The organism is Streptomyces sp. YIM 121038 (assembly GCF_006088715.1).
Classification (GTDB): domain Bacteria; phylum Actinomycetota; class Actinomycetes; order Streptomycetales; family Streptomycetaceae; genus Streptomyces.
Genome location: NZ_CP030771.1, coordinates 8257187 through 8372529 on the forward strand (window position 1 = coordinate 8257187; position 115343 = coordinate 8372529).

The following is a 115343-nucleotide window of genomic DNA, read 5'->3' on the forward strand; positions in this document are numbered from 1 at the left end:
GTCGCCCGGGGGAGCGGATACGGCCGCCGACGGCGCTCCAGCACGGTCACGCGCCAGCCGCGCTGGGCGAGCAGCACCGAGAGCGCGGCGCCGACCGGTCCGTTGCCCACGACGACGACGTCGGCGTCCGCGGGGTCCACAGGCACTTCGCTGGGCACTTCGCTGAACGGCGTCAAGGAAAACCTCGCACATGCGCGCTGTCGGAAGGGGTGACAATCCACCGCGCGGGAATCGACCACGGGGGAGAAATCGACCACGTGGGAACTCGGTCCCGTGGAAAACAACCGCACGGTAAATCAACCGCACGGTAAATCAACCACGCGGTAAATCGATCACGCGGAAAATCGAGGGAAATCGCTGGCACGCTATTCCACCGTGCGAAACGTGTCAAGAAGCGGAAAACCTTACCAGGTTGAGGGATGCTGCACCGGCTATTTCGGCCTTAGCCTGCCCAGGAGCCGTGCCAACGACCGTACGGCCGGACGTACTTCGTCACAGCGGATCCGCCGGTCTCCTTCAGGACCGGACGACGACACATGTCCTCGACGCCGAAGGGGAGCCCCATGACAGCCACCGCCGAGAACACGACCGAGCCGGTCGACCTGCTCTCGCCGGACCTGATCGCCGACCCGTTCGGCGCGTACGCGCGGATGCGCGAACAGGCGCCGACCCTGACCGGATCGATCATGGGCGGGCGCCCGATGTGGCTGGTCACCCGCTACGAGGACGTACGCCGGGTGCTGACCGACCCGAGGTTCCACAACAACCCGGCCTCGGTGCCGGACGCCCCGGACACCCGTACGACGATCATGCGTCAGCTCAACCTCCCCACCGACCTGGTCGACTACCTCGAAGACAAGCTGATGCAGATCGACGGCGCGGACCACCGCCGGCTGCGCGGCCTGGTCTCCAAGGCGTTCACGGCCCGGCGCGTGGCCCGGCTGCGCCCGCGGGTCGAGGAGATCACCACGGCGCTGCTCGACGGGATGGCCGACGCGGGGCGCGACGGCACCCCCGTCGACCTGTTGACCGCGTTCTGCTATCCGCTGCCGTTCACCGTGATCTGCGAGCTGGTCGGGATCGACGAGGCGGACCGCGCGCCCTGGTTCGAGTGGGGCCACTGCCTGTCCTCGCCCACGGAGCACCGCGAGCGCCTCCCGCAGGTGATGCGCGAGTGCGTCGACCACATGCTGGAGGCCATCGCGCGGCGCCGCGCCGAGCCGCGCGACGACCTGATCTCCGCGCTCATCCAGGCCCAGGAGGACGACGGCGACCGGCTCTCCGAACGGGAGATGGTCACCCTCGTCTTCACCCTGGTCATCACCGGGCACGAGACGACGACGCACCTGCTCGCCAACTCGGTGCTCGCCCTCCTGGAGAACCCGGACCAGCTGGCCCTCGTCCGGGCGGACCCGTCCCGCTGGCCGCAGGCGGTCAACGAACTCATGCGCCTGGGCCCCACCCAGTGGGGACTGCCCCGGCACCCCTCGGAGGACGTCGAGCTGGGCGGCGTGACGATCCCGGCGGGCGCCACGGTCATGCCGCTCATCCTGCCCGCCAACACCGACCCGCGCCGGTACGAGGAGCCCGAGCGCCTGGACGTCGGCCGCGGGGCCGGGCAGAGCCACCTCGGCTTCGGCCAGGGGGCGCACTACTGCCTCGGCGCGCCGCTGGCGCTCCAGGAGGCGGAGGTGGCGCTGCACGCGCTGTTCGACCGGTTCCCCGGTCTGTCCCTCGCGGTGCGGCGCGAGGAGATCCGGTGGACACTGCGGCCCGGCGTCACCCGCGTCGACACGCTGCCGCTGCGCCTGGTCTGAACGCCCGTACGCCGAACCCCCTCGCCCGGCCCGGTGCCACGGCGAGGGGGTTCGGCGTACGGACGCCCGGGGCGCGGTCAGGCGACCTTCGTCGCGCACAGGATGCCGTGGGCGATCAGCGACCCCGGCAGGGCGGTGAGGTCCTGGGCGACCGTCCTGGTGACCCGGAACCCGGCCTCCTCCAGCCACTTGCGGTACGTCGACAGCTTCTGCGGGCCGCCCTGGCCCATGGTGCAGCCGAGGAAGTAGGCGGGGAAGATGTCGACGCCGACGCTGCTGGGCTCCCTGATGTCCTCGGGGTAGACGGGCACGAGGATGTTGACCTTCCCGCCGACGTCCAGCGCCTCGCTGACGCGGCGGAGGATCGTCCGCACGTCGTCCTTGTCGAACATGTCGAGGAAGTGCTTGATCAGGACGACGTCGAACCCCTTGGGTACGCTCTCGAAGACGTCGCCGCCGATGAAGGAGCAGTGCTCCGCGACGCCCTGGGCCCGGAAGTTCGCCAGGCACTCGTCCTTCTTCTCGGGCAGGTCGAACGTGGTCACGCGCAGGCCGGGCGACGCCTTGAGGCGGTGGGCGAGGATCGCCCCGAGCCCGGTGTTCCCGGCCAGGTCGAGCACCCGCGAGCCCGGCGGGACGTGGATGTTACGGAAGAACCAGGGGTCCATGTGGGCGGTGACGTCGTCCATCATCGTCGCCCAGGACTCGCGCAGGTCCTTGTGCTCGGCCACGGCCTCGTAGAGGTTCCCCTCGAAGCCGTACAGCTTGTCCAGGCCGACGATGCTGCCCGTCCTGACGCTGTCGGTGAGGTAGAACATCTGCCGGAGCATGACGACCTTGATCATGTTCAGTACGGGGAGCACCCGCTGGAGGTCGGCCCCGGACACGCCCGCGAACGCGTCGAGGGAGTAGCCACCGGACGCCTTGTCGAAGGCGACGAAGCCCTCCTTGACCGGCAGGTGCAGGAGTTGCTCCACGGCGTCCGGCTTGGCGCCGACGGCCTCGCCGAGCTGGGCCGCGGTCATGCCGGGCCGCTCGCGCAGCGCGTCGACGAGGCCGAGTTCGAAACAGGACAGCAGGATCATGAACCGCGAGGGCCCCACCATGTACTCGCGCAGACGCGTGAACGTGGCCACTGCATTCATCGCACTCATTCCTTCGGGTCGGCTGGTCGGCTGCCACAACGTCCCGCTCCGGCACGGCTGCTCCCGTGCCCCGGACTCACTCCGGTCGCCGGGCGACGATCCTGGCGTGGTGGAGACCGGCCTTGCCCGCCGCGAAGGCGGCCAGGAGGACCTCGTCCACGAACTCGTCGACGCGCTCGCCCAGCGCGTCGGCCTGCGTGGCGAAGCCCATCAGCTTGTAGCGCCGGCGCATCTCGGCCAGCTCCGCGTCGGACGGCAACGCGCCGTTCCCGCCGAGCGCGTGCACGATCGCCGGGTCGTAGTCGGTCAGTTCGAGACCGGCGTCCCGGAGCACCCGCGCCACGTCGTCGGCCGGGTAGTCGCGCATCGCGGGTGGCGCCGAGGCCAGCAGGTCCTTCCACTTCGCGCTGCCCGAGACCTCACGGACGACCCCGAACATCCCCGCGCCGTCGCCGCGCGGCTGGGCGCCGGACCACTGGAGTACGAGGTGACCGCCCGGGCGCAGTGCGCGGGCCATCCGGCGCAGCGGCTCCTCGGCCTCGGCCAGCCAGTGCAGCACCCAGGAGGAGTGGATGAGGTCGAACTGCCCCTCGGGAAGCTGAAGTTGCTCGGCCGGGCAGACCTCGGCGCGCACGGGGAGCCCGGCGCACCGCTGCCGGGTCGCCGCCACCATGGACGGTGACGCGTCGCTGGCCCACACGTCGAAGCCCCGCTCCGCGACGGCCCGCGCGACCTCCCCGGTGCCGCAGCCGATCTCGGCGAAGGTGCCGCCCTTGTCCAGGGCGCCGCCCGCGCGTTCGAGGGCGGCGAGCGCCGTCTTGATGTGGGGCGCGTTCACCTGCGCGTAGTCCTCGGCCAGCCAGGCGTTGATCGCGGTCATCGACGAAGTCCTCTCTCAGCCGGGAAGACCGCGGCGGTCACCGCGCGAGCCGAGCGGCTCACCGCTCTCGCGCGACACCGCGGTCACGAGCGCCCGGGACACCGACGGGGGCGGAGCGCGCGGGCCCGTGGACGCGAGGCGGGCACACCAGGGGGCTCCGCCGTGCGGCGCCGGGTGGAAGGGGCGGGCTCGTTCCTCGAAGACTAGGGCGGCCCCGACCCGCTGGGCATCCCTCGGTCTGATAGGCCGCCGGGCGGCTCACTCGGTCAGGGAGAGGGCCTGGGCCGGGCAGTTGTCGACGGCCTCGCGGGCCCTGCGCACCAGGACCTCGCCCGCGGGCTCGGCGTCGAGCACGACGACCGTGCCCTCGTCCTCGCTCTGGTCGAACAGGTCCGGCTCGGTGAACACGCACTGGCCGGAGCCGACGCATTTGTCGGCATCCGCGATGATCTTCATGGTGGTTTGCCTCCGGGGCACGGTGAATTGCCTCGCGGAAGTGCCCCGTTGACCGCACGGCGCGCACGGGAGAAACTCCGTCCACGCCCCGCGCGAGACACTTCCTCTTTCCGGTGCGCCGCTCCGACCGCAGCCGGGTAACGTTACCACCGGACGTCGAACGACGGCGCCGGGTTTCAGTAATCGGCGCTCGAGATCCGGCTCCACGTGCGGGTGAGTTCGACGCGCGAGGCCACATTCATCTTGCGGAAGATCTTCTTGAGGTGGAATGCCACGGTGTGGCCGGAGATGAAGAGGCGCTCACCGACCTGGGAGTTCGTGAATCCCTGGCTCACCAGCTCGGCCACGGCCACTTCCGAATTGGTGAGAGAGCCGATCTTCACACTGTCGTGGGTGGCGTACTGCGGATAGCGGCCGCGCCGCACTCCCAGGGAACGGAGCCTGCTGACCACCCGGCGGGCATCGCGCGGGGCCGCGGACTTGGAATATCCGTCCACCGCCCGTTCGAGGATTTCCACGGCCCGGTCCCGTTCCTGACAGGTGTCCGCGAGGAGCTTTCCGGCGTCTTCCATGGCGGACGCCCCCGCCCATGCGTCCCGATGCGTTTCGGCCGCGGTGACGAGGATTTCGGGATTCTCCGCGAGGAGCCCCTCGGCATGTGTTCCCGCCGCCTCCACGGAACGGATTCCGGGGTTGCGCGCGGCGAGTTCGGACGCCTCGGCGGTCACCCGCTTGGCGAGCACCTCGTCACCCAGCTTCCGCGCCGCCCGGACGAGCCAGGCGGCGGCGGCCGGCTGCGCGGCCAGGAGCTCGAGGACGAGCTGGTCGTCCGTGATGATGCCGACGACGAGATGGGCGGCGCTCGTCGCACCGCCCTGCACCTCCAGGAGTTGGGCCGCCGCCCAGGCGCACTGGCTGGGGCGGTGGATCGTCTGCCCCAGCAGGGCGTCGTCCCGCAGCTGGTTGGCGAAGTCCGAGCTCACGCTCATGTCGCCCTGCCGGAGGGCGCTGAGCGCCATCACGGCGTGCGCCTCGGGCAGCAGACAGGTGAGGCCGAGCTGCTGGGCCTCGCGCACGCCCTTCTCCGCCAGGTCGACGGCGGTGTCGATGTCGCCCTGGGTGAAGGCGAGTTCCGCCGCGCACGTCAGGGAGGCCGCGACGAGCCCGCCGGTCTCCGCGGTGCTGACCGTCGTCTCCTCCACACCGGCGAGGACGCGCGCCCCGGCCGCGGGCTCCCGGATTCTCACCAGGAGTGCGGAGTGCCAGATCCTGGCGAGGCCGACGCAATTCCCCGAGCACCGCGGTTTTGTTTTTCCGGCTCTTTCCGCGAGGCGCAGTCCTTCTGTGAGATCGCCGCGCGACCAGGCGGAAAAGGAGAGTGTGGCCAGCTGAACGGTTTCGCAGGAGCTGTTGCGGCAGGCCCCCATGACGTAGAGGGAGGGCGGCAGCTGCAGGCGGAACGGTGAATCGAGCATCACATCTCCTGTCATTGGCCCAGCACTGGTCACTGGCTCATCACTGACGCCGCGTGGTCCGCGTGCCGCTCCGGCCGCGCCGACCACGGGAAAGGGTGCACAGGAACGCTTGCGGTTATGGCGAGCAGGCGCGCAAGGGGGCGCGCACCACCCCTATGTGACGCCTCGTCGACTACCGCGCGGCGCCGACTTCGCCGCCGCGATGCGGGCAGACATGCCGTAGGGACGGCACCGGTCGGTGCCGATGAGGAGGGGTCGGCCGGAAGGGGGAGGGGGCTCACGTTGCATCTGACATGTACCGATGATCCAACGTTAAGCCCCTGAAGTGCAGAAGCACTTCAGCGGAGATGAAGCATAATTTCAAAGCTGTGACAGGGACCCCGTGGTGTCGTCTGCGATTTGACCGGCTTTGCAGCGATCTTCCCGGGGTGCAGCTTTCCCGTGGCCCATTTCTTGCTGTGGCCAGATTCTTACCTTTGCGGCCGCGTGTGGACTTACGGGTGAGTAACCCCTGCATTCGCGCCCATCGCGCCCGGGGCGGTGTGTTGAGGGGCGGTCGGATCGCGCGAGGATAGGGGCTTTCGGGGTCTTTGCAGGATGATCTTGCTGTGGCACGGTGGGTGCCTGCGTGATCACGCCGGGGTATGCCGCCCGGGCGGGAGCGGGGTGGTGGGGCGCGCGGTGCGACCCGGCCGGGCGGGGGTGCCTCGGGTGGGGACCTCGCGGTGGCCGTGTGCGGAGTGACCGTCCAGGACGGGGTGGACCTTGTGCGTGAAGTGGCCCGCGGGGCGGCCGGGGGAGCGATGTGGCGAGCGGTGTCCTGCGGAGGCGCCAGGGGGTTCCGCGGCCGCCGGGGAGCGCGTCCGCCCCGCCGGCGGCGCGGACGGCGCGGACGGTCCCCGTGTCCGGGGCTCCTGCCGTGTCGTGGGCGCCAACTGCCCCATATATCCCGCCAGTTCACTCACGCAAAATCCAAGCCGGAAGAACAGCTACCGTTTCGGAGCAATAGCAGCCGGGTAGGTCTTCAGGTCGGATCAATAGGGGGCGGGTAGTCCAGAGCGCAGCAAGAGGAGTCGGACAGGCCAACGGTAATTCAGGAGGGAAGCGTTTTGGGAAAGCCATCCACACGCGTTCTGCTGGTCAGCAATGATGCGCGTCTGAGCACTGCCCTGCACCACCCACCGCTCCCCGCGAAGTACTTCGTCATCTCGGTGCCGACCGGCGCGCAGGCCCTGGAGAACTTCGGCGATTTCGATCTGCTGCTGCTCGACTCCTCCACCCCCGGCATGGACAGCCACGAGGTGTGCAAAAGAATCCGCAACCAGGCGTCCGTACCCATCATCATTGTCGGTGCCTGTGCCAACGAGATCGACCGCGTGCTCGCCCTGAACGCCGGAGCGGATTACTGCGTGGTGAAATCCGACTCGCTCCACGAGTTGCAGGCGAGCATGGACGCCGTCATGCGGCGCTCCTCTTCCTGTCCGGTCGGCCAGAATGCTCCGGGGCCGTCCGCCCCGGCGGGTGAGATGCTGGTCGCGGGGCCGCTGCGGCTGAATCCGCGCAATCGGGACGTGACCTTGGACGGACGGCCGGTCAGGCTGACCCCCAAGGAGTTCGACCTGCTCGCCATGCTGATGGAGGACCCCGATACCCTGCACACCCGCAAGGCCATCATCGCGCGGGTGTGGAACGAGCATTGGTTCGGCTCGACGCGGACACTGGACGTCCATATCGGGGCGCTGCGCCAGAAGCTCGGATCCTACGAATGGATCGAGACCAAACGCGGCATCGGATTCCGGCTCGGCTCCGTGCCGTCGGCCGGGGCGCGCGACTCGCCGTAACCGTCGCCTCCGCTAGGGCCTGACCCCGCCCACCTCGCCGTTCAGCCGCTGAGGGCTCCGCGGGGCGGCCGCGGTGAGATGCAGCAGGGCTTGGGCGGCCAGGCGGTAGCCGAAGGCCCCCAGGCCGACCACGACACCGCTCGCCAGCGGCGCGATCACCGATTCGTGGCGGAATCGCTCGCGGGCCCACACATTGCTGAGATGCACTTCGACCCACGGCGGCGCATAGCTCGCGAGGGCGTCACGCAGACTCCATCCCGCAATCATGAGGGCACCCGGATTGACAATGGCCCCGACCGTAGCCGGGCCGTGCCGGTGAATCGCCCCGACGAGATCGCCTTCCGAGTCGTGCTGGCGGGAGAGGACTTCCCAGCCCCGGCCGCTGACTTCTTCGGCGACCGCCGCCTCGATGTCCGCGAGCGTATCCGTGCCGTATATCTCGGGCTCGCGTCGGCCCAGCACGCCCAGATTGGGCCCGTTCAGGAGAAGGACGACACTCAAGGCGGCACCTCGCTATTTTCGGGACGCGGACGACCGGTGGACCGTGGGCCGCCTCCACCATCCCGAATCACCGTGCGGCACGCCATCATCAGAATTGATAGTTCCGAGGGCGCGCGGGGGCGCGTGCGCGCCCTACCCTGCACGAGGCGCGACGGGTCTACTAGCTTTGGTAGACCTGATACCGAGGCCAGATATGGACGCCGGTACCTATACCGCTGCCCGTACGCTCCGCGTACGCTGGGCGGCAGTTCCTGGAAGGAGCGGGGGTGGGGGATGGCTGTGGGGCAAGTGATCCGGAGTGACGGGCCGCGTGGGTACGCCTTCGCCGCACGGGAGTGCGGCGGGGAAGACGTCTTCCCGCAGGTGAATGATCTCCGTATTCCGGAGTCGTCCGCGCGCTCGCGACCGGCGGCCGAATTCGAGGCCAGAAATGGTGAACGCGGGCCGAATGCGCACGAGAGACCGCACGTCCGCGCCGCCGCCCCGCTGAGCTGACGGACCGGCGGATCGCGCTGGTGCACGACCGCTCCACGCGACCGTTCCCCACAGACCAGGGCCGGGTGCGCCCCCCGTCGTACCCGGCCCTCCACTGATCCCTTCGCGGCCGTCGCCGCCCCCGCGCGAGGCAGGTCACCGCGGGCCCCCGCGCAACCACAGTCCTGGAACCGCAAGTTCAGCGCGACAACCGGAACCGCTAGCCCGGAAGGTGAGGATGAGCATGGTCGACAAAGGCACTCCCAATGTTTTCCTGAGCGGCGGCTCTCGCTCGTTGATCACGGACGAGGACCGACTGCACTATCTGCCGGACCTCGGCGTGGACAAGGTCAAGGTGCTGTGCGGCAACCGCTACGAACACTTCGTGGCCAGCTCCGAGACGACCCGCGTCGACGACCGCGAGCTGCGCGTCTTCGTGTGGACCCAGCGCACGTACGTCGCGGAGTGAGGCGGCGGCCCCTCCCTTCCCGGCCCTCTTTCCGGACAGGGCCGGGGGGAGGGCCCGTCGCCTGCCGCGCGCTTGTCCGGGCGGTTGTCGGTGTGTCAGATTTCGGTGGCGCGTACGCGCGCATCCTGTGACCGACCTGTGCACATCAGACAGAGCGAAGGGACGTAATGAGCACCGAGACGCTGGAGTTCCAGGCAGAAGCGCGGCAGCTCCTCCAGTTGATGGTCCACTCGATCTATTCGAACAAGGACATCTTCCTGCGCGAGCTCATCTCCAACGCCTCCGACGCCCTCGACAAACGGCGTCTCGCGGGCCTGACCGACGAGGCGCTGCGGGCCGACGACCTGCACATCGAGATCGAGGCGGACAGCGAGGCCCGCACCCTGACCGTGCGGGACAACGGCATCGGCATGTCCCGCGAGGACGTGGTGGGGCTGATCGGCACCATCGCCAGGTCCGGCACGGCCGAGACCCTGCGCCGTCTCAAGGCGAACAAGGAGAACAGCGAGAACGCGGAGTCGGCCGAGCTGATCGGCCAGTTCGGCGTCGGCTTCTACTCCGTGTTCATGGTCGCGGACAAGGTCAGCCTGCTCACGCGCGCGGCCGGTGCGCAGGGCGGCGTCCGCTGGGAGTCGGACGGCGACGGCACGTACACCATCGAGACCGTCGAGGACGCGCCGGAAGGCACCGCGGTCACCGTCCACCTGCGTCCCGCCGACGAAGAGGACGCGCTGTACGACTACGCGGACGACCGGAAGATCCGGGAGATCGTCAAGCGGTACTCGGACTTCATCTCGTTCCCCATCCGGATGGGCGACGAGACCCTCAACTCGATGAAGGCGCTCTGGGCGCGGCCGCGCTCCGAGGTCAAGGACGAGGAGTACCGGGAGTTCTACCGGCACGTCAGCCACGACTGGGCGGACCCGCTCGACGTCATCCAGATGCGGGCGGAGGGCACCTTCGAGTACGAGGCCCTGCTCTTCATCCCGTCGCGCGCCCCGCACGACCTCTTCCAGCGCGACGCCCGGCACGGCGTCCAGCTGTACGTCAAGCGCGTGTTCATCATGGACGACACCCGCGAGCTGCTGCCCGACCACCTCCGCTTCGTCAAGGGAGTCGTGGACGCGGCCGACCTGTCCCTGAACATCTCCCGCGAGATCCTCCAGCAGGACCGGCACATCCAGCTGATCCGCCGCCGGCTGGCGAAGAAGGTCCTGTCCACCGTCAAGGACCTCATGAAGAACGACGCGGAGAAGTACCGCACGTTCTGGCGGGAGTTCGGCCCCGCCGTCAAGGAGGGCCTGCTCGACGGGTCCGAGGACCACAAGGCGATCCTCGACATCGCGTCCTTCTCCTCCACCGCGGGCGAGGAGCCCACCACCCTGGCCGACTACATCGCCCGGATGAAGGACGGCCAGGACAAGATCTACTTCATGACCGGCGAGAGCCGCGCACAGGTCGAGAACTCCCCGCACCTGGAGGCCTTCCGGGCCAAGGACTACGAGGTCCTGCTGCTCACCGACCCGGTGGACGAGATCTGGGTCGAGGGAGTGCGGGAGTACGACGGCAAGGAGTTCCAGTCCGTCACGCGGGGCGCGGTCGACCTGCCCGCCGACGAGGAGCTGTCGGAGGAGGAGTCCGGGACCTACGCGCCGCTGCTCGGCTGGCTCAAGGAGACCCTCGACGACGTGAAGGACGTCCGGCTGACCACCCGCCTCACCAGCTCGCCCGCGTGCCTGGTCAGTGACGCCGAGGGGCTCACGCCGACGCTGGAGAAGATGTACAAGGCGATGGGCCAGGAGATCCCGCCGGTCAAGCGCATCCTGGAGCTGAACCCCGAGCACCCGCTGGTCACCGGGCTCAGGGCCGCGCACGAGCAGCGTGCCGACGCCCCCGAGCTGACCGAGACGGCCGAGCTCCTCTACGGCACCGCCCTGCTCGCCGAAGGGGGCGACCTGGCGGACCCGGCGCGCTTCGCCAAGCTGCTCGCGGACCGCCTCGCCAGGACGGTGTGAGCCACCCCTAGGAGACGAGGGGTGCGGGCTTCACGTGGTGTTAACTGTACGTAGCTAGATCGTACTTGACCGTAATCGTCGGACGGTGATTGGCTGCTTGCTCCCCGTCATCGACGCGAGAGCAAGCCATGACCTCTGAGAGTTCAGACCTGCTCGCACCCCTCGATCTCGCCTTCTGGAGCATCGAGTCCGCCGAACACCCCATGCACCTGGGGGCCCTGGGCGTCTTCGCTGCCGACTCGCCGTCGGCCGCCGAGCACGCCGCCGAGCTGCTCGCCGCGCGCGCCGCCGCCGTACCGGGCCTGCGCCTGCGCATCCGGCAGGTGCTGCTGCCCCTCGGCGGCGCCGCGCGGCACCCCGCGCCCGGCTTCGACCCGCTGGACCACGTGCGGCTCGCCGCGCCCGTACGGGACTTCCACGCGGCGGCGGGCGCGCTGCTCCAGCGGCCCCTCGACCGGGACCGGCCGCCGTGGGAGGCGCATGTGCTGCCCGGCGCGGACGGCCGGGCCTTCGCCGTGCTCTTCAAGTTCCACCACGCGCTCGCGGACGGACTGCGGGCCCTCACGCTCGCGGCCGCGGTCATGGACCCGGCCGCGCGCGCCGAGCCCCCGGCCGCCCGTGCCCAGCCCCCGGCCGCGCCTGCCGGGCCCCCCGCCGAGCCCCCGGCCGCCCCCGCCGAGCGCCCCGCGCCGCGGCCGCCGTGGTGGCGCGCCCTCGATCCGCGCGCACTGCCCTGCCTGGCCGCCGCGGCGCCGGGCCTCGCGGCCGCCGTACCGGGCCGGGCCGCCGGGACCCTACGGGCCGGCGCCGGGTCCTTGCGCTCCGCCGCCGGTGACGTCGGCCGAGCCCTCGGCATCGGCGCGTCGGTCGCCCGCGCGACCTGGGGGACGCGCTCCTGCGCCGCCCTCACCTCCCGGCCCACCGGCACGCGCCGCACCGAGGGCGTCCTGCTCGACCTCGACGACGTACACCGCGTACGCAAGACCGCGGGCGGCACCGTCAACGACGTCCTGATCGCCGTCGTCGCCGGGGCCCTGCGGCGCTGGCTCGACGAGCGCGGCGACGGCAGCGCGGGCGTCGCGCCGCGCGCCCTCGTCCCCGTGTCGCGCCGGCGCCCGCGCACCGCCCATCCCCAGGGCAACCGCCTCTCCGGCTATCTGGTCCGGCTGCCCGTGGACGACCCCGCCCCGCTGGCGCGCCTGGCCGCCGTGCGCGCCGCCATGGACCGCAACAAGGACGCGGGGCCCCTGCGCGGGGCCGGTGCCGTCGCGCTGCTCGCCGACCACGTGCCCCCGCTCGGGCACCGCGTCGGCGGCCCGGCCGTCGCCCACGCCGCCCGGCTGCTCTTCGACGTCCTGGTCACCAGCGTGCCCCTGCCGAGCCTCGGCCTCGCCCTGGGCGGCTGCCCGCTCACCGAGGTCTACCCCTTCGCCCCGCTCGCGCGCGGCCAGGCCCTGGCCGTCGCGGTCTCCACCTACCGGGGTCACGTGCACTACGGCCTCGTCGCCGACGCGGCGGCCGTGCCGGACCTGGAGCGGCTCGCGGCCTGCGTCCGCGCGGAGCTCGCCGGGCTCGTGGCCGCCTGCGACGACCGAACGAGTTTGATACCGGGCCCCCGCGCTACGTAAAGTTCCGCTTTTGGAGCATCCGCGGTCGATCCCAGACGGGCCGCGGCACGAGCGCGATGAGGAACGACAGCGGCGATGACGGTCACAGACGAGAGCCAGCAGGAAGGCACCGGCGCCGTCGCCGGGGCCGACGCGTACGGTCCGGGCATCGACCCCGAGCGTCTCGCCGTCTGCCTCAGCGTGCTCGAGGAGCTCGACGAGCTGGAGGTCGACCACCCCGACGCGATCACCGTGCGCCGTGCCACGGCCGGGATCTACCGCACCGTGAAGCAGCGCCGCCGCCAGGAGCGCCGGGCCGCGAAGACCGCCCACGACAAGGCCGTCACGGAAGCCACCGCCACCGGCTCCGCACAGCGCATCGACGACGAGACCGAGGGCATCCTGCCGTCGTCGGTCACCGAGGCGGGCAAGATCGCGGGGATACTCCAGCGCCCCCGCTCCTGCTACACCTGCAAGGCGCGGTACGTCGAGGTCGACTACTTCTACCACCAGCTCTGTCCCGAGTGCGCCGCCCTGAACCGCGCCAAGCGCGACGCCAGTGCCGACCTCACGGGCAAGAGCGCGCTGCTCACCGGCGGCCGCGCCAAGATCGGCATGTACATCGCGCTGCGGCTGCTGCGTGACGGTGCCCACACCACGATCACCACGCGGTTCCCCAAGGACGCCATCCGCCGGTTCAAGGCCATGGAGGACTCGGCGGACTGGATCGACCGCCTGGAGGTCGTCGGCATCGACCTGCGCGACCCGGCCCAGGCCGTCGCCCTGGCCGAGCAGGTCGCCGAGCGGGGCCCGCTGGACATCCTGATCAACAACGCCACCCAGACCGTGCGCCGGCTGCCCTCCGCCTACGCCGCGCTCGTCGAGGGCGAGAGCGCCCCGCTGCCCGCCGGTGAGCTCCCCGCCCACCACGTGATCGGCGCCTTCAACTCCGGCGCGGTGGACGGCCTCGCCGCGCTGCCCGTCGGGGTCACGGGGCTCGACGCGCAGAAGGTCGCCGACCTCGCCCTGGTCGCGGGCAACGCCAGCGTCGAGCGGCACCGCGACGGCAGCGCCATCGACGCGGGCGGCCTGGTGCCGGACGTCGTGGACAGCAACACCTGGGTGCAGTCCATCGAGCAGATCTCTCCCGTGGAGCTCCTCGAGACGCAGCTGTGCAACTACACGGCGCCGTTCATCCTCATCAGCAAGCTGCGCGCGGTGATGGCCGAGGCCGCGCGCAAGGCGCCGAGCAAGCGCGCGTACGTCGTCAACGTCTCCGCGATGGAGGGCGTGTTCGGCCGCGGCTACAAGGGCGCGGGTCACCCCAACACCAACGCCGCGAAGGCCGCCATGAACATGGTGACGCGGACCAGCGCCCAGGAGATGTTCCAGAGCGACGGCATCCTCATGACCTCCGTCGACACCGGCTGGATCACCGACGAGCGCCCCCACTACGACAAGCTGCGCCTGGCCGAGGAGGGCTTCCACGCCCCGCTCGACCTGGTCGACGGCGCGGCCCGCGTCTACGACCCGGTCGTGCGCGGTGAGGCGGGCGACGACGTGTACGGCGTCTTCCTGAAGGACTACGCGCCCGGCAAGTGGTGACCACGCGCCACGCGCCACGTGTCACGCACCCCGTACCGCGCACCCCGTACCGCGCGTCCACCGCGTGACGCACCGCGCGCCCGCCCGCGAGTCAAGGGCGGCGCCGCCTCCTTCGGCTGCCGGGGCGTCTCCTCGCAGGGAGATGTCCGGAAGTCACCCCTTAGGTCTAGCGCTATCGAGCAGACTGCCGCTCATTTGGTTAATCTGGTGCGAACGGACGGCTGGAAGGCATCCACCACCGCCTCGCTGCCGTCCCGGGACAGGCTCGCCACCACGGCCGCGATCCCGCCCGAACCCGGCGCCACCGCGACCGCGAAGACAGCGAAAGCAATGAGGCATCGTTTGTCCGTTACGCGACACAGAGGAGTGCGCGGTGACACCAGATCTGACGAAGCAGGAGAAGCGGCAGGCCGAGACCGGCGGTGAGCGGGCGGGCCGCCCGAAGCAGCTCCGCAACCTGGAGGCCTGGGCGATGGCGGCCCCGATCCGTCTCGCCGGTTACGAGGACGACCTCGCCGAGCCGCACATCCTGCCGGGTATCGACTGACGGTATCCGCTCGCACGTCACACGCACCCCGCGCCCACCCCATGGCGCGGGGTGCGTGTCGTCGGACGCCGTGCGTTCCGGGCCTTCCCGCCTCCCTGGCCCTCCTGGCCCACCCCGCGTCCGCGCGGTGTCCGCACCCCTCAAGATTTCCCCAAAGAAATTCTGCAAAAACTCTTTTGGAAAGTGTGGGCGGCGGCCTAGCCTCCCTGTATGGCTGACGAACACCGGATCCTGGACCCCGAGCAGGACGCCGCCGCCCTCAAGGCCCTCACCCACCCCCTGCGCATCAGGCTGCTCGGCCTGCTCCGCGCGGACGGCCCCGCCACCGCGAGCGAGCTCGCCGTCAAGACCGGCGAGTCGTCCGCCTCCACCAGCTACCACCTGCGGGTCCTGGCGAAGTACGGATTCGTGGCCGAGGCCGAGCACCGCGACGGGCGCGAGCGGCGCTGGCAGTCGGTCCACGCCGTCACCAGCTGGAACAACGCGGACATGGACGCCTCGCCGGAGGGCCGCGCCTTCCGGAGCAGCATGGCCCGGCGCCAGATCGACCACCTGACCCGGTCCCTGGCCCGGCACGAGCGGGACCTGGACGCCGGACGCTTCGGGCCCGAGTGGCGCGAACACGCCGGGATCACCGACCTCATGCCCCGCCTGACCGCCGACTCCCTGGCCGAGCTGTGGCAGGCCTTCGAGGGCAAGCTCGCGGAACTGACCGCGCGGGACGCCGCGGACCCGGGTGCGGAGCAGGTCGTGGTCTTCGCCGCGACCCTGCCGGTGGCGACGCCGGCACCCGCCGCGGACGGCGAACCCGGCCCGACGGAGGACGGCGCCGCCGCCCCGGGCGCGCCCGACGCACCGGACGGCTCCGGCACGCACGCACCGGACGGCCCCCGGGCCGACGGGCCGGACGACCCCGGCGCCGACGGGCCGGACGCCCCCCGCGCCGACGCGCCGGACGACCCCGGCGGGCGGGACGGCTCCGGCACGCACCGGAACGTCAGCTGGGGCGTGTCGTGACGGTCCGGCAGCCCCTCGACCCCCGCGGCGCCCGGCGGAGATACGTGATCGCCTGTGGCCTCTTCTGGCTGCCGCTGGGCCTCGCCATCGCCCCGATGGTCCCGCTGATGACCGAGCGGGGCCTCGCCCTCGCGGCGGTCGCGGGCTGCGTCGCCGCGCACTCGCTGACCGCCGCGCTGCTCGAACTGCCCACCGGCGGACTCGCGGACGTCCTCGGCCGCAGGGCCGTGCTCGCCGCCGCGGGCGTGCTCGACGTGGTGGCGCTCACCCTGCACGCGCTCGGCACCACCGCCTGGGTGCTCGCCCTCGCCATGGCCTTCAAGGGAGCGGGCCGCGCCCTGTCCAGCGGCCCCGCCGAGGCCTGGTACGTCGACACCGTGCAGGCGAGCGCGGGGCCCGACGCCGAGCTGCGCACCGGCCTGGCGCGCGGCGCCACCGCGTCCTCCGCCGCCCTGGCGGCCGGCACCCTCGTCGGCGGCTCGCTGCCCTGGCTGCTGGGGCTCGGCCCCGACCTCGGCGCCCGCCTCGACGGGGCCACGTCGGGGCTCGTCCTGCCGCTGTCCGTACCGGCGCTGCTCGGCGTGGCCGTCGCCGTCGCCTTCATCGTGTACGTCCTGACCGCGCTGCCCGAGCCGCCCCGCCCCCGCGCCACCCTGCGCGGTGTGCTGCGCGGCGTCCCCGGCACCATCGCCGCCGGGATGCGCCTGGGCGGCAGCGACGCCCTGGTGCGCCGGGTCGTGCTCAGCGCGGGCGCGGCGGGCAGCGCCCTGGTCACCGTCGAACTGCTCACCCCGGGCCGCGCCGCGGACCTGACCGGCGCGGCGGAGTCGGGCGCGGTGGTGTTCGCGGGCCTCGCCTGCGCCGGATATCTGTGCTCGGCCCTCGGCAGCCAGCTCGCCCCGCCCGTCGCCCGCCTCGCCGGTGGCGGGGAACGCGCCGTCCTCCTGTGCCTGGGCGCGGCCGGGGGCGGTCTGCTGCTGCTCGCGGTCACGGCGACCGCCACCGGACCGGTCCCGGTGCTGCTCGCGGTGGGCGGATACGCGCTCGTGTACCTGGGCCTCGGCGCGGCGAACCCCAGTCAGAACGAGCTGCTGCACCGCCGCGTGCCGAGCGAGGGCCGGGCCACCGCCCTCTCCGTCCAGTCCCTCGCGCTGCAACTGGTCGGTGCCCTCACCGGGTTGATCGCCGGTTTCCTGCCGGCCGGGCCCGCGCGCTGGCTCCTCGGCGCCGTCATCCTGCTCGCGGGCGCCGCGCTGTGGGCGCGCCGCACGGAACCGGCGGCCGGTCCCGGCGCGCCCGCCGATCGGTTCCCGCTGGTCAACTCCGAGTCCGCGGCGAAACGTTGACGTGACGCCGTGGAACCGTGACGCCGCGCACCGCGTTTCCTGGGGGGTGAGGTGACGGACGGCGTGAGGGGGACGCGGTGCTGGGGCTGACCATGCTGGTGACGTGGGCCGGGTCGATGCGCGACCGGTTCGGCCCGCGGCCGCCGGAGGTGCCGGGGGCGGGCGGGGCGGAGCCGGGGCCGGTGACCGGCGACCGGGCGGCGGCCGAGGAGCGGCTGCGCGCCCTCGCGGCGCTCCCGCTCGCGGCCCGCCGGGACGAGGTCGCGCGACGCTCGGCCGACGCGACGACGAGCCTGCTCGCGGACCTCTTCGCGTACGGGGCGACCTGCGAGGACCCCCGGCGGGTGCGCGAGGACGCCGGGCTCCTGGCCGACGTACTCGAAGGGGTCGTCGCCGCGCTCTCGGTCGGCCAGGACCCCCGTCGCAACGACGTCCGGCGCGTCGCGCAGATGCTGGCCGCGCAGACCCACCTGGTGCGCGGCATCGCCGCCGACGCGGTCGGGCACCGGGCCGAGGCACACCGCCACTTCTCGCTCGCCGCGCACCCGGCCGCCGCCCGGGTCGACGGCGTCGCCTTCGCGCTCGGCACGGCCGGGGCCGCCCTCACCGACGAGGAGACCGACCGGGCCTCCCTCGCCGACGTCCCGGCACCCGCACGGGACGTGCTCGGCCCGCTGGAGGAGATGTGCGGCCGCGAACTCACCGGGCTCCGCAGGGCGTTGACGGTGCGCTGCGCGGCGTACGACGTGGTGGCGACGGTCGCCGGGGGCGGCGACCACGCGGAGGGAAGCCGGGAAGCCGCCCTGAAGCGCTGGCTGGAGCAGTGGGGCCCCGGCGCGGAGGTCGAGCTGTGGATCGCCTGGACGGGCGAGTTCGTCCGCAGGTCGGCCGCGGCCGAGTCCGCGGGCGGCGACGGGCACGGCGATGACGACGGTGACGGTGACGGGGGCGGGGGAGGGGGCGGTGACGGCGGTGGGGATGCGGGTCCAGGCCGGAGCGGGGAAGGCGACGAGGCGCTCCTGGAGTGGGCGGCGCTCGGCGACCGGGCGCTCGCGGACTGCCCGGAACCCCCGCGGTTCCGCTGGACACTGGCCCACCATCTGCGCGCCCAGGGCGCGACGGCCCGCGAGATCCGTGTCCTGACGGCCCTCGTGGACGACGATCCGGCGGACCTCCAGGCGGTCAGATCACTCGCCAACGCCTACGCCGGATCCGACCGCCTGGACGAGGCCGTCGCCCTGCTGCGCTCGCGGATCTCGGACCCGCCGGTGCCCGACGACGAGCCGTTCGTCGAGCTGATCGTGCTGCTCCTCGCCACCCGGCTGCGCCCGGAGGCGGCACAGTGGGACGAGGAGCTGGCCCGCATCACCGGCGGCCGCCGCATCACCGACGTCCTGCCCACGACGGGCAACGCCCCCGCACCCGCCGCGCGGCCGCCCGTGCACGCGGTGTTCCAGGACGGCAAACTGCTGATCGACCGCAACAGCGCCGACGTGCCGCCGGGCGAGGTCGCCGCCCAGTTCTGGGCGGCGATGATCGCGGGCAGCCCCGACGGCCCGGACCAGCTGAAGCGTCTCGGCGAGGACGAGCCGGGCCTCGCGGCCAAAGTGGCGAAGCTGCTCGGCGTCCCGCTCGTGACCCGCGCCCAGCGCGAGGCGTCCGAGCTCATCGGCCAGGGCGAGCACCACTTCCACCGCGGCGAGTACGCCGACGCCGCGACGTACTACCAACGCGCCCTGGACGCCGACCCGGAGAGCTCGCTCGCCCTGCTGATGCTCGGCGACGTGCACTTCGTACGCCGCGAGATGGGGCTCGCCCGGGTCTACTTCCAGGAGTCGCTCGCCGTCGAGGAGACGCCGATGGCCTGGCGCTTCCTCGGCGACACCTTCCGCGACGCGCTCGACGGCACGGAGGAGGCCCGGCGCTGCTACGAACGCGCGCTGGCCCTCGACCCCGGCTACGGCGGGGCCCGCCAGGCCCTCGAAGCGCTGCCGCCCCGGACCGAGGTGCCCGCCCCGGCACCGGCCACCGGCGAAGCCGCGGCGCAACCCCCGACGGCCGCCCCCTCGACCGCCCAAGCCGCGGAGCCCGAAGCCCGGGAGACCGACCCCTCGCAGGCGCCGCCCCGGGCCGCCGAACCCCACGCGCCCGCGCGCTTCGGCGCCCCCTACGGCGGCCCCATCGGCCTCCCCGTCTCCGGTCCCGCCGCCGGCACCGGCATCAAGGCCACGCTGCCCGCCGAGCTCGAAGCCGCCGTGCGGGACCGCGAGCCCGTGCTCGGCGAGCTGCTCGCCGCGGCCGGCGACGACGACCGCTTCGAGGCCTGGCTGCGCGCCGAAGGGGCGGACCACTGGGCGGACGCCCTCGACACCCTGCGGATGACGGTGTTCCAGTGGGCCGCCAAGGCGGGCGACTTCGAGCGCTCCCTGCTGCTGGCCCGGCGCGGCGTACAGATCGCCGAGCACCTCGACCGGCAGTGGCCCACCGGCGACCCCGAGGAGCCGGGCCGCGCGCGGCTCCTCGCGGACGCCTTGAAGCAGGCCGCGGGCGTCCTCGACGACATGGGGCGCTACAGCGAGGCGTACGACCTGCTGCGCCAGACCGAGCGGTGGCTGGTGACCGACGAGCACGAGCGGGAGCGCACGGGCCGCGACCCGTGGCTCGACTACGGACAGCTCAGCAGCCTCGACCACTGGAGCGAGCTGTACCGCGACCTCGCGCGCGTGGCGCGCCGCTGCGGCGACGCGGCCGCGGCGGAGGAGTACCAGGCGAGGCTCGACGAGATCACCGCCGACGTCCCGGACAGTGACCACGAGCGGATCGTGTCGCTCGTCGAACTCGCCGTGGCCTGGCACGAGCTGGGGGAGCGGGAGCGCGCCCTGAGCTGGTTCCACGAGGCCCTGCCGCTCGCCGAGCGGGAGGCGCTGCGCTCCCCGGTGCCGGTCGCGCTCGCCACCGTCCACCACTACCTGGGCGTCGTCCTCGGCGAACAGGGCTTCCCGCGCATGGCCCTGCACCACCTCGCCGAGGCCCGGGAGCGCAACTCCGGCAACGCCGACCGGCTCGCCCAGGACTGGCTCGCCACCGCCGCCGTGCTGCGCCGCTGGCCCGACCTCGGGCACGCCGTGCTCGCCTACGAACAGGTGCTGCACCTGTCGGGCGTGCCGGGGCGGCGGGGCGACCCGCTGTTCTGGGCACCCCGGGGCGAGCCCACCGCGACGCGCGGCCACCGCGTCCTGTCCGCCGAGCGCGCCTGGCCCGCGATCCTGCCCATGGCCCACGCCGCCTGGGAGTACGGCGAGCAGTACACGGCCACGGACGTCCTCGAACTCGGCGTGGAACTGGCCGACCTGGTGCGCGCGGCCGAGCCGAACCCCGAGCGGCGCGGCCACCTCCAGGACGGCCGGGCCGAGGCGTACGAACTGCTGACCCGCTACCGCCTCCAGCGGGCGGAGAGCGAGGCCCGGCGCGATGCGGAACCGTCCACGGACCGCTCTGCCCGCCCGGAGCCCCCGGGCCGCCCGCGGCAGGGTCCCGGCGACCACGTCGCGGCGGCCTTCACCGCGTCCGAGCGGCTGCGCGCCCGCTCCCTGCTCGACGCCATGAGCGCCGCCCAGCTCCGTGCGCCCGACGGCGTACCGCCCGCGCTTCTTGCCGACGAGGCCGCCCTCATCGCCGAGCGCGCGGCCGTCGCGGCGGCGCCCGCCGTGGACTGGAAGCGCCACTACGACGTCACCGCGCGCCTCGACGCCCTGTGGCGGCGGCTCGCCGGGTACGGCCCGCCCGCCGAGGAGTACGTCGGGGTCCGCCGCGCCACCGTCATGGACCCCGGCGCGGTCTCCCGCGAACTCGCCGGACAGCGCACGGTGGTGGCCTCCTACGCGCTGCTCGACACCGGTGAGATCGCCCTGTTCACCCTGGGCGGCGACGGCGCGGCGGGCCCGGTGCGCGTGACCCCGGTCGACGCCGACGGCGCGGCGGTGCTGCGCTTCGTCGGGGACAACCTGGGCACCGCGGGGCGCGTCCGCGAGATGGCCGAGGACATGCCCGGGCTCTTCCACCGCGTCCTCGATCCGCTGGTGGCGCCGCTGGCCGCGCTCACCCGCCCCGAGGACACCGTCGTCATCTGTCCCACCGGGGCCCTGCACCACGTACCCTTCCACGCGCTGAGCCCCGACGGCTCCGGGGCGCTGATCGACCGCAACGCCGTCGCGTATCTGCCGACCGTGTCGCTCCTGCGCACGCTCACCCACCGCGCCCCCGTCGCGGGCGGCGGCGCCGTCGTCCTCGGCGACCCCGGTGGCGACCTGCCGCACGCGCGCGACGAGGCGCTGGCCCTGGGCGCGCGCCTCGGCTGCGCCCCGCTGCTCGGCGCGGGGGCGACCCGGGAGCGGGTGCTGCGCGGCCTGCCCGGCGCGGAGGTGTTCCACGCCGCCTGCCACGCCTCCTTCGACGCCGCGGACCCGCTGTCCTCGGGACTCGTCCTCGCCGACGGCGTCCTGACGGCCCGTGACATCCTGCGGCAGGACTGGCACGGCGTCCGGCTCGCCGTCCTGTCCGCCTGCGAGACCGGCCTCGGCCGCACCAGCCGCACCGACGAGACCCTCGGCCTGAGCTGGTCCCTGCTCTACGCGGGCGTGCGGTCCCTGGTGATGAGCCTGTGGCGGGTGCCGGACGCCACCACGGCCGCCCTGATGGGCGACTTCCACGACCTGACCGCCGCGGGCGAGGCACCCGGCGCCGCCCTGCGCACCGCCCTGCTCGCCGCCCGCGACCGCCCGGGCGGCGGCCGCCTGGAGAGCTGGGCGGCCTTCTGTCTGCTCGGCGACTGGCGCGCCCCGCGCCCCGAGCCCCGTACCGCGAACCGAGGGAGCACCTCATGCTGACCGCCACCGGCCTGCCCGCGGGGTACGAGCTGATCGGCCTCGTCACCCCGGTCGTCGACGAGGACGAGCTCGACCGCGCCCCCGCTCCCGTCGGCGAGACCACGGTCACCCTGCTGCGGCGCGAGACCCGGATCGGGCTCGCCAGGGGCGCGGTGCGGCGCGTGCCCGGCACGGAGCCGGGCCGCACCGGCTACGACATCCCGCTGATCTGTGTGGTCCAGACGCACCCGGAGACCGATGTGCGCTGGTCGCGCCTGGTCATCGACCTGTCCCCGTCGCCCGGCGCGGTCGTGGCGGACATGTCGCCCACGCTCGTGGACGGCGAGAGCCCCGTCGAGCTGGAGACGACGCTGGGCGCGGGCCTCAGCTTCAGCGTGGCCGCCTCCGCGCTCGGCGCGCAGCTGTCCCCGCAGGTCACCCGGCGCACGACGGTGTACTGCCCGCGGATCACGTCCTCCGGCGTCGGATTCACCACCGCCTACTGGGACTTCAGGACGTCCGACCGCGCCTTCCTGCACGTCAACGAGGAACTGCGGCTGCTCGTCTCGGCCCCGGCGAACACCCCCGTCCAGGCCGCGGTGACCCTGCGCGCCCGCGTCGTCCCCAAGGGGCTCGGCCGGATGCTGCGGCTCACGGGCAAGCTGGGCGGCGTCGAGGCGCGCTGCCGCCTCGCGTGACCGCGCGGGCGGCTCACCGTGCCGCGCGCACCGCCCCCGTGCTCTCCCGCTCGATCAGCGTGGGCAGCGGCACCTGCACCGTCTCCGCGGGGCCGTCGTCGAGCAGGCCGAGGAGTTCGCGCGCGGCCGTCCGCCCGAACGACACCGTGTCCCGGGACAGGGCGGTCAGCCACGGGTGCACCATGCGGCACAGGGCCGAGTCCTCCCAGGCCACCACCGACACGTCGGCGGGCACGGCGAAGCCGAGGGACGCCGCGGCCGCCACCCCGGCGACGGCCATCACGTCGTTGTCGTAGACGAGCGCCGTCGGCGGGCTCGCCGCGCGCAGCACCCGGCGGGTCACGGCGGCGCCCTCCGCGTCCGAGTAGTCGGTGGTGACCGACCGCACCCCGCGCAGGCCCCGGCGCTCGGCCTCGGCACGCAGCGTGCGCACGCGGCGCTCGGTGTGCGCGAGGCCGGGGAGCCCGGCGATGTGCACGATGCGGCGGTGCCCGAGCGCGTGCAGATGGCCGACGACGGCCGCCATCGCGCCCGCGTCGTCGGCCCACACGGTCGAGAGCCCGGCGCGCGGCGGCCGTTCGGGGTCGGGCACGCCGCCGGTGACCACCGCGGGCAGCCCGAGCTCCTCCAGGAGCCCGGGCCGCGGGTCGTCGGTGCGCGGGTCCACGACGAGGACGCCGTCGACGCGGTGCTCGGCCCACCACCGCCGGTACGCCGCGCACTCCGCCTCGACGTCCTCCACCACCTGGAAGAGCAGCCCCAGCTGGCGCTCGGCCAGGACCTCCTGGATGCCCGAGATCAGCTGCAGGAAGAACGAGTCGACGCCGAGCGTGGCGGCGGGCCTGGCCACCACCAGGCCGACCGTGGCCGCGCCCTCGCCGGACAGGGCGCGCGCCGCCGTGCTGGGCCGCCAGCCCAGCTGTTCGGCGACCCTGCGCACCCGGTCGCGGGTCACCTCGGAGACCCCGGGTCTGTCGTTGAGCGCGAAGGAGACGGCGCTCTCGGAGACGCCTGCGCGCCGGGCGATGTCCTTCATGGTCGGCCGGCGTGCCGGTGACCGCTTGCCTTGCACCCGTTGCCCCTTTCCGCGTGCGGAGCGCCCGATGCGCTCCGGCCGCGCAGGTACTAATGCGCTTGAGCTAGCACACCCTAAAGCGCATTAGCTGTTGGTGACAAGGCTTTCAACCAACGGCTCTGACCTGCGAGTTAGTGGGAATCGACGGCCTCGGAGGAGACGAATCAGCACCAATCCATTGACTTTTCACCGGAACTCCATGCAGGGTCTGCCTCGGTGCGATTCCGCGATTCCAGGCGGGTCGCCACCGCTGCCGGTGGCCCGTGCCGCCATGCGCCGGGCCGAGCAAAGGAGCCGTTCACGTGCGTCATTCCCGGATATTCCGCAGCCCCCGCCGGGCGGTCCCCGCTGCCGCCGCCGTCGCCTCCCTGCTCGTCCTGAGCGCCTGCGGCGGCAATGACGACGGCGGCTCGACCGACGCCTCCGGCAAGGTCGAGGGCAAGATCACCTTCCAGACCTGGAACCTGAAGGCGAACTTCAAGTCCTACTTCGAGGGCCTGATCGACGACTTCGAGGACAAGTACCCGGGCACCGAGGTGAAGTGGGTCGACCAGCCCGGCGAGGGCTACGCCGACAAGATCAGCGCGGACGCCGCCGGGGGCACCCTGCCCGACGTCGTGAACGTCTCGCCGGACCTGGTGGCGCCGCTGGCCAAGGCGGGCATCGCCCTCGACCTCGACCAGGCGGCGGGCAAGTACGAGAAGGAGTACCTGCCGGGCGCCTGGAAGAGCCACCAGGTCCCCGGGGTGCAGGGCACGTACGCCTTCCCCTGGTACCTGAACACCGGCCCGCTGTTCTACAACAAGCGGCTCTTCAAGGAGGCGGGCCTGGACGCGGCCGAGCCGCCGAAGACCTACGACCAGCTCTTCGAGGACGCCCTGAAGATCGCGGACAAGAGCGACGGCGACATCGCCACGCTCGCCAACGTCCCCACCATCGAGGACTTCGGCCGCTACGGCGTCCCGCTGATGAACAAGGAAGGCACCGGCTTCACCTTCAACGACGCCAAGGGCGTCCAGCTCCTCACCAAGTACAAGAAGCTCTACGACGCCAAGGCCCTGGACGGCCAGGCCCTGACCGCGACGCCCGAGTCGACCGGCAAGAAGTTCCTCACCGAGGCCGTCGCGATGAACCCGGGCAGCGCGCTCGACCTGGAGAAGTTCAAGAAGGACGCCCCGGGCCTGTACAAGAACATCGGGATCACGCCGCAGATCAGCTCCACCGGCAAGGACAACATGTACGTGATGGGCGTGATGGTGAACAAGCGCACCAAGCAGACGCCCGCCGCCGTCGCCTTCGCGCACTTCGTCACCGACGCGCAGCGCCAGATGTCCTTCGCCAAGAAGGTCGCGATCTTCCCGAGCACCAAGGGCTCCCTGGACGACCCGTACTTCACCAAGGAGGACGGCACGGACGAGACGCGCGTGCGCGTCGCCGCCGCCAAGTCCCTGAAGACCGCGGTGAACTACACGCCCGTGCTGTTCAGCGAGCAGATGAAGGTCGCCCTCCGCAACTCCGTCGCCAAGGCGCTGCAGGGCAAGGAGAGCCCCGAAGAAGCGCTTGACAACGCTGTCAAGCAGTGTGACCGGCTGCTCCAGCAGAGCTGATCCGCCGACCAGGGAACCGCAGCCATGAAGAGTTCAAGCCCCGCCGCCTCCCCGGTGCGGCCCGCCGGAGCCGCCCCCTCGGCCGCCCGGCGGACCGCCGCCGGGGAGGCGGGCGCCCGCCGCCGCGTCCGGCGCCAACTGCCCACCAGCCCCTGGCTGTTCGCCGCCCCCGGCCTCGTGATCGTCGGGTGGTTCATCCTCTACCCCTTCGTCAGCACGGTGATCAACGCCTTCACCGACAAACGGCAGCTGGTCGAGGGCAAGTACGTGGGCCTCGCCAACTTCCGCGAGCTGCTGCACGACGAGATGTTCTGGATCGGCCTGCGCAACAGCACCCTGTACGTCCTCGTGGTCGTGCCCGCGCTCGTCATCCTGCCGCTGCTGCTCGCGATGCTCGTACAGAAGCAGATCCCCGGCATCACGTTCTTCCGGTCCGCCTTCTACACGCCGGTGGTCGCCTCCATCGTCGTCGTCGGTCTGATCTGGGTGTGGATGCTCGACGAGCGGGGCCTGGTGAACGCCGTCCTGGAGGCGGTGGGGGCGGGCAAGGTCGGCTTCCTCAGCGACCAGTGGCTGCTGTTGTTCTCCGCCATGGCCGTCACGGTCTGGAAGGGCCTCGGCTACTACATGATCATTTACCTGGCGGCGCTCGCGAACGTACCCCGCGAACTGCACGAGGCCGCCGCCGTCGACGGGGCCGGACCGATCCGCCGCTTCGTCAGCGTCACCGTGCCCGCCGTGCGCTCCACCATGGTCCTGGTCGCCGCGCTGTCCTCGGTCGCCGCGTTCAAGGTGTTCTCCGAGGTGTATCTGATGGCGGGGCCGACCGGCGGGCCCGCGGGCGAGGACACCACGCTCGTGATGCTCGTACAGCGCACCGGCACCGGTCTGACCGGCCGCGTCGGCTACGCCTCCGCGATCTCCGTCGTCATCTTCGTCGTCACCGTCGCGCTGATGCTGCTCGTGCTGCGCGCGGACCGGAAGGAGAACCGATGACGACCCCGGACACCGAAGCGGTCCGCGCGGCGCGCGCCGAGGCCCCCAGGCCGCGAAAGCGGCGGTTCACGGACGAGAACGGGCGCCGCATGCGGGTGTGGGAACTCGTCCTGCGCTACGCCCTGCTGCTCGCCGTCCTGGCCCTGATGATCGGCCCGTTCCTGTGGCAGCTGTCGACGTCCCTGAAGGGACCGCACGAGAACATCTTCAGCTCGCCGCCCAAGTTCCTGCCGTCCGACCCGACCCTGCACAACTACGAACGCGTCGCCGACACCATCCCCGTGTGGGACTACGCGTTCAACTCCCTGAAGGTCGCCGCGGCGAACGTCGTCACCAACTGCGTGGGCGCGGCCCTCGCCGGATACGCCCTGGCACGCCTGCGCTACCGCGGCCGCAAGGCGGCGACGCTCGTGTTCATCCTGGCCATGCTCGTGCCCGTCGAGGGCATCATCATCGCCCAGTTCACCACGATGCGGGACCTCGGCCTCAACAACACCCTCATCGGCGTCCTGCTGCCGGGCTGCGTCTCGGCACTCAACGTGCTGCTGATGCGCAACGCCTTCCTCAACGTCCCGTACGAGATCGAGGAGGCCGCGTTCGTCGACGGGGCGAACGTGTGGCAGCGGTTCTTCCGCATCGCGCTGCCCGCCGTGAAGGGCACCCTGGCCGTCGTCGCCATCTTCGCCTTCATGGGCGCCTGGGACGACTTCCTGTGGCCCCTGATCGTCCTGAGCGACCCCGACAAGTTCACCCTGACCATCGGCCTCAACTACCTGCACGGCACCTTCGCCAACGACGAACGCCTCGTCGCCGCGGGCACGGTGATCGCCGTGCTGCCGCTGATCGTGCTCTTCGCCTGCCTCCAGCGGTACTTCTTCCGCGGGGTCGGGGAGGGCGCCGTCAAGGGCTGAGACCCGCCCCGCCCGCCCGTCTCCTGCTGAGGCCCGCCCCACCCGTCCCTCTCCTTGAGAACCAGGATCCGCCTTGACGTCAGACGACCTGTCAGGACCGGCCGCCGCCCCCGCGGGGCCGCCCCGCTTCGGCGCCAACTACACCCCCAGCGAAGGGTGGTTCCACCACTGGCTCGACTTCGACCTGGACTCCGTACGCCGTGACCTCGACGCCATCGCCTCGCTCGGGCTCGACCACGTCCGGGTGTTCCCGATCTGGCCGTACTTCCAGCCCAACCGCACCCTGATCCGGCCGCGCGCCGTCGAGCAGCTCGTCGCGCTCGCCGACGCCGCCGCCGAGCGCGGGCTCGACGTCAACGTCGACGGCCTCCAGGGCCATCTGTCCAGCTTCGACTTCCTGCCCGCGTGGACGCAGACCTGGCACCGGCGCAACCTCTTCACCGACCCCGACGTGGTCTCCGGCCAGCGGGAGTATCTGCGCACCCTCGCCGCGGCCCTCGCCGACCGGCCCAACTTCATCGGCATGACCATCGGCAACGAGATCAACCAGTTCGCCGCCGGGCCGCACCCCGACCCCGACCGCATCACCCAGGAGCAGGCCGGGGCCTGGCTGGAGCAGGTCCTCGCCGCGTGCGAGGAGGGGGCACCGGGCCGCCTCCACCTGCACGCCGAGTACGACGCCGCCTGGTACCAGGACGACCAGCCCTTCACCCCCGCGCAGGCCGCGCGGCTCGGGTCCGTGACGGCCGTGCACTCGTGGGTGTTCAACGGCACCGCGCAGCGGCACGGGCGCGACGGGGTCGCGACCGGGCAGCACGCGGCCTACCTCATCGAGCTGTCCAAGGCCTGGGCCCTGGACCCGCGCCGGCCCGTGTGGCTCCAGGAGGTCGGCGCGCCCGCCCCGCTCATCCCCGCGGCGGACGCGGCCGCGTTCACCGAGACGACCGTGACCGCGGCGCTCGACTGCGCCGACGTGTGGGGCGTGACGTGGTGGTGCTCCCACGACGTGTCGCGCTCCCTCGCGGACTTCCCCGAGCTGGAGTACAGCCTGGGGCTGCTCACGAACGATGGCCGGGTCAAGCCCGCGGGGGCCGCCCTCGCCCGGCTCGCCAAGGAGTGGTGGGAGGTGCCCGCGGCGCGCGGCACGGCCGTCGTCGTCGACGTCGGGCCCGACGCGGGGCGCCGGGCCCGGTGCGGGCCCGGCGGGGACGTGTTCGAGGCCTTCGCGCGGCTGGCGGGGCAGGGGGTGCGGCCCGCGCTGGTTCTCGCCGAACGGGCGGCGGACGCGGGGTACCTCGCGGAGCGAGGCGTCACGGAGGTGGTCCTTCCGTCCGACGTCCTCTGACCGTTCCCGCCGCCCGCGCGGGGCGCCCCTGACCCGCCCCTTTCCGATCCGGGGGCTGCCGCCCCCGTGCCCCCGCTCTTTTCGGCGCTCCGCGCCTCGTCCTCAAACGCCGGACGGGCTGGATGGTGCCGCTTGCGGCTGTGTTTCAGCCCCTCCGGCGTTTGAGGAGCGGGGGTCTGGGGGCGGAGCCCCCGGCAGGGCCACCACCTCAGCCATGCACGTGCGACGACCTAGGGAGACCCCCTCATGCACGACGACCGCAAGCTCGTAGAAGGCCGGCTCAAGCGCGTTCTGGACGAGCGCATACGGCCCGCCGTCTACCCCGAGTCCGTCCCCCTGACGGTGGCCGTCTGGAACGCCCCGGGCGAACCGGTACCCGTGGCCGAAGGCCTCGCCGCCACCCCCGAGCCCATCGAGGCGGGGGCCCGCTGGGGCGCCCCCTGGGGCACCAGCTGGTTCCACGTCACCGGGACCGTCCCGGCCGCCTGGGCGGGCCGCACGGTGGAGGCGATCCTCGACCTCGGCTTCGACGAGAACATGCCCGGGTTCCAGTGCGAGGGCCTCGTCTACCGGCCCGACGGCACCCCGGTGAAGGGCCTCAACCCCCGCAACCAGTGGGTGCGGATCGCCTCCCCGGCCGAGGGCGGCGAGACCGTGGACCTGCGCGTCGAGGCCGCGTCCAACCCGGTCATCCTCGACTACCACCCCTTCCTGCCCACGCAGCTGGGCGACAAGGACACCGCGGGCAGCGAGCCGCAGTACCGCCTGGAGCGGATGGACCTCGCCGTGTTCGACGAGACGGTGTGGGGGCTCGTCATGGACCTGGAGGTCCTGGGCGAGCTGATGCAGGAGCTGCCCGAGGACTCGGGGCGCCGCCACGAGGTCCTGCGGGCGGTCGACCGCGCGCTCGACGCCGTGGACCTCCAGGAGGTGAACGGCACGGCCGCCGCCGCCCGCGCCCGCCTGGAGGGCGTCCTCGCCGCGCCCGCGCACGACTCCGCGCACCGCATCAGCGCCGTCGGCCACGCCCACATCGACTCGGCGTGGCTGTGGCCGCTGCGCGAGACCGTGCGGAAGGTGGCGCGGACCACCTCCAACATGACGGGTCTGCTGGAGGACGACCCGGACTTCGTCTTCTCCATGTCGCAGGCGCAGCAGTGGGCGTGGGTGAAGGAGCACCGGCCCGAGGTGTGGGCGCGGGTGAAGAAGGCGGTCGCCGACGGCCGGTTCGTACCGGCGGGCGGCATGTGGGTGGAGTCCGACACGAACATGCCGGGCTCGGAGGCGATGGCCCGGCAATTCGTGCACGGCAAGCGCTTCTTCATCGAGGAGTTCGGGGTCGAGAACGACGAGGCCTGGCTGCCGGACACCTTCGGCTTCGCCGCGGGCCTCCCGCAGATCATCAAGGCCGCCGGGTCGAAGTGGCTGCTCACCCAGAAGATCTCCTGGTCGCAGACCAACAAGTTCCCGCACCACACCTTCCAGTGGGAGGGCATCGACGGCACCCGGATCTTCACGCACTTCCCGCCCGTCGACACGTACAACTGCGCGGTCAAGGGCAGCGAGATCGCGCACGCCGCGCGGAACTTCAAGGACAAGGGCGTGGCCCGGCACTCCCTCGCCCCGGTCGGCTGGGGCGACGGGGGCGGCGGCACCACCCGCGAGATGATCGCGAAGGTGGCCCGGCTGCGGAACCTGGAGGGCTCGCCGACCGTGCGCTGGGCGACCCCGGCGGAGTTCTTCGAGAAGGCCGAGGCGGAGTACCCGAACGCGCCGGTGTGGGTCGGCGAGCTCTATCTGGAGCTGCACCGCGCGACGCTCACCAGCCAGGCGGGCACCAAGCAGGGCAACCGCCGCAGCGAGCACCTCCTGCGGGAGGCCGAGCTGTGGGCGGCGACGGCCGCGGTGCGCGCCGGATTCCCGTACCCGTACGAGGAGTTGGACCGCATCTGGAAGACGGTGCTGCTCCACCAGTTCCACGACATCCTGCCCGGCTCGTCGATCGCCTGGGTGCACCGCGAGGCCCGGGCGACGTACGCGGCCGTGGCGGACGACCTGAACGCGATCATCGACGCGGCGCAGCGGGCGCTCGCGGGCGAGGGCGGGCGCACCCTCGTGTTCAACTCCGCGCCGCACGCCCGCGCCGGCGTCCCCGCGGGCGGCGCCCACGCCCCGGTGGCCGACGGCCAGTCGGGGATCGCCGCCCGCGCCGACGGCGGCTACGTCCTGGACAACGGCCTGCTGCGGGTCGAGGTCGACGCGCGCGGGCTCGTGGTCTCCGCCTACGACCTGGTGTCGGGCCGGGAGGCGGTCGCGCCGGGGCAGGCCCTGAACCTGCCGCAGCTGCACGCCGACTTCCCGAACATGTGGGACGCGTGGGACGTCGACGAGTTCTACCGCCACACCGTCACCGACCTCACCGAGGCCGAGGCCGTCACCCCCGGCGACGGCGCGTCCGTGCGGGTCGAGCGCCGCTTCGGGGACTCGCGGATGACGCAGGTCCTGACCCTCGCCCCCGGGCAGCGGCGCCTCGACATCGACACCGAGGTGGACTGGCACGAGACGGAGAAGTTCCTCAAGCTGGCCTTCCCGCTGGACGTGCACGCCGAGCGGTACGCGTCCGAGACGCAGTTCGGGCACTTCCACCGGCCGACCCACACCAACACCAGCTGGGAGGCCGCGAAGTTCGAGGCCTGCAACCACCGCTTCGTGCACGTGGAGGAGCCCGGCTGGGGCGTCGCCCTCGTCAACGACTCCACGTACGGCCACGACGTGACCCGTACCGTGCGGGACGCCGACGCCGGGACGACCACCACGGTGCGGGTGTCGCTGCTGCGCGCCCCGCGCTTCCCCGACCCCGAGACCGACCAGGGCGTCCACCGCTTCCGGCACGCGCTCGCGCCGGGCGCGGGCATCGTCGACGCGGTGCGCGAGGGCTACCGGATCAACCTGCCGGAGCGGCGGGTCACCGGGGGCGCGGCGGACGTCGCGCCGCTGGTGGGCGTCGACGACGACGCCGTGGTCGTCACGGCCGTCAAGCTCGCCGACGACGGCAGCGGTGACGTCGTGATCCGCTTCCACGAGGCGCGGGGCGGCCGGGCCCGCACCACGCTGCGCCTCGGCTTCGACGCGGCGGCCGTGGACGTGACCGACCTCCTGGAGCGGCCCCTGGCCGGTGCGGACGCGCCGGAGCACGACGGAGGCGCGGTCGCGGTGTCGCTGCGGCCGTTCGAGCTGGTGACGCTGCGGGTGCGGCGGGCCTGACGGGCCCCGCGCCGCACCGCGTGTGCGGGCCGCCGCGCGCGCCCCGAACGGGGAGAAGGGGCGCGGGCGGCGGCGGTCAGCGCGCCGCCGCGAGGAAGTCGCGCAGCAGCTCGTCGAAGGCCTCCGGCCGCTCCATGTTCGGGTAGTGCGCGGTGTCCGCGATCGTCGCGGTGCGGCCGTGGCGCATGGAGCGGGCCAGGCGGTGGGCCATGGCGATGTTGTCGGAGGCGTCGAGGTCGCCGGTGACGGCCAGGAGCGGCAGTGACAGCTCCGCGGCCCGTGCCCAGGTGTCGGTGACGGGCACGAGCAGGGAGGCCTCGGCGCCGCTGTGCTTGGCGACGGTGTGCTCCGTCATCTCCCGCAGGCGGCGTACGACGTCCTGGTCGACGTCGTCGAGCGACCGGTGCGGGCCCGCCGCGAACAGCATGGTCGCGTCGGTGAAGGCCGCGGCGTCCCCGGCGGCCGCGGCGCGCGCCCACTCGGCCTGGATGGCCAGGACCCAGGGGTGGTGGAACTCCGGCTCGCTGGTGCCCGCGCCGCAGACCACGAGGGCGCTGACCAGGTCCGGGTGTTCGAGCGCGGTGTCGACCGCGATGCCCGCGCCCATCGACAGGCCGACGACGACCGCGGGGCCGACGCCGAGGTGGCGCAGGAGCGCGGCCAGGTCGTCGGTCTGGCGGAACGGCGCGGTCGCGTTCGCGGACCGGCCGTGGCCGCGCGCGTCCGGCGCGATGACCCGGTGGTGCCGGGCGAAGACGTCGATCTGGTCGGTCCACATGCGGTGGTCGAGGAAGCCCCCGTGGAGCAGGACCAGCGGGTCGCCGGAGCCGGTGTCGCGGTAGGCGAGCGTGCCGTCGTCGGTCGTGAACGCGTGCGGGCCGGAGCCGTCCGCCTCGTACGGAGCAGAAGCGTCAGTCATGACAACCAAGGTGTCATGTGGGCGGCGGGATGGCAACCAAGGTGTCATGATGCGGGGGTGAGTGATGAGCAGCGCAGCCCCGGTGAGCCCCTCGACCCCGACGCCCTCGCCGGTCGGCTCACCGAAGTGTTCGACCTGGTGGGCCCGTTGTACCGGCGTACGCAGCGCAAGGTGGAGCAGGCCGAGCCGATCGAGGGCCTGTCCGTCGGCGTGCGCGCGGTCCTGGACCTGCTGCACAGGAACGGCCCCATGACCGTGCCGCAGATGGGGCGCGCCCAGTCGCTGAGCCGTCAGTTCGTCCAGCGCACGGTGAACGACGCGGCCGCGCGCGGCCTGGTGGAGGTCACCGCGAACCCCGCGCACCGCAGGTCGTCCCTGATCCGGCTCACGGGAGAGGGGGAGGCGGCGATCGCGGCCGCGGTGACGCGCGAGCGCGCCGTGCTGCGGCAGGTGCGCGGCGACATCTCCGACGCCGACGTGACCGCGTGCCTGCACGTCCTCACGCGGATGCTGGAGCTGTTCGACGACGTCGACGTGGACTGAGGCCGCGCTCGCGGGCGCTCAACTCCCGGCCGCGGAAAGGCCGTTCGGCTATCCCTCGAACTGCCCCCGCAGCCAGGCCTCCACCTCTCCCACGTGTGCGGCCGCCGCCGCCCGTGCCGCCTCCGGGTCGCGGGCCACCAGGGCCCGGTGGATGCGGTCGTGCTCGCGCCGGGTGCGCTCGAAGGCGCCCTCCTCCTGGTAGCCGCGCCACACCCGGGCCCGGAAGGTGCGCGACGACAGGCCTTCGAGGATCGCGGCCATCGTGTCGTTGCCCGCCGCCAGGGCGATCGCGCGGTGGAAGGCCAGGTCGTGGGAGAGGATCTCCTCGGGGTCGTCGGTGGCGTTCATGGCCGCCAAGTGCTCCTCCACCTCGGCCAGCCGACCGGGTGTGATGCGCGCGGCCGCCAGGGCCGTGGCCGTGGACTCCAGGACGCGGCGCACTTCGAGGAGCTCCACCAGGCGCGGTCCGCGGGACAGGTCCGCGACCACGCCGAAGGTCTCCAGGAGGTCACCGGCCTCCAACTGCGTGACGTAGATGCCCGATCCGTGCCGCGCCTCCAGGACGCCGAGCACCGTCAGGGCCCGGATGGCCTCCCGCATGGAGCTGCGCGAGATGCCCAGCTGGGCGGCCAGGTCCCGCTCGGTGGGCAGGCGCTGGCCCGGCTCCAGGAGCCCCTCCGCGATCATCGCCTTGATCTGCTCGATGGCCCGCTGCGTCACGGTGCCCTTCTGCGCGGGCACGGCGCTCTGCGGGGCCTGGTTCACGTGACGCTCCTTCATCCACTGGCCGGGTGCCGCGCAGTGTAGCGAGCAATGTGGTCCGACCACTACGGCTGGATTACGGGAAACATTGGCGACGAGGGGTGTTGTGCCGCCCAAGTGGTCTGATAAGTATGTCGCCCATCCGCCGCTGAACCGCGGCCCGGTACCACTCGACCCCGCCCGATGAGGAGCCGTCAGATGGTCGGCAGCACAGTGCGGAACACCACCGGCAGGCCCCGGCGGTCGCGGGCGCTCGGCGCCACCGCGGCGGCCGCCTGCGCCGCCCTCGCCCTCGCGGCCTGCGGCAGCACCAAGGACACCGGGGGAGCGGGCGGCGGGGGAGAGGGCAAGGTGGGTGTCGTCCTGCCGCTGCTCACCTCGCCGTTCTGGCAGTCGTACAACGACTACGTACCGAAGATGGCGAAGTCCGAGGACGTCGACGCGCTCAAGACCGTGAACTCCAACAGCGACCCCTCCCAGCAGATCACCGACATCAACAACCAGCTCAACCAGGGCGTGAAGGGCCTCGTCGTGGCCCCGCTCGACAGCGCCGCGGTCTCCGCCGGGCTCGACCAGGCCGAGCGCAAGGGCGTGCCCGTCGTCGCCGTGGACGTGGCCCCGGAGAAGGGCAGGGTCGCGATGGTCGTCCGCGCCGACAACGTGGCGTACGGCCGCAAGGCCTGCGACTACCTGGGCCGGCGGATCCGCAGCGGCAAGGTCGCGCAGATCATGGGCGACCTCGCGTCCGTCAACGGACGCGACCGCTCCGAGGCGTTCCGCGGCTGCGTCAAGGAGAAGTACCCCCGGCTGAAGGTCCTGGAGATCCCCGCGAAGTGGGAGTCGGACACCGCCGCGTCCAAGCTGGACACCCTGCTGAACTCCCACCCCGACCTCAAGGGCGTCTACCTCCAGGCGGGCGGCGTCTACCTCGCGCCCACGCTCCAGACCCTCAAGTCCAAGGGGATGCTGAAGAAGGCGGGCGAGAAGGGGCACATCACCGTCGTGTCGAACGACGGGATCCCCCAGGAGTTCGACGCGATCCGCAAGGGGCAGATCGACGCCACCGTCTCGCAGCCCGCCGACGCGTACGCGAAGTACGGCATGTACTACATCAAGGCCGCGATGAACGGGAAGAAGTTCTCGCCGGGCCCCACCGACCACGGCTCGACCATCGTGAAGCTGCCCGGCGGCAATCTGGAGGACCAGCTGCCCGCGCCGCTCGTCACGCGGAAGAACGTCGACGACGCCGAGCTGTGGGGCAACGCGAGCCGATGAGCACACAGCACGCGCAGAACGCGCAGAACGCGCAGAGCGCACCGCGTCCGCGCGGCGCCGCGCCCCTCGTCGAGGCGCGCGGCGTCGTCAAGCGCTACGGCCCCACCGTGGCCCTCCAGGACGGCCGGCTCACCGTCCGGGCCGGGGAGTCCCACGCCCTCGTCGGCCGCAACGGCGCGGGCAAGTCCACCCTCGTCTCCCTCCTCACCGGCCTCCAGGCCCCGGACGCGGGCAGCGTCACCTTCGACGGCGAGTCCGCGCCGCCGCTCGCCGACCGCGACGCCTGGCGCCGCAAGGCCGCCTGCGTCTACCAGAAGCCCACCGTCGTCCCCGAACTGACCGTCGCCGAGAACCTCTTCATCAACCGGCAGCCGCGGGGCCGCGGCGGACTCATCAGCTGGCGCCGCCTGCGGGCCGAGGCCGCCGACGTGCTGGGCACCTGGGACGTGCGCGTCGACCCCGACACGCGCACCGCCGACCTGAAGGTCGAGGACCGGCAGCTGGTCGAGATCGCCCGCGCCCTGAGCTTCGGGGCGCGGTTCATCGTCCTCGACGAGCCGACCGCGCAGCTCGACAACCGCGAGATCGAGCGGCTCTTCACCCGCATGCGCGCGCTCCAGGAGGCGGGCGTCACCTTCCTGTTCATCTCGCACCACCTGCAAGAGGTGTACGAGGTGTGCCAGGCCGTCACCGTGCTGCGCGACGCCCGCTGGATCACCACCGCGCCCGTCGCCGACCTGCCGCGCGCCGCCCTCGTGGAAGCCATGGCGGGCGAGGCGCTCCCCGAGAGCGGGCACCGGGCCGCGCCCGGGGTCCCCGACGAGGCGCCCGTGCGGCTCGACGTGCGCGGCCTCACCAGCCCCTCGTACGCCGAGGTCGACCTCACCGTGCGCCGCGGCGAGGTCGTCGGGCTCGCCGGGTCCAGCGGCAGCGGGAAGATCAACCTGGCCGAGTCCTTCGCGGGCCTGCACACCCCGACCGGCGGCAGCGCCACCCTCGACGGCGCCCCGCTGCCCTTCGGCGACGTGCCCGCCGCGCTGCGCGCCGGGGTCGGCTGCGTGCCCCGCGACCGGCACGGCGAGGGCCTCGTCTTCTCCCTGTCGATCGGCGACAACGCCACCCTGAGCGTCCTCGGCCGCCTCGGCCGCCTCGGCTTCGTCTCCACCGACCGCAAGCGCGGCGTCGCCCGCGAGCTCATCGAGCGGCTCGACATCCACGCCGAGGGCCCCGACCAGCCCGTCTCCGACCTCTCCGGCGGCAACGCGCAGAAGGTCGTCATGGCCAGGGCCCTCGCCTCCGAGCCGCGGCTGCTCGTCCTCATCAACCCCACCGCGGGCGTCGACGTGAAGTCCAAGGAGTCCCTGCTCGCCCGCGTCGACCGGGCCCGCGACGACGGCACCGCCGTGCTCGTCGTCTCCGACGAACTCGACGACCTGCGCCGCTGCGACCGCGTCCTCGTCCTCTTCCACGGCCGCGTCGCGGCCGAGCACCCGGCGGGCTGGCACGACCACGAGCTGATCGCCTCCATCGAAGGAGTGGCCCGTGACCAACACGGCTGACACCCCCGTGACCAACACGGCCGACGCCCCCGTGACCGACGCGGCCGACGCCAAGGCGCCCGCGCTCGCTTCCCCGCGGGCCGCGCAGCCCCGCGCCGCCAAGGCCGCCCTGCTGCGCCGCGCCCGCGAACTCGCCCTGCTGCCCGCCCTGTTGCTGCTCATGGTGCTCGGCGCCTTCGTCAACGACTCGTTCCTGACCGAGCGGAACCTCATCTCCGTCCTCGGCGCCTCCGCGGCCCTCGCGATGGTCGTCCTCGCCGAGTCCCTCGTCCTCATCACGGGGAAGTTCGACCTCTCCCTGGAGTCGGTCGTCGGCATCGCGCCCGCCGTGGGCGCGCTGCTCGTGCTGCCCGCCGCCCAGGCCGGATTCGGCACCGAACTGCCCGCCGCCGTCGGGCTGCTCGCGATCGTCCTGGTGGGCGCGGTGATCGGCGCCTTCAACGGCATCCTCGTGGTGAAGCTGAAGCTCAACGCCTTCATCGTGACCCTGGCCATGCTGATCGTGCTGCGCGGCGTGCTCGTCGGCGCCACCGAGGGCAAGACGCTCTTCGGCCTGCCGGAGTCCTTCTTCACCCTCGCCACCTCCACCTTCCTGACCGTGCCGGTCTCCGTGTGGCTCGCGGCGGCCGCGTTCGGCGTCACCGGGCTCGTCCTGAAGTACCACCGGGTCGGCCGCGCCCTGTACGCGATCGGCGGCAACGCGGACGCGGCCCGCGCCGCGGGCATCCGCGTGGAGCGCGTCATGCTCGGCGTGTTCGTCGTCGCCGGGACGCTCGCCGCCGTCGGCGGCCTGATGCAGACCGGCTACGTCGGCGCCATCAACGCCAACCAGGGCCAGAACATGATCTTCACGGTGTTCGCCGCCGCGGTCATCGGCGGCATCGGCCTGGACGGCGGCAAGGGCACCATGTTCGGCGCGCTCACCGGCGTCCTGCTGCTCGGCGTCGTCCAGAACCTGCTGACGCTCGCCCAGGTCCCGTCCTTCTGGATCCAGGCCATCTACGGCGGGATCATCCTCGTCGCCCTGATGATCGCCCGCGTCACCACGGGCCGCGCACAGGACTGAGCCGCCGCCTCCCCGCCTCCCTTCCGGAAAGGCCTTCTGTGTCCCCGACTCCCCGCCGCGTCACGGCGGTCGACACGTACGACATACGGTTCCCCACCTCGCGGGAGCTCGACGGGTCCGACGCGATGAACCCGGACCCCGACTACTCGGCCGCCTACGTCGTCCTGCGCACCGACGCCGAGGACGGCCACGAAGGACACGGCTTCACCTTCACCATCGGGCGCGGCAACGACGTCCAGGTCGCCGCCGTCGACGCGCTGCGCGCCCATGTCGTCGGCCGCCCCCTGGACACGCTCTGCGCCGACCCGGGCACCCTCCACCGCGACCTGGTCGGGGACAGCCAACTGCGCTGGCTCGGCCCCGAGAAGGGCGTGATGCACATGGCCATCGGCGCCGTCGTCAACGCCGTCTGGGACCTGGCGGCCAAGCGCGCCGCCAAGCCGCTGTGGAAGCTGCTCGCCGACGCGGACCCGGCCTGGCTCGTCTCCCAGATCGACTTCCGCTACATCGCCGACGCGCTCACGCCCGAGGACGCCCTCGCGCTCCTGCGCACGGGCCGCGACGGCGCGCGGCGGCGCGAGGCCCGGCTGCGGGAGCACGGCTACCCCGGCTACACCACATCCCCCGGCTGGCTCGGCTACAGCGACGAGAAACTCACCCGGCTCGCCCGCCAGGCCGTCGCCGACGGCTTCACCCAGATCAAGCTCAAGGTCGGCGCCGACCTCGCCGACGACGTCCGCCGCTGCCGCGCCGCCCGCGCCGCCATCGGCCCCGGCATCCGCCTCGCCATCGACGCCAACCAGCGCTGGAACCGAGACGAGGCGGTGCGCTGGACCCGCGCCCTCGCCGAGTTCGACCCGTACTGGGTGGAGGAGCCCACCAGCCCCGACGACGTCCTCGCGCACGCCGCGATCCGCGACGCCGTCGCCCCCGTGAAGGTCGCCACCGGCGAACACGTGCAGAACCGCATCGTGTTCAAGCAGCTGCTCCAGGCGGGCGCCGTCGACGTCCTCCAGATCGACGCGGCCCGCGTCGGCGGCGTCAACGAGAACCTCGCCATCCTGCTGCTCGCCGCCCGCTTCGGCGTGCCGGTGTGCCCGCACGCGGGCGGCGTCGGCCTGTGCGAACTCGTCCAGCACCTGTCGATGTTCGACTACGTGGCCCTGTCCGGCACCACCGAGAACCGCGTCATCGAGTACGTCGACCACCTCCACGAGCACTTCACCGACCCCGTGGAGGTACGTGCCGGGCACTACGCGGCGCCCACCGCCCCCGGCTTCTCGGCGACGATGCGCGCCGAGTCCATCGCCCGCTACACCTACCCCGACGGAGCGTTCTGGGCCGCCGACCGCGCCCGGCGCGAGGGAGCAGCCGCATGACGGACTTCGAGGGCCTCAGCGCCCTGGTCACCGGGGGAGCCTCCGGCATCGGCCGGGCCACCGCCGACCTCCTCGCCGCGCGCGGCGCCCGCGTCGCCGTGCTCGACCGGGACCCGGACGGCGTGCCCGAGCCGCTGCGCGCGTACACCGCCGACGTCACCGACGACACGGCGGTACGGGCCGCCGTCGCGGCGGCCGCCGCCGACCTCGGCGGCCTGGACGTCCTCGTCAACAACGCGGGCATCGGCGCGCAGGGCACCGTGGCCGACCACGACGACGCGCAGTGGCACGCCGTCCTCGACGTCAACGTCCTCGGCCTGGTCCGCACGACCCGCGCCGCCCTGCCGCACCTGCGCCGCTCCGCGCACGCGGCGATCGTCAACACCTGCTCCATCGCCGCCACCGCGGGACTTCCGCAGCGCGCCCTGTACTCGGCGTCCAAGGGCGCCGTACTGTCCCTCACGCTCGCCATGGCCGCCGACCACGTCCGCGAGGGCATCCGCGTGAACTGCGTCAACCCCGGCACCGTCGACACCCCCTGGGTCGCCCGGCTCCTGGACGCCGCCCCCGCCCCGGCCGCCGAGCGCACCGCCCTGGCCGCGCGCCAGCCCACCGGCCGCCTGGTGCGCGCCGAGGAGGTCGCGGCGGCCATCGCCTACCTCGCGAGCCCCCTGTCCGGCGCCACCACCGGCACGGCGCTCGCCGTGGACGGCGGTATGCAGGGCCTGCGGCTCAGGCCGGCGGCCCCCCGGTGAACGGCATGCGCACCCGGCGCCTGGGCCGCGGCCCGGTCGCCGTCGGCGAACTGTCCCTCGGCGGCGCGGGCCTGGGCAACCTCTACGCGCCGGTCGGCGACGAGACCGCCGCCCAAGCCCTGGAAGTGGCCTGGGACGCGGGCCTGCGCACCTTCGACACGGCCCCGCACTACGGCCTCGGCCTGTCCGAACGGCGGCTCGGCGCGGCCCTGCGCGGGCGCCCCCGCGACGCGTACACCCTCTCCACCAAGGTGGGGCGGCTCCTGGAGCCGGTCACCGGCCCCGTCCACGGCGACGACCTGGCCGACGGCGGCTTCGCCGTGCCCGCCGCGCACCGCCGCCGCTGGGACTTCAGCGCGGACGGCGTGCGCCGCTCCCTGGAGTCGAGCCTGACCCGCCTCGGCCTCGACCGCGTGGACGTCGTCTACCTCCACGACCCCGACGACCACGGCGAACAGGCCTTCCGCGAGGGCTATCCGGCCCTGGAGCGGCTGCGCGCCGAAGGCGTCGTGGGCGCGATCGGCGTGGGCATGAACCAGGCCCGGATGCTCACGCGCTTCGTGTGCGACACCGACGTCGACGCCGTGCTGTGCGCGGGCCGCTACACCCTCCTGGACCACTCGGCGCTGCCCGCCCTGCTGCCCGCCGCGCACGCGCGCGGCGTGTCCGTCGTCATCGGCGGCGTCTTCAACTCCGGCCTCCTCGCCGACCCCCGGGACGGGGCCCGCTTCGACTACGCGCAGGCGCCGCCCGCGCTGCTCGACCGCGCCCGGCGGCTGCGCGAGGTCGCCGCACGGCACGGCGTCGGGCTGCGCGCCGCGGCCCTGGCCTTCCCGTTCGGGCACCCGGCCGTGACGAGCGTGCTCGTCGGCGTCCACGGCCCGGACCAGGTCCGCGACGCCGTGGCGCAGTTCGCCGTGGACGTGCCCGCCGCCTTCTGGGACCGCGCGCGGGCCGATGGCCTGCTGCCGCCGCACGTGCCCGTACCGGGGGAGGAGCTGCCGTGACGAGCCGGACCGAAGGGGCAACCACCGCTCCGGAGGCGGTCGTCGACGCCCATCACCACGTGTGGGACCTCGCCGTGCGCGACCAGGACTGGATCACCGGGCCCGCGCTGGCCCCGCTGCGGCGCGACTTCACGCTCGCGGACCTCGCGCCGCACGCCCGCGCGCACGGCGTCACCGCCACCGTCCTCGTGCAGACCGTCACCGTGCCCGAGGAGACCCCGGAGCTCCTGGCCCTCGCGGCGGACGGCGGCCTGGTCGCCGGGGTGGTCGGCTGGACCGACCTCACCCGGCCCGGCGTCGCCGACACCCTGGCCGCGCTCCGCGAACTCCCCGGCGGGCGCCGCCTGGTGGGCATCCGCCACCAGGTGCAGAGCGAACCCGACCCCGAGTGGCTGCTGCGCGCGGACACGCGGCGCGGCCTCGCCGCCGTGGCGGACGCGGGGCTCGCGTACGACCTCGTGGTGCGCCCGGACCAGCTGGCGCGGTGCGCCGAGGCGGCCGCACGCCTGCCCCACCTCACCTTCGTCCTCGACCACCTGGGCAAACCGCCCGTGGCCTCCGGCGCCCTCGAACCCTGGGCGGCGTCGCTGCGCGCCCTCGCGGCCCTGCCGAACACCGTGTGCAAGCTGTCCGGCCTGGTGACCGAAGCCGACTGGACGGCCTGGACGGTGGCCGACCTCAGGCCCTACGCGGACACCGTCCTGGACGCCTTCGGGCCCGGGCGCCTGATGTTCGGCTCGGACTGGCCGGTGTGCGGGCTCGCCGCCTCGTACGCCCAAGTCGTCGACGCCGCACGGGCGGTGACGGCGGACCTGAGCGCCGCCGAGCGCGCGCGGGTGTTCGCGGGCACGGCCCGGCGCGTGTACGGCCTGCCGGAGCCGGACCGGGCCGAGGCGGGCGGCCTCAGCCCTCCGGGTCCCGCTGCTCCGCAGGGACCGCCGGGGTGACCCCGGCAGGCCCCTCCGGCGGCAGGGCCTCCTCCTCGGGGTACTCCTCGGTCTTGGGGCCGTGCGTGCCGCGCGGCGGCCCCGCCCAGATCCCCAGGTCGTCGAGGTCGTCGAGGTCGTCGAGGTCGTCGAGGTCGTCGGGTACGTCGGGTGCGGCGGACACGCCGTCCGGGTCGGCGGTCGGAGCGTCAGGATCGGTCATCGGTGTCTCCTCGGGTCCGGCGGCGTGGTTCATAGATCTCCACGAGGTCCAGGTCGGTCGCTCGTACGTACAGGCCGCCCGTGCCGGGCAGCCGCGGCCCGAACGCGCCGTCGGCCTCCATGCGGTACTGGGATTCCAGGAAGAGGTCGCCGGGCTGGGGGTAGGCGGAGGCGCGCGAGCGCGTGCCGTACCAGCCTCCCGCCCAGCCGCCGTTCTTGAGCCGCACCCGCACGAAACACGCCCCCCGGTCCTGGAACAGGGCGTCCCAGGCCGTGGGGGTGCGCTCGTGCAGGGCCGCGCGCCGCCGCCGCGTCCAGCGGGCCTCCACCCAGGCCAGCAGGGCGGGCACGGCGACGGCGAGCAGCAGCAGGCACAGGCCGAACGCGCGCGGACGGTCCGCCACACCGGCGAGGGCCGTCCTCCCGCCGCCCCGCAGCAGCCGGACGAGCTGCGGCCCCGCGGCCATCAGATACACCGTGTCGAGCAGCACGCCCACACCCAGGGCGCGCAGGATCCGGTTGCCGCTCTCCTGCTCGGCCTCCCGGATGCCGAGGAAGCCCTCCCTGGCGAAGAGGTACGTGGTCCCGGGCAGCACGAGGAGCACCACGATCGCCAGCTGCTGGACCGTGCCGGGGGTCATTCACGTGCCTTTCGCCGGGTCCGGCGGCCGCGCCTGCCGCCCCCGCCACCGGACGTGTCGCCCCGTCGGGCCTCCCAGGCCACACCTTGCGCCAGTTTCCGCAGATCGTCCAGGTCGCCGAGGTGCGCGCGCAGCTTCACCCAGTCGCCCTGCGCGCGGCCGATCCGCGTCAGCTCCCGCCCGGCCCGGCCCAGCAGTTCGGCCGCGGCCGCCTCGTCGTCCCGGGCCCGGGAGAGGCGGCCGAGCACCAGCAGGAGGAAGGCGGCGAGCATGCGGTGCGGCTCCCGCGTGCGCCTCTCCAGGAGGAGCAGCGCACGCGAGAAGCAGGTCGCCGCGCGGTCGAGCCGGGCACGGCCCAGGCTCTCCACCCCGTCGACGACGAGGGCGCACACCTGGGACAGCACGCCGGGGCCGAGGGCCGGTGCGTCCGGCAGGCCGGCGAGCGTCCGGTCCGCCTCCTGAAGGAGCCGCACGGTCTCGCGCCGCTGCGGGCGGGCCCCGCCCATCGACTCGGTGAGGACCAGGACGTGGTCCAGTACGCCGACGGCGTCCGCCGCCCGCCCCCGGGCGAGGAGGGCCGCGCCGAGCAGCAGGCAGGCGCGCGCCGTCTGCGGCCGCAGCCCCGCCGCGGCGAAGACGGAGCGGCAGTCCTGGAGGAAGGCCAGCTCGCGCTCGCCCGTGGGCTGCCCGGACTCCAGGGCGAGCAGGGCGTTGCTCCCCGCCTTGACCAGCGTCTCGCGCGCGTCGGCCCGGCGGCAGTGCGTCCAGCTCTCCAGATACGAGGCGAGCCCGCGGGCGAGGTCACCGGAGCGGCTGTGGGCCACGCCCAGGTTGAGGCGCACGTGGCCGAGGAGGGCGTCGTCGGCCGCGGCCTGCTCGGTGGCGATCCGCAGGGCCCGCTCTCCGGTGCTGACCGCCTCGTCGTAGCGCTCCTCGTCCGCGTAGGCCAGACAGAGGCAGCCGAGCAGATAGCTCAGGGTGTCGGGGGCGGTGGTGCGCCGGAGCTGGGGCAGTTCGACGAGCTGGAGGTGCGCGATCCGCGCGTACGCGGGCATCCGCTCCAGCTCCGCGAAGTCCCGGGCGGGCGGGGGCGGCTTCACGTGCCCACCAGCGCGAAGGGCGCCCACAAGTAGGGGTGGGCGAAGGGCTGTTCAGGCACCCCTACGGACGAAAGGCGGTGCCGGACGCCGTCGGGAAGCCAGTCCAGGGCGAGCAGTGCGGACAGGGGCGCGGACCGCAGCCACAGCTGGGCCGCCCGCAGGGCCCGCGCGGGCGTGGGCGGTCCGGGCGGCGCCTGCCCGGGGCCCGGGTCGGCGTCGAGGCCGAGCAGCCGCCGGTAGCAGGCGAGCATCAGCAGGACGGCCGCGCTGTCGCGGGCCTCCCACTGCGTGCAGACGACCCCGGCCCCGCCCGCGAGCATGATGCCCGTGGGCAGGCCGATCGCCTCGTCGGGCAGCCGGGCGTCGACCAGACCCGACTCGCAGGCGGACAGCGTCACGAGCCGGGCGCGCTCCAGCGGCCGGGGCCGGGCGTCCAGCAGGTCGGCCAGGGTGACGCGGCCGCCGTCCAGGTCGAGCCCCGAGGCCAGCGGATCGCCGGGGTCGTAGGCGCCGTGGCAGGCCAGATGCACATGGGTGGCGCGGGACAGGCCGGTCAGCAGGTCCCGGGTCACGTGGTGGCCCTCGCCGACGGCGGCGAAGAGACGGGTGAGCGCCGCCGCCTCCTGCGCGGCCAGCAGGCCGCTGTCCGCGCCGGAGTCGGACGCCGCGACGAGGACCGGGACGGACGGCGCGGCCCCGGCCCGCCGCCGGGCCGCGCGCAGCAGCCGCACCGAGGGGGCGTAGGCCACGGAGTGCGTGGCGAGCAGCGGTTCGCCGGTCGCGGGCAGCGTCGCGGCGTGCAGCGGAAGGTGGGCCAGGGGGCCGCAGGCCACCACGGTCGCGCCCGCCGCCGCGGGGCCGAGGGCGGCGGCGAGCGGCGCGACCAGACGGCTGCCGAGCCGGGCCAGCAGGGGCCGCAGCCCGCGCCCGTCGGCGCGCGCCGCCCCGGCGATCCCCTGGGCCAGGCCGGTGGCCTCCGTGGCGGTGAGCGGCGACCACACGGCTTCGAGGCCGGGCCCGGTGTCACTCCCGTGCCGGACGATCAGCGACACGCTCCCGGCCTGTGCGCAGGCGACGTAGCACAGCGGCTCCCCGGGGCGGGCCGCGGCACGGACGTCGGCCCACGTCGTGTGCCGGAGGAAGGTCTCCATGCCGGGCAGTTCCTGGATCCGCGCGACGGCGGCCGCCAGCGCGGCACGGGCCTCCCCGAGGAGCTCGCCCACCTCGTACTCGGCGGCCTCGACCTGCCGCCCGTCGCCCGCGGCGGAACGCGGCCTGCCCAGCTCGCGGTTGCGGGACTCCAGGGCCTGCACGGCCTCGGCGGCCCGTGCGTAGGCGGCGTGCGCCTGCGGGTCCGTCCGGGACACCTCCTTGAGCTGGGCCCGGTCCGGCGAGAGCGCCAGGTTGAAGGTGCGCGTCCGGCCCCGCTCCAGGCACAGCACCGCGTCCTGGAGCCGCCCCGCACGGGCGAGCGCGTAGGCGGCCCGCTGGTGCAGGTCCCCCGCCGACCTGAGGTGCCGCTCCCGCGACGCGCTCACCAGGCAGGACCGGAACAGCTCGTCGTCGGCCGCCACGGCCTGCCCGTACGCGGCGCTCGCCCGGGGCCAGTCGTCCCGCCCGGCGACGGCGTTCCCGAGGCCCGTCGCCACCTCGCGCAGCACCTCGGGGCGGTCCTGCGCCCGGTCCACCGCCGCTTCGAGGGCCGACAGCTCAAGGGCCCGCAGCTCGCTCTCCCGGGCCGGGTCGAGGGCCCGGCAGCGCCGGGCGGCGTCCGCCACCTGGCCGTGCGCGAGGGCGAGTTCCACCCGGGTCGGCAGCCCCTCGTAGGCGTCGACGGCCTCCCGCACGTGGCGCAGGCCCTGCCGGGCCGTGGCCACCGGATCGTCGGCCGCGCCCCGCTCCGCCTGCCGGAGCAGGGCGAAGCCGAGCTTGGTGGTGGAGCGGGCCCACAGCTGCGGAGTGGTGTCCTTGGGGCGGTCCGCGAGGGCGGCCCGGTGCAGCCGCACCTCCTCGTCGTACGCGCCGAGGGCGTGGGCGATGAGGGCCAGCTTGTCGCGGGTGCTGGACGCCTCGGTGCGGTCCCCGACGCGTTCGTAGATCCGCAGTGCGCGCAGGGCGTGCTCACGGGCCCGGAGGTGGTTGTCCCGTCTGTCCCCGCGGACCCGCTTGCACAGCGACACCGCCAGCCTGGCCTGGGTGTTGGCCCACTGCTCGGGGTCGGTCTCCTCCGACTCGACCTCGTTGAGCCGTTCGTAGAGGCGGATCACCTGTTCCTGGTTCACGGCCGGGTCGCCCTGCTGCCGTACGTTGTAGGCCCCCGCGAGGAGGCTCTGGGCGTCGCACCACAGGTATTTGGCGGCGGCGGGGTCGAGCCGTTCGACGACCGGCCGCAGCAGGCCGATGGCCTCCTCGATCTCCTCGGGGCCCGACTGGGTGCCCCGTTCGACGAGCACGACCGCCAGTTCGGTGCGGGCCCGCGCCCACGTCTCCGCGGACGTCTCGGGCGTCACCGCCTCCAGGGCCGTGCGCAGATGGCGCATCGCGTACTCCTGGTTGGCGCGGAAGTCGCCGATGGCCCGCCGCCCGTAGGTGCGCCCCACTTCGAGGTGGGCGACGGCCCGGGCCGTGGCGTCCTCGTCGTCGGCGAGGCCGCGGGCCGTGCGGAGCAGCAGACCGATGCCGCGTTCGACGTCGATCACGTCGCCTTCGCGGCGCATGGCGCACAGGGCCTGGCCCAGGCACATCCGGAGGGTGGCCCGCAGGCCGGGGTGGGCGTCGCCGTCGCCGAGCAGGTCGAGACCCTGCTCGGCCAGGTGCACGAGCTCGTCGACGAGCGGCCCGTGGGTGACGGACCGGCCGAGGCCGGGCGGCCACTTCGCGGCGATCCCTTCGAGGATCTCCAGCACCCGCGCCGGTGGCGGCCCGTCCCCGGACTTGACGAGGAACGAGCCCGACTCCTCGGCCGGGAGGTCGTCCGACACGTAGGAGCGCAGGAAGACGGAGGCCGCCTCGAAGGGCAGACAGACGCTGCCGAACTCCTCCGCCTCCTCGGCGCTGACCGGGCCGAGCCGGTCCAGGAGGGCGTCCACATAGGTCTTCCGGTTCGCCTCGTCGGCCGTGGCCGAGGAGTCCGGCGGGCAGAAGAAGAACAGCTGCGGCACGGAGCGGCTGCCGTACACGAGCAGCGGAACGCCCCGGCGGGTCCTGGTCGCGCAGACCGGGCACGTGACCGCGGGGACCTCTCCGGCGATCACCTTCTCGACCAGGTCCGGCCGCGCGTCGGCGTCGACGGCCATGTACGTCTCGTCGTCCGCCGACGCGCCGCAGTCCTCGCAGTTCCAGCGGAACCGCAGGACGGACGAATAGTCCATCGTTCCCCCCGAGAGCGCCCGCCCCACCCCCTGGCGCGAGCCCGTCCCTTCCCCTGGGGAGGAACGGTAGAGCCGGGCGCCGAGCGTGTCCAAGGCATGCGACAGGACGGGCATGCCGGAGTACTATCCGCCCTCCCGTCGCCGCGCCGCGTCGAGCCGGGTCGGCGGCAGGAACTCCCGTACGTACGTGCGCTCCCAGCACGCGCCCGTCGCGCGCAGCTCGCGCCAGGTGGTGTAGCGGTAGCGGTACAGGCGGGCCCGCACGTACCGCGGCGGCCGGTCGGGGAAGGGGCAGTGGCGCAGCAGCCGCAGGGTGTCGCGGTCGCCCTCCAGGAGCCGCTCCACCAGCGGCCCGAACCAGGCGCGCGCGTACGCGGGGGAGAGCCCGGCGAACCACATCAGCCAGTCGAGCCGCAGATGGTACGGGGCGAACTGGCGCGGCCAGCGCCGCGGGTCGCCCGGCTTGCCCTTGAACGCGTACTCCCGCCACGCGGAGTCCCGCCGGGGCACCTCGTCCGCCGTGCCCTCGACGACCACCTCCTGGCGCACCCGGCTGACGCTGCCGAACGCCCCGTAGGCGTTGACCAGGTGCAGCGGGTCGAAGGAGGTGTTCATGATCTGCCGCCGCGACAGCATGTTGCGCGCCGGGCGGTGGCTCAGGGCGAGCAGCGCGACGGTGACGGCGATGACGAGGACCTCGTACCAGAGCGGGGGAGCGGCGAGGCGCGCCGGCGGGTCCGCCGCGTCGCCGGGGAAGAGGCGGAAGTCGACGGCGGACAGGGCGAGCGCGACCGTCAGCCAGTTCAGCCAGGAGAAGTTGCCGGAGAGCACCAGCCACAGCTGGGTGACGGCCATCAGACAGGCCGCGACCGTCGCCACCGGCTGCGGGGTGAAGAGCAGGAAGGGGACGACGAGTTGGGTGACGTGGTTGGCCGCGGCCTCCGCGCGGTGCAGCGGGCGCGGCAGGTGGTGGAAGAACCAGCTCAGCGGCCCCGGCATCGGCTGGGTCTCGTGGTGGAAGTACAGACAGGTGAGCCGGCGCCAGCAGGAGTCCCCGCGCATCTTGATCAGGCCCGCCCCGAACTCCACGCGGAACAGGACCCAGCGCAGCAGGAACAGGACGAGGACCGGCGGCCCGACGTCGTCCCCCGCCAGGAACACGGCGAGGAAGCCGACTTCGAGGAGCAGCGACTCCCAGCCGAAGGCGTACCAGGTCTGCCCCACGTTCACGACGGACAGGTACAGGACCCACGGCAGCAGCCAGAGCGCCATCGCGGCCCCGAGCGGCAGCCGTCCGTCCACGCCCGCGAGGAGCGCGGCGGAGACCGCGCAGCCCGCCCAGGCGCAGCCCGCGAAGAACCGGTCCGAGTAGTGCAGCTGGAACAGGCTCGGCGCGGCCCGGAACGGCACCCGCGCGACGTACCGGGGCACCGGCAGCATCCCGCGCTCGCCGATGAGGGCGCGGAACTGCAGCGCAGCGCCGAGGAAGGCGACGAGGTAGACCGCGGCGAGCGCCCGCTGGAAGACCAGCCGGCTCAGCCAGTACCCGTCAGCCGTGAACCACTCCACCTCACCATTGTGACGCTGAGTGAGCCACCGGTCCCGTCGGCCCGCGCCGCGCGCGGCGGCCCCTAGGGCGTCACGAGCCCGGCCTCGTACGCGATGATCACCAGCTGCACCCGGTCGCGCGCCCCCAGCTTGGCGAGCAGCCGGGTCACATACGTCTTCGCCGTGGCCACGCTGATGCACAGGCGCTCGGCCATCTCGGTGTTGGACAGGCCGCTGCCGACGAGCGTGAGCACCTCGCGCTCCCGCTCGGTGATGCCGGTGACCTCCCGGGCCGGGGCGGCCGCGGCCCGCGGGCGGACCGCGAACTCCTTGATGAGGCGGCCGGTGACGCTCGGCGCGATCAGGCCGTCCCCGGCCGCGACGACCCGCACCGCGCCCAGGATGTCGTCGAGCGCCATGTCCTTGACCAGGAACCCCGACGCCCCGGCGCGCAGCGCCCCGTACACGTACTCGTCGTCGTCGAACGTCGTCAGGACGACGACCCTGGTGGCGCTCCCGGCCGCGGTGATCCGGCCGGTGGCCTCGATGCCGTCCACGCCGGGCATGCGGATGTCCATCACCACGACGTCGGGCGCGAGTTCCCCGGCGAGCCGGACGGCCTCGGCGCCGTCCCCGGCCTCGCCGACGACGTCGAGCCCCTCGGCCTCGGCGATGACCATGCTGAGGGCCGTGCGCACCAGGGGCTGGTCGTCGACGAGCAGCACGCGGACCGTCATCGCGCACCCGCCGGGACCGGAAGGCGCGCCGCGACCCGGAAGCCGCCGCCGGGGCAGGGCCGCGCGGAGAAGTCGCCGTGCAGCAGGCTCACCCGCTCCCGCATGCCGAGCAGCCCGTAGCCGGAGCCCTGGCCGTCCCCCGCGCCGGTGCCCTTGCCCTTGCCTTCGTCGACCACCTCGATCCGCAGCTCCTTGCGGTGGCGCTCCACGGTCACCCGGCAGGACGCGGTGCCCGCGTGCCGCACCACGTTGGTGACCGCCTCCTGGATGATCCGGTACGCCGACACGTCGACCTCCGGCGGCAGCGGCCGGGGCGACCCCAGCCAGCGCACGTCGACGCGGACCCCGGCCGCCGTCGTCCGCGCGGCGAGCCGGTTGACGTCCGCGAGCCCCGGGCTCGGGTCGAGCGGCGCCGCGTCGGCGGCCCCGCCCGGCTCGGCCTGCCGCAGCGCGCCGAGCATCCGGCGCAGGCCCGACAGCGTGTCGCGGCTCGCGGTCTCCACCGCGCCGAGGGCGCCCCGCGCGAGCTCGGGCCGGGTGTCGATGACGCGCCGGGCGGCACCGGCCTGGAGGGCGACGATGCCGATGGTGTGCGCGACCATGTCGTGCAGTTCGCGCGCGATGCGCAGCCGTTCGGCGGTGACCGCCTGCGCGGCCGCCTGGGCGCGCACCTGCTCGGCGTGCGCGCGGGACTCGTGCGTGGCCCGGCCGAGGAGCCAGGCGATGACGGCGGTGAGCGCGACGGTCAGCTCGGCGGAGGTGCCGACGACCCAGCCGCTCAGGAGCCGTACGGCGAGATAGGCGGCCAGGGTCCCGAGCGCCATGGCGAGGGCCACGGCCCCGGTCCTGCGCGGCCGGAACGCGGCGACGAAGTACAGGGCGACGTCGACCGCGAGGAACTGCAGCAGCGGGATCTCGCCCACGCTCAGCGGCATCGCCCCCAGGGCGGAACCGGCGAGCAGCAGCGTGAGGCCCCGCAGCGGGCGGCGTTCGACGCGGACGCAGCCCGCCAGGGTGACGGCGGTCGCGAGCGCGAGGGTCACCAGGCCGTCCCACCGGAAGAGCAGCACGCCCGGCCAGACGGACGGCTGCGACTCGCCGGGCAGCCGGAACCGGAAGAGGAAGGTGAGCGCCGAGCCCGCACACCAGGCGAGCGCCATCCAGGTGGCCGGGGAACGGCGCTTGAGCAGGGGCGGGGCCGATGTCGCGGACATGCCCGGCATCGTAACCAGATGATCGACAACGGGCATCGGACCAGGGGTGTACACCCACGGTCGACACCCGGGCCCCGCCAAGTGTCAGCCCCGGTCCGATGCCGAACGGCCCCCGGCGGCGGCACCGTTGTCCCCATGATCGAAGTCATGGAGCTGACGAAGCGGTACGGCCCCACCACGGCCGTCGACGACCTGACGTTCAGCGTGCGCCCCGGCCGTGTCACCGGGTTCCTCGGGCCGAACGGGGCGGGCAAGTCCACCACCCTGCGCATGATCCTCGGCCTGAACGACCCGACGTCGGGCTCCGTCACCGTCGGCGGCCGCGCCTTCCGCGAACGGCCGCGGGGCCTGCGCCACGTGGGCGCGCTGCTCGACGCGGGGGACGTGCACGGGGGCCGCACCGGCGCCGCGCACCTGGCGGTCCTCGCCCGCTCCAACCGCATTCCGCGCCGCCGCGTCGAGGAGGTCCTCGCCGACGTCGGCCTCACCGGGGCGGCCGGGCGCCGCATCGGCGGCTTCTCGCTCGGCATGAAGCAGCGCGTGGGCATCGCCGCCGCGCTGCTCGGCGACCCGCCGGTGCTGCTGTTCGACGAGCCGCTCAACGGTCTCGACCCGGAAGGCGTGCTGTGGGTGCGCGGCCTGTTCCGGCGCCTGGCCGACGAGGGCCGCACCGTCTTCGTCTCCAGCCATCTGATGTCCGAGATGGAGCACACCGCCGACGACCTCGTCGTCATCGGCCGCGGGCGGCTCATCGCGGCGGAGAGCCTGGAGCGGTTCGCGGCCCGCGGCAGCGGAGCGGGCGTGCGGGTGCGCACGCCCCGCGCGGCGGACCTCGCGCAGGTGCTGACCGCCCAGGGCGCGACCGTGCGGCGGGACGGCCCGCGCCTGACCGTGACCGGCCTGGACGCGGGCCGGGTCGGCGACCTGGCCTGCCGCCACGCCCTGCCGCTGCACGAACTGGTGGCCCACCAGGCCTCTTTGGAGGACGCCTTCATGGAACTCACCGCGGACAGCGCGGAATTCCGCACCGGCGACGCCCCGCCCCGCACTGGAGAAGCCCTGGCCCGCACCCGTGAAGCCCCAGCCCGTACCGACGGCCCCCTCGCCCACCCCGGAGAGACCCGATGACCGCGCACCTGACCCTGCCCCGTGACGCCGCCGCGACGGCGCCCGCCGAGCCCCGTGCCCGCTTCCGCGACCTGCTCGCCGCCGAGTGGCTCAAGCTGTGGTCGCTGCGCTCCACCCCGTGGACGTACGCGGTCGTCCTCCTCGCCGTCGTGGGCTTCAACACGGGTACGGCGTACGACACCTACCGCTACTGGACGGACCGCGACGCGCGGAGCCGGGCCGACTTCGTCCAGGACGGCATCGCGCTCCAGGAGGCCTTCACCGGCAACGCCGCCACCATCCTCGTGCTCGCGGCCGGAGCCGTCGGCGCCATCACCGTGACCGGTGAGTACGGCACCGGGCTCATCCGCACGACGTTCGCGGCCGTCCCGGCGCGCCGGTCCGTGATGGCGGCCAAGGCGGCCGTCCTCGCCGCGGTCACGACCGTGCTCGGCGCGCTGATCGCGGTGGCGTCCTTCGCCACCACCCAGGCGATCCTGTCCGGCCGCGGCCTCGGCGTCCCCTTCGGCCACCCCGGCGCCCTCCGCGTCATCACGGCCTCGGCGCTGCTGCTGCCCGTCGGCGCGCTCACGGGCATGGCGATCGGCACGCTGGTGCGGCACATGGGCACGACGATCGTCCTGAGCGTCGTCACGCTCCTCGTCCTGCCCGTGGTCTTCTCCTCCGACCGGTACTGGTCCGCGGTGGTGGCGCACGCGATGCCGCTGGAGGCCTGGCAGCGCCTGACGCAGCCGCACACCTTCGTGACCCCGTTCCCGTGGTCGACGGGCGGCGCATGGACGGTGTACGCGGCCTGGGCCGCGGCGGCGGTACTGATCACGGTGGTGGGGGTGCACCGCAGGGACCAGTGACCGGGGCCGGTGCCCTTGAGCCGTGAGCGGGAGCGGCGGCGCGGGGCGGTGCCCGCGGGGGCCCACCCCGGCCCGCGCTCCCAGCCCGCACATCCCGCCGGGCTCGGGGCCCGCTCGGCTCGGGGCCCGCCCGGCTCGGGCCCGCTCGGCTCGGGGCCCGCCCGTCCCGGGGCCCGCCCGTCCCGGGGCCCGCCCGTCCCGGGGCCCGCCCGGCTCGGGGTCCGCCCGTCCCGGGCCCGTGGCCCGTCCCGGGCCCCCGCTCCGCCCGCCCCGTCCGGGCACCTGCCGGTCGCGCGCGGGGCCCGGCCCCGCTGCTCGCCCGTCCTGCCGGGCGGGCCGGGGCCCCTGCCCGGCGCGCGCAAGGGGCCTGCTCGGGGCCCCGCCCCGTACTGCTGCCCCGTCCCGCCCCGGGACCCCGCTCCGCTTGCGGGCCGACCGGTCCCGGTCCAGACAATAGGGGGCAATCTGCCCGGCGACAGGCGGGAGACACCCGTGGGCGCGACGCTCCGCACGTACGCGACGGCCTTCGCGACAGCCGTGGCCCTGGCGGCCTCCGGCTGCTCCGGGGGCGACGGCGACACCACCACCAAGGACACCGCCGAGAGCGGGCGCGAGCTGTTCCTCCAGCCCGTCGCCGCCCAGGGGCCCGACCCCTTCACCGCGTCCACCGCCAGGGCCGCCGCGAGCCCCCCGCCCGTCACCCGTTCGCCGCAGCCCTCGCCCACCGGCTCCGCCTCGCCCACCGACCAGGGCCTGCGCTCCCTCGCGGGCGGCACGCCGGGCCTGTACGGCGGCACGCACCGGGTCGGCAGCTGCGACGTCGGCCGGCAGATCGACTTCCTCACCGCGGACCGGGCCAAGGCCGCCGCCTTCGCCGAGGCGTCGGGCATCGCGCGGAGCGGCATCCCCGCGTATCTGCGCGGCCTCACGCCGGTCGTGCTGCGCGCCGACACCCGGATCACCAACCACGGCTACCGCGACGGACACGCCAACAGCTTCCAGTCCGTGCTCCAGGCGGGCACCGCCGTCCTCGTCGACGACCGGGGCCTGCCCCGGGTGCGCTGCGCCTGCGGCAACCCCCTGAAGCCGCCCGTCGCCTTCCGCCAGGCCCCGCGCCACAGCGGCGAGCCCTGGAGCGGCTACCGGCCCACCCAGGTGATCATCGTGACCCCGGCGCCCCGCCCGATCACCCACATCACGATCATCAACATCGTCAACAACACCTGGATCGAGCGGCGGACCGGCGACGAGGACGGCGGCGACGACCGCCCCGTGCCGCCCCCGGACCCGACCCCCACAGGGCCCACCGACCCGACCTCGCCCGACGGGACGACTCCGGAGGAGACCTCGCCCGACGCGACCTCGCCCGACGAGAGCAGCGAGGAGCCCGATCCCACCGGTTCGGACGGCAGCCCGGAGCCCGACGGCACCGAGGAAGGCACCACCCCCGGCGAGGACACCACGTCCACGGACTGCCCCACGCCCGGCACCGGCACCCCCGAGGACGCCGTCCCGTCCCCGCTCCCGCCGGGCTGCCCCTCGCCCTCCGACCCGCTCCTGGAGCCGGACACCCCGACGCCGCCCGACGACACCGACGTGGTGCCGCCGCCCGGCCAGGACACCGGGCCCGGCGTCGGCGGGGAGACGGTGCCGGACGTCCCCGGCCTGCCGGACGGCCCCACCGGCCCCGACGCCTTCGCCGGATGACCCGCGACGACCGTCGCCAGCAGGGACGACGCCGTGCGCGTGCGGCCGTCCCCGCGGGCGCCTAGCGTTGGCCCATGGACGCGGGCACGGAAGGTGTCGAGGCGGCCGTGCGGCGCTGCTGCGACGGCTCCGCAGCCGCCGCCCCCCGCTGTTTCCTCGCCAGTTACGGGCCCGGACTCGGCATGGGCAGCTTCGACTGGGACCTGGGCAGCAGGCTGCTGTTCCTGGACGAGGAGGCCCTCGCCCTGTTCGACCTTCGCCCCGAGGAGTTCGACAACCGGCCCGAGAGCCTCGCCGGGCGGGTGCTGCCCGTCGAGGCCCACCGCCTCGACAGCCAGGTCTCGCAGGCCATGAAGGACGGCAGCCTCAACTACGGCGCGTACTTCCGCGTCCGCCGCCGCGACGGCACCCTGAACTGGACCCACACCCAGGGCCACATCCTGCGCGACGCCACCGGCCGCCCGCTGCGCATCGTCGGCATCGTGCGCGACGCCACCCGCGAGCTCAGCGAGCGGACGGCCCACCGCGAACGCGTCGAGGCCGAGGCGGACCGGCGCCGCCGTACGAGCATCGTGCGGAACACCACGGCGGCCCTCGCCCACGCCCGGACCGTCGCCGACGTCATCGACGTCCTCAAGGACCGGCACGGCCTGGCCAACCTCGGCGCGTCCAACATCGTCATGGGCCTCGTCGAGTCCGGGCGGATCCGCCTCGTCGCCGAGGGCCCGTCCGGCAGTTACGTGCCCGGCACCCGCGTCACCCGCGTCGACGAGCCGTACCCGATGAGCGAGACCGTGCGCACGCTCTCCCCGCGCTTCATCGAGTCGCCGGCCGACTTCGCGTCCTCGTACCCGATCCTGTGGCCGCACATCGAGCACCTGGGCATCACGGCCGCCGCCTATCTGCCGCTGATCGCGCAGGCCCGGCCCATCGGCGCGCTCGGCCTGCTCTACCAGGACAGGACCGGCTTCACCGACGAGGAGCGCAACGTCATCGTGGCGCTCGGCAGCAGCATCGCGCAGAGCCTGCAGCGGGCCATGTTCTACGAACAGGAGAAGGACCTCGCGCAGGGCCTCCAGCAGGCCATGCTGCCGCGCACCGTCCCCGGCGTGCCCGGCGCCGACATCGCCGTGCGCTACCGCAGCGCGGCGCTCGGCCGCGACGTCGGCGGCGACTGGTACGACGTCATCCCGCTGCCCGGCGGCCGCGTCGGCGCCGTCATCGGCGACGTCCAGGGCCACGACACGCACGCCGCCGCCGTCATGGGCCAACTGCGCATCGTGCTGCGCGCGTACGCCGCCGAGGGCCACACCCCCGCCACCGTCGTGGCCCGCGCCTCCGGCTTCCTGCACGAGCTGGACACCGACCGCTTCGCCACCTGTCTGTACGTCGAGGCCGACCTGTCCACCGGCGTGGTCCAGCTGGTGCGCGCCGGGCACATCGACCCGCTGCTCCAGCTGACCGACGGCACCTGCCGCCGGGTGCCCGTCGAGGGCGGACTGCCGCTCGGCCTCTCCGCCGAGTTCGGGCGGCTCGACTACCCCGTCACGACCCTCGAACTCGACCCCGGCCAGACCCTGTTGCTCTACACCGACGGCCTCGTCGAGGAGCCCGGCGCCGATCTCGACGACGGCACCCGGGCCCTGGCCGAGCTCGTCAGCACCGGCCCGCGCGACCTGGAACACCTCGCCGACCTGCTGTGCGGCAGCGTCGACGACGGCCGGGGCGACGACGACACGGCCCTGCTCCTGCTGCGCCGCGTCGCGGTGGACGCGCCGCGCTCCGGCGGACGGCTCCAGCAGCACGTCGCGCCCGGCGACCCCGACGGCCTCGCCGAGGCCCGGCACATGATCCGCGCGGCCGTCCGCGCCTGGGGCGCGCGGGGCCGGGCCGACGAGATCGAACTCGCCGCCGACGAGCTGATCACCAACGCCCTGATGCACACCGACGGGCCCGCCGTCGTCACCCTGCGCGTCGTCAGCGGCGCCGACCGGCGGCTCCGCGTCGACGTCGAGGACTCCTCCAGCGCGCTGCCGCGCCTGCGCGAGGCCTCCGACGACGGCGTCTCCGGACGCGGTCTGCTGCTCGTGGACCGGCTCGCGGACGTGTGGGGCGTGGACTCGCGGGGGAGCGGCAAGTGCGTGTGGTGCGAGTTCGTCGTCCCGGCGCGGGGCGCCGTCTGACCGGGGCGTGAAGGAGATCACAGCGCCCGGTCGTCACGCTTTCCCGGCGCGGCGTGTCTCGATGGGCGGCCGGGAAACGAGCCCGGTGGCCGGTCGAGCAGAGGAGCCGCATGACCGAGGACGCCTTCACCGCACACCGCCCGCTGCTGTTCACCATCGCCTACGAGATGCTCGGCAGTGCCGACGACGCCGAGGACGTGCTCCAGGAGAGCTATCTGCGCTGGAGCGCGGTCGACCCGGCGGACGTCGAGCACCCGCGCGCCTATCTGGTCCGCGTGGTGACCCGGCAGGCCCTCAACCACCTCCGCTCGGTCCGGGCGCGGCGCGAGGACTACGTCGGCCCCTGGCTGCCCGAGCCGATCCGCACCGCGCCCGAGGTCAGCGACGACGCGATCCTGGCCGAGTCGGTGTCGATGGCCATGATGCTGGTCCTGGAGACCCTGAACCCCACCGAGCGCGCGGTGTTCGTGCTGCACGAGGTCTTCGGCTACCCGCACGGCGAGGTCGCCGCGTCGATCGGCAGGTCCGAGGTCACCGTGCGGCAGATCGCCCACCGCGCCCGCCGCCACGTGCACGCGCGGCGCCGCCGCTTCGAGCCCGGCTCCGCCGCGACCCGCGACGTCGTACGGCGCTTCCTGCTCGCCACGGCGGGCGGCGAGGTCCAGCCGCTGATGGACCTCCTCGCGCCCGACGTCGTGGTGCTCTCCGACGGCGGCGGCAAGGCCGTCGCCGCCCGCCGCCCGATCACGGGCCGCGAGGACGCCGCCCGGTTCGCCCTCGGCGTGGCCCGCGCGGGCACCGACACGACCCGCTTCGAGCACGCCACCTACAACGGCATGCCCGCGGCCCGGTTCGTCGTCGACGGCGCGCTCGACTGGCTGCTCGCCTTCGAGATCCACGACGGCCGGATCACCGGCCTGTACGGCATGCGCAACCCCGACAAGCTGCGCCGCGCCGGGACGGTGCTCGCCCTCGACAGGGGGGAGCGGAACCGCCCCGCGGATGCGGCGCGCGCCCCACGGCGTGAGGATGCCGAAAGGGACACGCGGCGCGACGAGAGGTGAGCGATGCCGGAACTGCCGGAGGTCGAGGCGCTGCGGGAGTTCCTCGACGGCGAGCTGACCGGCCATGAGATCGTCCGCGTGCTGCCCGTCGCGGTGAGCGTCCTGAAGACGTACGACCCCCCGGTGACGGAGCTCGAAGGCCGGACGGTCACCGGGGTGGCCCGCCACGGCAAGTTCCTGGCCGTCGACGCGGACGGGCTGTGGCTCGTCACGCATCTGGCGCGGGCGGGCTGGCTGCGCTGGCAGGACCCGCTGCCGAGCGGCGCGCCCCGGCCGGGCCGGGGCCCGCTCGCGCTGCGCGTGGCCCTGGAGACCGGCGCGGGCTTCGACCTGACGGAGGCGGGGACGCAGAAGCGCCTCGCGGTGTACGTGACGGACGCGCCCACCGACCTGCCCGGCATCGCCCGCCTGGGCCCCGACCCGCTGGCCGCCGACTTCACCGAGGACCGCCTCGCGCACCTGCTGGCCGCCGAGCGGCGGCAGCTCAAGGGCGCGCTGCGCGACCAGAGCCTGATCGCGGGCATCGGCAACGCCTACAGCGACGAGATCCTGCACGCGGCCCGCATGTCCCCCTTCAAGCACGCGGACCGGCTCACCGCCGAGGAGACGAGCCGCCTGTACGCCGCCCTGCGCGCCACCCTCACCGCGGCCGTGGCGCGCGCCCACGGTCTGGCCGCCGCCCGCCTGAAGACGGAGAAGAAGTCGGGCCTGCGCGTGCACGGCCGCACCGGCGAGCCGTGCCCGGTCTGCGGCGACACCATCCGCGAGGTGTCCTTCGCGGACTCCTCCCTCCAGTACTGCCCGACGTGCCAGACGGGCGGCAAGCCCCTGGCCGACCGCCGCACCTCGCGGTTCCTGAAGTAGCCCGCGCGCGGTGGTCCGCGCCCGCCGCGGCCGGGCGGCGGAGAGGCAACCCCGGTCCCCTGTGCCGGGGTTGCCCCACGTCAGCGCGGGCGCAGGGTGAGCAGTCCGGCGCCGTCCGCGGCCCGTACCTCGAAGTGTTCGATGCGGTCGGGGCCGAGCCCCGTACCGCCGTGGATCGTCAGGGCCCGTCCCGGGCCCCGCCACGTCGTCACGGTCTCCTCGGTGCCGTCGCGCCCGACGGCGACGAGCGCGCAGACGCGCCGCCCCGCCGTGTCCCGCACCCTGAGGTCGACCGCGGTGCCCCCGGCGGAGGCGCGCGCGGTGAGCACGGCGGCCAGCTCACCGCCCGCGTCGGTCGCCGCGGCGCGCAGCGGAGCGGGGCCGTCCGGGGTGCGCACGGCCGCCGCGGGGACGGCGACGGCGAGCGCCAGACCGGCCGCGAGGGGCCCGAGCCACCGCCTGCGCCGGACCCGGCGGCAGCGCGCGGCCTCGCGGACGAGACGGTCGAGCAGCAGCGGGCCGGGCACGGGCGGCAGCTCGCGGCCGTGGGCGCGCAACATCCGGGCGGGCAGGGCGATGTCGTCGACGCCTGCCCGGCAGCGCGGGCAGTCCTCGAGGTGGTCCTCGAAGCGGAAGGCGTCCGCCGGGTCGAGGACGCCGAGCGCGTAGGCTCCGGCGTCGCGGTGCCGCTCCAGGGACCTCATGGCGTTCCTTGTCGGTGGGGGTGCTCCGTGCTGCCCTTGGGTACGGAATCGGCCACCGCATCGCTCAACGGGCCCGCCTGCCCACCGCTCGCCCGCGTGCGGCACGGCACCGGGGCGGCCGCGCACGGCCCCGCCGGTGCCCGCCGCGGGGCGGTCAGAACAGCTGGATCGCCAGGTGGCAGAGCGGCAGGCCCAGCTGCCACGCCGGGGTCCACACCTTCGGCACGTCGTCCTCGCCGGGCCCGGGGCCGCCGCCGGGCACGGCGTCCAGGTCCGGCGCGAGGAGTTCGGTCTCCTCCAGCCAGCGCCACGCGGCCTCGGCGAGCACGAGGTCGGGGGCGGGCCCGCGCGCGGCCAGCGCGTCGGCGGTGACCCCGTCCATGCGCTCGCGCACCCACTCCTGCCACGCCGTGTCGTGGGCCGTCAGGGACAGCCAGGTCTCCAGCTGCGAGACCACGCGGATGCCGGACAGCTCGCCGCGCGTGTCCGACAGGAAGATGGTGAGGGCGAGCGCGTCGCGCCCCGCCCTGTACTCGAACGACGTGGGCGGCATCAGGTCGCCGGTGCGCAGCAGTTCGTCCGCGATGTACTCGGCGTACAGCCACGCCATCGGCACCGTCAGCTCGTCTCCGCTGGGGCCTCCGGTGCCGCCCGTGCTCTCGTGCAGCATCACGCTCCGCCTTCCTAGCTTTCGAGGCTCCGTGTGTGCGTCACCGGCTGCTGGCCCCCCAACCCGGAACACGGATGAGCCAAGACGATTACCCAACGGGGGTGCTGAGCAAGGCGCTTTACCGAGCCTTGACCATGCGTGCGGTTTCGTCGCAGGTCGGCGGCTCTGTGTTTTTCCCCTCAGATCACGCTGTGTTGAGGTCCGTTTCAGTGATATGGGCGGCATCGGTCCTTGACCGAAGCCTTCCTCCCGCTCTGTGTCTGTTTATCTGATTTCCCCTCATATGTTCCTCTCCCAGGGAAGACAGGCCGATGACACAGCGCACCCGGGCCGCCGCCCCCTCTCCGCGGCCCGCTCACCGGGCCCTGGCCCTCCTCGCGGCCGCGGTGGCCGCCGCCACCACGGCCTGCGGCGCCTCCGCGGCGCCGGACCACGACGAGCGGCGGGCCTCCCGGCGGCCGCCCGCGCCCGCCCTGTCCGCGGCGGGCGGCAGCACGGGCGGGGCCCGCCCCTTCACGCTCGTCGCCTCCGGCGACGTCCTGCCGCACTCCTCGGTCATCCGCACGGCCCGGGCGGACGCGGGCGGCGAGGGCTACGACTTCGCACCGATGCTCGCGGGCGCCCGGCCCGTCGTCTCCCGCGCGGACCTGGCGATCTGTCACATGGAGACGGTGTACGGCGCGAACGGCGACTACACCGGCTACCCCACCTTCAAGTCCCCGCCCCAGGTGGCCACCGGCCTCAAGGCGACCGGCTACGACGCCTGCTCCACCGCCTCCAACCACACCCTGGACGCCGGGACCCCCGGCATCCACCGCACCCTCGCGGCGCTCGACAAGGCCGGGATCAAACACGCCGGGTCGGGCCGCACCGCCGCCGAGGGCCGCTCGCCCGCCTGGCTGCGCGCGGGCGGCGCGAAGGTCGCCCAGCTGTCCTACACGTACGGCACCAACGACATCCCGCTGCCCAAGGGCAGGCCCTGGTCGGTGAACCTCATCGACCGCGCGCGCATCCTCGCCGACGCGCGCGCCGCCCGGACGGCGGGCGCCGACGTGGTCGTCGTCTCGCTGCACTGGGGCACCGAGTGGCAGGACGCCCCCGACCGCCAACAGCTGCGCCTGAGCCGCCAGTTGACGGCCTCACGCACGGCGGGCCGCCCCGACGTCGACCTGATCCTCGGCACCCACGCCCACGTCCCGCAGGCGTACCAGAAGGTCAACGGCACCTGGGTGATCTACGGCATGGGCGACCAGATCGCGGGTGACATGATCAACCACGAGGGCGCCCACGACCCGCGCGGCAACCAGGGCACCGTCGGCCGCTTCACCTTCGCCCCGCCCACCGCGCCCGGCGGCCGCTGGGAGGTGACGAAGGCCGAGTTCGTCCCGCACTGGTTCGACACGGGAGCCGGACGCGTCGTCAACCTCAACGCCGCCCTGGACCGGGGCGCCGACGTACGGGACGTGCGCGACCGCATCCGCCGCGTCGTGCTCAGCCGGGGCGCCGCCGCGGACGGCCTGGTGATGGGGAAGTGAGGGCCGCCCCCTGAGGCCGCCGGGGCGCGGGCCTCGACCACGCGTCCCACGATTCCGGCCTCGGGGTGGCTTTTCCCCGTCAATCACGGGTAAAGCGACCACCTCGGCGCCCGGCGGTGGCTATCCAGGAAGGGTGGGGGGACGTCCGGCGCCGCGCCGGGGCCACACCTGACGGGAGGCCTGCCGGGTGAGCATGTCGATCAACGTGGCGTTCCTGCTGGCCGTCGTCATCGTGCTGCGCCTGCGCGGCCACGCGCTGACCGGCGGCCGGCCGGGGGACCTGCTGATGGCGGGCGTGGTGCTGCTGTTCGTCGTCCTCGTCGTCCCGACCGACCTCGGACAGTGGGTGATGGACTTCGTGAGCACCGTCGTCGGGGGGCTCGCGGGCGCCGTCGCGGACCTGCTCACCCCCTGACGGCGCTCACGCCACCGGACCGGACCCCCGCGGCTCGCCCCGCTCGCTCCTGGCCAGCTCCGACCTGCGGTACGAGTACCCGAAGTACACCCCGAGGCCCACCACGAACCACACCGCGAAACGGACCCAGGTCTGCCACTCCAGGAACGTGATGAGCCAGATCGAGAAGACCACGCCGATCGCGGGCACCACCGGCATGCCGGGGCAGCGGAACGTGCGCGGCAGGTCGGGCTGCTTGTAGCGCAGCACGATCACCGCGACGCACACCACGACGAAGGCCAGCAGGATGCCGATGTTGGTCAGCTCCGCCGCCTCGCCGATCGGCAGGAAACCGGCGATCGCGGCCGAGGCGAACCCGACGATCCACGTCACGCGCGTGGGCACGTGCCGCGTCGGGTGCGTCTTGGCGAACCACTTCGGAAGGAGCCCGTCGCGGCTCATCGAGAACCACACGCGCGTGCAGCCCAGCATGAACGTGAACATCACCGTGAGGATGCCGATGATCGCGCCCACCGCGATCACGTCCGCGAGCCCGCTCAGGCCCACCGCCTTGAACGCCGAGGAGAAGCCGCTCTCGGGGGCGATGTCCTTGTAGTCCTGCATGCCCGTCAGGACCAGGCAGGCCAGGACGTACAGGACCATCGAGATCGCCAGCGAGTACAGGATGGCCTTCGGCATGTGGCGCTGCGCGTCCTTGGACTCCTCGGCGGCCGTGCTCATCGCGTCGTACCCGAAGACCGCGAAGAACACCGTGGCCGCGCCCGTGAACGCGCCGCTGACGCCGAACGGGAAGAACGGCGAGTAGTTGCCGGTCTCGACGTGGAAGAAGCCGACGCCGATGACGAGCAGGACCACGAGCACCTTCAGGACCACGACGATCATCTCGAAGCGCGCCGCGTTCTTGATCCCGAGGGTGAGCATGTACGCGATGAACAGGCACAGGACCGCGGCGAACAGGTCGACCTTGTGGCCGCCGCCGGTGCCGGGCGCGCCCAGCATCCAGTCGGGCAGGTCCGCGCCCATCTCGTTCAGCAGGAAGTTGAAGTACCCGGAGATGCCGATCGCGACCACCGCCACGATCGCCGTGTACTCCAGGAGCAGGTCCCAGCCGATGAACCAGCCGGTGATCTCGCCGAGCACCGCGTACCCGTAGGTGTAGGCCGAGCCCGCCTTGGGGATCAGGCCCGCGAACTCCGCGTAGGAGAACGCCGCGGCGGCGCTGGCGACGCCCGCGACGAGGAACGAGATGAGGACCGCGGGCCCGGCCTTCTCGTTGGCGACGGTGCCGGCGAGCGTGAAGATCCCGGCGCCGATGATGCCGCCCACGCCGATCGCGGTGAGCTGCCACAGGCCGAGGGAGCGGGTGAGCTGGGTGCCCCCGCCGCCCGCCTCGGTTTCCTCGATGTGCTCGATGGGCTTGCGCCGCAGGACGCCCTGCCCCATCCGTAGTCCGGCCATGAGCCTCACCTCTTCGCTGGCGGCGGTCGGCTGCTGGCGGATCATCCTGGCTCAGGCGCACCCGACGCGGAAGACACCACGCACCACGCGTCGGCGCGCCCCCTTCGCCCGGGCGAGGTTCCCCCGGTCGGCCCTACGGCACCACGGTGACCGGCCAGCGCCCCGCCTTCACCAGGCGCACCGCGACCGAGCCGACGATGCGGTGGCCCGCCTGCTCGGACGCGCCGACCACGACGGCGTCGGCCTTGAGCTCGTCCGCGGCCGTGACCAGGCCGTTGTACGGGTCGCCGCGGAAGGTGTGGAACTCCCAGCGCACGTCGAATATGCCCTTCACGCGCTCCGTGGCGTCCCGGATCTCGGCGATCAGGCCCTCGGCGATCTCGTCGGTGGTCTCGGCGACCGGCGCCCCCAGGGCCGCGCCCGCCGCGAGCACCGGCTGGACGTACACCACGGCGAGCAGCGCCCGCTGCCGCCGGGCCAGGCCACCGGCATATGCCGCGGCACGGAGCGAGGAATCCGATCCGTCGACCCCGACGACGATCACCTTGGGGCCGTCGGTGCCCCGCTCGAACTGCTGGGACGGTTGCTGCGCGGGCTCTTCGGTCACGCTTCCGAGGCTATCGGAGGACCCGGTTCCGGGGATCGGCGGCCTCTCCGGACTCCGGCGGCCCCGCCGTCCCCGGGCGTTCGACGGGCGCCGCGCCCCGCCCTTTCCTACAGTCGTGACCATGAGTGCCACCGTCCAGGAGCCGGGCCCCGAGGGCGGCACGCGCCCCGGCGGCTTCCGCGTCAGCGGCCTCAACCGCGTGCCCGAGGTGTTCGCGGCCTTCTTCGGCACCCTCGGCCTGTGCTGCGCGGTGCTCGCCGTGATCGCGCCGCTGCGGCGCCTGCTGCGGCCTGTGATCCGCTTCCTCGACCAGCTCACCGTGCCGGTCAGCCCGAACCTCGCCTACGCCGTCTTCCTCTTCCTGCTCGCCGCGGCCATCGCGGCCCGCAAGAAGGTCGCGTGGTGGCTCGTGGTGGTCTATCTGGGCCTCCTCGTCGCCTTCGACGTCCTCGGCTTCGCCCTCGGCTACTGGGGTGAGTCGCTGCCGTCCTTCGTCGTCTGCGGCGTGGCCCTCGTCGTGCTGATCCTGGCGCGCGCCGAGTTCTCCGCCGACTCGCGCCGGGGCGCCCTGTGGCGGGCCGTCGCCGTGCTCGCCGCCGGGCTCGGCCTCGCGGTGCTCGTCGGCTGGGGCCTCGTCGAGCTCTTCCCCGGCACGCTGCCGCGCGGCGAGCGGCTGCTGTGGGCGGCCAACCGCGTCTGCGGCGGCCTCCTCCAGGGCCACGACTACTTCGACGGCTCACCGCCGCGCCCGCTGTACTTCTTCCTCGGCCTCTTCGGCGCCCTCGCGCTGCTCAACGCCGCCGCGACCCTGTTCCGCTCCCAGCGCATGGAAGCCGCCCTGCACGGCGACGAGGAGCCCCGCATCCGCGCCCTCCTCGGCGTCTACGGAGACCAGGACTCGCTCGGCTACTTCGCCACCCGGCGCGACAAGGCCGTCGTCTTCTCGCCCAGCGGCAAGGCCGCCGTGACCTACCGCGTCGAGGCGGGCGTCTGCCTGGCGAGCGGCGACCCCGTCGGCGACCGCGAGGCCTGGCCGCACGCCATCGGCGCCTGGCTCGACGTGGCCCGGCGGTACGCCTGGGCGCCCGCCGTGATGGGCGCCTCCGAGGACGGCGCGACGGCCTTCGCCCGCGCCGGGCTCGGCGCCCTCCAGCTCGGCGACGAGGCCATCCTGCACGTGGCGGACTTCGACCTGGACGGCCGCGACATGCGCGTCACGCGCCAGGCCGTGAACCGGGTCCGGCGCACCGGAGCCACCGCCCGCGTCCGCCGCCACGCCACCCTCAGCGACGAGGAGATGGAGGCGATCATCGACAGGGCGGACGCCTGGCGGGACACCGAGACCGAGCGCGGCTTCTCCATGGCCCTCGACCGGCTCGGCGACCCCGAGGACGGCGACTGCCTGCTCGTCGAGGCCCTCGACCCCGACGGCAAGCTGCTCGCCCTGCTGTCCTTCGTGCCCTGGGGCAGGGACGGCATCTCGCTCGACGTGATGCGCCGCGACCGCAGCGCGCCCAACGGCGTCATGGAGTTCATGGTCGCCGAGCTGTGCGCCGTGGCGCCGAAGCTCGGCGTGCGGCGGATCTCGCTGAACTTCGCGGTGTTCCGCTCCGTCTTCGAGGAGGGCGCCCGCATCGGCGCGGGCCCCGTCCTGCGCCTGTGGCGCAAGCTGCTGCTGTTCTTCTCCAAGTGGTGGCAGCTGGAGGCCCTCTACCGCTCCAACGCCAAGTACCACCCCGAGTGGTACCCGCGCTTCCTCTGCTACGGCGACGCGGGCTCCCTCGCCCGCATCGGCCTGGCCTCCGGCATCGCCGAGGGCTTCGTCTCCGTGCCCTCGCTGCGCCAGCTGTGGGGCAAGGGCCACCGGACCCGGGGCGTCACCAAGCCCGCCACCACCGAGGGCCTGCCGTCCATCGCCGCACTCGGCCTCGGCGGCGGCGCCGACGCCGGGCTCGACCCCGTCGAGGCGCTGCCCGAGCAGATCCGCATCCGCCACCGGGCCCTGGAGCGGCTGCGCGCCGAAGGCGTCGACCCCTACCCGGTGGGCATCCCGCCGCGCACCCACGAACTGGCCGCGGTCCGCCCGGACGCGGCGGGCGAAGAGGTCACCGTCGCGGGCCGCCTGATGCTGCTGCGCGACTTCGGCGGCGTCGTCTTCGCCGTGCTCCGCGACTGGTCGGGCGACCTCCAGCTCGCCCTCACCCGCGACCGCTCGGGCTCCGGCGTCCTGGACGCCTTCACGCGCCGCACCGACATCGGCGACCACGTCACCGCCACCGGCGAGGTCGGCCACAGCGACCGGGGCGAGCTGACCGTCTTCGTCACCTCCTGGCAGCTCACCGGCAAGTGCCTGCGCCCGCTGCCCGACAAGCGCCGCGGCCTCGCCGACCCCGAGGCCAAGGTGCGCCGCCGCTATCTCGACCTGGTGGCGAGCCCCGCCGCCCGCGACGTCGTCCGGGCCCGCTCCACCGCCGTCCAGGCGCTGCGCCAGGGCCTGCTCGACCGCGGCTACCTGGAGGTCGAGACGCCGATGCTCCAGCAGATCCACGGCGGCGCCAACGCCCGGCCCTTCACCACCCACATCAACGCCTACGACCTCGACCTGTATCTGCGCATCGCCCCCGAGCTGTACCTCAAACGGCTGTGCGTGGGCGGCCTGGAGAAGGTCTTCGAGATGGGCCGCACCTTCCGCAACGAAGGCGTCTCGTACAAGCACAACCCCGAGTTCACGATGCTGGAGGCCTACCAGGCCTTCGCCGACTACGACGTGATGCTCGACCTCACCCGCGAGCTCATCCAGGGCGCCGCCACCGCCGCCTTCGGCACGCCCGTCGCCCGCAAGGACGGCCGGGAGTACGACATCTCCGGGCCCTGGCCCGTCAAGACCGTGTACGGCGCGCTGTCCGAGGCCCTCGGCGAGGAGATCGACGCCGACACGCCGCCGGAGCGCCTGCACCGCCTGTGCGACCGCGCCCACGTGCCGTACACCGCCGACGACGGGCGCGGCGACGTGGTCCTGGAGATGTACGAGCGGCTCGTCGAGGAGCGGACCGAGCTGCCCACCTTCTACAAGGACTTCCCGACCGAGGTCTCCCCGCTGACCCGCCAGCACCGCACGGACCCGCGCCTGGCCGAGCGCTGGGACCTCGTCGCCTTCGGCACCGAACTGGGCACCGCCTACTCGGAGTTGACCGACCCCGTCGAGCAGCGCCGCCGCCTCAGCGCGCAGTCGCTGCTCGCCGCCGGGGGAGACCCGGAGGCGATGGAGCTGGACGAGGACTTCCTCGACGCCCTGGAGTACGCGATGCCGCCCACCGGCGGTCTCGGCATCGGCGTCGACCGGCTCGTCATGTTCCTCACCGGCCTGACCATCCGCGAGACGCTCCCCTTCCCGCTGGTCCGCCGCCGGTGATGCTGGCGCTGGCCTCGGCGTGTGGGTCGTCGTTCGTCTGGCGGTGCGTTGTGGCCGGTCGCGCAGTTCCCCGCGCCCCTTCGGGGCGCTGCCCCTGGTGCCCTTGCGTCGCTTGGAGCCCATGCTGCTCCGAGGGGCTGATCGGGTGCTTTCGGGCGCCGCGTCAGTGTTGCTGAGAGCCCGCGGCCTTCGGCCATGCGAGGCATTAGTCATGAAAGACGATCAGCTGCCTCCGGGGCGCCGGGCGCTGCTGCGCGGCGCCGCCGTCCTCGGCCTCGCCGCCGCCACCGGCTGCTCCGCCGACGGGCGCGCACCCGCCCCGGGGCGGACCGCCGCCTCCGGCGCCCCCGCCGCGGGCCCGCAGGCCCCGCGCGCCCGCAAGCCCTCCGCGTACCGGCTGCGGCCCATGACCGGACACGGGCCGCAGCGCGCCGCGCCCGCCCGCCCCGCCGTGCGCCGCGCGCCCATCCTGCGCCTTCCGGGCCGTACCCGCGCCATGGCCCTGACCTTCGACGACGGACCCGACCCGCGCTACACCCCGGCCATCCTGCGCACCCTGCGGCGGTACGGCGTCCGCGCGATGTTCTTCGTGTGCGGCGAGATGGCGGCGGACAACGGGGACCTGCTGCGGCAGATGGCCGACGACGGGCACGTGATCGGCAACCACACCTGGAGCCACCCCCTGCTTCCGGCCCTCGCGCGGTCCGCGATCCACGAGCAGATGGAGCGCACCTGCGAGGTGGTGGAGCGCACCGTGGGCACGCCGCCCCTGTGGTTCCGCGCCCCCTACGGCGCCTGGAACCGCGCGGCCTTCGAGCTCGGCGCCGAACTCGGCATGGAGCCCCTCGCCTGGACCGTCGACACCCTCGACTGGCGCACCCCCGGCACCGGCACCATCGTCCAGCGCGTCCTGAGCGGCGCGGGCCCCGGTGTCGTCGTCCTGTCGCACGACGCCGGCGGCGACCGCACCCAGAGCGTGCACGCCCTGGACGCCTATCTGCCCGAGCTCCTGGACGCCGGATTCCACCTCACGGTGCCGAGCCGCTACCGCGTGTGAGCCCCGCGCCCCCGCCCGCCGCGGGGGCGCGGACACGACGGGCCACGCGGGGCGCGCACGCCCTGGCCGCGCGTCAGCGCACGCCGACCAGGCGGGCGAAGACCACCACGTTCCCGTCGTAGCCGCTCTGCTTCGAGAAGCCGCCGCCGCAGGTGATGACCCGCAGCTCGGGCGTGCCCGTGTCGCCGTACACGCGCCGGCCGGGGAAGTCGCTCTTGGCGAACACCTCGATGCCGTAGATCTCGAAGACGGCCGTGCGCCGGTCCTGGCGCAGGACCTCGACGCGGTTGCCCTTCTTGAGCGAGCCGAGGCCGTAGAAGACCGCGGGCCCCTGCTGGTTGTCCACGTGCCCGACCAGGACGGACGTGCCCTTCTCGCCCGGCGACACCGCGCCCGTGAACCAGCCCGCGAGATTCGGGTCGTCCGGCGGCGGCGCGTCCACCCAGCCCTCCGCGTCCAGGCCCACCGCCATCACGGGAGCGTCCACGCGGATCGCCTCGATGCGCACGCGGTCGGCGGCCGAGAACGTCAGGGGCGCGGGGGCGCCGGGCTTGGCGGGCGCGCGGTCCGCCGCCGCGGCCGACGCGGGCTGCGGCGGACCCACGTCGAACTCGCCGGAGCCGTTGCGGATCAGCGCGAGCCCGGTGAGCAGCACCAGCGCCATCGCGCCCCACGGCGCGCGCTTGCGCGGCCGCTCCTCCTCGCACTCCTCGAACGCGGCGGCGTCGGAAGGCTGCTTCGCGGGCTCGAACGGCTGGGACGAAGACATTCCCTATCCCCTCTCGACACGGTGTTTCCCGCCGTGTCCGTGGCGCGTACGAAAACGCTAAGTGCAGCGCGCGCGGCGTGCGAAAGGGTGGGCGCGAACGGGTGGCGGGAGAGCGCGGCCTGCGCCATCCGAGTCGCCGCCCGCAGGTTTTTTCTGACGGTCCGTGACCTGCGGTGATGACCGCGCCCGCGGACGCCTCCCGGCGTGTCCCCTCACCAGGACGGGCGATCCCCGAAATGCGGCTGTACGCACGCCGTCTGAGGGTCTGTCTGAGGGCGCTCTCGCCGAACGACCGGGGAATGGTTTCCCCGGGGTGCCTCTCGCGGAGGAATTCCATGCGTAACTCTCGAGCACTGGCGGCCGTCGTCGCCGCAGGTGCCGTCGTCGGCCTCGCCGCGCCGACGGCGGCCGCCTGGGCGGGCCCCAGCAACATCGTCGCCATGCCCAGCGTGATCGCGCGGGGCGGTCAGCTCACGGTCACCGTCGACGGCTGCGACCACCCCGGCAGCGTCGAGTCGCCCGCCTTCCCGAAGACGGACCTCAAGCAGATCCCGGGCGGCACCACCTCCAGTGCGACCGTCACCGTGCACCACCACGCCGAGCCCGGCGCCTACGACATCACCGCGCTCTGCCACGGCAAGCAGCCGCTCACCCGCCCGCACGCCTTCACCGTCATCCACGGCGCCGCCCGCGGCGGCCTCGGCGGCAGCTCGACGTCCGGGGCGACCAGCACCGACATCGCGATCGGCGGGGCCCTGGTGGCCGCCGCGGTGGTCGGCGGCGGCGTGTTCTGGATGCGGCGCCGGGCCGAGAACAGGGCGTGACCAGACACGACCGGCCCGGCGCGTCCCCTTCCGCGCCGGGCCGGTCGGCCGTGTGTGCCCGTCCGTGCCCCGGAGCTCCGGGGCCGGTGTGACCCGAGGGGTCAGGAGTGATCGGCGTCCGTACGGCGGCGCGTCCAGTAGTACGCCGTGCCGAGCACGCCCGCGATCAGCGCGCCGCCCAGGGCCAGCTGGCCCCCGTCGAACCCGCCGACGCTCCCGCCGACGCCCGCGCGGACGCCCCTGCTGTGGTGCGTGCCGGGGCTGGAGTGGCCGCCGCCGGTGGCGATGGTGAGGTCGGTCCTGCCCGACTCCTGGCCGCAGGTGAACGTCACCTCGTACAGGGCGCCGGGCTTGGCGTCCCAGAAGACGTGCGCGGTGGCCGACGACTGGCCCTTGGGGATGGTGACGTCGTCGAACACGCCGGAGGTCACCTTGGTGGTGTTGTCGCAGCCGTCGACGGTCAGCGTGACCTGCCCGCCCGCGGCGATCGTGGAGGGCGTGACGCGGAAGCCGAACGAGGTGACGTTCTCGTCGCCCGCCACGGCCGCGCCCGCCGCGGGGGCGGTGAGGGCCAGGGCGGCGGTGGTGAACAGGGCGGCCGAGGCGACGCGTATGGCGCGCATGGCGAATCCTCCGGGTCCCCGAGGAGCGGCCGCGGACCTTCTTCCGCCGGCGCCTGATGCGCACCTCGATGCGTCGAACGCTAGGGAGGACGGGGGTGCGCCGCGATCGCTGTCGTGCGAACGGGGCATTCCTGTGGGCCGTACAGGGGAACGGGCGCGTGTCGCGCTGTGCCCGGACAGCGGAAACCGCCCGGCGCCGGGCCCCCGTGGGAGAGCCGCGGCCGCCGGGCGGCACGTCGTTCAGCGGATCGGAATCAGCGGAACAGGAGCATCAGCGGGGCGGTGCGCCCTACTGGGTGACGACCTGGCCCTCCGGGCTCAGCGCGTCGAAGGTGACCGGGAGCGCGGCCGCGGCCTTCTGGGCGACCTCGTCCGTGCTGAGGCCCTGGATGGCGGCTATGCGGGCGATGCTGTCGCCGAGGGCCTTGGACAGCTCGTCGGCGGTGAGGGGCTGGTTCTCACCCGTGCTGATCCACGAGTCGACCTTGTCGCCGAGGCCGGCCGCGCGCAGCTCCTCCACCGCCGGGGCGATGTGGCCGCCGTCGAAGAGGGTGGTGATGAGGAACAGCTCCAGGGGGGTGGCGGGGGCGTCGATGGCAGCCATGTCTATCTCCTTGCAAGAAGCGATAACCGAATCGGTGGTGCTGAGGCGCGGCGGCGGATTCACCGCCTCCGCGTTGCCCTCGTGGGACCAGACGTGGCGTGGGTGTTCGAGGGTTGCCCGCTGAAGTGAAGGCATGCTGAACGCGCCACGGACCAGGGCGATTTGACCCACCGGGCACCGCTTTTCCAGCCCCTTTTCCGTCAGGCGGGAAACCGGGCGGGACCCGGGCGCGTGCGCGGACGGGGCGCAGGCGGGAGCGCGGCCGCGCACGGTCACGGCGTCAGGCCCGTCCGGGAGGCGAGCCAGCCCAGGTGCTCGCGGAGCCCCGGGCGCCACACCTGCCAGCTGTGGCCGCCGGGCAGCTCGACCAGCTCGGCCTTCATGCCCGCCTTCTTCGCGGCCGCGTACGCCTTGAGCGCCTGCGGCCGGTACGTGGAGTCGTCCTTCCCGGCGACGAACACGGCCGAGGTGTCCGGGAAGCGCTCGCGCGCGAGCACGTCCAGCGGGTTGACCTTCTCGAACGCCGCCTCGTCACCGCCGAAGGCCGCGTCGACGGTCTTCTTGCGGCTGCCGAGCGTCGGCTCGTCCTGCCCGGAGATGTCGACGAAGGAGCCGAAGCGGCCGGGCGCGTTCACCGCCAGCTGGAGCGAGCAGGTCCCGCCGTTGGACAGCCCGGACACCGCCCAGTGCGCGCGTCCGGAGGCGACCTGGAGGTGCTCGGCCGCCCAGCGCGGCACGTCCTCGACGAGATACGTCTGGACGTCGCCGAGCCGGGAGTTCATGCACAGCGGGTTGTCGAACGAGCCGCCGAGGGGGTCCACGACGAGCACGACGGGCGCGAGGCCCGCGTGAGCGGCGGCGAACTCGTCCATCATGTCCGGCAGTTGGCCCGAGGTGATCCAGTCCTCCGGCGCGCCGGGCTGCCCCGCCATCAGGACGAGCACGGGCAGCGGCGGCCGCGGGGACGCCTGGTAGGCGGGCGGCAGATAGACGTACGCGTCCCGGGCGGCGAAGTGCGACCGCTTCCCCGGCACCGGGGTCTTCGACACCGTGCCCTTGGCGGGCAGCCCGGCGGGGGCCCGCCAGACCTCGGACACCGCCCTGCCCGGCTCCACCTCGACGAGCGGCTCCTCGCCGCCCGCGGCCTCCCGGAGGCCGACGGTGTCCTGCGGGCCGAGCATGGTGCGCGGGGTCGGGTAGTTGTCGTAGTGGATGTTGACCTCGCAGAGGCCGAACAGCACCACGAACACCCCGGCGACCACCGCCCCGGCCCGGCCGCGCGGGCGCAGCGTCGGCATCCGGAAGAGGGCGAGGCACACGCCGAGGAGCGCCACGCCGATCCACACCACCACGTCGGTCGGCAGCGTGTCGGGGAACGGCTGCCACCAGTCGTCCACCACCACCGGCACCAGGAACGCGAGCAGCGCGGCGAGGACGAGCGCGGCGGGCAGCAGCCGCGTCCACCATCGGCGCTGCCGCGACCACAGCAGCACCGCAAGCCCCAGCGCGCCGAGCACCCGCAGCAGGACCGGCACGGTTCCGGCCACCAGCGACCAGTCCAGCGGCCCCGCGGCCGTCACCACCCGCTCCACACGCGCTCGCTTCCTGCCCGCCGCCCCGCTCCAGGGCCTGCTTCCCCCCAGGGTGCGCTGGTCAGGGCCGGGTCGCAGCGCGGGTGCGGCGGGGGCGTGAAGAGGGAGCGCGGGCCAGGGCGTGCGGCGGGCGCGCGGGCGGGGCGCGCCCGGCGGCGCCGCCCCGGTCACACGCCGTGTGCTCGCCGCACCCGAACTGGCGCGGCGCACACACTCCCCGGACGGCCCCGCGAGGGGGTTTCATGACGCATATGCCGCGCGGATGGGGCACGACGGGGGACGGCGGGGGCATCCGTGCGGCGGGGCCACCGGTACTTCCCTGCGACGCGCCGGTGGCCCGCCGGGCGGCCGGGCAGGACCGGCGTTCACGCCTCCCGAACGGACGGTCCCGGCCCGGCGCGCCCACCCCCGCGACGGCCGCCCCGGGACGCCGACATGGCTGATTCGCCCTCGTTGATCTTCGGCGCGAAGGCGCCGAGGCTTGGCCGCGGGGCCCGCGAAGGGGCCCCGGGCGGACCGGCGAGAGGTGGCAAGCGGCTATGGGCAGTGACGTGACCGCATCGGGCACGGGCGAGGACGCGACGCGCCGTTACTACGAGACCAGTGACGTCGACGCGTTCTACGACATCGTGTGGGGCGGCGAGGACATCCACACGGGCATCTACGCCCACGAGCGGGAGCCCATCGCGGACGCCTCCCGGCGTACCGTCCAGGAGCTCGCGGACCGGCTCCAGGGCACCCTCGGCCCGGAGCGGACCGTCCTCGACCTCGGTTCCGGCTACGGCGGGACCGCCCGCTACCTGGCCGACCGCTTCGGCTGCCGGGTCGTCGCGCTCAACCTCAGCGAGGCCCAGAACGAGCGGCACCGCGCGGCCAACGCCTCGCGCGGCCTCGGCGACCTCATCGAGGTCGTCACCGGCTCCTTCCACGACGTGCCCTACGCGGACGGCCACTTCGACGCGGTGTGCTCCCTGGAGGCCTTCTGCCACAGCGGCGACCGGAACCGCGTCCTGAGCGAGGCGGTCCGGGTGCTCACCCCCGGCGGGGCCCTGGCCTTCACCGATCTGATGGCCGACGAGGAGGTGCCCGCCGAGGTGCTGCACACGGCCGTGTCCCGCCTCGGCGTGGACGCGCTCGCCACGCCCACCTTCTATCTGCGCCTCCTCGGCGAACTCGGCCTGGGCTCGGTCGACTTCGCCGACCACAGCGACCAGGTGGAGCGCCACTACGTCCGCCTCACCGACGAGACGCGCGCCAAGGAGGCCGACCTGCGGGCCGTCATCAGCCCCGGCTACGTCGACGGGCTGCTCGCCAATCTGCCGCTGTGGGTGGACGCGGCCGGCGCGGGGCGCCTGCGCTGGGGCGTCTTCAGCGGCCGCCGCCCCGGGGCGTAGGGCCGGGGGCGGTCCGCGTGGCCCGTGTCCGGGCCGCGCGGATTCGTGGCGACGGGGCCCCGTGCGCGTCCCGTCAGCCGCCGATCCCGGGGAAGAGCGCCGTGAAGGGCTCCGCCGTGGCCGCGATGCCGCGGCTGTAGGGGGCGTCGAAGTCCCAGATCAGGAAGAGCAGGAAGGCGATCAGGGCGGAGAAGAGACCGGCGAGGACGAGTTCGCGGCCGGTGCGGCGGATCTGGAAGGCGAAGATGAGGCCGACGGTCACGAGCCCGCCGGTGATCAGGCCGAACCAGACGACCCCGGGCATGGTGGCCTCGGCGCTGTCGCCGCGGGCGCCGCGCGCGTCGTCGGCCAGGGCGACCTGGTCGACGAGGGGCTGGTAGGCCTGCGCCTCGAAGTCGGACTTGGGTTCGTAGTCGGTGACGTCGTGGCGGAGCGTGGCGAGCAGGGCGGTGCCGCGCTGGCTGAGTTCGCCGTTGTCGGCCATCTGGTCCCACTCCTTCGTCACCACGTGGCCGACATACGCCCTTACGTCGCTGCGGATGCGGTCACGGACCTCGGCGGGGTAGACACGGACCCGCTCGTGCACCTCGTGCAGCGCCTGGGCCTCGTTGCGGACGTGGTCCTGGGCGGCGCTGCGGGCCTCCCAGACGCCCGCGATGGCCAGACCGAGGACGATCGCGTAGACCACGCCGATCATCATCGTCATGTACTCCATGACGTCCGGAGTCTCCGATACGTCGGCGTCCGCGGAGTTTCGCCAGTGCCGCAGCACGACGATGAGGAGCACGACGGCGCACGCGGCAGCCATCGCGAGGGTGAGAACAAGCCATTCCGTCAAGGAGTCCTCCGGCGGTCAGCGCGGCCGCAGCGCGGCGACGGCGAGCACCGCGGGTGCGGTGATGAGCAGGGTGAGTTGGACGAGGGAGGCCCCGTCGCGCGGCGGGCTCTTGCGCGGGGGCGCGTGGTACGCGGGGTAGTGCACGGGCTCCGGCGCGCGCTGGGAGTGCCGGGGCGAGGGCGTGGGCCGGGGCGCGGGGGGCTTGGGCTTGGGCGGTGGCGGCGGCTCGACCGAGGGCGCGGGCGGCGCCGGGGCGATCCGGGGCGAGGGCGGCGGGGGAGGCGGCGCGGGCTTCGGCGGCGGCACCGGCCGCGGCGGCGCGGGCGGGGTCGGCTTCGGCGGCGTCGGTTTCGGAGGCGTGGGTTTCGGGGGTGTCGGCTTGGGCGGAGTGGGCTTCGGCGGCGTGGGCGTGGGTTTGGGAGGCGTGGGCTTGGGGGGCGTGGGTGTGGGCTTCGGCGGGGTGGGCGTGGGTTTCGGGGGAGTGGGTTTCGGCGGCGTCGGCTTGGGTGGCTTCGTGGGCGGCGGCGGGCACTTTCCGCTGCCCGCGTACGCCGTGGCCGTTCCGCCCGGGCCGGTCGAGGCGTACGCGCAGGCGTCGGCCACGACGACGGCAGAGCCCGCCGGGAGGCCCACGAGAAGGGCCAGCGCGAGCAGCACGAACACACGTGTGACGGGAGCGAGGAAGCCCCTGGAAGATCCGGGCACGTCGCAGATGATGAGGGGCGTGCGCCCCGCTCGCGCGCGATGTTGGGATGAATCGACCAAAAGAGGGAGCGGTCGTACGCGAGTTCGCGCTGTCATGTCACACGGGAGCGCCGCTCGGCGCGGAGGCGCCGCTCCGCGCGCCGTGCGGGTCCCGCGGCCACCGGCCGCGTCATCGGCCGTGTCACCGGCTGCGTCACCGGCCCCGCAAAGAATCTTGAACCACTCTTGAACGCTCTCCCCCGCCCCACCCGTACCTAGGGCCATGTGTGACGCGAGCGGTCGTCGCACCACCCGAGCGAACAGCGGGAGTGAGTGAGAGATGAAGACCTGGCGGAGCGCCTCGCTCGTAGCGACAGCTGCGGCCGTGCTGGCGCTGACGACGGCGTGCGGTCAGGACAAGGGGGAGCAGTCCCCGAAGGGTCAGAACGTGGGCAACGAAGCGCCCGCGGACGACGGCTACGGCTCGGACGACGGCTACGGCTCGGACTCCGGCAGCGCCGCGGGCGCCAAGGGCGGGGCGAAGGCCGCCGGGCAGCTGGCCGTCTGGGACAGCAAGAAGCTCGGCAAGGTCGTCACGGACAGCGCGGGCTTCACGCTGTACCGCTTCGACAAGGACTCCGCCGAGCCGCCCGAGTCGAACTGCGACGGGGCCTGCGCGAAGGCCTGGCCCGTGGTGCCCGCGAAGGGCGCGAAGGCCCCGCCCGGCGTCGACGCGTCCCTGATCGGCGAGGTCGCCCGGTCCGACGGCGGCAAACAGCTGACCATCGACGGCTGGCCGATGTACCGGTTCGCCAAGGACGCCGAGCCCGGCGACGTCAAGGGGCAGGGCGTGGGCGGCACCTGGTTCGCGGCGGCTCCCGACGGCAAGAAGGCGAAGCCCGCGGCCCCCGGCGGCGGGGCGGGCGCCGCGCGGCCCGCCGACCCGGCCGGGCTCTCCACCCGGGAGGACCCCGAGCTCGGCGAGATCGTCGTCGACAAGAACGGCATGACGGTCTACCGCTTCACCAAGGACTCCGCCTGGCCCATGAAGTCCGCCTGCACCGGCGCCTGCCTCAAGAAGTGGCCGGTGGTGGAGCCCGTGGCCAAGAACGACACCAAGGGCGTCCTGAAGAAGGGGTTCGTCACCTTCAACCGCCCCGACGGCCTCAAGCAGCAGACGCTCGACTGCTGGCCGCTGTACACCTTCGCCGGGGACGCCAAGCCCGGCGACACCAACGGTCAGGGCGTGGGCGGCACCTGGTTCGCCGCGGCCCCGGACGGCAAGCCGGTGCGCGCCGCGCGGTAGGTCCCTGCCGCCGCTGCGGCGCCCGGCCCGTCCGGCGCCCCACCCCGTAGCCCGGACAGGCCCCGCCGCGCCCGGCCGACCGGCCCGTTCCTTCCGTACCGAGACGGAGGGAATGGGCCGGTTCTTCGGCGTTTCTCAGGATGCGTACGGCATGTGCCACCGGCAGTGCCCCAGGCAGTGACCGAGAACGGACGGCCAATTTCCGGTTTGACTCGCTCCCTTGGCTGGCGATCAGTAGCCTCACCTTCGAACACCGGCTCGCCTCAGCCTGATGCCTATGCCTTGGAGTGTTGATGGAGCGTCCCGCCTGGGCCCCGCCCGGCATCGACATCGCGATGCCGAGCGCGGCCCGGATCAACGACTGCTACCTGGGCGGCTCGTACAACTTCGAGGCGGACCGGGACGCCGCCCGCCGGGCCATGGAGTTCCTGCCCGGCTTCCCCAAGATCGCGCAGGCGAATCGTGCCTTCACCCGCCGTGCCGTGCGCTTCGCCGCCGAGGCGGGCATCGACCAGTTCCTCGACATCGGCTGCGGCATCCCCTCCTTCGGCGCGGTCCACGAGACGGTCCGGGCCGCGGCCCCGGGGGCGCGCGTGGTGTACGTGGATCACGACCCGGTCGCCGTCGCGCACGCCCGGGCGGTCGTGGACGGCGAGCCCCAGGTCGACGCGGTCTTCGCCGATCTGCGCAAACCCCGTGACATCCTGGGCAGTTGCGAGGTCAGGGCACTGATCGACTTGGACAAGCCGACTGCGCTTCTCCTGGCGGCCATACTCCACTTCGTCGAGGACGCGTACGATCCCTACGCGGCGGTCGGAGAACTGCGGGACGCGACGGCGTCCGGCAGCCTCCTTGCCGTCACCCACATTTCGTACGAAGGGATACCGGTTCCGCAGGAGCAGGCCGCCGGCGCCGTCGGCGTGTACAAGGACATCCGCAATCCATTGATCATGCGATCGCGTGCCGAGATCGCGCGGTTCTTCGAGGGATACGACATGGTGGAACCCGGCCTCGTGCCGATGCCGCAGTGGCGGGCCGACACGGAACTCGGCGAGTACGACGAGTGCGAGGCCGAGGACCCCTGGGCCTTCTCCGGGTTCGCCGGCGTGGGACGCAAGCGTTGAGCGCGGAGCCGGACGGGCCGGAGGACAGACTGCGCAGATTCGCCACGATCTGGAGTCGCGCGCTCTTCCCGGTGACCGCCACCTCGCTGACCCGGCCCGAGTTCGAGCAGCAACTGCGGCCGCTCGCCCGGTGGTTGCGCGACGCCCTGGAGGAGCGGCCGTTCCGCGCCGCCACCGGTGAGGCGGTCGGCGCGGCCCTGGTCGAGGCGCACTGCACCGAGCCCGAGGCGCTCAGCCGCACGCTGAACGTGGTGGACGCCTATCTGGTCCTGTACTGCGGCGCCGAGGGCGAGCGCGAGGAGCTGCGGGCCCGCTGCGCCCGCATCCAGCACGCGGTCGCCGCGGGCTTCGCGCGGGCCCTGCGCGCCCGCACCCTCGCCGAGCAGGAGGCCATATCCCGGGCGGCGCTCGACGCGCGGGGCACCGTCGCCGAGGCCCTGCACGCGAGCGAGGCCCGCTTCCGCGCGGTGTTCCACGGCGCCGCGGTCGGCATCGGCATCGCCGACCTCGAAGGCACCGTCCTGGAGGTCAACGACGCCCTGGTGCGGATGTTCGGCGGCCTGGAGCACCAGCTGCGCGGGCGCAACGTGGGCAGCTGGACGCACCCCGACGACTCCCCGCACGTCTGGAAGCTGTACGAGGAGCTGGTGCACGGCGAGCGCGAGCACTACCGCGTCGAGAAGGCCTTCTACCGCCCCGACGGCACCGTCCTGTGGACCAATCTGACGGTCTCTCTGCTCCGCGACGCCGACGGGGTGCCGCAGTACCAGCTGGCGCTCGTCGAGGACACCACCGAGCGCCGCCTGCTGAATCTGCGCCTGCGCTACGAGGCGACGCACGACGCGCTCACCGGACTCCCCAACCGCACGCTGTTCTTCGAACGCCTGGAGAAGGCGCTCGCGGCCGGCGAGCGCGCCCGCTTCGGGCTCTGCTACCTGGACCTCGACGGCTTCAAGACGGTGAACGACAGCCTGGGGCACGCGGCGGGCGACCGGCTGCTCGTCGAGGTCGCCGACCGCCTCCAGGCCTGCGCGACCGCGCCCGGCGAGATGGTGGCCCGCCTCGGCGGCGACGAGTTCGTGGCGCTGACCACGGGGCCCGACACCGAGCGGGAGGTCGACGAGCTGGCCGGGCGCATCATGAACGCGCTCGCGACGCCGATCAGCGTCGACGGCCGCGAGCTGACCGTGCGCGGCTCGATCGGCATCGTCGAGGGCCCGGCCGCCGAGCGCGGCGCGGCCGAGGTGCTGCGCAGCGCCGACATCACGATGTACCGCGCGAAGCACGCGGGCGGCAACCGCTACGAGCTGGCCGACCCCGAGGCCGACGCCCGTGCCATCACCCGGCACGGCCTGACGACGGCGCTGCCGGTGGCCCTGGAGCGCGGCGAGTTCTTCATCGAGTACCAGCCGCTCGTGCACCTGGAGGACGGCAGCGTGCGGGGCGCCGAGGCGCTGGTGCGCTGGCTGCACCCGCAGCACGGCGTCATCGGCCCGGACCGCTTCATTCCGCTCGCCGAGCACACCGGGCTCATCGTGCCGCTCGGCCGCTGGGTCCTGGAGGAGTCCGTGCGCCAGGCGCGCACCTGGGAGGCCCGGCACGAGAACTCGGGCCCGCTGCGCGTGAACGTGAACCTCTCGCCGTGCCAGCTCACCCACCCCGGCCTCGTCTCCGACACCGTGGAGATCCTGGAGCGGACGGGGCTCGCGCCGGGCGCGCTGTGCCTGGAGGTCACCGAGTCCGCGCTGATCGGTGCCGACGAGGACCTGCTCAAGCCGCTGCGGCGGCTCGCCGAGATGGGCGTCGACATCGCGCTCGACGACTTCGGCACGGGGTACTCGAACCTGGCGAACCTCCGGCGCCTGCCGGTCAGCGTCCTCAAGCTCGACCGGGCCTTCACCCAGGGCATGCAGCACTACCCCGTCGACCCGGTCGACCTGAAGATCGTCGAGGGCATCGTGTCGCTCGCGCACAGCCTGGACCTGGCCGTGACCGTCGAGGGCGTCGAGACGGGGGCGCAGGCCGACCAGCTCCGGGAGCTGGGGTGCGACACCGCGCAGGGCTGGTACTACGCCCGGCCCGGCCCGCCGGACCGGCTGCACGAGCTGGCGCTCGCGGACGTGCCCTGACGGGGGCGCCCCGCGTCAGGGCCCTTCGGGCGGCGCCGTCGTGGTGGAGTGGGACGGGCTGGGGGTCTCCACCGGGGCCGTGACGTTGTTCGCCCAGGTCGTCGCAAGGACGGTGGCCACCGCGGCCACGGCCGCCACCAGAACCGCGCTCACCGGGGTGGCCAGGGACGACAGACGGCGGAAGTTGCGGATGTGGCCCCACAGGAGGTCGGCCCTGCGGACCAGGCGCATCTCCCAGTACAGCGCCAGGCCCAGGGCCATGACGGTGCTCTGCGCCAGGATCAGGAAGACCGAGAGCGCGGTCGGCCCCTGGGGCACGCGCAGGCGCGGGACGAGCAGCAGGAGCTGGACCGCCGACATCACCGCCCACAGCCAGCCCGCCTTGCCGACGGGCGTGTTGCCGCGCAGCCACGGATACAGATAGCCGTACGTGAAGCCGTGCGCCAGCCAGACGCAGGTGGGCGCGCCCGCCACGGTCACCGACTCCGGCAGGCCGCTGTAGCCCTCGGCCTGCCACGCGGTCCACGCCGTCCACGGCAGCGTGAGCAGGGCGGTGGCCGCCGCGGCGGCGACGCCGTTCGACCAGGCGGTGCGGCCCGCCGAGCCGCCGAGCGCGACGGCCTTGAGCTTCGCCGTCTCCCGGGCCGCGTCCGCGGCGGTGGGCTGCCGCAGGCTCTGCCACTTCTCCTCCCAGCTGTCGGCGGGCAGGGAGGTGTCGGCGAGGGTGCCTCGTGACGACGTCAGGAAGCGGTGCCGCCCCTCGGCGAAGAGCAGGGCGCGGGCCAGGGAGTTGAGCAGCCGGGCGTGCGCGGCGCCGGACAGCGCGTGCAGCTGCCCGGCGCGCTCCGCACGGGCGGACGGCAGCAGGAGGTGGGCGCCCGCCCAGGCGACGAGGAGCGCGGCGGCGGTCGTCCAGTACGGCAGCCAGCTGTCCGGGGCGCCGACGACGGTCGCCGCGGCGGCGAGCAGCAGCAGGGCGAGGCAGTTCCGGCGTGCTCCGGAGCCCCAGCGGCCCTTCCGCCCACCGGTGGCGTAGAGCTGGGCCAACAGGACGGCGACGGCCGCGCACCACATCACCTGTACGCCGGGCGCGATGGTGCGGACGCCGTAGACGAGGCTGTCGCCCGGCCACTCCCCGGCGAGCTGGGCGAACAGGTCGCTGGTCGCGGGGCGGTCGGTGGAGTTCATGGTGGTCCACCACGGGAGCAGCGCCGGGACGAGCACGGCCACGAGCGCCAGGCGCCCCTTCCAGCCGGTCCGGGCCGCGGGCGGCAGGAGCGGCACGACGATGAGCAGCAGCGCGGTCACCCAGGGCGTGAGCAGGGTGAACAGGAGCGGCCAGGAGGCCCCGGCGCTCCGCCCGGTGAAGAGCCACTGCCCGGTGAACGGCGTCGCCAGCTCGAACTCCCAGGGCAGCACCTGGAGGACGACGCAGGAGATCGCCGCGGTCCAGGTGGCCAGGGCGAGCGGCACCGCCCACGGGCGCGCCGCGCCGCCGCACAGCCGCAGGCGGAGGGCCGCGTACACGACGACGGCCGCGAGCGAGGCGGTGACGAGGCAGGTGACGACGGACCGCGTCCACGTGCCGCCGCCCATGAGCCAGGCCAGCAGGACGAGGGCGGCGGTGGGCGCGGCGAGGACACCCGCCTCCACCACGGCGGGGCAGGGGGCGCCGCGACGCCGGTGGGTGACGACGACGGTCAGCACCGGAAGGACGAACAGGACGGTGCCGAGCAGCACGCCCTGGGTGCGCGACTCCATGGGCAGCGGCTCCGCGACCAGGCCGTCATGGCCGTACAGGACGGCTCCCCACAGCCAGGAAAGGACCTTCCAGTTGGTGGAGTAGGAGTCGAGCAGGAGCGCGCCGACGGCGACGGCGAGGCCCGCGACGGCGAGCGGCACGAGGGACGCCGGGCGCGGGGCGCCACCCGCCGCCGTGCGGTAGCCGGCCAGCGCGGCACAGACCACGACGGCCAGGACGGCGAGGGACAGCAGGGCCTCGGGGCTGCTGCCCGGCGGGTCCTTGGGGACGGGGGAGTCCGGCGCGGGGAAGGCCGTCTCCTGGGCGGTCAGGAGGCTCGCCGTCACCGTGCTGGTGGTGTTCTCCTTGCCGGTGCCGCCGAGCATGAACTCGACCGTGCGGGCCCGCTGCCGGGTCGGCGTGCCGGTGACCGCGAGGCCCCAGCCGCGCGGCACCTCGATGCTCCAGGCCCAGTGGCCGGGCAGGCGGACGCGGGGGACCAGCTCGCCCTTCTCGTCCTTGAACGAGGAGGTGATGGAGTACGTGAGGTCGCTCGTGGTCGTCGCGGTGGTCAGGGTGACGCGGTGCTCGGCGGTGACCGTCACGCTGTCGCGCGCCGACGCCTGGCTGACCGTGCACCAACGGGGGTAGCCCGGCTGCCGCGCGCCGCCGTGCAGGGCGACGCTGGTGGCGTACCCGCCGGGCAGCCTGCTGGAGACCTTGGCGAACCGCTCCGGCTCCGCTCTGAGCCGGTTCGCCAGGGGGTCCGCAGCGCGCAGCCGCAGCCGGTAGCGGACCAGGGCCCGCCAGGTCTTCTTGGGCGTGCGCTCGATGCGCACCGCGATCTCGCCGCTGCTGCCCCGGCTCGGGCTGTCCAGCACCGAGCCCGCCGGAATGTGGCCGGACTCCGGCCTCGCGCCCTCGTCCCACCACGGCCTCGGCGGCCGCGGCTTGTTGAGCTCGGCCCGCTGCGCCAGGACCTGGCCGCGGGCGGTGTCTCCCCACTCGTCCGACGCCCACGTCACACACGCCGCGACCAGGCCGCACAGCAGCAGCGCGGCCGTCGCCCGAGCAGCCCTGGCGACCCCGCGCCGCACGCCCCGCGCAGCCCCCATGCGCGCCCCCTCCCGCGTTCGAAGGGCCAGGGTAGGGCCGGGTGCAAGGTGGCCGGGAGGCTTCGGATGGCGGGAAATCTCCTACGCACATGCCGTTCTGACAGGCGTACGGGAGCGCAGGGGGGCGCGCCCTTCTTGCGTGTGGCGAGGCGTGCGCCGCCTATCGCGCCGCCTCGCGCTCTGCCTCGCGCTCCGCCTCACCGGGCGAGGAGCATCCGCTGCAACTCCCGGGCCGCCCGCGGCGGTGCCACGTCGCTGCGGTGGGCCAGCGCGATCGTGCGGCGGAGGCGGGGCCGGGCGAGCGGCGTCATCCGCAGGTCGCCGCCCGCGCGTTCGGCGACCATGCGGGGGACGACGGCGACGCCGAGGCCCGCGCGCACGAAGCCGAGCACCGCGTCCATCTCGCCGCCCTCGACGGCGAACTCGGGCTCGAAGCCCTCGGCCCGGCAGGCCGCGACCGTCAGCTCCCGCAGGTCGTAGCCGTGCCGGAACATCACAAGGCGCTCGCCCTGGAGATCGGCGACGCGGGCCGTGGCGCCGAGGCCGGGCGCGTCCGGCGACGACACCACGACCAGGTCCTCGCGCAGCAGCTCCACCGTGGTCAGGGCGGGCGAGGGGCTCGGCAGGGGCAGCACCACGAGCGCCAGGTCGAGGGCGCCGCGCGCGAGGTGGCGGACGAGGTCGTGGCTGCCGCCCTCCTCGATGAGGAGCTGGATGCCGGGGTGCCGGTCGTGGAAGTCGCGCAGGACCTGCGGAAGCAGACCGGTGCAGACGCTCGGGGTCGCGCCGAGGCGCACCCGGCCGCGGCGCAGCTGCGCCAGCTCCTGGACCTCGATGCGGGCGGTGTCGGTGTCGGCGAGGATGCGCCGGGCCAGCGGAAGCAGCGCCTCGCCCGCGTCGGTGAGCGTGATGTTGCCGCGCGCCCGGCTGAACAGCTCAGCGCCCAGCTCCTTCTCCAGGGCGCGCACCTGCTGCGAGAGCGATGGCTGGGAGACGTGCACCCGCTCGGCGGCCCGGGTGAAGTGCCGGGTCTCGGCGACGGCGACGAAGTACAGCAGCTGCTGGAATTGCATGCTCACACCCTAGACTTTCCATAGTCTCCCGCTATGGAGATGAGCGCCATCATCTCTTGGACTGATCGGGACCTTCGCCCGTAGCGTGGATGACATGGCTCTGGCAACGCGGACGGACCGACGGCCGTCACTTCCGCGATCGGTGTGGGACTCCACCGTCGGCAAGAAGACCGTGATGGCGGTGAGCGGTCTGATCATGCTGCTCTACCTGGTCGCCCACATGATCGGGAACCTGAAGATCTTCTTCGGTCCCGGCGACTTCAACCACTACGCGCACTGGCTGCGCACGCTCGGCGGGCCCGTGATGCGGTGGGAGTGGACCCTGTGGGTCATCCGCGTCGTGCTCGTCGTCTCCGTCGTCGCGCACGCCGTGTCCGCGTACCAGCTGAGCAAGCGCGACATCAAGGCGCGTCCCACCAAGTACGTGCACAAGAAGCCGCGCAGCAGTTACGCGACGCGCACCATGCGCTGGGGCGGCGTCATCGTCGGCCTGTTCATCGTCTGGCACATCCTGGACCTGACGACGGGCACCGCGCACCCCGGCGAGTACCAGCACCTGCACCCGTACCAGAACGTCATCGACACCTTCTCGACCTGGTACGGCAACGTCGTCTACATCGTCGCCGTGGTCGCCGTCGGCTTCCACGTGCGGCACGGCTTCTGGAGCGCCGCACAGACCCTCGGCGTGGGCAGCGCGACCCGCGACCGCGCCCTGAAGACCCTGGCCAACGGTCTGGCGCTGCTGCTGACCGCCGGCTTCGTCTCCGTACCCGTCGGCGTCATGACCGGAGTGGTGAGCTGACCGATGAATTCCTTTGCCGAGTACGTCACCGGAGAGCCGGTCGTCGACACCAAGGCGCCGCGGGGGCCGGTCAACGAGCGCTGGGACACCCGCCGCTTCGAGGCCAAGCTGGTCAACCCCGCCAACCGCCGCAAGCACACCGTGATCGTGGTGGGCACCGGGCTCGCGGGCGGCTCCGCCGGGGCCACGCTCGCCGAACAGGGTTACCACGTCGTGCAGTTCTGCTACCAGGACTCGCCGCGCCGCGCCCACTCGATCGCCGCGCAGGGCGGCATCAACGCCGCCAAGAACTACCGCAACGACGGCGACTCCGTGCACCGCCTGTTCTACGACACCGTCAAGGGCGGCGACTTCCGCGCCCGCGAGTCCAACGTGCACCGGCTCGCACAGATCTCGGTGGAGATCATCGACCAGTGCGTGGCCCAGGGCGTGCCCTTCGCACGCGAGTACGGCGGACTGCTCGACACCCGCTCCTTCGGCGGCGTGCAGGTGTCCCGCACGTTCTACGCCCGCGGCCAGACGGGCCAGCAGCTCCTGCTCGGCGCGTACCAGGCGCTCAGCCGCCAGATCGCGGCCGGAAACGTGGAGATGCATCCGCGCACCGAGATGCTCGACGTGATCGTCGTGGACGGCCGGGCGCGCGGCATCGTCGCCCGCGACCTGGTCACCGGCAAGATCGACACCTACTTCGCGGACGCCGTCGTCCTCGCCTCCGGCGGCTACGGCAACGTCTTCTACCTGTCGACCAACGCCATGAACTCCAACGCCACCGCCGTGTGGCGGGCCCACCGGCGCGGCGCCTACTTCGGCAACCCGTGCTTCACCCAGATCCACCCCACCTGCATCCCGCGCACCGGCGACCACCAGTCGAAGCTGACGCTGATGAGCGAGTCGCTGCGCAACGACGGCCGCATCTGGGTGCCGAAGGCCAAGGGCGACACGCGCCCGGCGAACGAGATCCCCGAGGACGAGCGCGACTACTACCTGGAGCGCATCTACCCCTCCTTCGGCAACCTCGTCCCGCGCGACATCGCCTCGCGCGCCGCGAAGAACGTCTGCGACGAGGGCAGGGGAGTGGGCCCCGGCGGCCAGGGCGTCTACCTGGACTTCGCCGACGCCATCGCGCGCATGGGCCGGGGCGCCGTCGAGGCCAAGTACGGCAACCTCTTCGACATGTACCAGCGGATCACCGACGAGGACCCGTACCGGGTGCCGATGCGGATCTACCCCGCCGTGCACTACACGATGGGCGGCCTGTGGGTCGACTACGACCTCCAGACCACCGTCCCCGGCCTGTTCGCCATCGGCGAGGCCAACTTCTCCGACCACGGCGCGAACCGGCTCGGCGCCTCCGCCCTGATGCAGGGCCTGGCCGACGGCTACTTCGTCCTGCCGTCCACCATCAACGACTACCTCGCGCGGAACCCGCACCAGGAGGAGGTCACCGACCGGCACCCCGCGGTGCGCGAGGTGATCACCGAGACCGAGGAGCGGATCGCGCGCCTGCTGGCCGTCGACGGCGACCGCACGCCCGACTCCTTCCACCGCGAGCTGGGCGAACTCATGTGGGAGTTCTGCGGCATGGCCCGCACCGAGACGGGCCTGCGCAAGGCCCTGGAGCGCATCCCGCAGATCCGCGAGGAGTTCTGGCGGCGCCTCAAGGTGCCCGGCACCGGCGAGGAGTTCAACCAGTCCCTGGAGAAGGCCAACCGCATCGTCGACTACCTGGAGCTCGCCGAGCTGATGTGCCTCGACGCGCTGCACCGCGCCGAGTCCTGCGGCGGCCACTTCCGCGAGGAGTCCCAGACCCCCGAGGGCGAGGCCGCCCGCAGGGACGAGGAGTTCTCCTACGCGGCCGCCTGGGAGTTCACCGCCACCGGCACCGCCCCCGTCCTGCACAAGGAAGACCTCGTCTTCGAGTACGTCCACCCCACTCAGCGGAGCTACGCATGAAGCTCACCCTGCGCGTCTGGCGCCAGCAGAACGCCGACGCCGAAGGCGCCATGTCCACGTACGACGTGGACGGGATCTCGCCGGACATGTCCTTCCTGGAGATGCTCGACACCCTCAACGAAGAGCTCATCGTCAAGGGCGAGGAGCCGGTCGCCTTCGACCACGACTGCCGCGAGGGCATCTGCGGCGCCTGTTCGCTCGTCATCAACGGCGACGCGCACGGGCCCGAGCGCACCACCACCTGCCAGCTGCACATGCGGTCCTTCGCGGACGGCGACACCATCGACGTCGAGCCGTGGCGCGCGGCCGCCTTCCCGGTCATCAAGGACCTGGTCGTCGACCGCTCCGCCTTCGACCGCATCATCCAGGCGGGCGGCTACATCAGCGTCCCGACGGGCTCCGCGCCCGAGGCACACGCCACACCCGTGCCGAAGCCGGACGCCGACTACGCCTTCGAGCACGCCGAGTGCATCGGCTGCGGCGCCTGCGTGGCCGCCTGCCCCAACGGCTCGGCGATGCTGTTCACCTCGGCCAAGGTCAACCATCTGAGCGTCCTGCCGCAGGGCGCGCCCGAGCGCGAGACCCGCGTCCTCGACATGGTCACGCAGATGGACTCCGAGGGTTTCGGCGGCTGCACCCTGACCGGCGAGTGCGCCACGGCCTGCCCGAAGGGCATCCCGCTGCCGTCCATCGCGGCGATGAACAAGGAGTGGCTGCGGGCCACCCGCAAGGCGCCCCGCTAGGCGCCCCGCGCCCTCTCGGGACGCTGGCGCAGGGGCCGCAGGTCGGCTCCGTACACCGTCCTGTAGTCCGGCACCACGTACCGGGCATCGGGGCTGACCGCACGGGCCTGGGCGAGGAAGTCGTCCAGGCCCGTGCCGTCCTTGCGGGGCGGCAGGCTCAGGGGCCTCTCGAAGTCGTCCCAGTGCACCGGTACGACCACGCCGGGGCGGCCGAGGGCGTCGAGCAGCCGCGGCACATAGCGGTGCGTCGACGCGCTCGACGCCACCGCGACCATCGCGATGTCCGGCTCCAGGCCCCGGAAGGAGCGCTCGTCGAAGTCGCTCGCCCCCATGAAGAGCGCCGAGGGCGCGCCGTCCGGCGTCACCTTGAACGCCAGCGTGTCGCCCTCCGGCAGGTCGGCGACCGTCCGGGGCGCGGCCGCGGGCGGGGCGTGCAGGGTGCCGGGCGCGAAGTAGGAGTACGAGCCGCCTCGGCTGTGCCGGGAGCTCGCCACCTCGATCACGTACCCGTCGAAGTCGAGCACCTCGCCGCCCTTCACCACGGAGATCCGCCCCGCGTCCACGCCGAAGGAGCGCAGCACGTGGTACGTCGTCTCGGTGCCGATGACCCGGGCCCCCGTCGAACGGGCCAGATGGGGAACGTCGTTGAGATGGTCCCAGTGGGTGTGCGTGACGCAGATGACCTCGGGGGTGCCCGCGTGCTCGCGCACCAGCGCCTCGTCGGTGCGCAGCCGCGTGCCGGGGTCGAAGGAGCCGCTGAACAGGCCGGTGTCGAAGCGGGTGACGTACGGATCGACGAGGACGGTCCTGTTCCTCTGCTTCTTCTGCCGCAGGTCGATCCGCCAGCCCGAGGTGCCGAGCCAGCGGTACGAGACGGGCGCGGAGGAACGGCCGCGGGCCGGGGCGCGCCCCTCGGCGGACGCGGTGGCGGGGAGCAGCGGGACGGCCGCGCCGAGGGCGGCACCGCGCAGGAGGGTGCGACGGCCGGGGCCGAGATGGCGTGCGTGGGTGTTCATGGCGGCAGCAGATCAGGAGGCGGCGGCCGCCGTCCAAGATCAGAAACCCGCGAGCTGGATATCCGATCCGCTATGACACCAGGTCAGAGCGGTGGCCGCGGGCGGTCGGCCCGGTTGCGCAAACTGTCGACGGCGATCCTGGCGGCGGTGCCGATCGCGGCGTCCACCCGGGTGAGGTCGGCGGCCATCGCGTGACTCCTGGCGAACACGGCCACCGCGTACGTGTCGCCCTCCGGCCAGCGCACCACGCCCGCCTCGATGTGCAGCCCCGGCAGCGTGCCGGTCTTCGCGGCGATCCGTACGTCGTCGGGGAACCCCGAGGTGAGGCGATGGCGGAACACCTGGCGTCCCATCAGCGCCCGCACCCGCGCACACGCCTCGGGCGGCCCCGCCGCGTCCCGCCAGATCAGGTCGAGCAGGCGGGTGACCTCACGGGGCGTACTGGCGTTGGCCCGCCCCGGGTCGAGGACGCTCAGGCGCCGCTTCCCCTCGTCCGGCAGGGCCCGGTACAGCGAGGCGAACTCCTCGGCCGTGCGCGCTCCGACGTCGCTCAGCATCGACGCGAGGGCCTCGCGCGGCCCGCCCACGATCCGGGTCCGGGCGAGACCCAGCTCCCGCGCCAGCATGCCCACCGTGTCGAGGCCGACGCGGGAGAGCAGGACGTCGGCCGCGGAGTTGTCACTCACGGTCAGCGCGAAGTACGCGAGGTCGCGCAGCGAGACCTCCACGTCGTCCTCACACCCGGCGATCCCCCAGCCCCCCAGCCGCTGCCCGTCCGTCACCAGGACCCGCTCCCGCGGATCGAGCTGCCCCGCGGCGACCTGGCGCGCGAACTCCAGGACGAGCAGCACCTTGAAGACGGAGGAGACGGGGACGGGGGTGTCGGCGGCGAGCGAGACGCCGTGGCTCATGCTGCGGGGGCGAGCGGCCGCTGGTCCCGGGCCGTCGGGCGGGGCGGCCGCTGGTCTCGGGTCGTCGGGTGGGGCGGCTGCATGTCCCCGGTGGTCGGGTGAGGCGGCCGACAGTCGCGGGCTGTCGGGTGGGGCGGTTGCCGGTCGCGGGTGGTCGGGCGGGGCGGTCGCCGGACCGGCTGCTCCGGTGGTGTCGACGCGCATCGCGTGCAGCGCGCCCTCCGCGCCCGCCCGGGCGAAGACCTCCCGTATGCGTTCCTCGACCCGCATCCCGCCCCTCACTTCCTCTCGCCTACGCTCGTCGCGTGGATCTCTTGCGGCACCTGCGTATTTTCCTCGTCACCGCGGAGGAGCTGCACTTCAGCCGGGCCGCCGAGCTGCTCGGCATGGCGCAGCCGCCGCTCAGCCAGGCCGTACGCCGCCTGGAGAAGGAGCTCGGCGCCGAACTCTTCGACCGGAGCAACCGGCAGGTCCGGCTCACCGCCGCCGGGTCCGTCCTGTACGACGAGGCCCGCGAGCTCCTCGTGCGGGAGGAGCGGCTGCGCTCCCTGGTGCGACGCGCCGTCGACGGCGACGTCGGCACGCTGCGCGCGGGCGTGCCCGAGGACACCGCCGCGCCCGTGCTGCACGCGCTCCTGGCCGCCTGCGCGGAGCACGCGCCGGGCCTGCGCGTCGACCTCCAGGAGGTGTCCACGCGGGAGCAGCTGCGCCTGCTCGCGTCCGGCGGCCTCGACGTCGGCCTGCTGCATCTGCCGGTGGACGCCACCGGCCTCGTCCTCGGCCCCGAAGTCGCCGTCGAGCTGGGCGTGGTGCTGCCCCGCACGTCCCCGCTGGCCCGGCTCGCGGAGGTCACCCTCGCGGATCTGTCCGGGCACGACCTGGTCATCGGCCCGCGGGACGCCGCGCCGGGGTGGTACGACGCCACGCTCGACGCCTGCCGCGGGGGCGGCTTCGTGCCCGGCCGCGTCCGGCACGCCCGCAACCCCGAGTTCCTGCTCGGCCTCGTGGCGGCGGGGCAGGGCGTGGCCTTCGAACGGGGCACCGCCGCGCGCAAGGAGCCGAGGGTGGTCTGGCGCCCGCTCGCCGGACGGCCCCTCGCGCAACGGGTCGCCGGGGCGTGGCCCGGGCAGGGGGCACACGCCGGGGCCCGCCGGTTCGCGGGCCTGGCGACGGAGGTGCTTGCCAGCAGCGGCACAGCGACACCGAGGCTCCCCTCCGCGCCGGGCCCGGCCCCCCGCCCCTGGTCAGTGGTCTACGCCCCACCGTGAGCCCTGCCCCCACCCACCCGCCCCCCGTCGCGCCGCGCGCTCGTCCTCAATCGCCGGACGGGCTCTAAATCTCACCTGCTCCCTCTCAAGGCGGCGGACGACCGACAACCCGCGAGCCGCCAGGTCGGGGCCGACGCCGGTCGCTGGGGCAGGTACGGGAGGGCGGGCGGGTGGGCGAGGGGTCAGGCCGGGGAGGGCAGGGCCGCGGCCAAGTAGGGGGCCGTCCGGCTGAGGGGGGTGAGGGAGACCTGCCGCGGCGGGCCGCAGGCCACCACGCGGCCCCCGTCCGCCCCGCCCCCGGGCCCGAGGTCCACCACCCAGTCCGCCCCGGCCACCACGGCCATGTCGTGCTCGGCGACCACCACGGAGTGCCCCGCGTCGACGAGCTCGTGCAGCCGCCCCACGAGGAGCTCCACATCGGCGGGGTGCAGCCCGGTGGTGGGCTCGTCCAGGAGGTAGAGGGTGTGTCCGCGCCGCGCCCGCTGCAGCTCGCTGGCGAGCTTGATGCGCTGCGCCTCGCCCCCGGACAGCTCCGTGGCGGGCTGGCCGAGGCGCAGATAGCCGAGGCCCACGTCGATGAGGGTGCCCAGGCTGCGCCGCACGGCGGGCGTGTCGGCGAAGAAGCCGGCGGCGGCCTCGACGGTGAGGTCGAGGACCTCGGCGATGGTGCGGCCGTTGTGGGTGACCTGGAGGGTCTCGGGGTTGTAGCGGGCGCCTCCGCAGTCGGGGCAGGGCGCGTACGTACTGGGCAGGAAGAGGAGCTCCACGCTCACGAAGCCCTCGCCCTGGCAGGTCTCGCACCGCCCGCCCGCCACGTTGAAGGAGAACCGCCCGACGCCGTACCCGCGCTCCCGCGCCGCGTCCGTGGCCGCGAAGACCTTGCGCACGACGTCGAAGAGGCCGGTGTAGGTGGCCAGGTTGGAGCGGGGGGTGCGGCCGATGGGCTTCTGGTCGACGCGGACCAGGCGCCCGACGCCGTCGAGTTCCTCGGTGAGCTCGCCGAGGAGCGTGGACTTGCCGGAGCCGGAGACGCCGGTGACCGCGGTGAACGCGCCGAGGGGGAACTCCACCGTCACGTCCCGCAGGTTGTGCCGGGTCACCGGGCCCACCTTCAGCCGGCCGCGGGGCTCGCGGACCTCCCGTACGGGAGCCGGCGCGCGGCCGAAGAGGTAGCGGGCCGTCGCGGACCCGGGAACGTCGGCGAGCTCCGCCACGGGCCCGCTGTGCAGGATCTCGCCGCCGTGCTCGCCCGCGCGCGGGCCCACGTCCACGAGCCAGTCGGCGTGGCGCATCACGTCGAGGTGGTGCTCCACGACGAACACCGAGTTGCCCGCCGCCTTGAGCCGGTCGAGCACCGTGAGGAGGGACTCGGTGTCGGCCGGGTGCAGCCCGGCCGACGGCTCGTCCAGGACGTACACGACGCCGAAGAGCCCGGAGCGCAGCTGGGTCGCCAGGCGCAGGCGCTGGAGTTCGCCGGGGGAGAGCGTCGGCGTGGCGCGGTCGGGGGAGAGGTAGCCGAGGCCCAGCTCGGTGATGGTGTCGATGCGGGAGAGGAGGTCGGCGGTGAGGACGCGGGCCGTCTCCGAGCCGCCGGTGTCCCGCAGGCACGCGGCGAGGTCGCTCAGCGGCAGCGCGGCGAGCTCCGCGATCGTACGGCCCGCGAACGTCACCGCGAGCGCCTCGGGCCGCAGCCTGCTGCCGCCGCACGCCGGGCACGGCTCGCTGGTCAGGAAGCGCTCGGCCTTGGCGCGCAGGGTCGGGCTCTTGGAGTCGGCGAACGTCTTCATGACGTAGCGCCGGGCGCTCATGTACGTGCCCTGGTAGGGGCGTTGGATGCGGCCCGCCTCGCGGACGGGGTGGACCGTCACCACCGGCTGCTCGTCGGTGAACAGGATCCAGTCCCGCTCGCCCTGCGGCAGCTCGCGCCAGGGCCGGTCCACGTCGTGGCCGAGCGTGTCCAGGACGTCGCGGAGGTTCTTGCCCTGCCAGGCGCCGGGCCAGGCCGCGACGGCGCCGTCGCGGATGGACAGGGACGGGTCGGGGACCAGGAGTTCCTCGGTGGTGCGGTGCACCCGGCCGAGGCCGTGGCACGCGGGGCACGCCCCGGCGGCCGTGTTCGGCGAGAACGCGTCCGAATCGAGCCGCTCGGCGCCCTCGGGATACGTACCGGCGCGCGAGAACAGCATCCGCAGCGAGTTGGACAGCGTCGTGACGGTCCCCACCGAGGAGCGGGAGGTGGGCGCGGCCCTGCGCTGCTGGAGCGAGACGGCGGGCGGCAGGCCCGTGATCTCACCGACCTCGGGCGCCCCGACCTGGTGGATGAGGCGGCGCGCGTACGGGGCGACCGACTCGAAGTAGCGCCGCTGGGCCTCCGCGTAGATCGTCCCGAAGGCCAGCGAGGACTTCCCGGAGCCGGAGACGCCGGTGAACACGGCGATCACGTCGCGCGGGACGTCCACGTCGACGCCGCGCAGATTGTGCTCGCGGGCGCCCCGGACGCGGACGAACGGGTCGTGGTCGTGGGCGCGGGGGCTGGGCATGGGGCGGGCTCCGAACGCGGCGATGGGGCAAACCCCACGATTCTAGGCCGGGGCCGTTCGCGCACCTCGGGCGGTCACGCGCCGGCGGCCTCCGGGGCCCCGGGGAGGCCCGCGACGCGCGCCAGGCGCCGGTAGGAGTCGAGCAGGCCGACGCGGTCGTGCGTACTGGTGGTCACCAGGACCTCCTGGGCGCCGCTGTCCTTGAGCAGCGCCTCCAGGGCGTCGGCGACCTGCTCCTCGGTGCCGTGGACGTGGCCCCGGAGCCCGGACTCGTACAGCTCGCGCTCCTTGTCGGTCATGCCGCCCGTCGCCGCGAGCTCCTCGACGCGCCCGGCGGGCGGCAGCGGCGGGAACGTGCCGTGCGTGCGGGAGTACGCCATCGACCAGGCCTCCGGCACGAGCAGACGGCGGGCCGCCTCCTCGGTCTCCGCGACGGCGACCGAGCCCGAGACGATCACGTACGGCTCCCGTGCCCACTCCGAGGGCGTGAAGGCCGCGCGGTAGCCGTCGACGGCGCGCAGCATCCGGTCGCGGCCCCGCAGGTCGCCGATGACCAGGGGCAGGCCCGCGGCCGCCGCGATGGCGGCGCCCTCGCCGGTGGCCAGGACGTACGCCGGGACCCGCACGCCGTCGGCGGGGTAGGCGCGCACACCGGTGTCCGAGGCGCCGCGGAACCAGTCGAGCAGCTCGGTGAGCTGTGCCGCGAAGTCCCCGGCGGCGTGCTTGTCGCGGCCGAGCGCCTTGCGCACGCCGTCCGTGAACCCGACCGAGCGGCCGAGCCCCATGTCGATCCGGCCCGGGAACAGCGCCTCCAGGACCCCGAACTGCTCGGCGACCACGAGCGGCTGATGGTTCGGCAGCATCACGCCGCCCGTCCCGACCCGGATCGTACGGGTGGCTCCGGCGACGGCCGCGGCGAGCACCGTCGGCGCGGAACCGGCGACTCCGGGCACGCCGTGGTGCTCGGACACCCAGAAGCGGTGGTACCCGAGCGCCTCCAGGTCCTGCGCGAGGCGGACCGTGTCACGCAGCGCCTCGGGCCCCGCGTGCCCCTCGCGGACGCGCGAGCGGTCGAGGACGGAGAAGCGGGTGGAATGGATCACTGTGCTCACAGACGTGTTCAACGCTCGTCGCCGCTGAGGATTCCCGCTCCCGCCACGGCGTCGCGCACTTCATGAGGTGCGTCGCGTTCCGTGCGCCGCTGCCGTGTCCTTACGCTGATCACGTGACGGACGACACCAGACCCCTGGCCGTGTTCGACCTCGACGGCACGCTCGCCGACACCGCGCACCGCCAGCGGTTCCTGGAGCGCAGGCCGCGGGACTGGGACGCGTTCTTCGCGGCGGCGCCGTACGATCCGCCGCTGCCGCGCGGCGTCGCGCTCGCGCGGGAGAGCGCGGGGGAGTGCGAGGTCGTGTATCTGACGGGGCGGCCGGAGCGCTGCCGTGCCGACACCGAGGCGTGGCTCGCCGCGCAGGGGCTGCCCGAGGGGCGGATCTGGATGCGGCGCGACCACGACCGGCGGCCCGCGCGCCGCACCAAGCTGGAGGTCCTGCGGCGGCTCGCGCAGGGCCGCGAGGTGCGCGTGCTCGTGGACGACGACGAGCTGGTGTGCGACGACGCGGAGCGGGCCGGGTTCGCGGTGGTGCGGGCGCGCTGGGCGCGGACGTCGGCGGCGCTCAAGGACGGGCAGGAGCGCGAGGGGCGCACCTGAAGCCGTGAGGCCGCGAGGCCGTGCTTGAGGGTGCGAGGTGTGCCTGCGGCGGCGGAGGCCGTGCTTGAGGGCGCGAGGGGGGTGCCTGCGGCGGCGGCGGACGTGCCTGCGGCCGCGCGGGGCGTACGTACGGCGGTGGAGGACGGGCCTGCGGCGGCGCGGGACGCGGCTGCGGCGGCGCGGGACGCGGCTGCGGCCGTGGGGGGTGGTCAGTCCGCTTCCTCCAGGCGGAAGCCGAGCTTCAGGCCCACTTGGTAGTGCCGGATCTCCCCGTCCTCGATATGGCCGCGCACCTGCGTGACCTCGAACCAGTCCAGGCCGCGCAGCGTCCGCGAGGCGCGGCTGACGCCGTTGCGGATGGCCTGGTCGATGCCTTCGTGGGAGGTACCGACGATCTCGGTGACCCGGTAGGTGTGCTCGGACATGGGGTCCTTCTCCTCTCCGCGGCGGTGCGGCTGTCCTCCACGGTAGTGCCGGGCGGTGGCGCGGGCCTGTCGGCGGCGGTGCGGGGGTGGACCGATGTGATCGATTGATGGAGGTGCCGTGAGAGACCGATGGGCCCGCGCCCCTTGACCCGATGTTGAGGTCCGTACCAAAATCCCACACACCCGTTCGAGCACCGCTCTTCCCCACGTCGGGCCCCTCCCCCCGTGCTGTCCCCCGCAGAAAGTGACCGACGTGAACGCGCGCCACAGACGCATCTCGCTCTCCCTCACCCTGACCTTCGCCGCCACCGCCCTGTTGCCCGGCTGCGGCGTCCTGACCGGTTCGGATGACGACAAGAGCTCCGTCACGGTCTGGCTGATGCGGGGCAGCGCGTCGGACGGGTTCGTCAAGCGGTTCACCGAGGACTTCGAGAAGCAGCACGACGACATCGACCTGGACGTCCGCATCCACGAATGGACCGGCATCGGCCCCAAGGTGCAGAAGGCCCTCAAGAAGGACGACGGGCCCGACGTCATCGAGGTCGGCAACACCCAGGTCTCCCAGTACGTCGACGGGGGCGGCCTGGAGGACCTCACCCTGGAGTCCGCGCGCGACCTCGGCATGGACGACTGGCTGCCCGGCCTCGCCGAGCCCGGCCGCTACCGGGGCGCCCAGTACGGCGTGCCGTGGTACGCCGCCAACCGCGTCGTCCTCTACAACAAGGACCTGTTCGCCCGGGCCGGGATCAAGCAGCCGCCCAAGACCCGGCAGCAGTGGCTGGACGCGACGGCGCGCCTCGACTCCGGCGCAGACCAGGGGATCTACCTCGCCGGACAGGACTGGTACACGCTGGCCGGGTTCATCTGGGACGAGGGCGGCGACCTCGCCAAGGAGAAGGGCGGCATCTGGAAGGGCACCCTGAACTCCCCGGCCGCGCTGCGCGGCATGGACTTCTACAAGCAGCTCCAGGCGCTCGGCGACGGCCCCCAGGACGCGGACGAGGAACACCCGCCGCAGGCCGGGGTGTTCGCCAAGGGCGACGTCGCGCAGATCATCGCGGTGCCCGGCAGCGCCCGCGCCATCGAGGCGAAGAACCCCGCCCTGAAGGGGAAGATCGGCTACTTCCCGATCCCCGGCAAGACCGCGGGCAAGCCCGGCGCCGTCTTCACCGGGGGCTCCGACCTCGTGGTGCGCGAGGGCACGAAGGAGCGCAAGGCGGCCGTCGAGGTCGTCAAGGCGCTCGCGGGCGAGAAGTGGCAGAAGGAGCTCGCCCGCACCATGGACTACGTACCGAACAAGACGACGCTCGCCCCCACCGTGTCGGGCGACGCCGGGGTGGCCGCGATGGCGGCCGGGGCCGCGCGCGGGCGGGCGACGCCCAACTCGCCGCGCTGGGCCCTGGTCGAGGCCAAGAACCCGATCAAGACGTACATGTCGAAGGTCCTCGCGGGCGGCGACGCGGCCGCCGAGGCCAAGGCGGCCTCCGGCCGGATCACCGAGGCCCTGGAGGACAACGCGCACTGAGCCCGGCCCGTGGGGCCCGCCGCCGGACGGCGCCGGGCCCCGGGCCCCGGCCTCAGGACGCCGTGCTCAGGGACAGCGCGAAGCGGCGCCGCTCGTCCGTCCACCAGTGCGTCAGCTCCAGGCCCGCCGCGGCCAGTTCGGACCGGACGCCGTCCTCGCGGAACTTCGCGGAGACCTCGGTGCGCAGGTCCTCACCCCGCTCGAAGTCGACCGCCAGGTCCAGGGCGGGGATCTTCACCGTCTGCGTCAGCCGGGACCGCAGCCGCATCTCGATCCACTCCCGGTCGCGGTCCCACACGGCCACGTGGCTGAACGCCTCGGGGTCGAAGTCCGCGCCCAGCTCGCGGTTCACGACGTGCAGCACGTTCTTGTTGAACGCGGCGGTCACGCCCGCCCCGTCGTCGTACGCCGACACCAGGACCGACTCGTCCTTGACCAGGTCCGTGCCGAGGAGCAGCGCGTCTCCGGGGGACAGCAGGCCGCGCACCGAGGCGAGGAACGCGGCGCGCTCGGCGGGCAGCAGATTGCCGACGGTGCCCCCGAGGAACGCCACCAGGCGCGGCCCCGGCGTGCCGGGCAGCGCGAGGCCCTGGGTGAAGTCGGCCACGAGCGCGTGCACGCTCAGGGAGGGCCGCTCCGCGAGGAGCGTGTTCGCCGCGCCGGTGAGCGCGGACTCGCTGACGTCGACGGGCACGTACGTGTCCAGGTCCGTCAGGGCGTCGATGAGGTGCCGGGTCTTGTCGGAGGACCCCGAGCCGAGCTCTATCAGCGTGCGGGCCCCGGTGACCTCGGCGATCCGTGCCGACCTCGCGACCAGGATCTCGCGCTCGGCACGCGTCGGGTAGTACTCGGGCAGGGTGGTGATCTCGTCGAACAGGACGCTGCCGCGCGCGTCGTAGAACCACTTGGGCGGCAGGGTCTTCGGGGTGCGCGACAGGCCGTGCAGGACGTCGGCGCGCAGGGCCGCGTCGGTGGCGTCCTCGGGCAGGGTGCGGGTCAGCAGGAACGGGCTCACGCAGGTGGCTCCTTGAGCGGGGTGAGAAGGACGTCGGTGCGGCTCGCGTGGAGCAGCGTGTGGTCGGGGACCTCGCGCCAGCGCGGGTCGTCGTCGTACGGCTCGGACGCGGCGACGGTGCCGCGCCCGGGCACGGCCAGGTACCAGAGGGTGTCGCCCCAGGCCGTCGCGGCAATCGTCGCGCCGTCGGTGACCAGCAGGTTCAGCCGTGAACCCGGGGCCGCTTCCGCGACCTCCACGACCGTGTCCGCGAGGGCCTGCGGCAGCGGCTCGCCGCGCCGCAGCCGGGCCTGGACGAGCGCCCAGACCAGCGCCGAGTCGCAGCGCGCCTCCAGGGACAGGAGATCGGCGGCCGGGAGTCCGGCGGCCAGCGGCGCGAGCGAGCCGGGCCAGCCGGACACCGCGCCGTTGTGGCTGAACAGCCAGGTCTCCGCGGCGAAGGGCGCCGCGGCGGCCTCCCCGTCCGCCCCGGCCACGGTGGCGTCGCGCACGGCGGCGAGCACCGCCCCGGAGCGCACCACGCGCGCGAGGTCCGCGAACGACTGGTCGCCCCAGATCGGCCCGGCCCGCCGGTAGCGCGCGGGCACCGGGTCACCGTCGGCGTACCAGCCCACGCCGAAGCCGTCGGCGTTGACCGTGCCGTGCCGCTGGAGCCGGGGCGCCCAGGACTGCCGGAAGAGGCCGTGCTCCGGCGCCACGAGCAGCGCGTCCAGGTGCTCGGGCGCGCCGACGTAGGCGAGGTGACGGCACATCAGCCGAGCTCCGCGGCCAGCTCGGCGGCCGTGGCGTCGCGGGCCGTGCGGAAGCCGGAGAAGATCTGCCGCCGCACCGGGTGGTCCCAGTTGCGGAAGGTGCCCCGGCAGGCCACGGCGTCCACGGAGAAGGCGCCGCCGCGCAGGACCTTGTAGTCGCCGCCGAAGAACACCTCCGAGTACTCGCGGTAGGGGAAGGCGACGAAGCCCGGGTAGGGCAGGAAGTCGCTCGCCGTCCACTCCCACACGTCGCCCATCAACTGCCGTATGCCGAGCGGCGACTCGCCCGCCGGATAGCTGCCGGCGGGCGCCGGGCGCAGATGGCGCTGGCCCAGGTTCGCGTGCCGGGGCGCGGGGTCCTCGTCCCCCCACGGGTAGCGCGCCGAGCGGTCCTCCTCGGGCCGGTGGCGGGCCGCCTTCTCCCACTCGGCCTCGGTGGGCAGGCGCCGCCCCGCCCAGCGCGCGTACGCGTCCGCCTCGTACCAGCTGACGTGGACCACCGGCTCGTCGGCGGGCACCGGCTCCACGCGGCCGAAGCGGCGCCGCAGCCACTGGCCGCCCTCGCGGCGCCAGAACAGCGGCGCCGTGAGGCCGTTCTTGCGGACCGCCTCCCAGCCGCGCTCGTGCCACCAGCGCGGCTCCTCGTACCCGCCGTCGTCGATGAAGCGCTGGTACGCGGCGTTCGTCACCGGCGTGGTGTCGAGGCAGAAGGGCGGCACGAGCCGCTGGTGGGCGGGGCGTTCGTTGTCGAGCGCCCAGGGCTCGGTGGAGGTGCCCATGGTGAACGTGCCGCCGGGCACGAGGACTTCGTCCGGGCCGCCGAAGGCCGGAGCGGGCTCCGGGTCGGGGGCGGTGAGCGCCGGGGCGCCCGCGCGCAGCTGATGGGTGATCAGCATGGTCTCGTCGTGCTGCTGTTCGTGCTGCGCGATCATGCCGAAGGCGAAGCCCGCGTCGGTGAGGCCGTGCACCGCCTGCGCGCCGCCCGTGGCGGGCGGGGCGTCCGGCGCGAACGGGGTGCCTTCCGTGAACGGGGTGCTCTCCAGGACGTCGAGCGCCCGGCCGCGCACGTCGGCGGCGTAGCGGCGGGCCTCGTCGGGCGCGAGCAGCGGCAGCGAGGGACGGGCGGCGCGCGGGTGCTCGAACGCGTCGTACAGGGAGTCGATCTCGGGCCGCAGGGCGTCGCGGCCGCCGACCGCGCGCAGCAGCCACTGCTCCTCCTGGTTGCCTATGTGGGCGAGGTCCCACACCAGCGGCGACATCAACGGCGAGTGCTGCGCGGTCAGTTCGGCGTCCTCGACGCAGGAGGTGAGCAGCGCGGTCCGCTCCCGCGCGGCCCGGAGCGCGCCCAGCGCCCGCTCCCGCAGCTCCTCGGGGCCGACGGGCACGCCGTGCGGGGCTCCGGTCGTGGAACCGGTCATCGCGGTACGTCCTTCCCGGGCGCGAGCGCCCCTTGTGCGTCGAGTTCGTCGAGCAGGTCGTCCGCGGGGCAGCGGCCCCGGGCGACGTACCGGTCGGCGTACGCCGCGACGGCGGCGAGCACTTCGGCTCCGGCGCCGAGCCGGGGCAGCGCCTCCAGGGCCGCGGCGAAGCAGGCCGTGGCGGCCTCGCGCAGCTCCGGGTCCGCCAGGCCGTCGCGCGCCGCGTCCAGCCACAGCGGGCTGTGCGGCGCGGGCGTCACCCCGGCCCGCTCGGCCAGCGGCTTCACGGTGCGGTAGGCCGTCTCGGCGGCCTGCGCGTCGTCGAAGAGCGCCATGGTCACGGCGAGCGGCACCACCCAGCCGTCCGCGCCCGGCTGCGCGTCGACCATGCGCAGCTCCAGGTGCCCACGCGGTCTGACCGGCGGGAACAGCGTGGTGAGGTGGTAGTCGAGGTCCCCGCGCGTGGGCGGCCGCGGCAGCCCCGAGCGCACCCAGGACCGGAAGCTCAGGCCCTGGGGGACCAGCCACGGCGTCCCGTCCGCGGCCCCGGAGCACCCGGCGTCCGCCGTATCCGCGGTGTCCGCCGTGCTCACCGCGTCTGCCGTACGCACGCACATCACCGGCGCGTCCAGGGCGTGCCGCGCCCAGGCCGCCCGCGGCTCCTCGTCGAGCGCGGGCGCGCCCGACCGACCGGGGTCGATGCCCGCCCACACGGCCTGCCGCGTGGACCGCCAGCCCGTGGCCCGGCCGTCCTGCACCGGCGAGTTGGCGAACGCCGCCACCAGGACCGGGCCGAGCAGATGCGCGAGCCGCCAGCGCCGGGCGAAGCCGAGCGGCCCCGGCTCCGCGTACCCGGCGTCCAGGCAGATCTGCACGGACGCCGTGGAGCACATCATGCGGCGGCCCGCCTCGCCCGCGCGGTCGAGCCAGCACTCCATGGCGTCGTAGCGCGGCTCCCGCAGCAGCCGCGTCGGGGCGCGCCACGGGTCGGCGCCGAGGCCGGTGAGGGTGAGGTCCAGGGGGCGGAGCGTGTCACGGACGACGGTGAGATCGGCCGCCACGGCCGATACGCACTCCATGAGCGAGGCGGCGGGCAGCGAGCTGAGCTCCAGCTGACCGCCGGGTTCCACGGTGACCGCCGAGTGCAGGGATTCGGTCCGCAGGGCCGCGCGGGCGGTCTCGACGCGGGCGGACGTGACGGGAAGGCGCGGTGAGCGCCGGTCGTGGACGAGCCATTCCAGCTCGACGCCGACGGTGGCGGGCGGTCCGTTCTTGAAGCAGATGCCGCGCACCAGCGCCTCGACCTCCGCCTCGGTCACGGCGTCCCGAGGACGCACGCGACGGTTCGTACAGTCTCCCTCTGGCATGCCGGGGGTCCTCCTGTTCCGGGCGGCCCGGACGTCGCGTCCGGGCAGCGCTCGTAACACCCAAGACCTTGAAGCTATTTCGCACAAGACGGCCCCGGGTGGCCGGGAAGTGCCGTTGTGGTGAACGACGGCCGCGCCACGCCGTCCGTTCACGCACCACACGGGGGGTTCCTTCCAATAGACCACGCGTGTGCCGTTCCCGCGCGGGATGGCCGAAACGGCACGTCCGCCCCTGGAGGAGCGCCGGTCAGTCGCGGGGCGCGGGGTGCTCGACGCGGTACTGCTCCGCGAGCTCGTCGAAGACGTCGCTGGTCGGCCCGCCCAGGACGGCCGGGTGGGCGCCGCCCACGAAGGACCGCACCCGGTCCGTCACCTCCGCCGCCTTCGCGGCGCTCGCGTAGATGCCGAGCACCAGGGAGCCCTCACCCGCGGTGAAGCCCCAGGGCACCTCGCAGGGCCCGGTGTGGTCCTCGACGGGACACAGCAGGCGGGCGAGGGGTTCCTGGAGCGCGAGCGCCGCCTCTGTGTCGGCGAAACCGTGGATGTGGATCTCGTAGAGCTGCACGGGCCAGACGGTAGACGGCGCATTCACGAGGCGCACGGCATTTTCGAGCGCCGCCCAAGGCTTCCATGCCCCTCGTCGTCGCCGATTCGCCCGGGGGAGACCCCGGGACGCCGCCCGCTCAGGGCGCCGCTCGCTCAGGGCGCCGCCCGCGTGTCCGCCGGTTCCGGCCAATGAGCGTGCCAGCGCCGGTCCGCCTCCAGCTGGGCCGCCAGGGAGATGAGCAGCGGCTCGCTGCCCGCGGGGCCGAGGAGCTGGGCGCCCACCGGAAGGCCGCCCGCGACCCGGCCCGCGGGCACGTTCACCCCCGGCCAGCCGAGCACGTTCCACGGCCACGCGTACGGGCACGCCGCGATCATCGCCTGGTCCGTGCGCAGGGCGCTGAGCCCCGCGAGGGCCCCGACGGGCGGCGGCGGGGTGGCCGTCGTGGGCGCGAGGACCACGTCGTACGTGGCGAAGACGGCGCCGACCCGGCGCTGCAGGGTCGCCTCCGCCCGCCGGGAGAGCCGCAGCGGCGCCCCGCCGAGCAGCCGCCCGAGCCGGGCTGCCTCCTTGGTGCGCGGGTCGAGCAGGGTGGGGTCGGGCACCTCGCGCACCCAGTCGGCGACGCCCGCCGTGGCCCTGGGCACGAAGGCGAGGCCGATCTGGCCGTAGCGCGGGTCGGCCTCCTCCACGTCGTGCCCGAGCGCGGCCAGGCGGTCGGCGAGCTCCACGACCTTGGCGCGCACGAGGGGGTGCAGCCGCTTGGGCGTGGCCGTGAACGGGGTGCGCAGGGAGAGCGCGACGCGCAGCCTGCCCGGTTCGCGCGTGGCGGCCTCGGCGGCGCGGATCGCGGACGGCTGGTGCGGGTCGTCCTGGTGGTTGCCGCTCGCCGCGTCCAGGAGCAGCGCGGCATCGGCCACGGTGCGCGCGAGCGGGCCGTTGACGGTGATCCCGTTGAACGCCTCGGGCCACGGCCACGTCGAGATGCGTCCGCGCTGCGGCTTGACCCCCACGAGATGGGTCCACGCGGCCGGGATCCGCACCGAGCCCGCGCCGTCCGAGCCGAGCGCCACCGGGACCAGGCCCGCCGCGACCGCCGCCGCGGAGCCGCCCGACGAACCGCCCGGCGTGTGACCGGTGTTCCACGGATTGCGGGTGGCGCCGAAGGCGGGCCCCTCCGTGAACGGCCACTGGCCCAGTTCGCACGTGTTGGTCTTGCCGACGATGACCGCGCCCGCGGCCCGCAGCCTGCGCACCGCCTCCGCGTCCCGCGCCTTGGGCGGGAAGTCGCCGGGGCAGCCGAACGCCGTCGGCTCGCCCGCCACGTCCGTGTCGTCCTTCACCGCGAGCGGCACCCCGAGCAGCGGGGCACGGACGCCGCTCGCCAACTGCCGGTCGGCGGCGTCCGCTTCGGCGAGCGCGGCCTCGGCGCGCACCACGCGGAAGGCGTTCAGCGTGGGCTGTGTCGCCAGGATCCGGTTCAGCGTCCGCTCGGTGAGTTCGCGCGCGGACACCTCGCCCGAGCTGAGCGCGCGGACGGTCTCCGCGAGGCCTTCGGAACGGTCGCTGCTCATCTGGGGGCACCTTCGGTCGGGCGGCGCGGCCGCGGTTGCTTACCGCACGGTAGCTTCCGGCGGGCCAACGCGGTATCGGGGCGGCGGAGTTCACTCCCGTCCGCCGCGCGCGCTCCGCGGGGCCGCGGCGCGCGTGAGCGGCGTGTGCCGCCCCGGCCGAGCCGCGTGTGCGCGGTCAGCGGCGTGTGTGACCTCCCGCGCTACCAGCCACGATGGCGTGCGCGCCCGTGCCCCGTCGACTGCCCGGCAGCGCCCCCGCGCCCGCCTGGGTGCGCCCCGGGGCCGTCTGGAAGGATTGCCTTCGTCATGGTGCAGATACCGAAGCAGCAGGCCGCGCCGGATCCGGCGCCGACCGCGCCGAGCCCGCCACCCGACCCCGAGCCGCAGGACGCCGACCAGCGCGTGCCGCACTCCGTTCCGACCAGCGCCGACGTCGCACGCCTCGCGGGCGTCTCGCGCGCCACCGTGAGCTACGTCCTGAACAACACCAGTGCCGTGCGCATCAGCGAGCCCACCCGCCGCCGCGTCCGCGAGGCCGCCAAGGAACTCGGATACGTCCCGCACGCCGCCGCCCGCAGCCTGCGCGCCGGGCACACCCGCATGGTCCTCATGCCCACGCCCCAGATCCCCGTGGGCCCGCTCTTCAACCAGTTCTTCAGCGAACTCCAGTGGGCGCTCAGCCGGTTCGACTACACCGTGGTGCAGTACGGCAGCCTCGGCCTCACCGGCGAGGAGGCCGCCCGCGCCTGGGCCGAGCTGCGCCCGGTCGCGGTGCTCGCCCCCGACGCCACCGCGCTCGGCGCCCGCGGCGTCTCCGTCCTCAAGCGCTCGGGCGCCAAGGCGGTGTTCACGCTCGGCCCGCAGCGCGCCGAGGGGGCGCACGCGCTGCTCATGGACCAGCGTCTGGTCGGCCGCAGCGCCGCCGAGCACCTGCTCGCCCGCGGCCGCCGCCGCATAGGCGTCGTGGTCCCCGAGGAACCCGGGCTCGAACCCTTCTCGCGGCCGCGCCTCGACGGGGTGCGGGCCGCCGTGCGCGGCGCGGGCGACGGCGGGGTGACCGAGCTGCCGCTGGGATACGGCGAGGACTCCGCGGCCCGGCTCGCGGGCCGCTGGCGCGGGCTCGGCCTCGACGCCGTCTTCGCGTACAACGACGAGTACGCGATGCTCCTCATGCGCGCCCTCCAGGACGAGGGCGTACGCGTCCCGGACGACGCGGCCGTCGTCGGCGCCGACGACCTGATGCTCGGGCGGCTCCTCCGCCCGCGCCTGAGCAGCGTCCGCATCGAGCTGCCGTCGGGCCGCGGCCTGGCCGAGCTCGTCGACCGGGTGGTGCGGGAGCCCGGGGCGCGGCCGGAGGTCCACGACGTCCTCGGTGCGAGCGTGGTGCACCGCGAGTCGAGCTGAGCCCCGGCCCGGCGCCCCGGAGCGGGTGCTACGCCTCCTGCTCCTTGGCCTGCTGCTCCGCGACCGACTTGCGGACCTCGTCCATGTCGAGCCCGCGGGCCTGCCCGATCACGTCCTCCAGGGCGGACTCCGGCAGCGCGCCCGGCTGCGCGAACACCGCGACCTGGTCCCGGACGATCATCAGCGTGGGGATCGACTGGATGCCGAAGGCGGCGGCGAGCTCCGGCTGCGCCTCCGTGTCGACCTTGCCGAAGACCAGGTCCGGGTTGGCCTCCGCGGCCTTCTCGTAGACCGGCGCGAACTGGCGGCAGGGCCCGCACCAGGACGCCCAGAAGTCGATCAGGACGAAGTCGTTCTCCGTCATCGTCTGGTCGAAGTTTTCCTTCGTGAGCTCCACGGTCGTGCTCATGATGAGTCTCTCTTCCTGGTGGGGGCGAAGCCGTCGTGCACAACGGCCGCGGCGGCGGCCGTATTCCGCGCGCGTACCCGTGTGGCCACGCCGCACACCTGGCACCAGACTGGCCCCATGACGCAATCCACGGACGCCACGGGCGAAGCAGCGGACAACACGTACGACGTAGTGGTCATCGGGGCCGGACCAGTGGGGGAGAACGTCGCCGACCGGGCGCGCGCGGCGGGCCTCAGCGCGGCGGTCGTGGAGAGCGAGCTGGTCGGCGGCGAGTGCTCGTACTGGGCCTGCATGCCCAGCAAGGCGCTGCTGCGGCCCGTCGTGGCCCGCGCGGACGCGCGCCGCGTGCCGGGCCTGCGCCACCTCGTCGAGGGCGACCTCGACGCGTCCGCCGTCCTCGCCCACCGGGACGCGTACGCCTCCCACTGGAAGGACGACGGCCAGGTCGGCTGGCTCGACTCGATCGGCGTGGACCTGTTCCGCGGCCACGGCCGGCTCGCGGGCGCGCGCCGGGTGAGCGTGACCGCCGCCGACGGGACCGTCACGCACCTGGCGGCCCGGCACGCCGTCGCGGTGTGCACCGGCAGCCGGGCCGTGGTCCCCGACCTGCCCGGCGCCGCCGACGCCAAGCCGTGGACCAGCCGCGAGGCGACCAGCGCCGACCACGTGCCCGGCCGCCTGGTGGTGGTCGGCGGCGGCGTGGTCGGCGTGGAGATGGCCACGGTCTGGCAGGCGCTCGGCTCCCGCGTGACCCTGCTGGTGCGCGGCGACGGCCTGCTGCCCAAGATGGAGCCGTTCGCCGGGGAGCTCGTCGCCGACGCGCTGCGCGAGGCGGGCGCGGAGGTGCGGACGGACACCTCGGTGAAGGCGGTGCGCCGGGACGGCGCCACGGTCACCGTCGAGCTCGACGGCGGCGACCGGATCGAGGCCGACGAGGTCCTCTTCGCCACCGGCCGCGCCCCGCGCACCGACGACCTCGGCCTGGACACGGTCGGCCTGGAGCCCGGCACGTGGCTGTCCGTCGACGACAGCTGCCAGGTCGCGGGCAGCGACTGGCTGTACGCCGTGGGTGATGTGAACCACCGGGCGCTGCTGACCCACCAGGGCAAGTACCAGGCCCGGATCGCGGGCGCGGCGATCGCCGCCCGCGCCCGGCGGGTGCCGATCCTGGAGACCGACCGGTGGGGCGCCCACAGCGCGACCGCCGACCACGACGCCGTCCCGCAGGTCGTCTTCACCGACCCGGAGGCGGCGTCGGCGGGCCTCACCCTCGCCGCCGCCGAGGAGGCGGGCCACCGCGTGCGCGCCGTCGACTACGACCTCGCGTCCGTCGCCGGGTCGGGCCTGTACGCCGACGGGTACCGGGGCCGCGCCCGCATGGTCGTCGACCTGGACCGCGAGGTCGTCCTCGGCGTCACCTTCGTCGGCCCCGGCGTCGGCGAGCTCATCCACTCCGCCACGGTCGCCATCGCGGGCGAGGTGCCCGTCGACCGCCTGTGGCACGCGGTCCCGGCGTACCCGACGATCAGCGAGGTGTGGCTGCGGCTCCTGGAGACGTACCGGGGCTGACAGGGGCCCGCGGCGGGGGCTGACCGGGAGCCGCCCCGTCAGTGGGGCACGGCCGGACGGCGGCCGTGCCCTACACCCGCCTCCGCGCGGCCCGGGAGGGGCGCAGCGCCGCGAGCTCGTCCTCGCCCTTGCCGCCCCACACCCCCGACGTCTGGCCGGAGCTCAGCGCGTACGCGAGGCACTCACGCGCCACCGTGCAGTGCGCGCAGATGCGTTTGGCCTCCTTCTGTTCCTGCTCGGCGGGTCCGGAGGTGCCGACGGGGAAGAACAGCTCAGGGTCCTCATCAGCACACGCGGCCCGGTGGATCCAGTCCTGTCGCAGGGGCACCGTTTCCATGCGGCGGCGGGTTCCCGGGAGCGAAGGGGACGAAACGGCGTCGTCCGGTCAGTCGTCCGGTCAGCCGTCCGCGAGGATCGCCTCCAGATGCCGGAGCGCCGTCGTCACACGCGCCGGGTCCTGCTGGAAGAACGGGTCGTCGGGGACCGGCAGCGACCCGGCGAGCGCGATGCCCCGCCCGCGCGCCCACGTCGCGTCGTCGGCGCCGACCGCCGCCCGGAACGTGGCACGGGCCTTCGCGGGCAGGAACATCCACGCCGGGATCAGGTCGCACGCCGGGTCGCCCACGGCCAGCGTCCCGAAGTCGATGACCGCGCTGAGCCGCCCCTCGACCGCCAGCAGGTTGCCGGTCGCCAGGTCGCCGTGCAGCCACACCGGCGGACCGTCCCAGGCGGGCGCGGCGAGGGCCTGCTCCCACACCGCCGTGACCGCGTCGGTGTCGACCGCTCCGTCCAGCTTCGCGATCTTCGCCCGCACCGTGGAGTCGGCGGCCAGCTGCGGGCACTCGGTGCCCACGCGCGTGCCCCGGAAGGCATTGCTCCACTGCGGCGGCGGCCCGTCCGTCGCGTCGATCCGCTGCAACGCCCGGATGAACCCGGCCAGTTGCACCGCGGCTTCCTGCGGATCCGCCAGGCCGTCCGTCGTCGCGGGCTCGCCCGGAAGCCAGCGGCAGACCGACCACGGGAACGGGTACCCCTCGCCCGGCTCGCCCTGCGCCAGCGGCTGCGAGACCGCGAGCGGCAGCTGCGGAGCCAGCCACGGAAGCCAGCGCTGCTCCCGCTCGACCTGGCCGGTCCAGCGGGCGTAGCGGGGCAGCCGCAGCGCCATGTCGTCGCCGAGGCGGAAGGTCGCGTTGTCCATGCCGGAGCGCGGTACCGGGGTCACGGGCAGGTGGGCCCAGCGCGGGAACTGCGCCGCGAGGAGGCGCCGTACCAGCGGCTCGTCGATGGTGACCACGACCTCGTCGTCGTCCAGGGCGTCCGGAACGTCCTGCTCGTCGACGTCCTGCTCGTCGATGCCCTGTTCGTTGACGCCCTGTTCGTCGGCGTCCTGCTTGTCGTACGTCTCGTCGGTACCGCTCGATGACACGGGAACTCCTCGGCCGGGCTGTGTTCCCGGCGCCTGCGTCGACCTGGTGGAAGGTGCCCCATCCCACCCGTCGGCCGGATCCGCTGTCCACCGAGTTTCCGGGCGCCCCGCGCGGCCCGCCGGCCCCGCAGCGCCGAGGACGCCTCGGCGGCCCACCGCCACGGCGCCGCCCGGCTGCCTCAGTCGGTGCTCGCGGTGACCGGTGTCCGGGCCTCGCGCGGCGCCCGGTCCGGCCCCGCGGGGCCTTCCGCGGACGGCGCGGGGAGCGCGGTACCGCCCCCACCCGGCCCCCGCAGCCGCCGCAGCGCGCGCCGCGCCCGCGCGGGCAGGATCCGCCGCCAGGCCCGCCTGCGGCGGGTGGAGCGCAGCTCGGCGAAGAGGAGTTCGTGCCGGGCGGCGATCGGCTCGGGGTCGTATCTGCGGGCGCTCTCCAGGGCGGCGGCGCCCATCGCGCGCCGCCGCGGCGCGTCCTCGATGAGTTCGAGCAGCGCCTTGGCGAGCGCGGCCTCGTCACCCGTCGGCACCAGGCGGCCGTCGTGGCCGTCGCTGATGATCTCGGCGGGGCCGAGCGGGCAGTCGGTGCTCACCACCGGCACGCCGCACCGCATGGCCTCCACCAGCGTCATGCCGAACGACTCGGCGTCGGAGGCGGACGCGACCACGGAGGCCTGCGCGAACTCCGGCTCGATCGGCGAGCGCACCCCCATCAGCTCCACCTGCCCGCCGAGGCCCAGCTCCTCGACCGCGCGCTCCAGCGGCTCCTTCTGCTGGCCGCCGCCGTAGATCCGCAGCCGCCAGTCGGGGTGCCGCTCCGCGACCGTGGCGAACGCCGACACCAGCAGGTCGAACCGCTTGCCGGGCACGAGCCGCCCCGCCGCGGCGACGACCTTGGCGGTGCCGTCCGAGGGCAGGACCTGCGGCCTGGGCACCATGTTCGGGATGCTCAGGATCCGCACCCCCGGCAGCGGCATCCGCCTGCGGTAGACGTCCGCGTCGGCCTCCGTGGTCGTCACCAGGGCGTCGAGACGGCGGTAGTGGCGCGCGAGTTGGGCGCGCAGCCGCTTGCTGTGCGCGTCGTGCCGCAGGTGCTCCTGGCCGACGAGCAGCGCGCGGCGCGGGCCGAACCGCGCGAGGTACACATTGATCCCCGGCCGCGTACCGATGATCACGTCCGCGTCGCAGCGCCGCAGATACGCCGCGACGCGCGCGTCGTGCAGGCGCGTGTACTGGTGGTGGCGCCGCTCCGCCGACGGGAACGCCTCGGCGGGCTCGGCGAACAGCGCGGCGAGCGTGTCCGCGCTCCCCGCCCGGACGTCCACCAGCGGTACGAGCCGCACCCGCGGGTCGACCTCGAAGCGCGGCCGCTCGCGGTGGCGCATCAGCGAGACGATGGTGACGTCGTGGCGCTCGGACAACGCGGACGCGAGGTTGAGGGTGGTGCGGATGGTGCCCCCCACCCCGTACGCGTTGTGCAGCAGGAACACGACCTTCAGAGCCTTCATGCGGAGCTTTCCCCTCGGCGGTGCTCGACAGATCCGCGCGTGGGTCGGGACGCGCGGCGAAATGACGCGGCGGAAACGCAGGCCACTTTCCCGCGCCCGGGTAAGCCGGGATTCCGGCCACGGTGAGAGGACGGTAAGAACGCGGCCGCGCGCCGGTGGAACAGGGGCGGTTGGCAGACTAACGGGATGCCGCACACCGAGCCGTTCAGCAACACGCCGACGCCCGGCGGTCCACCGCACACCGTGCTGCTCGCCGAGGACGACCGCGCCATCCGCAACGCCCTGGAGCGCGCCCTGACCCTGGAGGGCTACCGCGTCACGGCCGTCGCCGACGGCGTCCAGGCGCTCGCGGCCGTGCACCGGCAACCGCCGGACCTGCTCGTCCTGGACGTGATGATGCCCGGCATCGACGGCCTCCAGGTGTGCCGGGTGCTGCGCGCCGAAGGCAGCAGGACACCCGTCCTGATGCTCACCGCCCGGGTGGAGACCGCCGACCGCGTGGCCGGGCTCGACGCGGGCGCCGACGACTACGTGGCCAAGCCCTTCGAGGTCGACGAGGTCTTCGCCCGGCTGCGCGCGCTGCTGCGCCGGGCGGACACGGCGGCCCTGCCCGGCACGGGCGCGGGCGAGGAGCCGGACGGCGTCGTCACGGCGGGCGACCTGCGCATCGACCCCGGGGCCCGCCGCGCCTGGCGCGGCCCGCGCGAAGTCGGGCTCACCCGCACCGAGTTCGACCTCCTGCACCTGCTGGCCCGCAACGAGGGTCTCGTACTGGACCACGCCACGATCTACGACCGCATCTGGGGCTACGACTTCGGGCCGAGCTCCAAGAACCTCGCCGTGTACGTGGGCTATCTGCGCCGCAAGCTCGACGTGCCCGGGGCGCCGCCGCTCATCCACACCCTGCGGGGCGTCGGCTACGTCCTGCGGGCGTCGTGAGCAGCGGCGACCACGGCACACCGGGCGCCGCCGAAGGGGGCCGCCGGGCGCGCGCCCGGATCGGGGTCAGCCTCGGCACGAGGTTCGCCGCCTCCTTCGCCGCGGTCGCCGTCGTCGTGACCCTCCTGGTGGGCTTCCTCAGCTACGACGCCGCGGCCCGCCTCATCCGCCGCGACCAGCACGCCGCCTTCAACGAGCTCGTCGAGGACCTGCGCCAGCAGGTGCGCAGACACCGTACGGGCATCACCGTCGTCTCCGACCTCGACGGCGACGGCATACGCGACGACCTGCTCCGGCCCACCCGCTCCGACGCCCAGGTCCTCGGCCCGCGCGGCGGGGTCACCGAGCGCGGCCGACGCCGTCTGCCGGTGGGCGACGAGGAACGCGCGACGGCCGCCGAGGAGCGGGCGGGCGTGGTGACGCGCCGCGACGTCGAACTCGCCCGCGGGGACTACTGGCTCGTGACCGTCTCCCTGGGCGAAGGCCAGGGCGCCGTCCAGGTGGCGCGGCAGTTCAGCGACACCGAGGACCTGCTGCACAGCCTCCAGCGGCGCACGCTGCTGCTCGCCACGCTCGTGGTGCTCGCCGCCGCCGTGGCGGGGTGGTGGCTGGCCCGGCGGATCACCCGGCGACTGGTGCGGCTCGCCCACGCGGCCGAGGACGTGGCGCAGACCGGCCGCGTCGACCGGCAGGTGCCGGTGGCGGGCAGCGACGAGGTGGGGCGGCTCGGCCGCTCCTTCGACCGCATGCTGGGCCGTCTCGCGCAGGCCGAGGACGACCAGCGGCGGCTCGTCCAGGACGCGGGGCACGAGCTGCGCACGCCGCTCACCTCGCTGCGGACGAACATCGCGCTGCTGCGCCGCATCGACGAACTGCCGCCGCCCGTGCGGGCGGAGCTGGTCGTCGACCTGGCCGACGAGTCGCGTGAACTCACCGACCTCGTCAACGAACTCGTCGCCATCGCGGCGGGCCGCCACGACGACGAACCGCCCGTCGACGTCGTCCTGGCCGAGGTCGCCGAAGAGGCCGCGGCCGTGGCACGCCGCCGCACCGGCCGTGAGATAGCGGTCCACGCCCGGGACGAGGAGCCCGTCCGGGCCCGCCCCGCCGCGGTCAAGGGCGCCATCACCAACCTCTTGGAGAACGCCGCCAAGTTCGACCGCGACGGCACCGCCCCCATCGACCTGTTGGTCTCCACCGGCCGCGTCGAGGTCCACGACCGGGGCCCCGGCATCGCGGCCACCGACCTCGCCCGCGTCTTCGACCGCTTCTACCGCGCCCCGGCCGCACGCAGCCTCCCCGGCTCGGGCCTCGGTCTGTCCATCGTCCGCGACGTGGCGGTGTCCCACGGCGGCACGGTGTTCGCCGGGGCGAGGCCCGGGGGAGGGGCGGTGGTGGGCTTCACCCTGGGCGAGCCGTGAGGCCGGGGCGGCCCCGGCCTCCCGGCTACAGGACCGGCTCGCCGTCCAGCGCGGCGGCCATCCGCAGGTGCGGTACGGCTTCCGCGTCCCGGCCCTGCCGTTCGAGGGTGCGGCCCAGCATCAGCCGGGCGTAGCTCTCGACGGGGTCGAGCTCCAGGACCGCGCGCAGCTCCGTCTCGGCGCGGCGCAGCTGGGCCGAGTGGTAGTAGGCGCGGGCGAGCAGCAGCCGCGGCGCGACCTGCTCGGGCACCTCGTCGGCCAGCGGGGCGAGGATGCGCGCCGCCGTCGCGTACTCCTTGGCGTCGAAGAACTGCCCCGCCCGCTCCCAGCGCTCGGCGGCGGTGCCGTGGTCGTAGTAGGTGATGTTCACTGTTTGCCTCCTCGACGGCACACAACAGCACGAGGTAATTGAATATTCCACTACGTGGGGGCGGGGGACGGCGGAGGGTGGCGGGGGGGGTGACGGTACGGGGGCGGGGCCCGCCCCGGTGCCGGACGGCACGAAAGCGGATGCTGACGCTCCGGGCCCGTCGGGGCTAGGTTGGGCGGCATGAGCAATCTTGATCGCGAGGCGGTGCCGGCCCAGTGCGGCGGCCGCGGGTTCGTCGTCGCGGAACCGGTGCGGGAACTCCTCAGTCCTCGACGCGTACAGCTCGGCGAGTCCACCGAGGTGCGCCGGCTCCTGCCGAACCTGGGGCGGCGCATGGTGGGCGCCTGGTGCTTCGTCGATCACTACGGCCCCGACGACATCGCCGACGAGCCCGGCATGCAGGTGCCGCCGCACCCCCACATGGGTCTGCAGACCGTGTCCTGGCTGCACGAGGGCGAGGTCCTGCACCGCGACAGCACCGGCAGCCTGCAGACGGTCCGCCCCCGCGAACTGGGCCTGATGACGTCGGGCCGGGCCATCTCCCACTCCGAGGAGAGCCCCAAGGCCCACGCGCGCCTCCTGCACGGCGCGCAGCTCTGGGTGGCGCTGCCGGACGCCCACCGCCACACCGAGCCGCACTTCGAGCACCACCCCGACCTGCCGGTCGTCACCGCGCCGGGCCTGAGCGCGAAGCTCCTGCTCGGCTCCCTCGACGGCACCACGTCGCCCGGTACGACGTACACCCCCATCGTCGGTGCGGACCTGACCCTCACCCAGGGCGCCGACCTGCGCCTCCCCCTCGAAACCGACTTCGAGTACGCCGTCCTGTCCATGTCCGGCGAGGCCCACGTGGACGGCGTCCCGCTGCTCCCCGGCTCCATGCTCTACCTGGGCTGCGGCCGCACCGAACTCCCCGTACGCGCCGCGTCCGACACCAGCCTCATGCTCCTCGGCGGCGAGCCGTTCGAGGAGGAGCTCATCATGTGGTGGAACTTCATCGGCCGCACCCAGGCCGACATCGAACAGGCCCGCACCGACTGGATGACGGGCACGCGCTTCGGCGAGGTGAAGGGCTACGACGGCGCACCGCTCCCGGCCCCGGAGCTGCCGCCGGTGGCGTTGAAGCCGCGGGGGCGCGTGCGCTGACCTGGGCAGACGTGGTGGGACCACCGATGGGGGCGGTGCGCAAAGGTGGTCCCGCGGGGCGAAGTCGCTACTTGGCGGAGGCTGCCCCTCCTTGGCCGCTGGCGGTCATGGGCTACACCTCACTGATCCACCTGGAGCAGGCCGCCCGCGAACACCAGGTCACGGTCAGCGGCCCGCTCACGGTCAACCCCACCCGCCAGCACCGCCAGGGCGACGGGTTCGGCCGGGACGACTTCCACATCGACGCTCCGCGAGCTGCAGATCCGCGTCCGCGCCGAGCAGTAGACACCCGAGTGGAAAACCCGTACGCAGTCCGCTCCGGCATCGAGGGCACCGTCAACGAGGTCGCCCACGGATACGGCATGCGCCGCTACCGCGGCCAGCCAAAGGCCCACCTGCAACATGTCCTCACAGCCATCGCTGTGAACATCGAACGTCTCAGCAGCCAACCAGCAGCTGATTGCCTCCTACCGAGAACGCCGACCGCTTTCCAGACCTCCCTCGACCAGCATCAGATCCCCCGGCCCAGGTCCTGGCGGACCCTCGGAACGTGACCTCGCTCATCAAGATCCCCGACAGAGTCAAGCCAGTGCGGGACACCGAGCGTGAGGCGATGCATGAACACCAGGGCCCCTGTGCTCGGATGTTGATGAGTGAGATCACCCGCCAGGCGAAGAGGGGCCCTGCCGCTCAAGATTCCTCTCGCGCCGATTCCGTCATCACTTCCAGCCCCCAGGCTGAGAAGGGTTCAGTGACTTGTAGGCGGCTCGTAGGAGCTTCTGACCACGAGGGTCGGTGAGGCCGAGGTGGGTCATCTGGTTCATCACATAGGCGATGGTCATGCGCGCGTTGAGGTCGTTGACGACCAGCGATCCTCCTCTTCCGCCCCAGTAACAGGTGTGGAGGTTGGCTGTGCGGACCGGCGCGTCGTCTGAGCCAAGGGCGTAGCCGATACCAAAGCGTAGGGGGATACCGAGCACAAGATCGATGCCGTGGTTCTGCTCGTCGAAAACTGCGCGGCGAGTGGCTTCGGAGAGAATGGACGATTGGGGGGTATGGCCGCTGGAGGTGAGTACTGATTGGACGGCGGCCACAGATCGTGCGTTGCCGTACCCTGCGGCGGCCGGGATCTCGGCGCG

General features: G+C 73.8%; 96 protein-coding genes (2 of these 96 running past the window's edge). 51 read left to right on the forward strand and 45 right to left on the reverse strand.

Annotated features, from left to right (window positions below; genetic code table 11):
• Positions 1-146, reverse strand: partial view of a bifunctional 3-(3-hydroxy-phenyl)propionate/3-hydroxycinnamic acid hydroxylase gene (locus tag C9F11_RS34595; RefSeq protein ID WP_212767855.1) — the beginning only. 1480 nt of this gene lie to the left of the window's left edge; only the first 146 of its 1626 coding nucleotides appear in the window; the start codon lies at positions 144-146; its stop codon lies beyond the left edge, outside the window.
• 417 nt (positions 147-563) lie between these two features.
• Between C9F11_RS34595 and C9F11_RS34600 the strand changes: the two genes are divergently transcribed.
• Positions 564-1817: a cytochrome P450 gene (locus C9F11_RS34600; RefSeq protein WP_138963157.1), complete on the forward strand. Its 1254-nt coding sequence runs from the start codon at positions 564-566 to the stop codon at positions 1815-1817.
• Positions 1818-1894: 77 nt separating this feature from the next.
• On the opposite strand, the gene C9F11_RS34605 is transcribed toward C9F11_RS34600, so the two are convergent.
• From C9F11_RS34605 to C9F11_RS34620, 4 genes are all read right to left on the reverse strand, one after another.
• Positions 1895-2962: an acetylserotonin O-methyltransferase gene (locus C9F11_RS34605; protein WP_249402000.1), complete on the reverse strand. Its 1068-nt coding sequence runs from the start codon at positions 2960-2962 to the stop codon at positions 1895-1897.
• Between the two features lie 76 nt (positions 2963-3038).
• Positions 3039-3842: a class I SAM-dependent methyltransferase gene (locus C9F11_RS34610; protein ID WP_138963159.1), complete on the reverse strand. Its 804-nt coding sequence runs from the start codon at positions 3840-3842 to the stop codon at positions 3039-3041.
• Positions 3843-4100: 258 nt separating this feature from the next.
• The gene (locus C9F11_RS34615) at positions 4101-4298 is read right to left on the reverse strand and encodes a ferredoxin (RefSeq protein ID WP_138963161.1); all 198 of its coding nucleotides are present in this window, start codon (positions 4296-4298) and stop codon (positions 4101-4103) included.
• Between the two features lie 176 nt (positions 4299-4474).
• Positions 4475-5545 (reverse strand): LuxR C-terminal-related transcriptional regulator, encoded by a 1071-nt coding sequence (locus C9F11_RS34620; protein WP_138963163.1) that lies wholly within the window; start codon positions 5543-5545, stop codon positions 4475-4477.
• 1337 nt (positions 5546-6882) lie between these two features.
• On the opposite strand from C9F11_RS34620, the gene C9F11_RS34625 reads away from it, so the two are divergent.
• A complete protein-coding gene (locus C9F11_RS34625) occupies positions 6883-7614 on the forward strand; it encodes a response regulator transcription factor (RefSeq protein WP_138963165.1) in 732 nt (243 codons plus the stop codon).
• Positions 7615-7626: 12 nt separating this feature from the next.
• Here the strand turns inward: C9F11_RS34625 and C9F11_RS34630 are convergent, their stop codons facing one another.
• The gene (locus C9F11_RS34630) at positions 7627-8115 is read right to left on the reverse strand and encodes a type II 3-dehydroquinate dehydratase (protein WP_138963167.1); all 489 of its coding nucleotides are present in this window, start codon (positions 8113-8115) and stop codon (positions 7627-7629) included.
• A 718-nt stretch (positions 8116-8833) separates the two neighbouring features.
• On the opposite strand from C9F11_RS34630, the gene C9F11_RS34635 reads away from it, so the two are divergent.
• The 9 genes from C9F11_RS34635 (at position 8834) to C9F11_RS34670 (ending at position 22758) form a co-directional block, all read left to right on the forward strand.
• A complete protein-coding gene (locus C9F11_RS34635; protein WP_138963169.1) occupies positions 8834-9058 on the forward strand; it encodes a DUF5988 family protein in 225 nt (74 codons plus the stop codon).
• A 167-nt stretch (positions 9059-9225) separates the two neighbouring features.
• Positions 9226-11073, forward strand: a complete 1848-nt coding sequence (gene htpG / locus C9F11_RS34640) for a molecular chaperone HtpG (protein ID WP_138963170.1) — start codon at positions 9226-9228, stop codon at positions 11071-11073.
• Positions 11074-11201: 128 nt separating this feature from the next.
• Positions 11202-12701, forward strand: coding sequence for a wax ester/triacylglycerol synthase family O-acyltransferase (locus C9F11_RS34645; RefSeq protein ID WP_138963172.1), 1500 nt, complete (start codon positions 11202-11204; stop codon positions 12699-12701).
• Between the two features lie 75 nt (positions 12702-12776).
• Complete coding sequence (locus C9F11_RS34650; RefSeq protein WP_138963174.1) at positions 12777-14285, forward strand: SDR family NAD(P)-dependent oxidoreductase; 1509 nt, start codon at positions 12777-12779, stop codon at positions 14283-14285.
• A 373-nt stretch (positions 14286-14658) separates the two neighbouring features.
• Positions 14659-14832 carry a hypothetical protein gene (locus C9F11_RS47625; RefSeq protein ID WP_171075922.1) on the forward strand — a complete coding sequence of 58 codons (174 nt, stop codon included), beginning with the start codon at positions 14659-14661 and terminating at the stop codon, positions 14830-14832.
• 210 nt (positions 14833-15042) lie between these two features.
• Positions 15043-15849, forward strand: a complete 807-nt coding sequence (locus C9F11_RS34655; protein ID WP_138963176.1) for a winged helix-turn-helix domain-containing protein — start codon at positions 15043-15045, stop codon at positions 15847-15849.
• Positions 15846-17195: an MFS transporter gene (locus tag C9F11_RS34660; protein ID WP_249402001.1), complete on the forward strand. Its 1350-nt coding sequence runs from the start codon at positions 15846-15848 to the stop codon at positions 17193-17195. Before C9F11_RS34655 ends, C9F11_RS34660 begins: the two co-directional genes overlap by 4 nt.
• A gap of 77 nt (positions 17196-17272) precedes the next feature.
• Positions 17273-22081, forward strand: a complete 4809-nt coding sequence (locus C9F11_RS34665) for a CHAT domain-containing protein (protein ID WP_138963178.1) — start codon at positions 17273-17275, stop codon at positions 22079-22081.
• Positions 22075-22758, forward strand: coding sequence for a hypothetical protein (locus tag C9F11_RS34670; RefSeq protein WP_138963180.1), 684 nt, complete (start codon positions 22075-22077; stop codon positions 22756-22758). Before C9F11_RS34665 ends, C9F11_RS34670 begins: the two co-directional genes overlap by 7 nt.
• A gap of 13 nt (positions 22759-22771) precedes the next feature.
• On the opposite strand, the gene C9F11_RS34675 is transcribed toward C9F11_RS34670, so the two are convergent.
• On the reverse strand, positions 22772-23794 hold the full coding sequence (locus C9F11_RS34675) for a LacI family DNA-binding transcriptional regulator (RefSeq protein ID WP_138963182.1): 1023 nt from the start codon (positions 23792-23794) through the stop codon (positions 22772-22774).
• 341 nt (positions 23795-24135) lie between these two features.
• On the opposite strand from C9F11_RS34675, the gene C9F11_RS34680 reads away from it, so the two are divergent.
• The 5 genes from C9F11_RS34680 (at position 24136) to C9F11_RS34700 (ending at position 31956) form a co-directional block, all read left to right on the forward strand.
• Entirely contained in the window at positions 24136-25440 is a 1305-nt protein-coding gene (locus C9F11_RS34680) for an extracellular solute-binding protein (RefSeq protein WP_249402002.1), read from the forward strand.
• Positions 25441-25464: 24 nt separating this feature from the next.
• Complete coding sequence (locus C9F11_RS34685; RefSeq protein WP_138963184.1) at positions 25465-26436, forward strand: sugar ABC transporter permease; 972 nt, start codon at positions 25465-25467, stop codon at positions 26434-26436.
• Positions 26433-27347, forward strand: coding sequence for a carbohydrate ABC transporter permease (locus tag C9F11_RS34690; protein WP_138963186.1), 915 nt, complete (start codon positions 26433-26435; stop codon positions 27345-27347). The genes C9F11_RS34685 and C9F11_RS34690 overlap by 4 nt, the downstream gene beginning before the upstream one ends.
• A gap of 73 nt (positions 27348-27420) precedes the next feature.
• On the forward strand, positions 27421-28692 hold the full coding sequence (locus C9F11_RS34695; RefSeq protein ID WP_171075924.1) for a glycosyl hydrolase: 1272 nt from the start codon (positions 27421-27423) through the stop codon (positions 28690-28692).
• Positions 28693-28938: 246 nt separating this feature from the next.
• Positions 28939-31956 carry a glycoside hydrolase family 38 C-terminal domain-containing protein gene (locus tag C9F11_RS34700; RefSeq protein WP_138963188.1) on the forward strand — a complete coding sequence of 1006 codons (3018 nt, stop codon included), beginning with the start codon at positions 28939-28941 and terminating at the stop codon, positions 31954-31956.
• 76 nt (positions 31957-32032) lie between these two features.
• Here the strand turns inward: C9F11_RS34700 and C9F11_RS34705 are convergent, their stop codons facing one another.
• A complete protein-coding gene (locus C9F11_RS34705) occupies positions 32033-32875 on the reverse strand; it encodes an alpha/beta hydrolase (RefSeq protein ID WP_249402003.1) in 843 nt (280 codons plus the stop codon).
• Positions 32876-32932: 57 nt separating this feature from the next.
• Here C9F11_RS34705 and C9F11_RS34710 point away from each other — a divergent pair, with 57 nt between their 5' ends.
• Complete coding sequence (locus C9F11_RS34710; RefSeq protein ID WP_249402004.1) at positions 32933-33418, forward strand: helix-turn-helix domain-containing protein; 486 nt, start codon at positions 32933-32935, stop codon at positions 33416-33418.
• A 48-nt stretch (positions 33419-33466) separates the two neighbouring features.
• On the opposite strand, the gene C9F11_RS34715 is transcribed toward C9F11_RS34710, so the two are convergent.
• Positions 33467-34198 (reverse strand): FadR/GntR family transcriptional regulator, encoded by a 732-nt coding sequence (locus tag C9F11_RS34715; RefSeq protein ID WP_138963195.1) that lies wholly within the window; start codon positions 34196-34198, stop codon positions 33467-33469.
• A 180-nt stretch (positions 34199-34378) separates the two neighbouring features.
• On the opposite strand from C9F11_RS34715, the gene C9F11_RS34720 reads away from it, so the two are divergent.
• The 7 genes from C9F11_RS34720 (at position 34379) to C9F11_RS34750 (ending at position 42168) form a co-directional block, all read left to right on the forward strand.
• Positions 34379-35455, forward strand: coding sequence for a sugar ABC transporter substrate-binding protein (locus tag C9F11_RS34720; protein ID WP_138963197.1), 1077 nt, complete (start codon positions 34379-34381; stop codon positions 35453-35455).
• Positions 35452-37014 carry a sugar ABC transporter ATP-binding protein gene (locus C9F11_RS34725; RefSeq protein ID WP_138963199.1) on the forward strand — a complete coding sequence of 521 codons (1563 nt, stop codon included), beginning with the start codon at positions 35452-35454 and terminating at the stop codon, positions 37012-37014. The genes C9F11_RS34720 and C9F11_RS34725 overlap by 4 nt, the downstream gene beginning before the upstream one ends.
• 160 nt (positions 37015-37174) lie before the next feature.
• Positions 37175-38080, forward strand: a complete 906-nt coding sequence (locus C9F11_RS34730) for an ABC transporter permease (RefSeq protein WP_249402260.1) — start codon at positions 37175-37177, stop codon at positions 38078-38080.
• Positions 38081-38118: 38 nt separating this feature from the next.
• The gene (locus tag C9F11_RS34735; RefSeq protein ID WP_138963201.1) at positions 38119-39459 is read left to right on the forward strand and encodes an enolase C-terminal domain-like protein; all 1341 of its coding nucleotides are present in this window, start codon (positions 38119-38121) and stop codon (positions 39457-39459) included.
• Positions 39456-40214: an SDR family oxidoreductase gene (locus tag C9F11_RS34740; RefSeq protein ID WP_138963203.1), complete on the forward strand. Its 759-nt coding sequence runs from the start codon at positions 39456-39458 to the stop codon at positions 40212-40214. Before C9F11_RS34735 ends, C9F11_RS34740 begins: the two co-directional genes overlap by 4 nt.
• Positions 40215-40219: 5 nt before the next feature.
• Complete coding sequence (locus C9F11_RS34745; protein WP_138963205.1) at positions 40220-41221, forward strand: aldo/keto reductase; 1002 nt, start codon at positions 40220-40222, stop codon at positions 41219-41221.
• The gene (locus C9F11_RS34750; RefSeq protein ID WP_138963207.1) at positions 41218-42168 is read left to right on the forward strand and encodes an amidohydrolase family protein; all 951 of its coding nucleotides are present in this window, start codon (positions 41218-41220) and stop codon (positions 42166-42168) included. Before C9F11_RS34745 ends, C9F11_RS34750 begins: the two co-directional genes overlap by 4 nt.
• Here the strand turns inward: C9F11_RS34750 and C9F11_RS47630 are convergent.
• The 7 genes from C9F11_RS47630 to C9F11_RS34785 form a co-directional block, all read right to left on the reverse strand.
• Positions 42125-42370, reverse strand: coding sequence for a hypothetical protein (locus C9F11_RS47630; RefSeq protein WP_171075925.1), 246 nt, complete (start codon positions 42368-42370; stop codon positions 42125-42127). The two genes, C9F11_RS34750 and C9F11_RS47630, sit on opposite strands and share 44 nt — an antisense overlap.
• Entirely contained in the window at positions 42357-43010 is a 654-nt protein-coding gene (locus C9F11_RS34760) for a DUF6338 family protein (protein WP_138963209.1), read from the reverse strand. Before C9F11_RS34760 ends, C9F11_RS47630 begins: the two co-directional genes overlap by 14 nt.
• Entirely contained in the window at positions 43007-44110 is a 1104-nt protein-coding gene (locus C9F11_RS34765; protein WP_138963211.1) for a tetratricopeptide repeat protein, read from the reverse strand. The genes C9F11_RS34760 and C9F11_RS34765 overlap by 4 nt, the downstream gene beginning before the upstream one ends.
• The gene (locus C9F11_RS34770; protein WP_171075926.1) at positions 44107-47481 is read right to left on the reverse strand and encodes a CHAT domain-containing protein; all 3375 of its coding nucleotides are present in this window, start codon (positions 47479-47481) and stop codon (positions 44107-44109) included. Before C9F11_RS34770 ends, C9F11_RS34765 begins: the two co-directional genes overlap by 4 nt.
• 123 nt (positions 47482-47604) lie before the next feature.
• On the reverse strand, positions 47605-49050 hold the full coding sequence (locus C9F11_RS34775) for a lipase maturation factor family protein (protein WP_138963215.1): 1446 nt from the start codon (positions 49048-49050) through the stop codon (positions 47605-47607).
• A gap of 62 nt (positions 49051-49112) precedes the next feature.
• On the reverse strand, positions 49113-49766 hold the full coding sequence (locus tag C9F11_RS34780; protein ID WP_138963217.1) for a response regulator transcription factor: 654 nt from the start codon (positions 49764-49766) through the stop codon (positions 49113-49115).
• Positions 49763-50980, reverse strand: coding sequence for a sensor histidine kinase (locus C9F11_RS34785; RefSeq protein ID WP_138963219.1), 1218 nt, complete (start codon positions 50978-50980; stop codon positions 49763-49765). Before C9F11_RS34785 ends, C9F11_RS34780 begins: the two co-directional genes overlap by 4 nt.
• Positions 50981-51115: 135 nt before the next feature.
• Here C9F11_RS34785 and C9F11_RS34790 point away from each other — a divergent pair, with 135 nt between their 5' ends.
• From C9F11_RS34790 to C9F11_RS34815, 6 genes are all read left to right on the forward strand, one after another.
• Complete coding sequence (locus tag C9F11_RS34790) at positions 51116-52108, forward strand: ATP-binding cassette domain-containing protein (protein ID WP_138963221.1); 993 nt, start codon at positions 51116-51118, stop codon at positions 52106-52108.
• Entirely contained in the window at positions 52105-52959 is an 855-nt protein-coding gene (locus C9F11_RS34795) for an ABC transporter permease (RefSeq protein WP_138963223.1), read from the forward strand. Before C9F11_RS34790 ends, C9F11_RS34795 begins: the two co-directional genes overlap by 4 nt.
• 492 nt (positions 52960-53451) lie before the next feature.
• Positions 53452-54666: a DUF6777 domain-containing protein gene (locus C9F11_RS34800; RefSeq protein ID WP_138963225.1), complete on the forward strand. Its 1215-nt coding sequence runs from the start codon at positions 53452-53454 to the stop codon at positions 54664-54666.
• Positions 54667-54740: 74 nt separating this feature from the next.
• Positions 54741-56849, forward strand: coding sequence for a SpoIIE family protein phosphatase (locus C9F11_RS34805; protein ID WP_138963227.1), 2109 nt, complete (start codon positions 54741-54743; stop codon positions 56847-56849).
• A gap of 110 nt (positions 56850-56959) precedes the next feature.
• Positions 56960-57913 (forward strand): RNA polymerase sigma-70 factor, encoded by a 954-nt coding sequence (locus C9F11_RS34810; protein ID WP_138963229.1) that lies wholly within the window; start codon positions 56960-56962, stop codon positions 57911-57913.
• A gap of 3 nt (positions 57914-57916) precedes the next feature.
• A complete protein-coding gene (locus tag C9F11_RS34815) occupies positions 57917-58777 on the forward strand; it encodes a DNA-formamidopyrimidine glycosylase family protein (protein ID WP_138963231.1) in 861 nt (286 codons plus the stop codon).
• Positions 58778-58857: 80 nt separating this feature from the next.
• Here C9F11_RS34815 and C9F11_RS34820 read toward each other — a convergent pair whose 3' ends face one another.
• Positions 58858-59481: a zf-HC2 domain-containing protein gene (locus C9F11_RS34820; RefSeq protein ID WP_138963233.1), complete on the reverse strand. Its 624-nt coding sequence runs from the start codon at positions 59479-59481 to the stop codon at positions 58858-58860.
• Between the two features lie 154 nt (positions 59482-59635).
• On the reverse strand, positions 59636-60151 hold the full coding sequence (locus C9F11_RS34825) for a hypothetical protein (protein WP_138963235.1): 516 nt from the start codon (positions 60149-60151) through the stop codon (positions 59636-59638).
• Between the two features lie 311 nt (positions 60152-60462).
• Here C9F11_RS34825 and C9F11_RS34830 point away from each other — a divergent pair, with 311 nt between their 5' ends.
• Together C9F11_RS34830 and C9F11_RS34835 are read left to right on the forward strand one after the other, a co-directional pair.
• Complete coding sequence (locus C9F11_RS34830) at positions 60463-61686, forward strand: CapA family protein (protein ID WP_249402005.1); 1224 nt, start codon at positions 60463-60465, stop codon at positions 61684-61686.
• A 193-nt stretch (positions 61687-61879) separates the two neighbouring features.
• The gene (locus C9F11_RS34835) at positions 61880-62101 is read left to right on the forward strand and encodes a hypothetical protein (RefSeq protein ID WP_216676986.1); all 222 of its coding nucleotides are present in this window, start codon (positions 61880-61882) and stop codon (positions 62099-62101) included.
• 6 nt (positions 62102-62107) lie between these two features.
• Here C9F11_RS34835 and C9F11_RS34840 read toward each other — a convergent pair whose 3' ends face one another.
• Both C9F11_RS34840 and C9F11_RS34845 read right to left on the reverse strand, forming a co-directional pair.
• Positions 62108-63559, reverse strand: coding sequence for an amino acid permease (locus tag C9F11_RS34840; RefSeq protein WP_138963239.1), 1452 nt, complete (start codon positions 63557-63559; stop codon positions 62108-62110).
• Positions 63560-63692: 133 nt separating this feature from the next.
• The gene (locus tag C9F11_RS34845; RefSeq protein ID WP_138963241.1) at positions 63693-64166 is read right to left on the reverse strand and encodes a universal stress protein; all 474 of its coding nucleotides are present in this window, start codon (positions 64164-64166) and stop codon (positions 63693-63695) included.
• 121 nt (positions 64167-64287) lie between these two features.
• On the opposite strand from C9F11_RS34845, the gene lysX reads away from it, so the two are divergent.
• Entirely contained in the window at positions 64288-67578 is a 3291-nt protein-coding gene (gene lysX / locus C9F11_RS34850; RefSeq protein ID WP_138963243.1) for a bifunctional lysylphosphatidylglycerol synthetase/lysine--tRNA ligase LysX, read from the forward strand.
• A 211-nt stretch (positions 67579-67789) separates the two neighbouring features.
• Positions 67790-68635, forward strand: coding sequence for a polysaccharide deacetylase family protein (locus C9F11_RS34855; RefSeq protein WP_138963245.1), 846 nt, complete (start codon positions 67790-67792; stop codon positions 68633-68635).
• 73 nt (positions 68636-68708) lie between these two features.
• Here C9F11_RS34855 and C9F11_RS34860 read toward each other — a convergent pair whose 3' ends face one another.
• The gene (locus C9F11_RS34860; protein ID WP_249402261.1) at positions 68709-69299 is read right to left on the reverse strand and encodes a class F sortase; all 591 of its coding nucleotides are present in this window, start codon (positions 69297-69299) and stop codon (positions 68709-68711) included.
• A gap of 440 nt (positions 69300-69739) precedes the next feature.
• On the opposite strand from C9F11_RS34860, the gene C9F11_RS34865 reads away from it, so the two are divergent.
• Positions 69740-70228: a hypothetical protein gene (locus C9F11_RS34865; RefSeq protein ID WP_138963249.1), complete on the forward strand. Its 489-nt coding sequence runs from the start codon at positions 69740-69742 to the stop codon at positions 70226-70228.
• Positions 70229-70329: 101 nt separating this feature from the next.
• Here C9F11_RS34865 and C9F11_RS34870 read toward each other — a convergent pair whose 3' ends face one another.
• From C9F11_RS34870 to C9F11_RS34880, 3 genes are all read right to left on the reverse strand, one after another.
• Entirely contained in the window at positions 70330-70851 is a 522-nt protein-coding gene (locus tag C9F11_RS34870; RefSeq protein ID WP_138963251.1) for a hypothetical protein, read from the reverse strand.
• Positions 70852-71140: 289 nt separating this feature from the next.
• Positions 71141-71455 carry a YidB family protein gene (locus C9F11_RS34875; protein ID WP_138963253.1) on the reverse strand — a complete coding sequence of 105 codons (315 nt, stop codon included), beginning with the start codon at positions 71453-71455 and terminating at the stop codon, positions 71141-71143.
• A 272-nt stretch (positions 71456-71727) separates the two neighbouring features.
• The gene (locus tag C9F11_RS34880; RefSeq protein ID WP_212767856.1) at positions 71728-73047 is read right to left on the reverse strand and encodes an alpha/beta hydrolase-fold protein; all 1320 of its coding nucleotides are present in this window, start codon (positions 73045-73047) and stop codon (positions 71728-71730) included.
• Positions 73048-73586: 539 nt separating this feature from the next.
• Between C9F11_RS34880 and C9F11_RS34885 the strand changes: the two genes are divergently transcribed.
• Complete coding sequence (locus C9F11_RS34885) at positions 73587-74441, forward strand: class I SAM-dependent methyltransferase (protein WP_138963255.1); 855 nt, start codon at positions 73587-73589, stop codon at positions 74439-74441.
• Between the two features lie 73 nt (positions 74442-74514).
• Here the strand turns inward: C9F11_RS34885 and C9F11_RS34890 are convergent, their stop codons facing one another.
• Together C9F11_RS34890 and C9F11_RS34895 are read right to left on the reverse strand one after the other, a co-directional pair.
• On the reverse strand, positions 74515-75279 hold the full coding sequence (locus tag C9F11_RS34890) for a DUF4239 domain-containing protein (RefSeq protein WP_138963257.1): 765 nt from the start codon (positions 75277-75279) through the stop codon (positions 74515-74517).
• Positions 75280-75294: 15 nt separating this feature from the next.
• Positions 75295-75984: a hypothetical protein gene (locus C9F11_RS34895; protein ID WP_171075927.1), complete on the reverse strand. Its 690-nt coding sequence runs from the start codon at positions 75982-75984 to the stop codon at positions 75295-75297.
• 319 nt (positions 75985-76303) lie between these two features.
• On the opposite strand from C9F11_RS34895, the gene C9F11_RS34900 reads away from it, so the two are divergent.
• From C9F11_RS34900 to C9F11_RS34910, 3 genes are all read left to right on the forward strand, one after another.
• On the forward strand, positions 76304-77269 hold the full coding sequence (locus tag C9F11_RS34900) for an SCO0930 family lipoprotein (protein ID WP_138963259.1): 966 nt from the start codon (positions 76304-76306) through the stop codon (positions 77267-77269).
• Between the two features lie 293 nt (positions 77270-77562).
• The gene (locus tag C9F11_RS34905; RefSeq protein WP_138963261.1) at positions 77563-78393 is read left to right on the forward strand and encodes an SAM-dependent methyltransferase; all 831 of its coding nucleotides are present in this window, start codon (positions 77563-77565) and stop codon (positions 78391-78393) included.
• Positions 78390-80522, forward strand: coding sequence for an EAL domain-containing protein (locus C9F11_RS34910; RefSeq protein WP_138963263.1), 2133 nt, complete (start codon positions 78390-78392; stop codon positions 80520-80522). The genes C9F11_RS34905 and C9F11_RS34910 overlap by 4 nt, the downstream gene beginning before the upstream one ends.
• A gap of 15 nt (positions 80523-80537) precedes the next feature.
• Here C9F11_RS34910 and C9F11_RS34915 read toward each other — a convergent pair whose 3' ends face one another.
• Both C9F11_RS34915 and C9F11_RS34920 read right to left on the reverse strand, forming a co-directional pair.
• Positions 80538-83378 carry a hypothetical protein gene (locus C9F11_RS34915; RefSeq protein WP_138963265.1) on the reverse strand — a complete coding sequence of 947 codons (2841 nt, stop codon included), beginning with the start codon at positions 83376-83378 and terminating at the stop codon, positions 80538-80540.
• A 197-nt stretch (positions 83379-83575) separates the two neighbouring features.
• Positions 83576-84451 (reverse strand): LysR substrate-binding domain-containing protein, encoded by an 876-nt coding sequence (locus tag C9F11_RS34920; RefSeq protein ID WP_138963267.1) that lies wholly within the window; start codon positions 84449-84451, stop codon positions 83576-83578.
• A 94-nt stretch (positions 84452-84545) separates the two neighbouring features.
• Here C9F11_RS34920 and C9F11_RS34925 point away from each other — a divergent pair, with 94 nt between their 5' ends.
• The 3 genes from C9F11_RS34925 to C9F11_RS34935 are packed head-to-tail and all read left to right on the forward strand — an operon-like array spanning position 84546 to position 87949.
• On the forward strand, positions 84546-85253 hold the full coding sequence (locus tag C9F11_RS34925; RefSeq protein ID WP_138963269.1) for a succinate dehydrogenase: 708 nt from the start codon (positions 84546-84548) through the stop codon (positions 85251-85253).
• A gap of 3 nt (positions 85254-85256) precedes the next feature.
• Positions 85257-87206, forward strand: coding sequence for a fumarate reductase/succinate dehydrogenase flavoprotein subunit (locus C9F11_RS34930; protein ID WP_138963270.1), 1950 nt, complete (start codon positions 85257-85259; stop codon positions 87204-87206).
• On the forward strand, positions 87203-87949 hold the full coding sequence (locus C9F11_RS34935; protein WP_138963272.1) for a succinate dehydrogenase/fumarate reductase iron-sulfur subunit: 747 nt from the start codon (positions 87203-87205) through the stop codon (positions 87947-87949). The genes C9F11_RS34930 and C9F11_RS34935 overlap by 4 nt, the downstream gene beginning before the upstream one ends.
• Here the strand turns inward: C9F11_RS34935 and C9F11_RS34940 are convergent.
• A complete protein-coding gene (locus tag C9F11_RS34940; RefSeq protein ID WP_138963274.1) occupies positions 87946-88965 on the reverse strand; it encodes an MBL fold metallo-hydrolase in 1020 nt (339 codons plus the stop codon). The two genes, C9F11_RS34935 and C9F11_RS34940, sit on opposite strands and share 4 nt — an antisense overlap.
• An 83-nt stretch (positions 88966-89048) precedes the next feature.
• Positions 89049-90146, reverse strand: a complete 1098-nt coding sequence (locus tag C9F11_RS34945) for a serine hydrolase (RefSeq protein WP_249402006.1) — start codon at positions 90144-90146, stop codon at positions 89049-89051.
• 35 nt (positions 90147-90181) lie between these two features.
• Between C9F11_RS34945 and C9F11_RS34950 the strand changes: the two genes are divergently transcribed.
• Positions 90182-91144 carry a LysR family transcriptional regulator gene (locus C9F11_RS34950; RefSeq protein WP_138963276.1) on the forward strand — a complete coding sequence of 321 codons (963 nt, stop codon included), beginning with the start codon at positions 90182-90184 and terminating at the stop codon, positions 91142-91144.
• A 182-nt stretch (positions 91145-91326) separates the two neighbouring features.
• On the opposite strand, the gene C9F11_RS34955 is transcribed toward C9F11_RS34950, so the two are convergent.
• Positions 91327-93684: an excinuclease ABC subunit UvrA gene (locus C9F11_RS34955; protein WP_138963278.1), complete on the reverse strand. Its 2358-nt coding sequence runs from the start codon at positions 93682-93684 to the stop codon at positions 91327-91329.
• Positions 93685-93758: 74 nt separating this feature from the next.
• On the reverse strand, positions 93759-94796 hold the full coding sequence (locus C9F11_RS34960) for an LLM class flavin-dependent oxidoreductase (RefSeq protein ID WP_138963280.1): 1038 nt from the start codon (positions 94794-94796) through the stop codon (positions 93759-93761).
• 113 nt (positions 94797-94909) lie between these two features.
• On the opposite strand from C9F11_RS34960, the gene C9F11_RS34965 reads away from it, so the two are divergent.
• On the forward strand, positions 94910-95398 hold the full coding sequence (locus tag C9F11_RS34965) for a hypothetical protein (RefSeq protein ID WP_138963282.1): 489 nt from the start codon (positions 94910-94912) through the stop codon (positions 95396-95398).
• 209 nt (positions 95399-95607) lie between these two features.
• On the opposite strand, the gene C9F11_RS34970 is transcribed toward C9F11_RS34965, so the two are convergent.
• Complete coding sequence (locus tag C9F11_RS34970) at positions 95608-95823, reverse strand: dodecin (protein WP_138963283.1); 216 nt, start codon at positions 95821-95823, stop codon at positions 95608-95610.
• Positions 95824-96115: 292 nt separating this feature from the next.
• Between C9F11_RS34970 and C9F11_RS34975 the strand changes: the two genes are divergently transcribed.
• Positions 96116-97348 (forward strand): extracellular solute-binding protein, encoded by a 1233-nt coding sequence (locus C9F11_RS34975; protein WP_138967386.1) that lies wholly within the window; start codon positions 96116-96118, stop codon positions 97346-97348.
• Between the two features lie 52 nt (positions 97349-97400).
• Here C9F11_RS34975 and egtD read toward each other — a convergent pair whose 3' ends face one another.
• From egtD to C9F11_RS35005, 6 genes are all read right to left on the reverse strand, one after another.
• On the reverse strand, positions 97401-98363 hold the full coding sequence (gene egtD / locus C9F11_RS34980; protein ID WP_138963285.1) for an L-histidine N(alpha)-methyltransferase: 963 nt from the start codon (positions 98361-98363) through the stop codon (positions 97401-97403).
• Positions 98360-99115 (reverse strand): ergothioneine biosynthesis protein EgtC, encoded by a 756-nt coding sequence (gene egtC, locus C9F11_RS34985; RefSeq protein ID WP_138963287.1) that lies wholly within the window; start codon positions 99113-99115, stop codon positions 98360-98362. The genes egtD and egtC overlap by 4 nt, the downstream gene beginning before the upstream one ends.
• Positions 99115-100533 (reverse strand): ergothioneine biosynthesis protein EgtB, encoded by a 1419-nt coding sequence (gene egtB, locus C9F11_RS34990; protein WP_138963289.1) that lies wholly within the window; start codon positions 100531-100533, stop codon positions 99115-99117. Before egtB ends, egtC begins: the two co-directional genes overlap by 1 nt.
• On the reverse strand, positions 100530-101900 hold the full coding sequence (egtA, locus tag C9F11_RS34995; protein WP_138963291.1) for an ergothioneine biosynthesis glutamate--cysteine ligase EgtA: 1371 nt from the start codon (positions 101898-101900) through the stop codon (positions 100530-100532). The genes egtB and egtA overlap by 4 nt, the downstream gene beginning before the upstream one ends.
• A 247-nt stretch (positions 101901-102147) precedes the next feature.
• Positions 102148-102465 carry a hypothetical protein gene (locus C9F11_RS35000; protein ID WP_138963293.1) on the reverse strand — a complete coding sequence of 106 codons (318 nt, stop codon included), beginning with the start codon at positions 102463-102465 and terminating at the stop codon, positions 102148-102150.
• A gap of 134 nt (positions 102466-102599) precedes the next feature.
• Complete coding sequence (locus C9F11_RS35005; RefSeq protein ID WP_138963295.1) at positions 102600-104018, reverse strand: amidase; 1419 nt, start codon at positions 104016-104018, stop codon at positions 102600-102602.
• Positions 104019-104324: 306 nt separating this feature from the next.
• Here C9F11_RS35005 and C9F11_RS35010 point away from each other — a divergent pair, with 306 nt between their 5' ends.
• The gene (locus tag C9F11_RS35010; RefSeq protein ID WP_138963297.1) at positions 104325-105422 is read left to right on the forward strand and encodes a LacI family DNA-binding transcriptional regulator; all 1098 of its coding nucleotides are present in this window, start codon (positions 104325-104327) and stop codon (positions 105420-105422) included.
• A gap of 28 nt (positions 105423-105450) precedes the next feature.
• Here the strand turns inward: C9F11_RS35010 and trxA are convergent, their stop codons facing one another.
• Positions 105451-105831: a thioredoxin gene (gene trxA, locus C9F11_RS35015; protein ID WP_138963299.1), complete on the reverse strand. Its 381-nt coding sequence runs from the start codon at positions 105829-105831 to the stop codon at positions 105451-105453.
• Positions 105832-105948: 117 nt separating this feature from the next.
• On the opposite strand from trxA, the gene C9F11_RS35020 reads away from it, so the two are divergent.
• A complete protein-coding gene (locus C9F11_RS35020) occupies positions 105949-107400 on the forward strand; it encodes an NAD(P)/FAD-dependent oxidoreductase (protein ID WP_138963301.1) in 1452 nt (483 codons plus the stop codon).
• A 70-nt stretch (positions 107401-107470) separates the two neighbouring features.
• Here C9F11_RS35020 and C9F11_RS35025 read toward each other — a convergent pair whose 3' ends face one another.
• From C9F11_RS35025 to C9F11_RS35035, 3 genes are all read right to left on the reverse strand, one after another.
• Positions 107471-107737: a WhiB family transcriptional regulator gene (locus C9F11_RS35025; RefSeq protein WP_138963303.1), complete on the reverse strand. Its 267-nt coding sequence runs from the start codon at positions 107735-107737 to the stop codon at positions 107471-107473.
• Positions 107738-107797: 60 nt separating this feature from the next.
• A complete protein-coding gene (locus C9F11_RS35030) occupies positions 107798-108826 on the reverse strand; it encodes an aminoglycoside phosphotransferase family protein (protein ID WP_249402007.1) in 1029 nt (342 codons plus the stop codon).
• A gap of 179 nt (positions 108827-109005) precedes the next feature.
• The gene (locus C9F11_RS35035; RefSeq protein ID WP_138967391.1) at positions 109006-110319 is read right to left on the reverse strand and encodes a glycosyltransferase family 4 protein; all 1314 of its coding nucleotides are present in this window, start codon (positions 110317-110319) and stop codon (positions 109006-109008) included.
• Positions 110320-110514: 195 nt separating this feature from the next.
• Here C9F11_RS35035 and C9F11_RS35040 point away from each other — a divergent pair, with 195 nt between their 5' ends.
• Positions 110515-111267, forward strand: coding sequence for a response regulator transcription factor (locus C9F11_RS35040; RefSeq protein ID WP_138963305.1), 753 nt, complete (start codon positions 110515-110517; stop codon positions 111265-111267).
• A gap of 59 nt (positions 111268-111326) precedes the next feature.
• Entirely contained in the window at positions 111327-112688 is a 1362-nt protein-coding gene (locus C9F11_RS35045) for a HAMP domain-containing sensor histidine kinase (protein WP_249402262.1), read from the forward strand.
• Positions 112689-112713: 25 nt separating this feature from the next.
• On the opposite strand, the gene C9F11_RS35050 is transcribed toward C9F11_RS35045, so the two are convergent.
• The gene (locus tag C9F11_RS35050; protein WP_138963309.1) at positions 112714-113058 is read right to left on the reverse strand and encodes a tetratricopeptide repeat protein; all 345 of its coding nucleotides are present in this window, start codon (positions 113056-113058) and stop codon (positions 112714-112716) included.
• A 180-nt stretch (positions 113059-113238) separates the two neighbouring features.
• Between C9F11_RS35050 and C9F11_RS35055 the strand changes: the two genes are divergently transcribed.
• Both C9F11_RS35055 and C9F11_RS35060 read left to right on the forward strand, forming a co-directional pair.
• Positions 113239-114204: a pirin family protein gene (locus C9F11_RS35055; RefSeq protein WP_138963311.1), complete on the forward strand. Its 966-nt coding sequence runs from the start codon at positions 113239-113241 to the stop codon at positions 114202-114204.
• A gap of 107 nt (positions 114205-114311) precedes the next feature.
• Positions 114312-114758, forward strand: coding sequence for a transposase (locus tag C9F11_RS35060; protein WP_171075928.1), 447 nt, complete (start codon positions 114312-114314; stop codon positions 114756-114758).
• Positions 114759-114923: 165 nt separating this feature from the next.
• On the opposite strand, the gene C9F11_RS35065 is transcribed toward C9F11_RS35060, so the two are convergent.
• Positions 114924-115343: the 3' end of a serine hydrolase domain-containing protein gene (locus C9F11_RS35065; RefSeq protein ID WP_138963315.1), read on the reverse strand. Its footprint extends 723 nt past the window's final position; the window shows 420 of its 1143 coding nt (coding positions 724-1143); the start codon falls outside the window, past its right edge; the stop codon is at positions 114924-114926.

Excerpts from the sequence above, each read along its gene's own strand:
- lysX (WP_138963243.1), top strand. The coding sequence starts at position 64,288 with ATGAGTGCCACCGTCCAGGAGCCGGGCCCCGAGGGCGGCACGCGCCCC.
- C9F11_RS34930 (WP_138963270.1), top strand. The coding sequence starts at position 85,257 with ATGAATTCCTTTGCCGAGTACGTCACCGGAGAGCCGGTCGTCGACACC.
- C9F11_RS35060 (WP_171075928.1), top strand. The coding sequence starts at position 114,312 with ATGGGCTACACCTCACTGATCCACCTGGAGCAGGCCGCCCGCGAACAC.
- C9F11_RS34875 (WP_138963253.1), bottom strand. The coding sequence starts at position 71,455 with ATGGCTGCCATCGACGCCCCCGCCACCCCCCTGGAGCTGTTCCTCATC.
- C9F11_RS34685 (WP_138963184.1), top strand. The coding sequence starts at position 25,465 with ATGAAGAGTTCAAGCCCCGCCGCCTCCCCGGTGCGGCCCGCCGGAGCC.
- C9F11_RS35025 (WP_138963303.1), bottom strand. The coding sequence starts at position 107,737 with ATGGAAACGGTGCCCCTGCGACAGGACTGGATCCACCGGGCCGCGTGT.
- C9F11_RS34915 (WP_138963265.1), bottom strand. The coding sequence starts at position 83,378 with ATGGGGGCTGCGCGGGGCGTGCGGCGCGGGGTCGCCAGGGCTGCTCGG.
- C9F11_RS34900 (WP_138963259.1), top strand. The coding sequence starts at position 76,304 with ATGAAGACCTGGCGGAGCGCCTCGCTCGTAGCGACAGCTGCGGCCGTG.
- C9F11_RS34745 (WP_138963205.1), top strand. The coding sequence starts at position 40,220 with ATGCGCACCCGGCGCCTGGGCCGCGGCCCGGTCGCCGTCGGCGAACTG.
- C9F11_RS34730 (WP_249402260.1), top strand. The coding sequence starts at position 37,175 with ATGGTGCTCGGCGCCTTCGTCAACGACTCGTTCCTGACCGAGCGGAAC.
- C9F11_RS34780 (WP_138963217.1), bottom strand. The coding sequence starts at position 49,766 with ATGACGGTCCGCGTGCTGCTCGTCGACGACCAGCCCCTGGTGCGCACG.
- C9F11_RS34790 (WP_138963221.1), top strand. The coding sequence starts at position 51,116 with ATGATCGAAGTCATGGAGCTGACGAAGCGGTACGGCCCCACCACGGCC.
- C9F11_RS34820 (WP_138963233.1), bottom strand. The coding sequence starts at position 59,481 with ATGAGGTCCCTGGAGCGGCACCGCGACGCCGGAGCCTACGCGCTCGGC.
- htpG (WP_138963170.1), top strand. The coding sequence starts at position 9,226 with ATGAGCACCGAGACGCTGGAGTTCCAGGCAGAAGCGCGGCAGCTCCTC.
- C9F11_RS34615 (WP_138963161.1), bottom strand. The coding sequence starts at position 4,298 with ATGAAGATCATCGCGGATGCCGACAAATGCGTCGGCTCCGGCCAGTGC.
- C9F11_RS34670 (WP_138963180.1), top strand. The coding sequence starts at position 22,075 with ATGCTGACCGCCACCGGCCTGCCCGCGGGGTACGAGCTGATCGGCCTC.
- C9F11_RS34835 (WP_216676986.1), top strand. The coding sequence starts at position 61,880 with ATGTCGATCAACGTGGCGTTCCTGCTGGCCGTCGTCATCGTGCTGCGC.
- C9F11_RS35005 (WP_138963295.1), bottom strand. The coding sequence starts at position 104,018 with ATGAGCAGCGACCGTTCCGAAGGCCTCGCGGAGACCGTCCGCGCGCTC.
- C9F11_RS35040 (WP_138963305.1), top strand. The coding sequence starts at position 110,515 with ATGCCGCACACCGAGCCGTTCAGCAACACGCCGACGCCCGGCGGTCCA.
- C9F11_RS34815 (WP_138963231.1), top strand. The coding sequence starts at position 57,917 with ATGCCGGAACTGCCGGAGGTCGAGGCGCTGCGGGAGTTCCTCGACGGC.
- C9F11_RS34810 (WP_138963229.1), top strand. The coding sequence starts at position 56,960 with ATGACCGAGGACGCCTTCACCGCACACCGCCCGCTGCTGTTCACCATC.
- C9F11_RS34655 (WP_138963176.1), top strand. The coding sequence starts at position 15,043 with ATGGCTGACGAACACCGGATCCTGGACCCCGAGCAGGACGCCGCCGCC.
- egtC (WP_138963287.1), bottom strand. The coding sequence starts at position 99,115 with ATGTGCCGTCACCTCGCCTACGTCGGCGCGCCCGAGCACCTGGACGCG.
- C9F11_RS34905 (WP_138963261.1), top strand. The coding sequence starts at position 77,563 with ATGGAGCGTCCCGCCTGGGCCCCGCCCGGCATCGACATCGCGATGCCG.
- C9F11_RS34675 (WP_138963182.1), bottom strand. The coding sequence starts at position 23,794 with ATGAAGGACATCGCCCGGCGCGCAGGCGTCTCCGAGAGCGCCGTCTCC.
- C9F11_RS34920 (WP_138963267.1), bottom strand. The coding sequence starts at position 84,451 with ATGCAATTCCAGCAGCTGCTGTACTTCGTCGCCGTCGCCGAGACCCGG.
- egtB (WP_138963289.1), bottom strand. The coding sequence starts at position 100,533 with ATGACCGGTTCCACGACCGGAGCCCCGCACGGCGTGCCCGTCGGCCCC.
- C9F11_RS35010 (WP_138963297.1), top strand. The coding sequence starts at position 104,325 with ATGGTGCAGATACCGAAGCAGCAGGCCGCGCCGGATCCGGCGCCGACC.
- C9F11_RS34830 (WP_249402005.1), top strand. The coding sequence starts at position 60,463 with ATGACACAGCGCACCCGGGCCGCCGCCCCCTCTCCGCGGCCCGCTCAC.
- C9F11_RS34870 (WP_138963251.1), bottom strand. The coding sequence starts at position 70,851 with ATGCGCGCCATACGCGTCGCCTCGGCCGCCCTGTTCACCACCGCCGCC.
- C9F11_RS35020 (WP_138963301.1), top strand. The coding sequence starts at position 105,949 with ATGACGCAATCCACGGACGCCACGGGCGAAGCAGCGGACAACACGTAC.
- C9F11_RS34855 (WP_138963245.1), top strand. The coding sequence starts at position 67,790 with ATGAAAGACGATCAGCTGCCTCCGGGGCGCCGGGCGCTGCTGCGCGGC.
- C9F11_RS34785 (WP_138963219.1), bottom strand. The coding sequence starts at position 50,980 with ATGTCCGCGACATCGGCCCCGCCCCTGCTCAAGCGCCGTTCCCCGGCC.
- C9F11_RS34645 (WP_138963172.1), top strand. The coding sequence starts at position 11,202 with ATGACCTCTGAGAGTTCAGACCTGCTCGCACCCCTCGATCTCGCCTTC.
- C9F11_RS34605 (WP_249402000.1), bottom strand. The coding sequence starts at position 2,962 with ATGAATGCAGTGGCCACGTTCACGCGTCTGCGCGAGTACATGGTGGGG.
- C9F11_RS34690 (WP_138963186.1), top strand. The coding sequence starts at position 26,433 with ATGACGACCCCGGACACCGAAGCGGTCCGCGCGGCGCGCGCCGAGGCC.
- C9F11_RS47630 (WP_171075925.1), bottom strand. The coding sequence starts at position 42,370 with ATGACCGATCCTGACGCTCCGACCGCCGACCCGGACGGCGTGTCCGCC.
- C9F11_RS34935 (WP_138963272.1), top strand. The coding sequence starts at position 87,203 with ATGAAGCTCACCCTGCGCGTCTGGCGCCAGCAGAACGCCGACGCCGAA.
- C9F11_RS34610 (WP_138963159.1), bottom strand. The coding sequence starts at position 3,842 with ATGACCGCGATCAACGCCTGGCTGGCCGAGGACTACGCGCAGGTGAAC.
- C9F11_RS34925 (WP_138963269.1), top strand. The coding sequence starts at position 84,546 with ATGGCTCTGGCAACGCGGACGGACCGACGGCCGTCACTTCCGCGATCG.
- C9F11_RS34705 (WP_249402003.1), bottom strand. The coding sequence starts at position 32,875 with ATGACTGACGCTTCTGCTCCGTACGAGGCGGACGGCTCCGGCCCGCAC.
- C9F11_RS34955 (WP_138963278.1), bottom strand. The coding sequence starts at position 93,684 with ATGCCCAGCCCCCGCGCCCACGACCACGACCCGTTCGTCCGCGTCCGG.
- C9F11_RS34740 (WP_138963203.1), top strand. The coding sequence starts at position 39,456 with ATGACGGACTTCGAGGGCCTCAGCGCCCTGGTCACCGGGGGAGCCTCC.
- C9F11_RS34860 (WP_249402261.1), bottom strand. The coding sequence starts at position 69,299 with ATGGCGCTGGTGCTGCTCACCGGGCTCGCGCTGATCCGCAACGGCTCC.
- C9F11_RS34945 (WP_249402006.1), bottom strand. The coding sequence starts at position 90,146 with ATGCGGGTCGAGGAACGCATACGGGAGGTCTTCGCCCGGGCGGGCGCG.
- C9F11_RS34635 (WP_138963169.1), top strand. The coding sequence starts at position 8,834 with ATGGTCGACAAAGGCACTCCCAATGTTTTCCTGAGCGGCGGCTCTCGC.
- C9F11_RS34865 (WP_138963249.1), top strand. The coding sequence starts at position 69,740 with ATGCGTAACTCTCGAGCACTGGCGGCCGTCGTCGCCGCAGGTGCCGTC.
- C9F11_RS34770 (WP_171075926.1), bottom strand. The coding sequence starts at position 47,481 with ATGGACTATTCGTCCGTCCTGCGGTTCCGCTGGAACTGCGAGGACTGC.
- C9F11_RS34650 (WP_138963174.1), top strand. The coding sequence starts at position 12,777 with ATGACGGTCACAGACGAGAGCCAGCAGGAAGGCACCGGCGCCGTCGCC.
- C9F11_RS34940 (WP_138963274.1), bottom strand. The coding sequence starts at position 88,965 with ATGAACACCCACGCACGCCATCTCGGCCCCGGCCGTCGCACCCTCCTG.
- C9F11_RS34805 (WP_138963227.1), top strand. The coding sequence starts at position 54,741 with ATGGACGCGGGCACGGAAGGTGTCGAGGCGGCCGTGCGGCGCTGCTGC.
- C9F11_RS34970 (WP_138963283.1), bottom strand. The coding sequence starts at position 95,823 with ATGTCCGAGCACACCTACCGGGTCACCGAGATCGTCGGTACCTCCCAC.
- C9F11_RS34795 (WP_138963223.1), top strand. The coding sequence starts at position 52,105 with ATGACCGCGCACCTGACCCTGCCCCGTGACGCCGCCGCGACGGCGCCC.
- C9F11_RS35055 (WP_138963311.1), top strand. The coding sequence starts at position 113,239 with ATGAGCAATCTTGATCGCGAGGCGGTGCCGGCCCAGTGCGGCGGCCGC.
- egtA (WP_138963291.1), bottom strand. The coding sequence starts at position 101,900 with ATGCCAGAGGGAGACTGTACGAACCGTCGCGTGCGTCCTCGGGACGCC.
- C9F11_RS34840 (WP_138963239.1), bottom strand. The coding sequence starts at position 63,559 with ATGGCCGGACTACGGATGGGGCAGGGCGTCCTGCGGCGCAAGCCCATC.
- C9F11_RS34825 (WP_138963235.1), bottom strand. The coding sequence starts at position 60,151 with ATGCTGCACGAGAGCACGGGCGGCACCGGAGGCCCCAGCGGAGACGAG.
- trxA (WP_138963299.1), bottom strand. The coding sequence starts at position 105,831 with ATGAGCACGACCGTGGAGCTCACGAAGGAAAACTTCGACCAGACGATG.
- C9F11_RS34725 (WP_138963199.1), top strand. The coding sequence starts at position 35,452 with ATGAGCACACAGCACGCGCAGAACGCGCAGAACGCGCAGAGCGCACCG.
- C9F11_RS34715 (WP_138963195.1), bottom strand. The coding sequence starts at position 34,198 with ATGAAGGAGCGTCACGTGAACCAGGCCCCGCAGAGCGCCGTGCCCGCG.
- C9F11_RS34700 (WP_138963188.1), top strand. The coding sequence starts at position 28,939 with ATGCACGACGACCGCAAGCTCGTAGAAGGCCGGCTCAAGCGCGTTCTG.
- C9F11_RS34720 (WP_138963197.1), top strand. The coding sequence starts at position 34,379 with ATGGTCGGCAGCACAGTGCGGAACACCACCGGCAGGCCCCGGCGGTCG.
- C9F11_RS34760 (WP_138963209.1), bottom strand. The coding sequence starts at position 43,010 with ATGACCCCCGGCACGGTCCAGCAGCTGGCGATCGTGGTGCTCCTCGTG.
- C9F11_RS34600 (WP_138963157.1), top strand. The coding sequence starts at position 564 with ATGACAGCCACCGCCGAGAACACGACCGAGCCGGTCGACCTGCTCTCG.
- C9F11_RS34885 (WP_138963255.1), top strand. The coding sequence starts at position 73,587 with ATGGGCAGTGACGTGACCGCATCGGGCACGGGCGAGGACGCGACGCGC.